Raw genomic sequence first — 115343 nt, forward strand, 5'->3', positions numbered from 1 at the left:
ATGGGTCGTTAGCTCAGTTGGTAGAGCAGCGGACTTTTAATCCGTTGGTCCCGCGTTCGAGTCGCGGACGACCCACCATTTATTGCAAAACATCTTAAAATATCTCTTTTAGCACCGCTCTCCGCATAGTTACTGCATTTTCATAGCATCTTTATCGCTTCTAATTTCATTGCAAATTATTGATCTTTAATTAAACGATAGGCTTGTGTTGGCATCGGATAACCCGCTGCAAATAAATGCTGATTAATTTGATTGTCCAGATCTAAAGTTCGATCCAAATCTAAAATAAGATTATGTTGTTTATCCACTCGATAATAAAATTCCGCACCCTCTTCCAAATGCACCACCAATTCAGAATCTTCTGGATTCACTGACCACGTATCACGTCGATAGGTTCGAATATTGCTGTCTTCAGCCATTTTTTCACTAAACAGCTTACCCGTATAAACAATACTCCGATAGGCAGAACCATCGGCAGCCAAAGTCAGAATATATTCTGCTGAACCTTCGGAACATTGAACAAAATCATCTTTACAGGAAATCTTGACATGATAACGCCCAACATAGGGAGCTTGTTCATCGACTAAATCTTGTTGCACTTTTGATACCGACTCGTTAGGCATACTCGCCTGCCCTGCCAGTTCTGTGAGTTTCTTGCCCGACTGCTGTGAATGGGCAGTAGATGTAGGCTGTGCTTCAGAAGCAGATACCGTCTGATCAGCATCTGGAGGAGTTGAACGACTACATGCTGTCAAAATTAGACTGATGCATAAACACCCCAATAACGTCTCTCCGAACTTCTGATGAAGTCGTACACTTTTCCATTTCATCACGTTAATACACAACCCACATTTATTTAACCGAGCACCCAAAGGGTAAAAAATGTTATTGCGTCATTTATCCTTAAATTCAGCAATAGCATTGCAAGTACCTGTATTTACTTATCAAAAACAAAGGTATCTGTAAATTTGATCACATTTTATGTAGAGCTCGGCTGAACGCCTATATGTATTTACATAACTTAACTATTTTCGTGCTGGCTTTGCTTTAAAAATTGAATTGCATCACCATTTCTTAATTATGAGATTACAAAATATCTCTCATTCTATTTTCAAGGAGACCTGAATGGCCAATGTTGGTTTATATCGTTCGAATCGCCAAAATATAATTGCAGGTGTTATAGGCGGTATTGCTGAACGTTTTGGTTGGAATGCAAACTTATTAAGAATTATTTTCTTTTTGGTTTCAGTCATGAGTGCCGCATTTCCAGGCATTTTAGTTTATTTGATTTTATGGCTCGTCATTCCAAAACGGGTAGAAGCGATGGATTCAGATGCATCAAATTACCACCGCCCTATACGTACTGTGAATAACAACAAGACGCCATTATAGATTTTAAAACAACATCTTTTGACCTACCATTTTGGTCGCTACGGCTTTTTCCCCAAAGAGTCGTAGCTTTTTTTATTTAGCTCACTTATTTTTGATTTTTCAATTGAATTAATTGCTGGTTTAATGCCGCAATCATATCTGCACGACTGATCATTCCCACCAACTGTTGCTGCTCAACCACAGGAATGTAGTTAAACGAACGCTCAACAAAATACGGCACCAAATCTTGAATCGGCTGGCTCGGCTGTACCGTCACCACTTGTCGATTCATAATCTGTTTCACCTGATGCTCCCAACTGGCTTTCGGGTCGGCAGCACGTTTAAACCATTCCACGACTTCATACAGTGCTAGAGTTCCCACCAACTGCCGTGCGTTATTGACCACAGGCAAGCTCATTAAATTAATCTGTTTAAATTTATCTAAGGCAAGATGAATATCATCTTGCTCATTCAGCATCAGTACATCTTTAGACATCAGGTCTTGGCAGGTGAGTTCGTTCACTGCACGTGCGTTGGCAATTTCCTGCGCCTTGAGAATAATCTTTTGTAAATCATATTCACTGATGTCGAGCAACTGTGGCTGATGCTCCAACACATTATGAATATCTTGCGGCTGAATGGTGACTCTTTGAGTCGGTGTTGGATCGGTGGAACGTGAGTTTAGCTGTGCCGTTTGCGGATATTGGCGCCCCAACAATCGGTTAAAAATAATGGCAATAACCAGTAGCAATAATGAATTCAACAACACAGGATAGGCTATAAAAGCATAACCCAGCTCATGTACGCTTTTACCACCCAATACCGCAGTAATCGCAACTGCACCACTGGGTGGATGTAAAGAATCGGTGCTCATCATCAAAAAGATCGAAAACGCCACCGCAACACTGAAGGCTTCGGTTAAATTCGGCATATATAACGCGCATGTGACGCCGATAAAACCAGCCAAAGTATTCCCAATAATCATGTTCCATGGCTGCGCCAGAGGACTGGCGGGTACAGCAAACAGCAGCACCGAAGAGGCTCCCATTGGGGCAATGTACCATGCATTAATATCCCCCAACACCCACCAACTGATGAGCGAGGAAAGAGCCAAGCCCAATAATGCGCCTAAACCACAGAGTATTCTTTCCTTTAGCGGCAACACTTTAAAATTTGGTTTTAAGGTATTTAACCATTCAAGTTGCATATGAAACACAGCTGCCCTTCTACTTTTTCGCACTTAACTGGTGCAAAATTATACGTGGTCTTACCTATAAGATGCATTTATTTTATATCTTACTTTTATGAGTAATTCTGTTGAATAACCTGTTAAATATATTGCTGTAACTGTGCAACCCGCTCAGCATAATGCTGCATTGGGCAATACGCATACATCGGCGAACCAATATACTGTCCAGCATTATCACACTCTTGATCAACATACGCCTTCCACAAACGCTGTGACTTTAAAATGGCTTGGTAACGTTCGGGCTGCTTCCATTCTGCACTTTGTGCGCGAATTTGATCGAGTAATGCCACAATTTGCTTTTCGTAACATTGTTTAGTCTGATCCGCACAAATTTGTACCACGCTATTGTTAATCCCTGGCAATTGCTGTTCTTGAATGGTTTGCTCAACACATTCACTATACGGATCCGACTCAGTTGTCGGTTGTTGGGCACACGCCAATCCAATAGCACCAAAAACCAATACACTGGTAGATAGAATAAATTTCAGCATAGCTTGAACTTTTGTTGTTATAAATTGCCGTCACTATAACAAAATACTTAACGATCCCCCAATCCACACAATTGATCATCAAGCTTAAAACTCAGATTTAAAGCATCTAAATTCAGCAATTCAGTTCATCCAATAGTGTTCAAGCTGCTGCAAATACATGTATAAATTTTAAATTGATGATTCAAGCTGAACCCTTTGCCACTCCCCTGCAAAATCCTTATACTTAGGGGCAATTTTTCTCTAATTTTTAATGGATGCACCATGAGTCGCGCCATATCGCATATTGATACATTTCAAGGCTTAATTCTTGCCTTACAAAACTACTGGGCTGAACAAGGTTGTGTGGTTTTACAACCTTACGATATGGAAATGGGAGCAGGGACTTTCCACACTGCTACATTCCTTCGTGCATTAGGGCCAGAAACATGGAACGCGGCTTATGTACAACCTTCACGTCGTCCAAAAGATGGTCGTTATGGCGAAAACCCGAACCGTTTACAGCACTATTACCAATTCCAAGTGGTGTTGAAGCCTAACCCAGATAACATCCAACAGCTTTATCTTGACTCATTAAAAGCGATTGGTATTGACCCACTGGTTCATGACATCCGTTTTGTAGAAGACAACTGGGAATCTCCAACACTCGGTGCTTGGGGCTTAGGTTGGGAAGTTTGGCTTAACGGTATGGAAGTGACTCAGTTCACTTACTTCCAACAAGTCGGTGGAGTTGAATGCTACCCTGTCACAGGTGAAATCACTTATGGTTTAGAGCGTTTATCCATGTATCTACAAGGTGTAGACTCAGTTTACGACTTGGTTTGGACCAAAGGTCAGTTTGGTACTGTAACCTATGGCGATGTGTTCCATCAAAATGAAGTCGAACAATCGACCTATAACTTCGAATATGCCCCTGTCGACAAATTGTTTGAATTGTTCGATTTCTACGAAGGTGAAGCGAACCATTTAATCGAAGCGAAGTTATCTCTTCCTGCTTATGAGCAAGTGGTTAAAGCATCACATACCTTTAACTTGCTTGATGCACGTGGTGCGATTTCGGTAACTGAACGTCAACGTTACATTTTACGTGTGCGTACTTTGGCACGTGCAATTGCACAAAGCTATGTACAAGCGCGTGCGGAATTGGGCTTCCCAATGGCAGAGCCTCACTTACGTGATGAAGTTTTAGCGCAATTAAAAGCTCAGGTTGAAGCAGAAGCTGCTCAAGCTGAAAAAGCAGCGGAGAACAAATAATGTCTAAACATACTGTTTTATTTGAACTTGGCTGTGAAGAACTTCCACCAAAAAGCTTGAAAACTTTACGTGATGCTTTAAAAGCTGAAACTGAAAAAGGCTTAAAAGATGCGGGCTTGGCATTTGACGCGATTGAAGCCTATGCAGCACCACGTCGTTTAGCCCTTAAAATTGTCAATGTAGATGCTGCACAAGCGGATACACAAAAGCGTTTTGATGGTCCTGCGGTTCAAGCAGCTTACGATGCAGAAGGCAAACCAACCAAAGCTTTAGAAGGCTTTATGCGTGGTCAAGGCATTACAGCAGATCAAGTTTCGACATTCCAAGCAGGTAAAGTTGAAAAAGTCTGCTTCTTGAAAGATGTGAAAGGTCAAAGCCTTGAAGCACTCTTGCCACAAATTTTACAGACTGCTTTGGATAACCTTCCAATTGCAAAACGTATGCGTTCAGCGGCCAGCCGTACTGAATTTGTACGTCCTGTAAAATGGGTTGTGTTGCTTAAAGACAATAATGTTGTTGAAGCGACGATTCAGGATCACAAAGCAGGCAACGTGACTTATGGTCACCGTTTCCATGCGCCTGAAGCGATTACTTTAGCCAATGCAGATGCTTACTTAGATGCACTTCGTGCAGCGAAAGTTGTGGCGAATTTTGAAGAGCGCCAAGCAATCATCGACCAGCAAGTGAAAGCTTTGGCGGATGAAGTCAATGCGATTGCGATTGTGCCTGCGGATCTTCGTGACGAAGTGACCGCATTGGTGGAATGGCCAGTTGCGCTTCGTGCAAGTTTTGAAGAGCGTTTCCTTGCTGTGCCTCAAGAAGCATTGATCACGACTATGCAGGACAACCAAAAATACTTCTGCTTGGTAAATAGCGACAATAAGTTACAGCCTTACTTCATTACTGTTTCCAATATTGAGTCTAAAGACCCAACGCAAATTATTGAAGGTAATGAGAAAGTGGTTCGTCCACGTTTGTCGGATGCTGAGTTCTTCTTCTTACAAGACCAAAAGCAACCGCTTGCATCTCGTAAAGAAAAACTGGCAAATATGGTATTCCAAGCACAATTGGGTACGCTTTGGAACAAATCTGAACGTATTGCCAAATTGGCGGTAGCCCTTGCGCCAATTACAGGTGCAACCGTTGCTGATGCTGAAAAAGCAGCACTTCTGGCAAAATGTGACTTAACTTCTGAGCTTGTAGGTGAATTCCCAGAACTTCAAGGTATTGCAGGTACTTACTACGCACGTCTTGAAGGCGAAAATGACGAAGTAGCTGAAGCTTTAGGTGAGCAGTATCTTCCGAAATTCGCTGGTGATGTTTTACCAAAAACCAAAACAGGTACAACCATTGCCCTTGCAGATCGTTTAGACACGCTCACAGGTATTTTCGGTATTGGTCAAGCACCGACTGGTTCTAAAGACCCGTTTGCTTTACGTCGTTCTGCGATTGGTATTTTGCGTTTAGTGACTGAAAACAACCTTGATGTTTCAATTGAAGCACTCATCAAGTTGGCTTTAGCGGCTTATGGCGATGTATTGAAAGATCACGACAAGACTTTGGCAGATGCTGTTGCATTCTTAGAAGGTCGTTACCGTGCGAAATACGAAGACCAAGGCGTTGCGGTTGATGTGATTCAAGCGGTTCAAGCTTTGTCTCCAAAATCTCCACTTGATTTTGACAAGCGTGTAAATGCGGTAAATCACTTCCGTAACTTGGCTGAAGCGGCTGCACTTGCAGCGGCAAACAAACGTGTTGCTAACATTCTTGCAAAAGAAGAAACACCTGAAGGTTCTGTAGTTGAAGCGAACTTAGTTGAAGACGCTGAAAAAGCATTATTTGCTGAGCTTCAAGCAGTGACACCTGTGGTTGAACCATTACTTGCAGCAAAAGACTACACTGCTGCACTCTCTAAGCTTGCAGCACTTCGCGCGCCGATTGATGCATTCTTTGATGGTGTAATGGTTATGGCAGATGATGCTGACCTAAAAGCAAACCGTTTACGTTTATTGGCTCAGTTGCGTAACTTGTTTACTGCTGTGGCTGATGTGAGTGTGTTGCAAGGCTAAGCCTTAATTGGTTGTAAATTAATGAGAACCCCTCTATAAATTAGTGGGGTTTTTTAATATTAAGAATAAATCAGAAGTCATCATAATGAATACCACTTCAATTAAAAAATTTTACCGTATAGATGCTTATCTTGTTCTCTGCCACACCCTTTTACTGGTAATCGGTTATGGTCTATGGAAACTATATCCTCATATAAAGACCAAACCAGATATGAGCGGCCTGTTCTTTATGATTATCTCTATTCTAGGCGGTTTTGCAGGGCTGATTATGCTAGCTATAACTCTGCCTCGTTTAGACCGTTCTGTTCGTAATTTATCAGTGAACAAATTTATTTTGGCTCTGCTGTATTGGGTTTCTAGTACCGTTATTTTCGTGCTATTTGGCATCAGCAAATTCTTCTTCAATAATCCGCTCGTTTTGCTAATTTTTGTTTTGGTTTTTTTCAGCAGTATTTATCTTTCGGTGATTCGCCTTGCAGATATGCGTAAAAAAGACTGGCTGATCTTAAGCGGAATTTTTGGAGCTATTGTGCTGTTATTCTTTTTGCCAGAGCTTTAGAAAATGGTTTAAGTAAAGATGCTGAGCTTGTAATGTTTTGTGTACTTAACAATACCTTCTTTGATAGCGGATGATGCTGACCTAAAAGCAAACCGTTTACATTTATTGGCTCAGTTACGTGGCTTATTTACAAGTGTTGCGGATATTTCGGTGTTGTAGTACTAAACTTAATAGCTGAAATAAAATACCCGCTTTAGAGCGGTTTTTTATATTTTTACTGAGCGACTCCGACTTGATGCTTTAACTTGCCTACCAGCTTCTTTTGCTTCTTCTTCTCCAGAATCGGCAATCATACTAATTACATCCGCCACATCATGAGGATACATTGAAAACTCTATAGAAATACAAGTCCCAATGAAGCTTGAATCTCTTTCTTCAATACCATTTTTTGCTCTTTTTGCAATTAGTGTTTTTCCCGAACTCGAAATAGTCATCCTTCCATAGTTTTTAGCTAAATGATATAGAACATATAATCCAAAGCCTGAATTGCCATGAATATTTAAGCTTTCTTCTATATTAAGAGTTCTGGATAATCCAGCTTGAAGGGCAATTTGTAAAAAATTTTCATCTGATACGTTTATTTCAGCATTTACCAATGATTGATAAATGCCAATTCCTTCATCAATCACAGCTATTTGAGCACGATTGTTCGTCCACCTCTGGCCACATACAAAGCAAATATCCTTTTCTGAATGCTCTAAAGCATTTCTAATTGCTTCTCGGACAGAATATGCAATCGTAAGATATATCTGCTCATTCCAGTTGCTTCCAACAAGAATTCTTGCTAAATAAGAAGCTTCCTCTTGAACTAAATCTTGTAAAGATTTTCCTGTTTCATTACTTTCACGTAATAATTCAATTTTATTAATTGCTCTGATCGGAATATAGCTCTCACCCACAGAGACTTCTCCAATTTTATTTCCAAAATTTGCACCAATAAAATCAAAGAACCCGATATGCGCCAAATAGCCAATAACATTATTATTTTGTCGAATCGAAATATCTGTGTGTAACTGGCCTCTTTTCATATCAAAATCACGCAGCATTACAGCTAAGCACAAGATTGTCTGTGGATCACAAAAACCGATACCATTTAAATCAATACATATTTTTTCTTCATACAAATTTGTATTAAGAATATTATTAAATTCATTTAACTTAGAAAGTGTTAAGTAATTCGTTTCTAGGTAAATTGTCTTCATTATTAACCTATATAAAATTAAGTATTATTTTCACTCAAACTACAATCCATCTTAAACTCTATCTGCTAAAAGTTAAAACACTGAAAAACTCATTCTTCAAATTATTACTTATGTAGCATTAATTTCACGATACTTCGAGATGAGTATTTGCAACATAACATCAATTCCCTATACTCAAGCTAACAACACTCAACAAGAAAGAACGTTAATATGAAATTAAAAACACTTTTACTTACGGGCTTCACTTGCGCAGCACTCACAGCATGTACTTCATCTCCTAAAATTCCACAACTGGAAACAGGTGTACTGCAAGAAGTTCAAAACTTAGATGTATATCCAGATACAACAAACAATAAAGCCAAACTGACCAAATTTGTAGACAAATGCATCATCGAATTTACAGGGAATTTAGACGGCAACAAAGTCGTCGAGCAATGGTCTTTTAGAGGCAATACCCTCATTACAGGTGGTACAGCAACCTTCGCGAAAGATGGCACCAGTCAAGCCAGCAATTTCGACCTGAACAATGCCCAAGTACAACAAAACTTTATTAAATTACGTAAAAACTTCGCTAAAGATGCCGTTGCACAATGTAATTAAGCAACATAGCGGCTTTGCGTCCATATGACGCAAAGCTTTTTAATCATCCTTAAAATTCAAAACCATAAATTCATTTTCTACAACTCCCCCGCACTTACATAACTTTGCTGATATCAACAAATGGTAGTATTCAGATACATCAACATCCTATAGCAAGCGTGTATCTCTACAATCTTGTAGCGAGTGTTAAGCTGCTGTATTGAACTGTGTAAGTTTCATCTCAAACGCCAAAATACATATTGAATCTGTTTATGATGCCTCACACATCCCCATCCCAATAACGGGTGCAATGATAGAGGAAAATCCAACATGAACATGATAAAAACAGCATTCATGAGTACTGCTTTTTTTGCTTCTGCTTCAGTCTTTGCGAATGTCGCAGTGAATGGGCAGGTCAATGCCTCTGTTGAAACTCAAAGCAATACTCACAGTGTATTACACAGCATTCATGAAGGTGTAACAACTTCTGCCAAGAAAGTCGGCAATGGTTTAAACACAGCAACAGAAAATGTTGGACATGGACTCAGCACAGCATCTGAACGTGTCGGTCAAGGCGTTGAAAATGGTGCTCAAAAAACTAAATCTACCAGTAAAGCAGTATGGAATAACACTAAACAGTTCAGTGCAGAACAAACGCAAAATGTAAATCAAACTGCAACTAAAGCTAAAGACTCCAGTGCGGAAAAAGCCGAGAGAACCCAAGCCTATTTGGAGCAAAAAATGAGTCAAGGCAAAGCAACGACTCAACAAACTTGGAACAAAACCAAAACTGCACTCCATACAACTGCACAGGCAGATGTGAACGCACAGGTGGGTGTACATACCCCTGTTGCCAAAACTCAGCTTGGGGTTTCATCACAAACAGCAGTAAACACAGCACAATAATGCTACCAATCGATTGGTGTAGACACATTTTTAAACCAAGCAGTACTTGGGCATTCAATGAAAATTCTTGACGTCCGATGGGATACAGCAGAAGATGAAGTATCCCATCGAGAGTGACACTATAGAAAGCATGTCAGCCTACAGCGTGCTTTCTACAAAATAGTGAACAGCAATAGAGGACGATGTGCATGCAGTTGATGAAAGCAGTTTTAATTTCCAGTACGATGTTCATGGCTATGGCTCTATCTGCCCATGCCGCAGAAAGCAGCAAGAAAAAAGGCTACCGAGATAACCCGAACATTTTTGAAGTTTTAGGACAAAAAACCTTAGATACTGCTCAAGATGCTGCCAATGCAGTAGATCGTGGCACGCAAAAAGGCATTGCCAAAGTCAAACCGAAAGTGGCTGAAACTTGGCATGAAACCAAAACTTATAGCGAAGAACAGACAGAAATTGCCAAAGAAAATTCTCAGAAAGCCGCAGCTACGGTCAATAGAAAATGGAAGCAAGCCAAAGCAAGTGTTTTAGGTGATCCTAATAGTCCACCTGCACCTATTGAATCGCACCCATTGAGCCAATCTAGCACTACTCCTGCTCAGAATGAACAGCTCAACTAAATCACACTATTTTTAAAACCATAAAAGCACAGCCTAAAGACTGCGCTTTTTTCGTCTTTAGTTAGGCGACTTGGCGAATCGGCTGTCCTTGCTGAAAGGCAGTCACATTTTCTACCATCTGCTGCACTATACGCTGTCGTGCATCGACACTGCCCCACGCACTATGTGGCGTGATAATTAAATTTGGAATATCTGCTGCCAGTAATACATTGCCATCTTTCGGTGGCTCTACTGTTAATACATCGGTCGCAGCACCTGCAATACACCCTTCACGCAAAGCCTGTGCCAAAGCAGCTTCATCAACAATCCCACCACGTGCGCAGTTAATCAGAAAGACGCTGGCTTTCATCAGTTCAAACTCATCCGTACTGATTAAGTTACGGGTAGAATCGGTTAGTGGACAATGTAACGTGAGAAAATCAACCTGTGGCAATAATTCTGCCAAGGGCAAACGACCTTCACGCTGTGGACGGTCTGGCAACGTTGCAATCAAGACACGCATGTCAAAGGCTTGTGCCAGTTTGGCCACGGCCTGCCCCAACTCACCATAGCCGATGATACCCAATGTTTTACCCGCCAACTCAACAATAGGGAAATCCAACAAGCAGAACTGTTTGGCGTTATTCCATACGCCCTGCTTCACCGCATAGTCGTATTTTAATAATGAGGTTGCCAATGCCAACATCAAAGCCAAGGTGTGTTGTGCCACCGCCGAAGTGCCATAACCTTGACAATTACTCACCACAATGCCTTGTGCTTTAGCTTGCACCAAGTCGACATTATTCGTGCCTGTGGCTGAAATTAAAATCAGCTTTAACTGCGGGCATTGCTGCATCACTTGCGCGGAAATTTGTACTTTATTGGTGATAATGACATCAGCATCTTGCACGCGTTGCAGTACCTGATCGCTACTCGTAGCTGAATATAAGCTCAGTGCATCAAAAGCAGTAGTTAAGGGGCTCAAATCCAGATCATGTTGATCTAAAGATTCCACATCTAAAAATACCGCTTTCATTCGGTGCTCCTGCTGATTTTTTTCATCATCTGTATGCAGTTCATTAAAAGCCAAAGCGGGTTTCGGTTCAATACATGTATAGAAAAAGAAAAATCCACTATTTTGTGGATTCTTTTATACACTCACGTACAGAAAGCCGAATTTGTTGATAGACATAACTCGCCAACATTAGCACCACCAGTACACCACTAGCAAAAATGATGGCTGCCAAATCAAGACCTTGATTGATGAGATAAATCAAACTGAGAATCAGTGTGATAGACAAAAGTACAGCAGGTATAAATATCCTATTCATACAACCTGACCTTAAGTGAGATATTTAAAAGAGTGGATATTTTTTATCCACTCTTTCGATCTTAAACCAATTTAGTTAAAAATCAAGCGATACACATCGAATAAGATTCACTTAATTCTTAAGCTTATTCTGCTTCCTCAGATTCTTCTGGTTGCGTCATAAACTTGGCGGTTTCAGGCGTATCTTCGATAAAGTCATTGCCGCCGTATTCATCACTGCTCAGGTTAAACTGCTTATAGCTGAGCAAGTAATAGTCACTATATTTTTTTAACACCAACGGGTGCATTCCCGCAGACAATTCATCCTGTTCTTTGAACAGTTTCATCACATGACGGTCATTCATGGCAATCACATAGCGTTCATCGTTCAGGCTAATCTGTACAAGTCCCGTGCCTTTGGCAAAAATCGGAATCAGGAATTTATGGTTGAGGTTAATCGCATTTTGCGCATAACTTTCAATTTTTTGGGTAATCACGTTAAACACCAGACCATGCCCAAAACTGTCGAGCAACTGACTGTTACTTTCCTGTGGCAAATTCACCTGAATGCCCAATTTCAACAAGTCTTGTTCACTGACCTGACGATTACTGAGTAACTGACGGATAATGCTTTGTTTCAATTTGGCATCAAAAAACTGACTATCCAACTGCATGTCATTGTTTCTGAGAATTTTCCCTAGTGAACGACGATGATGCGGCAATAGGGTTTCAATTACCTTACGGTAATAAAACTTACTGCCTTTTTTCACTTGGCGAATTTTTTGATAGAAATAAACACTGTCAAATTCGCGGGTTAAAAAATCTTTAAGCAGCTCCGAGCTTGCCAATACCGCAATCGCATCATGTCCTGTAAAGGGCAAGTTCAACACTTTAATGTCTGGGATAACCTGTTCCAATTTAACAAAATGCGCGCGGTCTTCAGCACAATAAGGGTCATAGACCACGATGTATTCACAGTTCGCCGCAATATCCTGCGTTTGTACCTGCATATTCGCATTGAGTTCAGCATGGTAAAACATGTTATATCGACTGTCTTCCACCACTTCTGGGTCAATTGAAAACTGCGGAACTAAAGATACCACACGGCTTAAACCCAATAACTTTGAGTATTTAATCGCGGCATAACCACCCATTGAACCGCCATAACCAATGCGTTTTTGAAAGGGTGCAATCAAGTCTTCAATGGCTTTGAACAAGTTGTGCATGGACTCCGCAGGAAACCATGATTTTTCTTTGGGCATAATGCCAATCACATTAAACTCAAATTTGGCTAATGATTTTTCTGCGTTGATTGCAAGTCCTTTAGCGCGAGTAATTAAGTCACCAAAAGAAAAAACTAACTCGTCAGACGAACCTTTTAAAAAAATAGCGCGAATTTGTTCGTCTTCAAAAATAATGTGTTTATCCATGTCCACACCGAAACAAATCGGCCCTAATTTTTTGTATCAATAAAATTCATAGATCAGCAGCCTATCACGCTGTCTATGTAGGAGAATGTGTCGATGTCATCTCAATCACAATCAACAACAATTTAAAACTACAGCATTACATCGCCGTGGCAGCATTTTAACGTAAGCTTGAACCGATGTATGTATAAGAAAAACATGTCCTGTCGAAGCTTGCTTATTTCACGTAACAAGGACTATGTTATTTTATAGATGCTCAGCAGATAAAAAAGCGCAAAATATGACACAATCACTTCATCCTGCCGCACAACAAGGCTTCAGTTCTGCCGCTGAACTTTATCAACAGGTTCGTCCAAATTATCCACAGCAGATCGTGACGTGGTTACAACAACAATTAAATTTAGATGCGCAATCGACAGTGGTCGATTTAGGCTCGGGCACAGGGAAATTTCTTCCTTATCTGCAACAGGTAACATCTCATATCATTGCCGTTGAGCCGATTACAGAAATGCTGACACAATTACAGCAAGCCTATCCACAAATTTCTACCCTACAAGCCAGTAGTGATCGGTTATCGCTAGCCTCGGAAAGTATTGATGCCGTGATTTGTGCCCAATCTTTCCACTGGTTTGCCAATATTGAAAGCCTGAACGAAATCCATCAAATCTTAAAACCTCATGGGCAACTGGGTTTGGTCTGGAATCAACGTGATATTCAGGTGGATTGGGTCAAAGCATTGGCAGATGTGCTCGAACCCCTCGAAGGTGATACCCCACGATTTCATAGCGGACAATGGCAACAGGTGTTTGAACAGCAATTTTTATTTGAACTGGATCAGATCAAGACCTTCACACATGTGCAAATAGGGCGTGTCGATGAAGTGGTGTCCAAGCGCTTACTCTCCACCAGTTTTGTTGCCGCAATGCCAGCAAAGCAACAACAGCAGTTAAAAATGCAGTTTGAACAGATTGTTGCCGATTACACAGGTAAAGCAGCACATGACGAAATTGCTTTCCCTTATGTGACCTACGCGTATAATTTTAAGAAAACAACATAAATATTCTTTAGGATAACCACGATGCATAACTTTAAAGCTTATTTACTGCCGCTACTCTGCAGCTCGCTGCTGTTTACTGGCTGTAGTAAAAACAACGAAGTCGATGCTCCTGATCCCTCTCAAGATCGGATGATGCAGGAACTGGAGTCTTCACCAGTCAAAGAATTTCCAAAAACTGCCAATGATCAACACGACATTACGCTTTTGGTCGACTATGACCGTCGTTTTAGCGAGATGAGTGATGAAATGGAAGATGAACTGATTAAAATGCGCGACAATGGCAGCCTCACCGATGAATTTGCCCGTAGTCGTAAACAAGACAATATCCAATCCGCTCTAACCATGTTGAAAGCACTAGATTTAAAAACCGAACAAGGTCGCTATATTCAGGGATTAATGGCGCAATATTGGGAAAACCAAGCCAAGTTATTAAATCAAAACAGTAAAGCTTCGCAAGATATTCCTAACTCAACACCCGACAATATTAAAGGCTTGGGTGAATTCTTACATGCGCAAGAACAACTGGATCATTGGGAGGCACAATATGAACCTGCTGAGAAAAGTAAGTCTTAATACAAACTCATCACCCAGAAAGTGAAGGCTTTAAACTAAAAAACCAGATGCAATCCTATTGCCATCTGGTTTTTTATAGCCTTACAAATGAACTTAAGGACGTTCACTGTATTGTGGCAACCCATCCTGTATGCTGTCCCATTCTGCTTTAGAGTCAACAAAAATATGCATGGTCGGTTTTTGCGTTAACGTGGTATCTAAAGTGCCAAGGCGTAACCGATAATACTCTGGTGTATCCGTTTTAATACTCATAATCGGCGAACCGCATTCACTACAAAAACAACGCTGCGTGGTCTCAGTGGACTGGTAAGCTTTCAGGAATTGCTCACCTTGCACGATATGAAAATCTGTTTTCTTAATCGGGGCATTGGTGGCAAAAGCCGTACCATTGGCTTTACGACAACGCTGGCAGTGACACTGCACAACATCACCAATTTCACCCCGCACTTCATAACGAAGTGCACCACATAAACAGCTTCCCGCATAGTATTGTTGTGACATCAGTTCAGCCCTCTGAATGAAAGAGTTTTAAACTAGCATGTCTAACTTTGGCTTTACACCGCTTTTTAGCGTGAAATCAAATATTCATGCACCCCTTCACCCGCAGCACGCCCCGTCGCAAAACATGCGGTTAAAAGATAGCCCCCTGTGGGTGCATCCCAATCTAGCATCTCACCACAACAAAAAATCTGTGGCTGTTGCTGCAACTGCAAATGAGCCGTTAAGACCTCTCGTTTCACGCCACCAGCACAACTAATCGCTTCTTCGATTGGGCGAAAACCTTTTAATTCAATTCGCAATTGTTTAATTTGCTGTGCCAATTTTTCAGGGTCATGCCAATCTGCTTTCGGTATCAACTCACGAACCAAACTGGCTTTTGCTGCATCTAGACCCGCTTTACGCCATAAATTACTCAAAGACTGTTTCTTGCTCGGTTGTAATTTTTGTACCAATTGCGCATGGCTCAGCTCAGGCAACAAATCGAGCATTAGCTGCATTTCTGACTGTTGTCTTAAAGCTCGCCCCAATTTATAAATCAAACCACTTTCCAAGCCATAATGAGTGATCACAATATCGCCCTGACTCTTTTCCTTTACATCAACCCAAGCCACAACTCGCTTTAGCGGTTGCCCAAATACTGCTTGCATAAAGGTAGACCATTCCCGTTCAATCCCAGCGTTACTGGCTTGAAATGGATTTAATTGGTCTGCGTCTAACCATTGTTGCCACTGACCATCACTGCCCAATTGTGGCCAAGAAACTGCACCACACGCCAGTACAATGGCATCAAAGTCTTCACTAAATTCGCGTTGCTGAACTAAATCTTGAATTTTTACAGTATTGGCCTGAATCCCTAAGCATGCATGTCGATAATGAAATTGTATGCCCTGCTCAGTTAAACGTTTGAGCCACGCGCGGAGTAATGGTGCGGCTTTCATCTCGACGGGGAAAATACGCCCTGACGATCCCACATAAGATTCAATACCCAAGCCCCGCATCCAATTTTGAATCCATGTCGCATCCCAACGGCGGATCCAGTCTGCCAGCCAATCGGCCCGATCATAACGCTGAATAAATTGCTCAAATGGTTCAGCATGTGAAATATTTAGCCCCGTCTTCCCTGCCATTAAAAACTTGCGCGCAGCAGACGGTTTCTGTTCATATACATGTACATCATAATCCCACTGGCTTAACACCTCGGCAGCCATTAAACCCGCAGGACCTGCACCGATAATCGCAATTCTTTTTTTCATGGCTTATGCATCGCTTTGTGCAGAATCCGATTTAGGTATATTTACCCCTGCCAATGCCTGAAAATCATCAAAGCGCGTGGTGTAATTCTCAGGTTTTTGAATCAGTAATTGCTGACATAATTCTCCACGCTCCAAATATTTAATCTCAAAATGAGTACGTGCTGAATCAGAAGCAATTACCTCTTTTACATAAGGTAGCTTCCAAATCTCTTGTAGTTGTTGTTCTGCTTCGGCGATGTATTCTGGAATATTACTGGCTAGCGTAATCTGACCACCGACTTGCAATCTAGACAATAAAAACTCGAAGAATGGCATGTTCAACCAGCGCTGCGCAGGATTATGTGGCTCTGGATTCGGATATAAAATGAAAAATTGCTGAACTTGTTGAGGTGCCAAAGCATGGACAATCCACGGCAAAGCATCAGCATGCACAGTTTGTAAATTTGTTTGCCCTTCTAATTGATGCTGTTTTTGCATCGCCACAAACTTCTCGCGGGTTCGTTCTATGGCAATTAACTTGCTTTCTGGATGCTCACGAGTAAACAACAAAGCATGCTTGCCTTTACCCGCACCAATTTCCACACAAATCGGGGCTGAATCGATCATAATAAAATCACGAGGAGCATGCATGTGCTGTGCTTGAAATTGACGAATCGGCATAATCAGATCAAACTAAATAAAATCTGCGCAAGTCTAACACTGCACCAAGCTTTGACCAAATATCTTCCCCGCTATCAGGAGCCTCTTATGCCGAAGACCTTTGCTTGCCCACGTTGTGGCAAACCTTCAACTTGGGAAGGCAATCCATATCGACCATTTTGCTCTGAGCGTTGTAAATTGATCGATTTAGGTGCTTGGGCAAATGATGAATACAAACTTCCTACGCAAGATGCGCCTCAAGCAGAAAATTCAGAAGAATAGCGCTTTACTTTTACAATTCATCATATCGACATACAAATCATTAATTATTTTATACATGATTATTATTTGCACAGATGACTTTTGGGCACCATAATATATCTAATGAGAATCATTCTATTCTTTGATTTTATTGTGCTGTGTTCTATTTTGAGAATTTCCCATGAAAGAATTAATCTTAAAAATATTCTTCTACCTTTCTATTGCCCTCACTTTCTGTAGTTTTATTTTGGCCGTTTATGCTCAGGATCTGATGTTCGCCGGAATTGGAGTTTTATTAGCAATTGCAGCGGTATTATTAGGTTTAGAAAGTAAGCAATTTTTGGCAAACCCATTCCGAAAATAATCCACATTTGTAAAGGTCGGACGATTCAAAACTAAACATAAGTCACTGCCTACATCTCATAAATGTTAGACCGTTGTTTTTCAATTTTTTGATCGACCTTTATTTTAAGGACTCAGTAGGAACAGAAAAAATTGACTTTACTGAAGAAATTAACCAACAAATGTTTTCGACAAATACTATATCTCCATAGCACTTCTCCATAAAAACCTAAACCAGTTATCATTTTTTCAACATTTATGTAGATTTTAATAAAAACCTCCATATAATGCATAAAATCTTACGCATCAAGTAACAAATTGTTAAATGCGTACCTTTATGCCAATACATGGAATCTCCTATGAAAGAATTAGTTCTAAAGTTCTCTTTCTATCTGCTGATTGTTTTAACCTTATGCGCTGTTACTCTGAGTCTATTCACTCACGACATGATGATCATGGGTGTAGGTATTCTATTGGCGGTGGCTACACTTTTACTTGGGCTTGAGAAAAAACAACACAGAGCAGATCCTTTCAGAAACTAATATTCAGCAATTGGATTGACACATAAAAAATGGGAGTCCAACGCTCCCATTCTTTATCAAAAAAAAATTTGATTTATAGACCATTCAACAACATTTCATTTTACGCTTGTTTTCTGTTTACTTTGCGACTCGTCCTCTGACACAGAACTAACCCGCTTTACTGGCCACAAAAGGATTGTGCTGTTTTTCGAAACCGATTGTGCTGAGTGGTCCATGTCCAGAAATAAATTGCGTTTCATCAGGTAAGCTAAAACATTCACGCTGAATTGAGTCGATCAATTGTTGATGATTCCCGCGAGGAAAATCGGTACGCCCAATTGAACCTTTGAACAGCACATCTCCAGTCCATAACAAACCATAGTCTGCGTTATAGAACATGACATGCCCTGGTGTATGACCAGGTGCAAAACGGACTTCAAAGCTTTGTTCACCTAAGTGTAATGTTTCACCACCTTCAAGCCACTGCGTCACTTGAACTTTTTCTGGGATTGGAAAGCCATAACGCTCGGATACCTCTTGCAGCATATCCAGCCAAAATTGATCTTCCTTATGTGGGCCAATGACGGGGATATTCCAAATGCGACTTAAAGTACCTACTGCACCTGCATGGTCTAAATGCCCATGCGTTAACCACAGTGCTTTTACCGTTAACCCCAATGCTTCAACTTCAGCCTGTAATTTCTCAGGCTCACCCCCTGCATCAATCAGTACTGCTTCTTTACTTTCAGAATCCCAAACAATAGAACAGTTCTGCTGAAATGCAGTTACAGGTACAATTTTCACTTGAAGCATAGTCGCTGGTCTCTCTTAGGCAGATGCTAATGTTTGTTTCAAACCATCAAGATTAGCTTGCAATAAGCACAAGAGCAATTGCAGATGGTCTTCACGTGCATTCAAGGCAGGAATATACACATATTGCTCACCGCCCGATGATAAAAATAATTCGGCATTCTGAATAGCAAGTTCTTCTAAAGTTTCTAAACAATCAGCAGAAAATGCAGGACTCATGATTTGAACCGACTTAATCCCTTGTACTGCCCAATCTTGCAATAATTGGTCCGTATAAGGCTTGACCCATTCCTGCTTACCAAAACGTGACTGGAAGCTAATGGCCCATTCTTCATCATTTAAATCCAGAGCTTGAGCCAACAATTGAGCTGTTTTACGACAACGGTCTGCATAAGGATCTCCCTTATCAGCATAAGGCTGTGGAATGCCATGAAATGACATCAAAAGCTTTTCCGCGCGACCATGTTCCGCCCAATACTCTTTTACACTCTGGGCCAAAGACTGAATATACAAAGGATGCTGATAATAATCACGGACAATCGAAAGTCCAGGCAAATTACGCTGCTTTTGCATCCACTGTGCCAATAGATCATATAAAGGGGCTGTCGAAGTCGCTGAATACTGCGGAAAAAGTGGCAGTAAAAGAATATGATCTTGCGGATTTTGAGTCATTTGCTCAAGAACTGTACTCATTCCAGGTTGACCATAGGTCATGGCAGGAACCACGTTTAACTCAAACTCTGGATACGCTTTTGTTAAAGCTGCTCGAACTTGCTCCACCTGCGCCAATAAAATTTCACGCATGGGAGAATCTACTGACCATACACTGGCATAAGCATGCGCAACACGTTTCGGACGAAACGGTAAAATAAATAAACGTAAAATGATTTGCCATAATGGCTTTGGAATTTCAATGACACGTTGATCAGAAAGAAACTGTTTTAAAAACTTTCTGACCGCAGGTGCAGTGGGTGCATCGGGCGTGCCTAAATTGGCTAAAATAACGGTGATTTTTGCTTTTTCCGCAGGCATGAGTTGACCTTTATTTCCAATTTAACCCACTCACTTTAACAAGTTTTTAATGAAATGAAATATGAATAAATACAATTCGCTCTATAGAGAAACACGATTATCCGAAAGCAAATGACTTTCGAGTAAATTATGCCCTTTCTGGGTTAATTTCCATAACATGCGTTGACGGTCATCCCGCCCAGCAGGACTAATCCATTCATTTTGACGCATCTGCATTTTAATATTGTGTAAGGCGCGAATATTGATTTGTGCACGAGCAACCGCATGTGCCCGAGGCATTTCGATGCGCGCATCGGCCAATCCAATTTCATTTAAATATTCATTCATGCGTTTAGAAAAATATTCTTCGGGTGTTGGATTTAAAAAAGTACTGCCCAATACCGCCAAGAGCTGCGACCAAGTTAAAGTCTTCTGAATCTTCAGTTCTTTAAAATTACCATCCTGATAAGCATGTACACGATATTCAAAACCAAAGGCTTCATTCATTGCCACTTTCGGTAAGGTTAAAAATGGGTCGATTTCACGTGTGCCTAAATCTTGTTCTAGCTGATTAATTTTAGCCTTCAAACGGTCAATTTCATCATGTAACTTTTGTGCATTTTGAGGTCGCACCCAACCTGTAGTTGGATAACGCTCCAACATTTGCGTCATATTTAAACGCACAGCCATTTCTAAATCACGCAAGGTTCGGTAGGTAAAAACCTGATCAACTTCTTGCTGTAACAGTTTCCGAAACTCGCTAAATTTTTCTTTCAGCTCTGGTTTCTGGTCATGTAAGGCAGGATCACGTGAGGCAGGATCTTCATGCATAAATACGATAATGGGTTTTTGCTTGGTCACAGCATAAATATATTCCAGATGCATATAACCCACACCAGAAACCGACTGTTCGCCATATTGGCTACCCAAAAGTATAATCACATAGTCACAATCATCAATTTGGCGGCGTGCAAAAGCGGTGCTTAATGGTGTTCTTTGTTCCAGTCCCCACGAAAAAAATCCCATGCCCACTAAGGTTTGAGACAAAATCATGCGCTCTGGCTGCATATCTGCTCCAGAGGTCGAAATAAATATCTGATAACGCTTATCGATCATTGGTTATCCTCACCTTTTCTTTTGCATACCGCAATCAAAGTCTTACAGTATGACAACCCCAATTTTTAATATTGATACTCAAGTTTTAAGACGGATTATTGTTCTGCATTTATTTCATGACAATATTCGCAATACTCCAACTCAAATCAGGTGGAATGAGATGTTGCACAATCGATTCTAAATGCTTGGCATTATTTCCACTGACATAACATGCTATCCGTGGTAAACCATCCTTCCGTCTCTGTTCAAATAATAACTCATTTTTTAACAAAATACGGGAAGTTTGACGAGCAACGGCATATCCAGAGTCAATTAATGTCATTTTTTGCCCAAAAATTGATTCAATTGCAGGTTTTAAGAACGGATAATGCGTACATCCTAGCACCAAATAGTCCGCACCCTGATCGACTACGGGTTGTAAAATGCGTTTTAAGGTATCTAGGCAGGCTGTACTCATTTGCTGACCACTTTCGACAAAAGGCACCAAGTCCAAACACGTCACTGCTAAAACATTCACCTGAGAAGGAATAGCAAAACGCTGTACCACTTCATTAATCAACTTGCCACGAAATGTCGCAGGTGTTGCTAATACTGCAACCGTTTTGCTTTGACTTTGCAGTACGGCTGGCTTTAACGCAGGCACTAAGCCAATAATCGGGAAATTTTCTCCGTAATGTTCACGTAAATAATCCAGACTAAAAGCTGAGGCTGTATTACATGCAACCACAGCGACTTTACAGCCTTGTCGGTATAACCACTCTATCGCTCGTGCCGTCAGTTCACGAATTTCCTGATCCTCACGTGGACCATAAGGCACATTCGCTGTATCTGCAAAATAAACGATGCGTTCATTCGGCAAATAATGTGCAATTTCCTGCGCCACTGATAACCCGCCAATACCTGAATCAAAAATTCCAATGGGTGCATCCGATTGCGCTTTAGGCATGGGATCAACTAAGGGGTAAATCGGATGAATGGCTGTCATAACACACTATTGACGATGAAAGATCAGAATGAATAAAGCTTAAACCTCAGGTGCCCAATTGCAAGTGAAAATCACCACTTTGTAGGCTTAAAATGGTATCGCCTTGCTTATTTTCAACCAACTCGCCCATTTCAATGAGATGAAAAAAAGCGGAACGCTGAATTAAGGCATTTATTCCAAAGCGCACATGCACATAAGGACGTAACTCTCCAGCAAATTCACGCATAAAAATTGAATGTTCAGCATCCACAATAATTAGATCAGCATTGGTTGTGGTGAATTGAATATATTTTTTGTCTGCAATGACCGTAGAGTCAACTTGATTGACGAACAGAGGTTCATCTTCAACCTCGATTTCAATTTGCTCTACAGGTGTCCTTAAATAAAACCGTCCTTCTTCTTTCCAAAGCACACTTGAAAACAGGTCTAATAAGGACTGGCGCTTAATCAATTGACCTTCGTGCCACCATTCTCCGTTAGCCAAAACCTTCAAATCCATTTTGCCACAATGCTTTGGCTGCCATTGCGCCATAGGGGGAATTGACCTTTTGTGACCGCTCTGTGCACTTTTTAAGTATTGTGCAATACTCATTATGTTTTTATCATCATTTTTCGCTGTATTATTCGTCGCATTGTTGGAATTAGTTTGATTTACCATGAATTAATGCCTACATGACGTAAAAATATTATGATTCAGCCAATTGGCTAGACCACGGTTTAAAACTATACTAGCCCACAATATAAAAGGCATGATAATCCATTTGTGCCGACTATTTAAGAACACTCATGGCAGCACTGTAAAGAGTCATACAGTTGCCACCTTTAAGTAATATGAGGAGTCCTACATGGAACACATCGAACGTGAATCGATGGAGTTTGACGTCGTTATCGTAGGCGCAGGCCCTGCAGGTCTTTCTGCTGCGATCAAAATTCGTCAACTTGCGATTGAAAACAATTTATCTGATTTATCCGTTTGTGTGGTAGAAAAGGGCTCCGAAGTCGGTGCACATATTCTTTCTGGCGCTGTACTAGAACCACGTGCGATTAACGAATTATTCCCAAACTGGAAAGAAGAAGGTGCGCCTTTAAATGTTCCTGTAACGGAAGATAAAACCTATTTCTTGATGTCGCCTGAAAAAGCACAGGAAGCACCGCATTGGATGGTGCCTAAAACCATGCACAATGATGGCAACTACGTGATTTCGTTAGGTAACGTGGTACGTTGGTTAGGTCAAAAAGCGGAAGAGCTTGAAGTTTCGATTTTCCCAGGCTTTGCTGCAGCCGAAGTACTTTACCATGAAGATGGTACTGTAAAAGGGATTCAAACAGGTGACATGGGGATTGGTAAAGATGGCGAACCTACGCATAACTTCACCCCAGGTTATGAATTGCATGCCAAATACACCATTTTTGCAGAAGGTTGTCGTGGTCATTTAGGTAAGCGTCTGATTGCCAAATTCAATTTGGACAAAGATGCAGACCCACAGCACTATGGTATCGGGATTAAAGAACTTTGGGAAATCGATCCTGCAAAACACAAACCAGGTTTGGTGATGCACGGTGCTGGTTGGCCTTTAAGCGAAACAGGTTCTTCTGGCGGTTGGTGGTTATACCATGCTGAAAACAACCAAGTGACTTTGGGTATGATCGTGGATTTATCTTATGAAAACCCACACATGTACCCATTTGCAGAAATGCAACGCTGGAAAACTCACCCGCTGGTGAAACAGTATTTGGAAGGTGGCAAGCGCATTTCTTATGGTGCGCGTGCCGTGGTTAAAGGTGGTTTCAACTCACTGCCTAAATTCACTTTCCCTGGTGGTTCTTTAATTGGTGATGATGCTGGCTTCCTGAACTTCGCGAAAATCAAAGGCTCTCACACCGCCATGAAATCTGGCATGTTGTGTGGTGAAGCTGTATTTGAAGCGATTCAAGCTGGTGTTGAAAAAGGTGGTGATCTGGCGATTGCCCGTGTAACCGAAGGTGAAGACTTCTTCGCGAAAGAACTCACGGCTTATACTGAAAAATTCAACAACAGTTGGTTAAAAGAAGAGTTATATAACGCCCGCAACTTTGGCCCTGCGATGCACAAATTCGGTCAATGGATGGGTGGTGCATTCAATTTCATCGACCAGAACGTGTTTAAAGTGCCGTTTACACTACATGACCTTGTGCCTGACTTTAGTGCATTAAAAACAGTAGATGCAGCAACATTTAAACCAAACTATCCAAAACCAGATGGTAAATTGACCTTTGACCGTTTGTCTTCTGTTTTTGTTTCGAACACCGTGCATGAAGAAAACCAACCTGCACATTTGAAACTCACTGATGCTTCAATTCCAGTGAACGTGAACTTACCAAAATGGGATGAGCCTGCACAGCGCTACTGCCCTGCGGGTGTTTATGAAATCATGGAAAATGATGATGGTTCAAAACGCTTCCAGATTAACGCAGCGAACTGTGTTCACTGTAAGACCTGTGACATTAAAGATCCATCACAGAACATTACATGGGTAACACCAGAAGGTGGCGGTGGTCCAAACTACCCTAATATGTAAGATCAGTAAAAAGTGTCGAGCTCGTCTCGACACTGCTGTTCAATCAAAATAATTTCTTCATCAAAACTCCCTTCAATTTGAGGGGAGTTTTTTATTAAAACATCGTCGATTTTTGACCAAACACCATGACTGTTGGTCCAATCGCTGTATGCTCGGCACCGTAGTCCTGATGAATCTCTATTCGATAATCATCACATTGATAGGTGTATTTATTCTTCTCTTGCACCCAACCTTTCTGGGCAACTTTAAATTTTTTAAGAATTCTGCTTTTAAAAAGATCCAAATCCGTCTCATAACTTGCCATAGGACCATCCAGAAAACTTAAACTGAATGAAGTGATGACTTTAGTATCTGGATCATAACGAATATGTTGAACTGAACTCACACCTGTTTTTTTAATCTGAGCGTCAGTCCCATCAGTAAACTCTAACTGGTAATTATCTCCCCCTAAAACCACAGATTTCGCTGTAGGGTGAAGCTTTTGAAACTCTCGGATACTCTGCCCGACCTTTAAACCCGCAACATTCATGGTTTGTACTGGAATTTCACAGGGTTTTGCCCATGCAGTTGAACCGAATAAGGCAAAAATAGCAAACCCTAAGCATAGAGGAATACTTTTCATCTTTATGTCCTAAAATGAGCTGTATTAATTGTTTTAGTTGTTATTCGACTCAAACCCATGTACTAAAGCTTAAGACATTTGCTTTAGCCCTTTTTCACCAAGTAATGAAATTCTTTATTACCATTTTCATCTAAGCGTTCTTCTTGCAACAACAACTCATGGCCTAAATGCATACAAAATTTAGGAATATCCCACGAAGTTGAATTGTCTGTTGCGAAGACCTCAACCACATCTCCAGATTTAGATTTACGGATAGCTTGATGCAACATCATTACTGGTTCAGGGCAACGTAATCCACGGGTATTTAATTGCAGGGTCGGGGTTACAGAGGATTCAGACATCAAGGAACTCTTCATACATTTTCAGCGTTATTCTAACATAAACTCGAAATGACACAGCAGCACTTACCCTGCTTATCTGTTGAGCAAGCAAACGTGTGACGTTTAAAGTTTAGGTCTATTTAATTCAGTAAAAGATGACGATAACATTCATATTTTGCTGTACTTTTTGCATAGACATCTGCATTTTCTAAGGTATGATGAAAATAATTTTTTGATATTTAGCATCTTTAGGAAAGATCATGCACGATGAATCAAGCCCGTCGTGGGGTATGCGTGGCTTAAGAAAATGGTTAGGAATTGCACCAGAAACTCGCGACGAATTGCTCAAACTCGTACAAGATTCACGTCGTTTTTTAGAGCCAGATACGGTTGCGATGCTTGAAGGCGTATTCGATCTTCCAGCGACAAAAATCCGCGAAGTCATGACACCGCGCACAGCCATGATTAGCCTGCAAGAAGATGATGAATTACTCGATATTTTGCATGTCTTGATTGAATCAGCACACTCGCGCTTTCCTGTTTTTTCATCAGATCACCCCGATAACGTAGTTGGTATTTTATTGGCGAAAGATTTATTGCCTTTCTTGACCGAAAAAGCCAGCAAAGTCGATATTCGCATGCTCATGCGTCAGCCTTTGTTTGTGCCAGAAAGTGCTCGCTCTGACCAAGTATTACGTATGTTGAAAAACACCCAGACCCATATTGCTGTGGTGATTGACGAATATGGCACGACATCTGGTCTAGTTACCCTCGAAGATATTCTGGAAGAGATTGTCGGTGAAATTGAGGATGAACACGACAAAGTGGATGAAGAAGCTTCCTATATTGTGCCTGATGATGACCCAAAAACGGCCAATACTTGGTTAGTTCAAGCACTTACACCAATTGAACACTTTAACAATCTTTTAGATGCTGATTTTCCTGATGATGAAGTAGAAACTATGGGCGGTTTGTTGCTTCAAGAAATTGGTTTAGTGAGCGATTTACAAGGTCAAGTGATTGAAATTGGAGATTGGGAATTTACCATTGTAGAAGCAGATGCACGTACTATTCATCTGATTCGAGCTGTCCTTAAATGAGAACATACTTTCATGCGCTGTTGAAGTCTTCACAACAACAAAAACAGCTACCCATGATTTTACCTTTTATTATTTCCCTTTGCTCGGGTGCCATGTTGAGTTTTTCCTTGGCACCTTACTATTATTGGTGGATTGCTCTACTTTCCCCTGCCTTACTCTACGCCTGCTTACGCCAGCGTTCAGCCAAACAAGCATTCTTGATTGGCTGGGGGTACGGCTTCGGACTGTGGTTTGTCGGTGCTTTTTGGCTCTATACCTCGATTCACGTCTACGGCGATACCAGTGCCGTGCTCAGTGTACTCATGATTGCTATTATGGCACTGGTCATGGGGCTGTTTACTGCACTACAAACTTGGATTTACCGTCGTTTTTTCCCAGAAACACCTCTAACTTTTGCCCCGCTTTGGGTGTTTTTTGAATGGGCGAAAACATGGGTATTTACTGGTTTCCCTTGGTTGTTTGTCGGCTACGCATTTACCGAACGTTTCCTCGACGGCTATGCTCCACTATTTGGTGTATTCGGGGTGTCTTTCGTCGTCATCCTTTTGGCCTGCGCGATTGTAGAAATCCTCAACAAACGTCTATTCTGGTTGGTTCCTTCCCTGATTTTACTGCTCGGAGCTTGGGGGGCTGCACAACTTCAGTTTGTTCAACCTAAAAATGAAAAACCACTTTCGGTTTCTCTGATTCAGGGCAATATTCCGCAAGACTTGAAATGGCTGACCGAATATCAAACCCAAACCTTAATGATTTATGCTGAACTCAGTCGTAGTGAATGGGGACGTGATTTAATCGTTTGGCCTGAATCTTCCATTCCAATGTTCCAAACCGACATTCAGCCATTTTTAGATGCCATGAAAGTCCAAGCTCAAAAAACGGGAACGGGATGGGTCACAGGAATTCCCTATTGGGATTTAAAAGCATCTCAACAGCAAGGTAGCCCGATGTTCTATAACAGCATCATAGCTTTAGGCAGCCAATCCGAAGGATTGTATAAAAAACAACGTCTAGTACCGTTTGGCGAATATATTCCCTTATCAGGTATGCTGAGTTGGGTATTGCCTGCATTACAAAATGACCCTGCAATGAGTGGTTTTTCACGTGGTGCATCCGATCAGCAACCCCTACATATCAAACAGCATAATTTAGCAGCAGCAATTTGCTATGAAGTGGCTTATCCGAATCTGACGCGACGGAATGCCAGCAACAGTGACTTCCTTGTGACCGTTTCGAATGATGCGTGGTTTACAGGTACGGCAGGCCCTTGGCAACATTTACAAATGGTACAAATGCGTGCCAAAGAGAATGGTCGTTGGTTTATACGTGCCACCAATACTGGTGTTACTGCCTTTATTGATCATCAAGGACATATTGTGCGCCAAGCGCCGATTGATCAAAAAGCAGTACTGCGGGGTGATTTACCTGCAATGCAGGGTCAAACACTGTACACTCGTCTGAGTGACTGGCCAATCCTCGGATTTTCAGCACTACTTTTAATTATGGGTTGGTTCTTCCGCCCACGAAAAGTTGATGTTTCATTTAAAAGCAGACGCTAATAAAAAAGGGAGATTTTGAAATCTCCCTTTTTTATTCTGATGTTGAATCAAACCGCAGGAATCTAGAATTAATTAAAAGATTGAAGCAAACTGAGTCGCGAAATAAGCGATCAAGCTAGATAAAAACAGCATCGGCACATAACGATAGGCCTGAAAGATTTTCTGCTCAACGACAGAATGGAGACTTTGAGACTGCCAGACAGTTGCTTTTAGTGCAGTCATAAAACATACCACTAACCAAGCACTCATAACACTCAAGGTAAAAAAGCCAATCATAATCTGGCTACTGCCTTCGGCACCTTGCCATAAAGTCACTGCCCCATGCATCATCGGCAATACTGTTAAAATCAATAGAATAGATTTCAGCATCGCCCAATGAAATTGGGTGATTTCATCTGATAAAACGAATGCTTTCATTCTATTCCCCCATCACATTTTTGTTCTTAAAATCATTATCCTAGGTTTTTTTTAAATAAAAAGTTTATTTATCAATATACTTGACAATTTTTGTAAACATTACGGTTAAGAATAATTCTTATTATAACTCTCAAAAACCATTTATTATATTTAATTATTAAAATTCAAATATTTATATTAAAACAAATGAATAAGAAAGATTATCACTTTATTTTTAATTGAGTCATTCAATAAAATAAAGTGATAATTTACATCGATTAATTCAGGTGATATTGATTAAGGTTGATAATAAATATCAGCGTCAGTCCCTTCACCACCTTCTTTACCATCGGCACCAAATGAATATAAATCAAAAGCGCGACCTTCAGCACCAGGAATAATATACTGAATATCATTTTCCCAACTGTCTTTTGGATAGCCGCCTTTAACATAGCCCCCTTGCATCCAGTTCTTTGCCGATGCGGGTTGGTTCACTAATGCATCTAAACCGCCATCTTGCATTGATGGGTATTTACCGTTGTCTAATTTATATTGATCCAGTGCACCCGCAACCCCTTTTAAGGTAATCACCGTAGTGTCCACTTTGGCTTTCTCACCACGTCCCATGACATTCGGTACAATCAGCGCAGCCAGCACCCCTAAAATCACAATCACTACCATCACTTCAATTAAAGTAAAACCGGATTGTTTGGTTTGATATTTATTCACTTGCATTCAACCACTCACTTTTCAATCTTTATATTCTTTAAATCATATTGTTCATATTAACGATCGGCAGCATCACTGCAATCACAATCACCAAGACGATACTGGCCATGAGCACTAACATTAACGGCTCAAGTAACGCCAATAAAGTCGAAATTAGGGTTGTGACTTCTCGATCTTGCATTGTAGATGCGCGCTCCAACATGCGATCTAACTCACCTGAGGCTTCACCACTTTTGATCATTTGTACCATCATCGGAGGGAAATAACCACTGCGCTCCAGTTGAGTGGCCAAGTTGCCTCCTTCCGTGACTTTTTCAGCCGCCAAATCCACCGAATCACGAATCACCCAGTTACTGCTGACCGCAGCACCAATACGCAATGCATCTACCAGCGGTACACCTGACTTGGTCAAAATAGATAAAGTACTCGCAAGACGTGCAGAATTAATACCACGCGATAACTTACCAAATAATGGCAATTTGAGTGTTAAACGATCAAAAGCATAATGTCCTGCGGTACTCTTTAAAAACCGTAACAGAAATACGATTGCCACTACCGTTGCAATCACTAAAAAAGGCCAAGCCACGCGAATAAAGGCACTGGCTTTCATCAAAGCAACTGTAATCCAAGGCAAAGCATCTTTATTTTGATCGAAGGTTTTGACAATATCAGGAACCACATAGGTCATTAGCCCCATCACAATCGCAAAAGACATCAACATTAAAATAATTGGGTAGATCATGGCACCTTGAATTTTCTTTTGCATGGCAAAGCGATTCTCGGTGTAATCTGCCAATTGCTCCAAAATCAAATCCAGATGTCCAGAACGCTCACCTGCCGCAATTGTTGCGCGGTAAAGTTCGGGAAAACGCCCTGATTGCTGCAAGGCATTGGCTAAAGAGTGCCCTTCCAAAACTTTGGAACGAACCGACACAATTAATTGTTGCACATGGGCTTTTTCACTTTGTTTGGCAACCGCTCGCAAAGCTTCCTCTAGAGGAATCGCCGCAGCGACCAACACCGACAATTGACGGGTAAACAGCGCTAAATCATAGGCGGTAATCTTTTTTTGAAACCAGCGTGATCCCTGCTGTTTGGTTTTGTGTTCTACAGGATCGACACTAATCGGGATGAGTGATTTCTCACGTAGTTGCTGACGTATTTGTCGTGCCGAATCACCTTCTAGCACGCCTTTTTGCTGCTTCCCTAAAGCATCAATGGCGGTAAATTGATATGCAGGCATTGTAATGCTCTAATTTTCCGAAATTTCCTTCAGCGCTGTTGCGTCTGACCCCTAAAATCATTCATATTCTTCAATATAAATTTTATTTGCACACTCTAACATAACTCAAGACTTCACACGACGAACATTCAGCTGGAACCTTTGACCCTTTTATGCCAAACACAGTATCGCCCCCTTTCGTGCCTTATCGGATTCGCGTAGCCGTTCCAGCCCATGTTTACGACTGCTTCGACTATCAGATTTCCGCAGAGGATTATGAGCAAGCGAAAGTCGGAGCGCGTGTTGCTGTGCCCTTCGGATCTCGAAATTTAATTGGTGTGGTTATGCAAAAACTCACACCTGACACTCCTGAGAATCCCAAGTTTAAGCTAAAACCCATTCAAGCTTTGCTAGATGACGATGCCATTCTAGATAATAAAGTTTTAACTTTGTTGACATGGGCAGCACAATATTACCAATTCCCGATTGGTGAAGTGATGCAGAGTGCTCTGCCGACCTTATTACGGCAAGGCAAACCGTATGATCTGTTGGCCCATATGTGGCGTCTGCTAGACCAACATGCTGAGGACAAAATCAAGCGTTCTGAAAAACAACAACTTGCCTATAAAATTTTAAAATTACACCCTGCGGGTACCTCAGAAAATATTTTGAATTTAGCGGGCATTGAAACCGCTACGTTAAAAGCTTTGGAAAAGAAAGGCATCTGTGAGGCTTATTTAGAACAAAAAGATTTTAGCCCACAAGCCCTGAGTTTGGCGCAAATGCCACTGACCGCCAACCCCGATCAAAAGCATGCCATTCAGCAGGTACTGAAATCACTCTCGTCTTATCATGCCTATTTACTGGATGGTTTAACAGGTAGTGGTAAAACTGAAGTGTACTTGCAAATCATGTACGAGGTCTTGAAGCAAGGCAAACAAGTGTTGGTGTTGGTACCTGAAATTGGTTTGACCCCCCAAACCATTAGTCGCTTTCAATCGCGTTTTCACTGTCATATTGCCCTGCTGCATTCAGGGCTGACAGATGCTAAACGTTTACAAGCATGGCAAAGTGCGCAAATGGGCAAAGCCTCGATTATTTTAGGCACACGTTCTGCCATTTATACCCCATTGCATAATCTAGGCTTAATCATTTTAGATGAAGAGCATGATCTCTCTTTTAAGCAGCAAGAAGGTTTTCGTTATCATGCGCGTGATGTCGCGCTCTATCGCGCGCATTTGGAAAACTGTCCCATTATTTTGGGCTCAGCAACACCGAGCATGGAAAGTTATGCACTGGCCGATCAAGGTAAACTGACCCGACTAGAATTAAATGAACGTGCAGGCACGGCACTGTTGCCTAAGTTGCACATTTTGGATTTAAAAGTCGGGCGCAAACAGCATGGTTTTAGTCAGTTTTTACTGGACGAAATGCACAGGCGTCTGGCGCGCAAAGAACAGGTACTGATTTTTCTCAATCGACGAGGCTATGCCCCTGTACTGATTTGTGAAAGTTGTGCTTGGCAAGCGAAATGTCCGCATTGTGATGCCAATTTCACCTTGCATACTCAACCTTATCAGCATTTGCATTGTCATCATTGTGGCACCATTCATCGCATGCCAGATCATTGCCCGCAATGTCATCATACTGAACTTAAACCGATTGGTATGGGGACTGCCAAAGTTGAAGAAAGTTTAAAGGAACTCTTTCCAGAATTTGAGGTCATTCGGGTCGATCGAGACTCCACCAGTCGTGTCGGTAGCTGGCAAAAAATTTATGATCGCATTCAAAAAAGTGAACCGATTATTTTACTTGGTACACAAATGCTCGCCAAAGGGCATCATTTTCCCTATGTATCTTTGGTGGCAATTTTAGATATTGATTCAGGCTTACTTAGTGTCGATTTTCGTGCACCAGAACGAACTGCCCAACTCATTGTTCAAGTGGCGGGACGTGCAGGACGTGGCGAGAAAAAAGGCGATGTCTATTTACAGACCCTGCGCCCAGAACACCCTTTATTACACACCTTAGTGGATGGCGATTATCGACAATTTGCCCGTCAAACGTTGAAAGAACGACAACAAGCATTGTTCCCACCCTATCGTTATGCGGCGCTAATTCGCTGTGAGTCGAAAAGTCAGGAACAAAATCAGCAATATCTGACTGAACATGCACAACAACTTCGTCAGATTTCCGAACTCAACATCGATATCTGGGGACCAATTCCCGCCCCGATGGAACGTAAAGCAGGTCGTTATCAAGCACATATGGTGTTATTTTCCCAAGATCGAGCACGTTTGCACTATTATTTGAGGGCATGGTGGCAAAACATGTTGCAGCACAAACCTGCCAGCATGAAACTCAGTCTGGATATAGACCCACAGGAATTGAGTTGAGTCTAAACCAGTACTTCAGCAATTCATCACAACTTTTTAATTTCAGGACAGATGCATGTCGTTATTGTTGCAAATCACGCTTTTTTTAGGTGCAGCGCTGATGGTGGTGCCACTACTGAAACGATTCGGCATTGCTACAGTCTTGGGTTATTTAATCACAGGGATTCTTTTGGGACCTCATGTGCTGAACATTGCCAATGATCCCGAAGCGATTCAACAACTTGCTGAATTTGGCGTCATTCTTTTGATGTTTTTAATTGGGTTGGAGCTACGACCACAACGGCTTTGGACGATGCGTCAATCCATTTTTGTGATGGGCAGTGCGCAAGTGGGTATCACTGCGGTGGTGATTGGCACTATTCTGTTTTTCGTGTTGCAACAAGGCATTGCTGCCAGTTTGGTGATTGGTAGTGCACTGGCGCTGTCATCTACCGCCTTCGTATTACAACTACTCACAGAAAAGCAGCAACTCAATACCAGTTATGGGCAGCAATCTTTCTCGATTTTACTGTTTCAAGACATCGCAGCGATTCCTCTGATTGCCGTGATTCCTCTTTTGGCAGGTGTGGAATCAACGCATTATGGCATCGCCTATTTTGCTGCGATTATCGCAGCATTTACCGGGCTGTTTTTATTCAGTCGCTATCTGATTCGTCCTTTTTTCCGCTTTGTAGCGAAAACAGGTGCACATGAACTGATCACCGCAGTGGGCTTATTTATTGTTTTAGCCGTGGTGATGTTGATGGATCTACTCAATATCAGCACCACACTAGGTGCATTCTTAACGGGAGTATTATTGGCAGATTCCGAGTTCCGACATGAACTGGAAGCCAGTATTGCACCGTTTAAAGGACTGCTACTGGGTCTATTTTTTATGACGGTAGGTATGCTGACTCCCATTCATATTTTATGGCAACAACCTGTGTTTATTCTGGCGGGTGCAGTACTCCTCTTACTGGTTAAATTTACGACACTTACGGGGATTGCTCGCTATTATCAGGTCTCTTGGCCCAACAGCTTGCTGCTTGCCAGTTGTTTGGCACAGGGTGGAGAATTTGCCTTTGTGGTGTTCAGCGTAGCGCAAGATGAACAACTCATTTCTGCTGCCAGCATTGCCCCTATCACCCTCATCGTAATTATCTCCATGATGTTGACCCCGATTTTGTATTGGGTGATTCGTCAAGGTGTGGTGCCGCGTCTTACGCCTGTTACCGTCCCTGAATATGATGATATTCCTGAACAACACTCCGCCATGATTATTGCGGGCTTTGGTCGGTTTGGACAAATCATTGCCCGTGTCGCGCATTTACAACATCAAAAATTTACCGCCATCGACAGTAATTTAGAAAAAGTCGATTTTGTACGTAACTATGGGGGTCATTTGTATTATGGCGATGCCACCCACCCTGATATTTTAAGAGCCGCAGGTATTGAACAGGCCAAGGTGTTTATTTTAGCCATTGATGATATTGAAGACTCGATGAATGTGGCACGGCATATCCGCCTGAATTACCCCGAGTTACAGTTATTAGTCAGAGCACGAGACCGACATCATGTACACTTATTACGTGACTTGGGTGTGCAGCATATTTGGCGAGAAACCTATTTATCTTCACTCGGCATGGCGTATCGGGCCTTACGTGACTTAGGTATTAGTGATACTGATGCCCAAAAAAGTATTGAGTTATTTCGCGATTATGATGAACAGCTCTTGGAACAGCAACAATGCGTCTATACCGATGAACAAAAGGTATATGAGTCGCACCGAAACGCCCTTGCTGAACTGGAACATTTGTTTGAACGTGATACAGAAATTCGTGCAGTCGAAACAGGCGTGAATTTACAACGTGGTTTAGATTCTACCCGAATAGATGTAACACGAGATGAAGCAAAATGACTTGTGTTTTACAATATCGCCACCATTAAAGCAGGGTTTTGGAGAAAATTATGTCTGATATACGTCAACGCTTTTATATTGAAGATTGCCCTGTTCGTGGTGAAGTCGTTCATCTGGAAGCAACCTTACAAACGATTCTTGCCCAACGTGACTACGCACAAGCTGTACAAATTTTACTGGGTGAAATGCTCAGTGCCACGGCCTTGCTTGCCAGTACACTAAAAATTAAAGGGCGTATCAGCTTACAAATTCAAGCCTCTGGAACATTTAAATGGGCCATGGCGGAATGCAACCATTTGGGTGAAGTTCGTGCCTTAGCCGACTACGAAGAAGATCCTCGTTTCCAAGCAGCAACTGACAGCAGCACCGTACTAAAATCACTGACTAATCCTATTCTGTTTATTAACATTGAACCTGAATTTGGTGAGCGTTATCAAGGGATTGTACCGCTTGATCAAACGACCCTAGCGGGCTGCTTGATGCAGTATTATGATCTTTCTGCACAAATTCCTACCCGCATTGTTTTGGCCAGTACAGCACAACGCTCAGGTGGTTTACTCATTCAGTTGCTACCACGCATTAGTGAAGAAGAACAGCAACGGATTGATGAAGATTTATGGCCACGTCTGACCATGCTCACAGAAACTTTAAAAGCTGATGAACTCACTGAATTAGCAGCCAATGAAATTCTGTATCGTCTATACAATGAAGAAGATGTGCGACTACCTGAAATTGAACAACTCAAATTTGGCTGTACCTGTTCTAAAGATCGCTGTGCTAATGCCTTACAACAAATTGGCGTAGAAGCAGTGCGTGAAACATTAGAACATCAAAATCCAATTACCATGGATTGCCAATTCTGTAATACCCAATATCAGTTCACAGCCGAAGAAGCTCTGGGTTTATTCGGCGAACATTTAAGTTAAACATTCATTAACTTTGCCTCTGCCTGTTGTTATGCAGCCCATTGATATGCAACAGGCAGTTTTCTACGACTTAATATAGATAAGCTCTAAGAACATTCCATGTCCACTTGCTATGCCAAAGCGCCGATTTCAGTGCATTTGGAGCAATATGATATATTCAACGTATAAAAAGATACGCTAAAATTGCGTGACGAAGATAACAATTTTTTTGTTGAACTGCGTCTCTTCATGATAAGAAATCCATCATTTTAATATGTGATTCATTCAAACTTAACTGATATACACTGAGGTAATTTTTCATGGGAATTCGTTTTCTTTCCCGTACGGTTTTCATTACAACTTTGCTGTGCAGTACTTACAGCTTAGCAAACACTGACCCCCTGATTGGCAAATGGAAAACCGTGGATGATCGTACAGGTCACTCACTGGCAGATGTCATCATCAGTAAAAACCAGCACAATGTCTATAGCGCACAAGTGATCGAAATACGCCCATTATCTGGCAAAGAGAAATTGACTACTTGTCAAAAATGTACAGGCCATTTAAAAAATCAACCGATGATCGGCTTAACTATTTTATCAGGGTTAAAGAAAAATCCTGAAAAACACAACGAATATATTGAAGGTAAATTTCTTGATCCACTTTCAGGACAGTACTATGTTTCGGAAGCACATTTAGTTCAGGAAGCCAGATATCTGCAAGTTCGTGCTCAAGAGGCAGGCTCCTCGAATGTCCGCCTGATGACATGGATTAAAGTCCAGTAAATTAAAACCCTACCGTACTAAGAAAAAGCCCTCCGTGGGCTTTTTCTTATTGTTATAATTTGAAACAAATACGAACAGTTCTACACTACTTCCCTCTTTCCCAAAGACATCATAATATTGATTAAAATACCATCAATTTTATTAAATACGTATGTCTAAAAACTATTATGAAATTCTGGGAGTTCCACGCGATGCTCCTCCTGACCAAATAAAAAAAGCCTATCGAAAGCTGGCACGAAAGTACCATCCCGATATCAGTAAAGAAAGTGATGCTGAAGCTCGTATGCAAGAAGTCAACGTTGCGTATGACACACTTAGCAATGAAGAGAAGAAAAAAGAATATGACTTCATCTTAGATCATCCTGAAGGTTTTTCAGGGTTTGGGGGACAAGCAGGCGCGTCTGGATTTGATGATGCTCAATTTTATCGACAAGGATTTAATCAAGGCAGTACATCCGATTTTTCAGGCTTTGAAGACCTATTTGGTCGCTTTGGAACAGGTTTTGGCGGAGGGAATTATCAATATAAACAAAGACAGCAATCTTTTAGAGGTGAAGACCAACATGCCAAGCTGGAAATTGATTTAGACGTTGCCTTTCATGGCACTTCTCAACAAATTACCCTGCAAATTCCAAGCATTAATGCCTATGGCGAACCCGAAGTACAACGCAAAACCCTAGAAGTCAAAATTCCAAAAGGGATGAAAGAAGGACAACAAATTCGCTTAGCAGGTCAAGGACAAACTGGTATCCGTGGTGGTGAAAATGGCGATTTATATATCGAGATTTATTACAAAGATACAGATCAATACCGTGTTGAAGGTACAGACATTTACTACACGTTGCCTGTGACCCCATGGGAAGCCGCATTAGGACAACAAATTGAGTTACTTACACCTGCTGGCACGAAAGTTCAAGTAAACCTACCCAAAAATGCAAAAACAGGACAACAATTACGTTTAAAAAATCAAGGAATTCCCAATAAAACAGCAGGGCATTTATTCTTAATTCTAAACATTGTGAATCCACCTGCACAAAACGCTGAGCAAGAACAAGCTTACCGAGCTTTTGCTGAAGCCTTTAAGCAGTTTAAGCCTCGACAACTTTAAGGAGAACGCTATGACAACCATTCATTATCGAGAAATTATTTGCGACGGTTATAGCACCGCAGAGATCGTCGATGAACATCGTAGTTTCGATTTAAAACACTTTGCCGAAGCCTGTGGTCAAAGCCCAGAATGGGTTTTACAACTGTTGGAATACGATATTTTACCGACACGCCCAGAAGAACGAATTCATCAATTCTTTGGTGAAGATGTCACACGTGCGCGTAAAGCCTATCGTTTACAACGTGATTTTGATGCCAGTTTTTCAGCAGTTGCCATGATGTTGGATCTGATTGATGAAGTACAACAACTTCGTCGCCAAGTTCGGCATGCGCATATACAAGACTCATAAATCCGATATACAGCCCGTTCCTTGAACTTAATTCATCATTGAGCGGGTTATTGTTCTTTTATCATTCACTTGAGAGAAATACGGTTATCATGAAAACAAAAGAATGTAACAAGAAAGTGAAACTCATGTTCCCTGAACACCGCGAAGTTATTCCTCAACTACGTCAGGATAATCCGCACTTTGCGAAAATTTTCGAAGAACATGCCGAACTAGATCAGGAAATCTGTCGACGCGAACTTAATCCTGTCTCTCGTATCAATGATGACATTGAAGCTTTAAAGCGTAAAAAACTTCGTCTCAAGGATGAAATTTATCGCCTACTACAAGATCATACCAATTCACAAATCTAAGTGAGTTCGGAACATGTACTGCGCTTTATTCATCTATTTATACGTGCATTAGCATAAAATCAGATCATGCTATTTTGCCTATATAGAGCATAGAAAATGAAGATGTCAGTTTCATGACATCTTCTTGTATTTGATCGTGATTATTTTAATTTTGTCAGTTTTTCCACTTCTTTCAAGGTGACTTTGACCCCTTGCTTAATGGGTTCGTAATCTAGGAACCAGAGTAAACCCACATGCTGATCTTGATGTTGTTGCGCCAGCATATCAATCACGCTTTTTTCACCACGTCCCACCAAGTGGCGACGATAGAAATACAGAATCAACCAGACCGTCGTGATCAACATCACCATCAACATTAACCAGAACCCAATTGGAGATTTCAGCCCTGGAATAAACTCAAAGTTCATTCCATATATCCCTGTCAATAAGGTTAACGGTGCAAAAATTGCGGTAATAATCGCCAAAATTCGCATGTTTTCATTGGTTTGGTTCGCAATCGCTGAAAAATGTAATTCGATTGCTGCCTGTACAGCACTCCGTAAACGCGTCGTATGTTTTTGAATACGCTCGACATGACTGACCAAATCATCAGTACGCACCAACACTATATCGCGTTTTTCAGAGCGCTTTTTCGGTTTTAAATGGGAATAGTTTTCTACGATTTCATCACGTAATTCTTGTAAGACCTCGATTTGTTCTTCGCACAGATTTTCAATTTGCTGAAATGCCATGTTTTCCTGTAGTAACTGATTCCATTTGGCAAAACGGCGGTGTCCTTGTAATAACTCTTGTTGCCAATATTCCACACGTCGGGTGAGTGGCACTCGCAAATCCAAGTAACCATCGACCATGGCATTCAATAAACGCAATGCTAAATCTAAAGGGCTATGTGACAGTTTACGAGGCTTGTTTTGCTCATCCATAGTACGTGCTGCAATTGAATCTATCCGTTCAATATACTGCTCGATAATTTGATTTCCTTGCTCCCGCACCGTAATCAAGACTTGTGATGTCAGAACAAAACTAATAGGTGTCGTGGAGAGTCCAAAGAAGCGCTCATGTTGCTCTAATGCTTGCTCCCCTGTCTGGATCTTGTCATCTGGAGTTATCAATTTACGGAAAATGAGCAAGTCGTAATCTTCCATTGCATCAAAAGCACATGGATGCTCCAAATTCAAAATATCTTTGACATGAAATTCATTTAAGCTCACCCCTGTCATTTCAAACATTTGCTGCTGCCAATGTTCGGCATGATTGACCAGATCTTCACGGGTACTATCAATCCAGATGAATTCAGGCTCAACGTGGTCCAACGCCTGCTGTTGTACGTAAATATAAGCATCCGTCGGATGTTGATAAAAATAGTAGCTTTGCATCTATCCAGTCACTCTATTCCGTCAATCTTGTTGTTTATTTCGTGAAGTTGAGTGTAATGCATTCTGCTTAGCATATTCATTTTTATCGCAATTTCACCACAAACTTTATCGCTTTATGCAGTTATTCAATAAAATACTGAGGCATAAAAAAGCCCACTCAGCAGAGCAGGCTTTTTATTAAAAGATGATCAATGCATTAAGCTTGTTCAACATCTTTCATCGTTAACTTGATACGACCACGGTTGTCGACATCTGCAACTTGTACTTTCACTTCTTGACCTTCAGATAATACGTCTGCAACGTTGGCAATACGCTCATTTGAAATTTGTGAAATATGAAGCAAACCGTCAGTACCTGGAAGGATATTTACGAATGCACCGAATTCAACAATACGAATGACTTTACCTGTGTAAATCGTACCTGGTTCAACTTCAGCAGTCAGTGCTTGGATTTTCGCAATTGCAGCTTGTGCAGCCGCTTTAGTTTCACCAAATACGCGAACTGTACCGTTATCTTCGATATCAATTGCTGCTTTAGTTTCTTCAGTAATCGCACGGATGGTTGCACCACCTTTACCAATGACATCACGAATCTTGTCTGGGTTGATGTTGATGACTTGGAATGTTGGTGCATGCATTGAAATTTCAGGGCGTGCACGTGAAATCACTTGGTTCATTGCATTCAAGATATGCATACGACCTGCATATGCTTGGTTTAACGCAACTTCCATAATCTCTTCAGTAATCCCTTCGATCTTGATGTCCATTTGAAGTGCAGTAATACCGTTGGCAGAACCTGCTACTTTAAAGTCCATGTCACCAAGGTGGTCTTCGTCACCCAAGATATCAGAAAGAACAGCAAAACGCTCACCTTCTTTCACTAAGCCCATTGCGATACCTGCAACTGGTGCTTTCAATGGAACACCTGCATCCATAAGTGATAATGAAGCACCACAAACAGAAGCCATTGAAGAAGAACCGTTCGATTCAGTAATGTCAGATACGATACGAATCACATACGGGAAGCGATCAGCCGCTGGAAGAACAGCTTGCACACCACGACGTGCTAAACGACCATGACCAATCTCACGACGTTTAGGACCAGATTCACGACCAGTTTCGCCTACAGAGTATGCAGGGAAGTTATAGTGCAACATGAAGTTGTCAGTTTTAGTACCCGCTAAAGTATCCACCATTAACGCATCACGTGTGTTACCAAGTGTCGTTGTCACTAATGCTTGCGTTTCACCACGTGTGAACAATGCAGAACCGTGTGCACGGTCTAATACGCCAACTTGTACGTCTAATGCACGAACAGTTTTCGTGTCACGACCATCGATACGTGGCTTACCAGAAAGGATGTTGTCACGTACAGTACGGTATTTCAAATCTTCGAACAATTCGTTCAAGTCATCAGCAATACCCGCTTCATCATTTTCAGGAACGAATTGCGCTACTGCTTCTGCTTGAATCGCGTCTAATGCTGCATAACGGTCTTGCTTAACCGCAATGGTATATGCTTCAGAAATTTTCGCTTCAAACGCTTCTTTCAATTTAGTACGAAGGTCTTCATTTTTCGCTGGTGCAGTCCAAGTAGACTCTGTTGCACCCGCAGCAGCAGCAAATTCTTTAATTGCTTGTACAGCAATTTGCATTTCGTCATGACCGAAAAGCACTGCACCTAACATTTGATCTTCAGAAAGTTCTTTCGCTTCTGATTCAACCATCAATACTGCAGATTCTGTACCAGCAACCACAAGGTCAAGGTCAGATTGCGCCATTTGTTCAAAGTTCGGGTTAAGAACATATTCACCGTTGATTAAACCAACACGCGCAGCACCAATTGGACCACGGAACGGTGTACCTGCAATTGCAAGCGCGGCAGAAGTACCTAGCATTGCAGCGATGTCAGCTTCCATTGATTTGTCAGAAGACACAACTGTTGCCGTCACTTGGATTTCGTTGTAGTAACCTTCTGGGAACAATGGACGAATTGGACGGTCAATTAAGCGTGAAATTAAAGTTTCAGCTTCAGAAGCACGACCTTCACGTTTGCCATAACCACCTGGAATACGACCCGCAGCATATTGTTTTTCTTGGTAGTTAACAGTTAAAGGGAAAAAATCTTGACCCGCTTTAGCCGTTGGTTGAGCCACAACTGCAACCAGTACAGTTACGCCGCCCATCGTGATCACAACCGTGTTTGCTTGACGTGCAACACGACCTGTTTCAAGTACTACATTGTACTGACCGTATTGGAATTCTTTACGAATAATATTAAACATAGACATGTATTTTTTTCCTAGTTCTTGTGAACAGCTATTCTAGTGGAGACCCCTAAGGTTTGGCATTCGCAACCAAAAGCTTGCGCAAATGACAAAGCTTAGAAGCCGACCTCACTAGACACACTATTTTCAAACACAAAGAAGGAGCGAAACATTCGCCCCTTCCCCATTATCTAGACATAGCTAGATATACTTTAGTTTTCAGTAATACAGCATTTGACATGCAATAATCCGAAAATAAAAGTTTCAATCGAATTAACGACGTAAACCTAAAGCACCGATCAAAGCAACATAACGGCCATGATCTTTACCATTTAGGTAGTCAAGTAACTTACGACGTTGGTTAACCATACGGATAAGACCGCGACGGCTATGATGGTCGTGTTTATGCTCTTTGAAGTGACCTTGTAAGTCATTGATTTGAGCAGTTAAAAGTGCTACTTGAACTTCTGGTGAACCAGTGTCGTTTTCAGCACGAGCAAATTTAGCGATGATTTCTGCGCGATCTGCGTTTGTTAAAGCCATTCGATTTCTCCGAGATGCTTAATAAGTTACATTTGATACGAATCAATTGATTGCTCAACTGACTGCCGTGCATCACTACAGCAAGTCGGATATTTTAAGGGAAAATGGTCATGATTGCAAAATATGCGCACTATTAAAATTTACTAAACAAAAAAGAACCAAATGTCAGTCTTTAAATCTTCTCTCTGATTATGAAAAATCATTATCTAACAGATTAAAGGTTAAAAAATGAATATTAAATCACATTTTTAATGAAATTCGACTATTAAATAGCCATTTATCAGCAAAGGAAAATGTGTAATCTCAGCAAGATATTTTTTAAGCCAAAATACACAGCTCAATATTCATTTCATCAGCTAAAATCTATGCAAATCATAAAATGCCAATGAACTCTTAGCCGTACCACAGAGAATAAGTATCGTATGACGCTTAGATACACAAAATAATGCGCATTGCTTCTCGTTAAATACAGTTTAATAGAAGTTCCATCATATTTTTAACACTCATTATTTTGATACTTTTTGCAAATCATAAAAAATAGTCAACTCGAAAGAAAAAAGCCCAAGCAGAGCTTAGGCTTTTTTCATTGCGCTGTAGTTCTTATATTTATTGTTATAATTGTTTTAGTTATTGCGCATAATGCGCTTATTGTGACAAACAGTCCTTGTTTCCACTTTATGTCCTTATGTGTAATATTTTGCCACAACAAAATTTAAAGACTAGAGGTATTTTTCCCAACCTGCTGTACGTTTTTACGCACACTGGTGTACATCATTAACAATGAAGTACTAGAGAAAAATGTGGGGTTGAGGACAAAACTCTAGGCAATAAAAAAGCCCTGTAGTCTCTCCCAAAACTACAAGGCTTAGCGGCTGTAAGTTTCCTCTTTCACCTACTTCACTGTAAGTTCGCTGTCATATTCCGACTTTGTTATTATCCTTTTGCGATTATGGCTCAACGTTCCGTGTTGTGCTCTTTATGTGAACTCATCTTCTCAGAAACCATGAGAAAGCTCTATGCGCAAATATCTTGAATCAATGTAAGCTTTTTCGTACAAAGCTGCTTATTATGTAGTAAAAATTAATAATCCAAGATACCTTTTATTTTTTCTAAAACCCCACTCATCCGAGTCGTCTTTTTAGACAAAGCTTGTGCCAATGCCTGAGGATCTGCCAATACACTCACCACCGTTTTAGCACGGGTAATTGCGGTATAAAGCAATTCCTGACTCAGTAAGTTTTGTGCTTGCGCATCCAAAACTACAGCCGTATGCGTGAACTCTGAACCTTGTGATTTATGAATGGTCAGTGCAAATGCCGTTTCTATATTTTTAGGCAAACGGGTTGCCAGAACCCATTTTTCTAAACTTGGGAAATACACTTCAAACTGAGACTGTCCTTGGCGTTGCCTTTTAAAGCAAATGCCAATATCTCCATTAGACAACCCTAATTGATAGTCATTGTAAGTCATCATTACAGGACGCCCGACATACCAGTCACCTTGTTTTGTGGTATAGCGACTGAGTTTGCTCAAGAAGCGTTGCTCAATTTGTTGATTAAGCTGTTTCAGACCAAACGCACCATGTCGAATGGCTGTGAGAATACGGTAATCATCAAAAATCTGGATAACATGCTGAATAGAAGTCTCTGGCTCTTCCGAACTCAAATGTGTTTTTAATATCTCAATATAATGCTGATAGCCCAGCATCAATTGATCATAATATTGCTCTGATGTTGGATGTGCTTGAGCAAAGTATTCCAGTTGCAATACATTCGGCATCTTGGCTAAAAGTGGTACAGCTTTAATTTCAGTCGGTGCAACCACCTGTTGGTGAAATTGTTCTAGTAATGCTTGAGGTGAAATGCTTGTTGGTGGCTGCTGAATAAATGCAGCCATTTGTCCAATTAAAGCTTCTCCATCAAAGCGTCGACTGGTCTTCAAATGTACCCGATTCTCTTGCAAAGCATTCACTTGCTGTAAATCGGCCAATACCGCCCCTACATCTACCGAAGCCAATTGATTGGCATCTCCCAATAAAATCAGTCGAGCCTGATTGGGTACAGCAGCAAACAACATACTCGCCAGATTTAAGTCCAACATCGAGGCTTCATCCACCACAATCACATCATAGGGTAATGGCTGTTCGGCATCATAGCGTGGTCGTGCGGAATGCCCTAAACCCAACAAGCGATGCAGTGTGACGGGGTTTAATTGTTTTAAAGCGGGGGTAACCAGAGGCTGCAATATTTCATCATTTAATGCATTTTGTAGGGCTTCTTTCATACGTTGCGCGGCCTTACCTGTTGGCGCTGCCATCGCAATGCGTAAATTTGGTAAAGACTGGTTTAATACTGCAATAATACGTGCCAAAGTATAAGTTTTACCTGTCCCTGGTCCACCTGTAATAATATTCAAGGCTTGCTGGCACACCATGCTTAATGCTTGCTGCTGATGTGGATCACTCAGCAAACCGGAGTAGCCCTGATGATCAACGACGGGAACGATTTGTTGTTTTAACCTCGCCACGTGCTGTGCCAAAGTATTTTCCTGTTTCCAATAACGATATAGATATAAATACTGCGGGTCATAAATAAAAGGCGCAACACGATTTGCCACCTCATTTTCACTGATGGCCAAATGTCCTAAATTACCTACTGCATTAGGTTCTAACAGTACACAACTGTTGCCCTGTAACATTGCTTCCAATACGGACTGTATAACTGCATCTGTTTGTGGGTTTGGCGTTGCACAAAAAGGAGGCTGCTGAAGATATTGACTCCACGACTTGATCCATTCAGCATTCAATTGTAGTTCCTGCTTGTTTTCCACACAGTTATCCTCAAAGTTATCCACAGTCTAATTTATTGTTTTACATAACAGCTAAAGGTGTTGATGCACTCTTATGAACATGCTCTTCAGCAAAATAGCCCAATAATGCATCCAGGCGCAGTATAAATTCTGCATCAGGGCACCAATAGTTGACCCCATATTGTGCATCGCCATGCATACCACGCAAATACAGATAACTTGCACCGCCTAAATGTTTTTGAATGTCGTAATCTTCCAACTGCACTTGTAAATAACGATGTAACGCCACCAAATACAGCCCCGCCTGCAACCAGTAACTGGCCTGTGACATGCTTTCCTGTAATTTTAATGGGGTGTAATCTGCGATATCCGCACCCAAGAAGTTACTCTTATAATCGGCAATCTGGTAACGCTGTCCATCGAAATAAACCAAGTCGATAGAGCCCGTTAAATAGCGTGCAGAATTGGCAGCATTCAGTTCAGGCATGAAAATACCATATTCGGCATATAAGTCCTGTATGCGTTTAATCGCCAAGACATGATTGGACAAGGCCAAATAGAAGGGGAATTCTGCCAGATGAGATTCTGCACTCAACTGATTTAAACAAAACTGTTGATGTAACGGCGTCGAGAGCACCTGTGTCAGCCATTCGGTCATCCATGCCAACAATTGTTCTTCATCCACCTGCTGAAAATCTTGCTGATATTTGTCGCACAATGCCTGCCATAAACTTGGATAATCATTTTTAAAGCGACGGCGCACTTCGATTTTCCAGTCCTGTTGCTGTTGAAAATCAATGTGTTCAAAAATTTCATGTAGAAAATTACCCGCCAATGTCCCCATTGGAAATTGACGCTGAATCCAACTGATCGGTTGTGCAAGCTCTTCGGGCTGCTCCACCACCTCTAGGTTGATTTCATCCGCTGCACTTTGTAGCTGTTCACGCTTTACCGCAAGTGCATCCTGTGCTTGCTGCCGACTCAAATGCTGTGCTAATGCACTAAAACTGGTTTTCGCACGCGGATAAAAACGTTGTGTGGGAAACTCTATCGCATACAACTCAGGAAGCTGCTGATCTTGTGTACGCTTCAGTGCAATAGGGCATTCGGTTAATACCGCTTCATCAGCGCTATGTGGATGCTGAAAAACTTGTTCAGCATGTCCACGCCAAAATGCCAAGCCCGTAGTCGATTTTCCTGCCTGATCTTGCAATATGGCATAAACCCGATGACTGGCGCGGGTTAGTGCTACATACCAGAGCCGATGCTGTTCTGCTTCTGCCCGTGCATTGTGCTGTTGAACGGCAACTTCATCTAAAAGGTGCTTATCATTCACCGCAATCACGCGTTGCATTTCAAACTGCCCTGTAACGGGATCAGGTAACTGTTGCGTAGAGAAATTCAGGGTTTTGTTATTTTCAGTGGACTTTTTATCTGCACCCAACAGAAAGACAATTTTAAACTCTAAACCTTTGGATTGATGAATGGTCATCAACTGTACGCCAGCTTCATTCGACAGCTTACGTTCCAGTTCCCATTCACGCTCACTCGGCGTTTGTATTTGTCTGAGATACCAGTGATATAACGCCTGCGGCCCCTGAAAATGCTCACTATGCTGACTCAGCAATTCAGTTAAATGACGTAAGTTCACCACACAGCGTTCGTTGTCACGGCTTTGGCTTGCCACCAGATTTGACCATGCCTTAAATAAGTTTAAAGCATATTGCCACGCGCTTAAAAAGCCTGTGTTAAACCACATTTCCCGAATGTAATCAAAATCTTCAATAAACTGGCTTAATCCCTCAGGGCGTTGCTCCAGTTGCATCAACTGGCTGAGCTGAAAATTCAATAGGCGTGTCAGCAAGGCGCGCTTGACCTTGGCCTCATCGTAAGGATGCATGATTGCGGTCAAAATGGCTGCCACGTCTTGTGCAATTGGACTATCAAATACACTCCGCTTGGAAGGTCGATTGACGCGAATCCCTAAACGTTCTAATTCATATTGCACCTTATCTAAGCCATCATGGTTTTTGGATAAAATCGCAATATCATTTTCATCTATGCCACGGTTGCCTGTGACTTCTGCCAAATACAACCGTTGCTGAATGCCTTGATTCAGCAAATCACGGATTTTCCAAGCCACTTGAATAAATTCATCTTTTTTGTCTTCTAGCATCAACCACCGTAAAGGCTGATGATTGTTGCCTTGCGCATCGGCTAAAACTGGATGTGGTCGTGGTCCTGCCTCAACAGCGGTATATTCAACTTCTTCTCCAAATTGGATTTGTCGCTGAAATAAAGCATCGACCACCGTGACCAGTTCAGCCACAGAACGATGATTGTATTTGAGGCTATATAAGCGTCCTTGTTTGCTGAGCACATCGAGACGGGCTTTGTTATAGGTCAGCATGTCTCCACCACGGAAACCATAAATCGCCTGTTTCGGATCACCCACCATAATCATGCAGCCTTTGGCATAATGTCCTGCATCACGCCAGATGCGAGCCAACATATTGTCCTGATCCTGATTGGTGTCTTGAAATTCATCCACCAAAATTAAGGGATAACGGGCTTGAACAAAACGAGCAAAGCGTGCGCCTTGCGCATCTTGCAAGGCATCGGCTAAGGTACGAATTTGCTGCGCAAAGGTGGTTTCACTCTTTTGCTGCAAGACTTGTGGCAAACGTTTTTTCACTTCCGATGCCAGATAAAACTGCAAATAACTATCCAACGTGTCTAAATCAAAGCTGAGCTTGTCCAGACTTTGCATAAATGCCGTCAACTCACCAATCAGCACATGCTGTTGAAATCCCTGCAAGACTTCATCTGGGCATTTATTCAAAACTTTGTGAGTAGCATCACTCAGATGTTTCAGCGTTTCCACGTATAAAGGTGCAAATAAGGCATAAGGGCCTTGCTGCTTTAACACCTCCAACAGTTCAGGCAACTTAACCGTCAAGAGTTGCTGTAATTTGTTGTCGTCGCGCCATTTCTTGGCCAGCAATTTAAAATGTGCACCATCGGCAGCATAATAATCTGCCAATTCAGTGATACGGCTCCAATCCAGCCCCAATAAATGTTCAACTTGCTGGCTAAAGCCCTCTACATCCACTTCGGGAGCAGCCACCGCCTGAAAATGTGCAGAAGCAAAATTCAGACTGTTTTCCACTACGGCTACATACGCCTGCTGCGACTTTAATTTCTTGTTCAGCAGCAGATAGTCCAAAATATTTTGTGGTTGCTGCTGAATCCATTCGCGCAGTACATCATGAATCAATTGCTGAGTATATTGTTTGGCATCATCGGTAATTTCTGCACGCTCAATTTTGCCACTTTCAAAGGCAAATTCACGCAGCAACTTTTGACTAAAGCTATCCAGCGTCCCGACAAAAAGCTCATCCAGTTGATCAATCACCAATTTGAGCCGTTCACGGGCATAATCCACGCGTGGTGCAAAATCTTGCAAAACCTTTTGATATAAGGGGTCTGATTCTGCCGAAATTTTCTGTTGCAGCTCAGATTGGGGTAAGGTTTGGCAAGTCTCAAAATAACGTAAAGTATCGACCAAACGACTACGAATCCGCCCTTTCAGCTCCGCCGCTGCGGCGCGAGTAAAGGTGGTCGCAATGACCTGATTCGGTAGATAATCACTCAAAAAGATCCGCACCATTAAGCTCGATAACGTGTAAGTTTTGCCAGTACCTGCGGATGCTTCAATCCAATGCAGCCCTTTAAACTGCATATCGACAATCGGCTGATAAGAAATTGCAGCAGGGGGAGTTAAATTCGTCATCTGCATTATTCCTGAATCAACTGTTGATATTGAAAAATCGGCGCATACAACGCATAGGCATACCGTTGACAGGCTTGAGCCAATAAAGCCGTACTATCTTGTTGTTGCAGGATAAACTGCCAATCACGGTGCTGCTGACTGGCTTCATTGTCCAAGGCAGAAAACCCTGCAAAACGTCCATCATCCTGCCAGTCCTTGACGAGAGCGTCCCAGTCTTTGATCTGTAGTTGACCCTGCTCGTCAGGTTGCCATTCCAGTTGTTTGCCTTTCTCTGCCACTTTGAATAATAAAGCTGCGGGTAAAACGACAGGCTGCGTCTGCCCGTGTTGCCATAGTTCAAACCACGCCGCCAAATACTCTCGTGCCTGATTGGAAGATACCCCACTACACAGCACTGTTTGATCACTAAACACCACTAACCGCGCCAAGTCCTGTCCTGCATCGCCCCGATTTTCATGTGTTAGCCAGAACAAATATTCCAACCAGAGTTGCACTCGTCGTTTGGCACGCGCACTGGATGCCTCTAAGCTCACCCATTGCTGAGTCGATTGAGAGGGAACAGTGATTTGGAACTGGATATTTGCGTTCATATTCCAGAGCTGCTGTGTCACAGGCGTGACCTCTGTGGCATAACGTTGCAAGCGTGCTTGTAATTGTTGCTGTTCAATTACACTGATTTGCCATGCGGCTTGCTGCATTTTGCCTACAGGCAATTGATCCAATAACAATTCAGGCTGGGTCATTTGCCCTTGTTGCTGTAAGAAATGCCGCACTGCATAACGCCCTAAGCCATCTAAAACCAAGGGTTCAACTTCATCAGGCAAATTTTCAGGTTTTAAGTTTTCCACGCCAAGCGTTTTTAGATATAGACGTGCAGGGAAACAAACATCCTGAATCCATTGTCGACTTTGAAGACTGATAAAATCATTAGATGCGGCCATATAAACCGTATCTTGCCATGCCTGACGTTGCCCCGTTGGGGCTGCAATCTGCTGTGCAACCCGATACCAATGATCTTGAAAACGCGTTGGTTTAGGCTGGGTAAAGCCAGAAACATCAAAAGGCTGTAAGGGATGAAGCTGATACAACCCATGTAATTGTGCAGGCACATCTAAACCATGTAACTGCTGGCTAACTTCTTCAGTACGCTCTGATTTCTGAGTAATAAAAGCCAAATGCTGAATCAATTCTTGCAAGGCGGTGGATGGCTCACGTACTTCCCCATCATTGACATCAAAACCGTTATAAAACAGCCATAGATTCTGCTGTGCCAACAGTAATGCATCCAAGAACGCCCCTTGGTCATCTTCTAAACGAGAGCGATCACCCAATTGCGGTTTCAGGATATCCATCAAATCAAAAGGCAAATGCTGATTACGACTCGGGAACTTGCCACTGTCCAAATTTAATATCACAATCAGGCGATACGGAATCGGACGAATCTGCCCCAACTGGCTAAAAGTAATCTGTCCTGTCGGTTCCGCCTGATCCAGCTGTGCATCCAAGGTGGTTTGAATTTCATCTAGTAAATATGCCAAAGGCAAACTTAACTGATCCAAGCCATATTGATCCTGCCCTTCATAGAAGTTAGATAGCGTCAGCATCCGTTCTTGCTTTTTAATAATTTGTGCAACTGTAGCCAAGACCTCTACGCCTGCTTGCTCAAATTCTGCCACTTCCTGCATCAGGATTTTCAGCCATTGCTCGACTTGTTTAGGCTGCTGTTCATGTGCCAGTAGCCAGTCTCGGCGTGCATCCAAATCTTGATAAATCTGAATGAGTTTAGCAATCAGTTCAAAATCACTCGGCATGACTTCAGCGAAACTGAGTATCTGATCAAACAAGGTATGTTCAGGAATGGCGATACCCATTGCTAAACGGTCTAAGGCAAATTTAAAGCTAAAGCGATAGTCTTGATCACCTTCAGATAGACTCAATGCCAAATGTTGCGCATCTAAGCCGCGCTTAAAGCCTGCTTGTTCCAGCAGTTCCAGCATGCGTTCGACCATATTCATGTCTAAGCCATAACATTGTTGCGTGGCCGCCAAACTCAGCCAGTCGGCAAAATCATCAAGACGAAAACGCCCTTGTGTCAGTTGGATACGGCCCAACACCGCACGCCACGCATTGGCAGCATCCAGTTGCGTCACGCCTGCAATTTTCACGGGCAGATAAATACTGTCTTGGCTAATTCGTCCCGAGATGGTGCGCTCATCTTCACGTTCGCGAACAGGCGGGGCGAAAACGCTACGAATATATGGCTCAATGTCTTTTAAATTGGGACTGAGCACCAGAATATCACTCGGACGGCGCGGCTGCTCTTTAGAACCTTGTGCCAACCATACAATCAATTGCTCTTTCAGTACTTCCAGTTGACGCAAACTGGAGTGGCAGACATGTATTTGAATGGAATCATCCTGTACATTCAGCGCAAATTGATGTTGTTCAGGCTCCACCAAATACAGAATATCCGACTGGACTTTACCCAATAAGGTCGGCTGATATTCATCCACAAACACATCTGCCCAGACCCCATCTTCCCCTGAAGAAAGCCCAGATAATAATGAAAAGTGATCTCGTGCTTGCTTGCCAAAACGGGTTAATAAGGGATGACGTGATTCACGAATTTCGGCATTAAAATGTAGAGTGAAATCCTGAAAGAATTGTTCAATTTGCTCATCTGTGGCTTGCGGATTTTTGGCAATAAAACGCTCTTTCACTCGCAAGTCATAGCGTGCTTTCCAGTTCGGATCGACACTGTCTGCCCAATACTCCTGAGACGGGTTATAGTGCAACAGATAAATATCAATATATTGCCCTAAGCGCTGTAAAAACTGTAACTGACTCGGTGGTAAATCCAACAAGGTAAACACCACCAAGGGCTGTGGCAGTTTTTTTAATGCTACCGCATTGGGTGCCTCTGCACTGCCCAGCATCTCCCAAAATGCCGCATCAATCTGCTGCATTTCCATAAAATCCTGATGAAACACCACCTGCCACAACCAACGCTGCCATGCTTCCAATTCATGTGCCTGATTCAGAGTAAAAGCCGAAATTTCAGTATTGGTCTGGAAGAACATCTGCTCAATTGGTAATGCCTGATTACTTCCCCAACGTTGCAACCAATTGGTTGGACAAGTGCATTGGTAGGTGGGGCAGTTTTTCTGACAATGTCCACGATATTCCATGTAATGGCTGAATAATTTAGAAACCTGTTCTGCCACCCAATACAGCATGCGCTGCTTTTTCTGTTGTTTTTCGATGCCTTGTTCAAGTTGATCGGCACTGGCATAAATGCGTTGCACAATCGGCGTTAACGGATGTGCTGCATCCAAGGCAGATTGTTCTGGCTGAATATAAGCCAGTAAGGCTTGATAGACCCGCCATTTAATAATAATGCGTGGAATATTGGCTTTACGCACCTGCTCTTTGTCTTGATCCAATACCCATTGATAGGCAGACCATTGAAAACCACGAATGCGATGATGAAACTGGGTATTGGCACTAATGCCTTTTTGTTCTGCCAGTTGCTGCGTCAGCCACGCTTCAACCGCAGGTGATGGCACAATAAAATGTTGGGGTTTTAACACCTGCAAAGCATTGTGACTTTGTGATTTCACCGTTTTCAACATGGCCTGTAGCAAAACATCAATCCGTTGACTCTGAATCACGTGAATGGCCATGAATAGTTTTTCTCCAACGATAAATGAACAACAATCTACAAAAGCATAAAGATTATTGACTATACTTGGTGTACTGTCTATGTCACGGTATAGCACAATATCGATTTAAAAATGACTTTGAAAATCGATGCTTAAAGATGCTTCAATATAAAAATGGATACAAGGTTTAAACTAGACAATGAAAATAGACAATATTCCCGATTCAATTGATGCCTCATTAAATCTAGAACAAATCCGCGCAGAATGTCTCGAATTGGTTCAAAAGCGTGCCTATGTTTCTGCGGGTGTAGCCGTCATCCCTGTGCCTTTTTTGGATGTGGTGGTTGATGTCGGCATTTTGTCACAACTGATTCCTGAAATTAATGCCCGCTTTGGGCTTGCACCCGATCAAATCAGCGTGTTTGATTTGGAAACCAAACAGATTCACTGGCAAGAATTGCGGAAACGTGGCTTTGAGTTTTCAGGTTTAGTCGTGGCACGAACTGCTGTGAAAAACTCAATACACAATTTCGCCTCCAAAATGATTACCAAACAAGTCAGCAAATACATTCCCTTAGGCGGTCAATTGGTGGCGGCAAGCCTCGGCTATTTCGTCATGAAAAAAGTGGCTGAGGCTCATGTAGAGGATTGCTACAAACTCGCCAAATCCATCCAGCAAAAACAAAACCTGCAAGCCACGGCTTAAAACTTAATACCCCTGAACGACCTAGCAACTCAACACAGACTAATCTGCTTTGAGTTGCTTCAAAATACTGCGTAAAATTTCCAAACGTGCACTGTATTTATCATCATTGGCAATGATGTACCACGGTGCATAGTCCGTGTTGGTTCGTTCAAACATATCCGCAGCAGCATGTAAGTACTCATCCCATTTTTCACGATTACGCCAATCATCAGGCGTGATTTTAAAGCGCTTGTGTGGCGTTTCTTCACGTTCCTTAAAGCGTGCATATTGCTCGTCTTTACTAATCGATAGCCAGATTTTTACCACTACGGTATGGCTATCCGTCAAATCTTTTTCAAAGCGATTGATTTCTTCATAAGCCCGTTGCCACTCTACATCACTGGCAAAACCTTCAACCCGCTCTACCAAAACTCGCCCATACCACGTCCGATCAAAAATGCTAATTCGTTCATTGGGTTGTATTTTGTTCCAGAAACGCCACAAATATGGATGACGCAATTCATATTTTTCAGGCGCAGCAATGCTATAAATTTCATATTCACGTGGGTCTAAACTTTTTACAATCCGTTTAATCGCGCCACCTTTACCTGCTGCATCCATCCCTTCTAAGGCAATAATCACATTGCGTTCTCCAAAACGTAATGCATCTGCCACTCTACGGGTGAGCTTATCCAGTTCCAGCTTATATTCATTCTTATCAATTTTTTCCGTCGGTGGCTGCTCTAGTACAGCGGGAATATCAGCTTGTTTCCATTTATGCTGTGCCGATTTCACATGCTCAGGACAATGCTGCATCGCTCTTAATACATGTTGTGCAAACTGCTGATCACGCAATTGTTCATCTTCACAATCAATAATGATCCAGTCTTCGGTAAAACGCTGGCGCAATTTCTGCAATCGTTCATATTGCTTTTTATTGCGCCAATTTAGACCATGTAATTTATGCCAATGCATTTCACTGGCATCCATCTCATCCAGCCGCTTTTGCAGCGATTTCCACGACAAATCAAACCAGATTTTAATGACATCGACATGGTTATTTTTCAGGTCTTGTTCATAAGCCCGCATATTGTCCAAATATTCATCATATAAGGTTTCATCTAAAGGCTGAGAAACATGTAAAGCAGTACTGAGCAGATCTCCATACCAGTTCCCAAACATCACCACAATTTGCCCTTCTGCGGGAATAAAACGCGCATAAGGTTGCCAAAAGGTTTGGACATTATTAAACATCACAGGGGCATCAGCCTTGACGCGCAAATAACGTGGATCCATCCACTCACGCAACTGTTTAACCGCCTCACCTTTACCTGCCAATTCAATACCACTGACCAAGACCAAAACACTTTTGGCATTGGGTTGACCTTGAGTGTCTTTTAGGGCGTATTGCGCATCAATTAAATCAAGGGACAATTGACTTTCATCGACCAAGGCTGGTTCTAGTTGTTGTTTCGCCATTTTTGTCTCGCCATCAGTTAAATAAAATAAAGTTAATCTTTTTAAAGCCGTTGTTTTACTTCAGTATAAAACAAGCTGAAAGCTCATTTTCGCAGATCTTTGTATAATTTCATGACAAATTGACAGCTTTTTATGCCGAATTCGATCATTTTGTCATAGCGGGAACTTGCAACAAGTTCTAAGATTTGCACAAGTTTCAAATCGAGATCGCTCATGTCTAAACTTGCAGTCCTAGATGACCTACTAGAACAGTATTATCAATTGCAATACCATCATAATGCTGAGCTATTTCAACGTCTGCAAGATGTACAAATGTGGCAAAAACAGCGGATGCAGCGCACGCATCACCAGCACTTTTCCGTGAAAAATAATCAATTGATGGCACAATACTTTTTGAACCGTTTATACGGTGGTCCCGATTTTGATGCTTTGGCCAAACAAATTGCGCGCCTGATGAAATATGTGCATAAAGCTGAGAAACTCATTCCTGAAAATGCCATTAAAACTGGCACCGCAGGCGTTGAGTTAGCGATTCTCGCTGTACAGTTAGATGAACGCGTTGCACTGCAATTACTCGAAGACTATGCTCCGAATACCCCCCTCACAGACGAAATGATGCGCCTGAGTTATTTAAAACTGGATCAAGGCCAATCACGTTTACATCAACTGGAACTGCTTGATCAGTTGGGTGCCAGTCTCGACAAATATATGCGTTCATTTATGGTCTATACGGCATTTAAAATGTGTAAAGGCGTCGCTTACAAACACCATTTTGACGTGATGTATGAATTTATGCAGGATGGTTTTTTAGCAATGAAACCTTTAAAATCGGCTGAACAGTTTGTCAAAGACTTTACTGCCATCGAACGTCAAATCATTGCCAAAGTCCATGCCGGCGATCTGCATCCTTTCCAATAAAAGGTCATCTACAGCAAGATAAAATCTTGCGCGTAGATACAGCACGCGTATTTTTTTCTGTATATTATTCATAACAATTGCATGATGGTTACTGTACATCGGCTGAGAATCTGTCATCATGCTTGCACTGCAACATTAACCCTATTTTTATGTTAGGAGTGACTTGAATGTCTAATGAAAATCAAACGCCTACCCCTACCCCTGAGTCGGCTCAACAAACAGACAAAGTCAGCCCATTCCTAAACAGCCCACTTCCTGAGGGTATTCCTCAAGGGCAACAACAGTCATTACAACAACAATTAACCGATACACCTGTAAACGGCACAGTACCAAAATACAACCTGCCTCGCGGTGCCAATACAGGCAATGTCGGTGCGACTACACACTTCGGTTACCAAACCGTTAACAGTGAAGATAAAGCACAAAAAGTTGCGGAAGTATTCCATTCAGTGGCGAGCAAATACGACATCATGAATGACCTGATGTCCTTTGGTATTCATCGTCTATGGAAACGCTTTGCCATTAACATGTCGGGTGTGCGTCGTGGTCAACGCGTATTAGACATCGCAGGTGGTACAGGTGACTTGGCTAAAGTATTTAGCCGTGAAGTTGGCCCTACTGGGCATGTGGTACTTTCAGATATTAATGAATCGATGTTAAACGTCGGTCGTGATCGTCTGATTGATGCTGGCTGTACCAATGTCGATTTTGTTTTGGCAAATGCAGAAACACTTGAACCTTTTGCCGATAACAGTTTTGACCTGCTCACCATCAGCTTTGGTTTACGAAACGTAACTGATAAAGATGCTGCACTGGCGGCCATGTACCGTGTACTTAAGCCAGGTGGTCGCCTATTGGTGTTGGAATTCTCTAAACCTGTGTTTGAGCCATTCTCAAAACTCTACGATTTGTATTCTTTCACTGCATTGCCAATCATGGGCAAAATTATTGCCAATGACTCTGAAAGCTATAAATATTTAGCTGAATCGATCCGTATGCATCCTGACCAACGTACCCTGAAAGGTATGATGGAACAGGCTGGCTTCCAGAACTGTGATTACCATAACCTGACAGGCGGTATCGTGGCTGTACACCGTGGTTTTAAACTCTAAACGGACTGGTGAAGGTTAAGCTATGTGGTCAATTCTGGCACTTGGTGCAGTTGAACGCTTGATTCACCATGTGATTGATCTGGATGCCATCACGCGCATTCAGCTCAATCAACTGCAAGGTAAAATGTTGCGTGTGGTACTCGATTCTCCGCAACTCTCGGTCGATGTATTCTTTGATCAAGACAAAGTTCGCCTTGAACCGACTGTCACAGGTCAGGCGGAGCGTCCGTCCATTTTTGAACAACGCCCGTTTGATCCGCAACAAACTACGACAGCAGCAACAGCAACCTTGCAGGTTAAAAATGTGGTGGAACTGCTGAAGTTATTTTTGGCGGAAGATGTAGGCACCATTCCTGTACAAGGTGACTACCATTTACTGCAAGATATTCAAAGAATTATGCAGCAGGCTGAACCTGATTTAGCTACGCATCTCAGTCCTTGGATTGGCCCTGCCTTGGCACATGAACTGGGTAAAATTCAACTTGCACCCAAGCATCTCAAGCGCTCTTTACAGAGCCATCTATTCTTTGCTGAAGATGCCCTCAAAGAAGATTCAGGTTTGTTTGCTGCACGCTGGCAAATGGATGACCTGCAACAAGACACCCGTCTTTTGAATCAAAACCTTGACCGTGCAGAAGCCAAAATCCAACAACTGCAACGTCAAATTGACGTACTTCCAGACTCTATTTAAATTTAGGTAATACACTTTATGATTCCGCACGTTTCACGTTTACTCGAACTTTGGCGCATTGCTGCGCACTATAGACTCGACACGTTGTTTCCTGCGGAAGAATTACCTGAGAAGGCACGTCATGCTCTCGCATTCATTCGTATGCACCCTGCGGCATGGTCGAGTAAAGAACGTAAAAATCCGCTTAAACTCAAGCAAGCCCTTGAAGACATGGGCCCGCTGGCGATTAAGCTGGGACAGTTACTCTCGACGCGTCGTGACTTGATTCCACCTGAAGTCTTGGCGCAACTGGTGTTATTACAAGATCGAGTGAAACCGTTCAGCACCGATGTCGCGAAAACACGCATTCAGCAATCGCTGAAAGCCGATGTTGCCACTTTGTTCAGCCGTTTTGATGAACAACCGCTTGCTGCTGCTTCGATTGCGCAAGTCCATACCGCTGCCCTGCATGATGGTCGCGAGGTCGTAGTAAAAGTCACCCGCCCCGATATCCGTAGTCAAATTCTGCAAGATTTTGAAATTCTGGAATGGCTCGGTGCGACTTTAGAAAAACGCCTAGAAGCTGCACGCGCACTACATTTATCTGAAATTATTCAGGATTATCGTCAAATTATTCTGAATGAACTGGATTTAACTCTAGAAGCAGACAATACCCGTCGTATGCGTCATTACTTCACCGGTTCAAGCATGATGTATGTGCCTGAAGTCTATATGGACAGTAAAGAAGTGATGGTGGCGGAACGCATTACAGGCGTGCCGATTTCCGACACGACGACTTTTGACCGTCTGGGTATGGATCGTAAAGATTTGTCAGAGAAAGGGTTGACCATCTTCTTTACCCAAGTGTTCCGCGACAACTTTTTCCATGCGGATATGCATCCAGGCAACGTGTTTGTCGAGACCATCAACCCAAGCAATCCACGCTTTATTGCACTGGACTGTGCGATTATGGGCGAACTGTCTAAACACGATCAAATGACCGTTGCGCGCATGTTACTGGCAGTCATGAACAGTGACTTCATGCAACTGATTCAAATTGTGCATCAAGCAGGCTGGATTCCACCAGGTACCGACCAAGATGCCTTGGCGCGTGAAATGCGCCGAACAGTCGGACCTATGGTCTCGAAACCAATGCATGAATTAGACTTTGCTGGTATTCTGATTCAGGTTATGGATATTGCTCGTCGTTTCCATTTGGAAATTCCACCGCAATTGATGTTACTGCTGAAAACATTGGTCCACGTGGAAGGCTTAGGCACTGACCTGTATCCAGAATTAGACATTTGGAGCTTGGCAAAACCAATCCTCACTGATTGGATCAAAGCCCAAATGAATCCGCAGAAAAATCTCAAAGAACTCGGGCAGAAAATTCCTGATTTACTACTAGGCGCGCAAGATTTTCCAACTCTGTTGGTCGATAGCTTAAATGGCTTAAAAAATCAGTCAGCTTGGAATGCGAAACAGCTAAATGAACTGCAAAGCCTGCGTCTACAGATGGAGCATCAACAAAAACGCAGTTGGATTTTCGGTAGTTTAATGGCAATTTTCCTGTCAATTGCCATTATTGCCCCATGGTACATCTCGATTATCTTAATTGCCTGTGCCAGCCTATTGTCAATTTGGCGTCTGTTTAAATAATTTTGTCGATAAAACATACTGTGGATAGCCCCAAAGTTATCCACAGTTTTGTGTATTTTTAACTCACACTTCTAAAGTGACTATCAAGTCACCTAAAGTTTTTCCCCGCCATTGAGCCCGTAGGCAGAACTTTTAAACTAAGTGCACATTTGTATATTTATAATTGCACCATGATTCAAATTCTTGAAAAGCGCTCTCCCGCCTTGAATATTCGTGCTGGTCATCTTGCTCGGCAACTGATCCAACAAGAAGGCTTCCATGCCAAACAGGTCGATATTTTACCCGGTGCAGCAGGTGGTCCCAAAGGCATTGGTTTGACTGGGCTTGATCAAGCCATCTTTGGCAGTTTTCTGCCGCAAGCCAAACAGCGCCGATTTTTAGTCGGTTCTTCAGTTGGTGCATGGCGTTTTGCAGGGATTTTGGCGCAAGGTGAAAAGCTGGGTCCTGAGCAATTGGCGGAGCTGTATATCCATCTGCCTTTTCATAAAAAGATGAAAATTGCCGAGATTGAAAAAATTTCACGTGACATGTTGGCAGGCATTTTAAATCAGCAAACCCAAAAATTGGTTGATCATCCCGATTATCACCTCACCATTATTGCCGCAAAAGCCCAACATTTATTCCAAAGTGATCAGCGTCTTGCCTTGTATGGCTCATTGCTCGGTATTGTGGGCAGTAACGCAATTGCACGGCAGCATTTAAATCTGTTTATGCAACGGGTCATCTGCCAACCGAAAAATTTCCCACAATTTAAAATTAAAGACGATAGTTTTAAAACCCATTATCTGAACTTCAATTCAGACAATGTTGCCGACTGGCTCATGGCATCAGGTTCAATTCCTGGTGTTACGCCTGCGGTCAAAAATATCAGTGATGCCCCGCAAGGGGCTTATCGCGATGGGGGCTTGATTGACTATCACATCGATTTACCCTTTGAAAGCCAAGGCATTGTGCTCTATCCGCATTTTAGCGACAGCATTACTCCGGGTTGGTTCGACAAGATGTTTAAATCGAGAAAATCTAACCCAAGCAATCAAGCACGTACCCTGCTGATTTCTCCTTCACAGGAATATCTGGCACGTTTACCATTAGGACGTTTACCCGATCGTAAAGATTTCACCCTCAAAGGCATGGAGCCACAACGTCGCATCCAACTCTGGAAACAATGTGTGGCCGAAAGCCAACGTTTGGGCGATGAGTTCTTGGAACTGGTCGAAAAGCAACGCTTTGCTGAGGTGATGCAAGAGCTTTAATCAGTTTACGATGCAACATGAACTCAGCTTCCAAGTTCATGTTGCTGCATATCCGTTGACTAAATTGCTGAAAGATAATTAACACAAATCCAGCCCGATCCCCTACACTATAGCCTGATGTTTTTCGCATCAACCTGAATATTCTTTTCGATTAACTGATTTTGGTGAAGTCCCTATGAACAACGTGCGCTGGCTCGATGAAGTAAAATTTAACGAACAAGGTTTAGTCCCTGCCATTGCACAGCATCATCAAACAGGACGCGTGCTTATGGTGGCGTGGATGAACCGCGAAGCCTTGGCACTCACTGCTGAAAAAAATCAGGCCGTTTATTTTTCCCGTTCACGTAACAAGTTGTGGCACAAAGGGGAAGAGTCTGGACACTTTCAAACCGTGCATGAAATTCGTCTGGATTGCGATGCAGATGTCATTGTTCTACAAATTGAACAACACGGCGGTATTGCCTGCCATACGGGTCGTGAATCATGTTTCTATCGTAAACTCACCCCGCAAGGCTGGGAAATTGTCGATGCACAACTGAAAGATCCGAGCCAGATTTACGCGGCTGAAAAATCCAGCAATCCACATACTATTGCCATGAATGCGTCTAATGCACAATCAGAGCAAGTCGAAGTGCTGTCTTACCTCGGTCAAATGATGACTGAACGTAAAGGTGCAGATCCTGACTCTTCTTATGTGGCAAAGCTATACCACAAGGGTTTGAACAAAATTTTAGAAAAAATTGGTGAAGAAAGCATTGAAACGATTCTTGCCGCAAAAGAATTGCAATTGGTCGCCAATGAAGACAATAAAAATGATTTGATTTATGAAGTGGCAGATTTATGGTTCCATACCATTGTGATGTTGGGTCATTTTGACTTAGATCCACAACTGGTTTTGAATGAATTGGCACGACGCCAAGGACTCTCAGGTTTGGTCGAAAAAGCCAACCGTAGCCACTAAAGTTCTATTTGCCTGTGTCAAATCAACATCAGAAACCGAGCGCAACCTATGAGCAGGCGACTGCCATTGATAACGCGCGTCTAGGACAATCCTTTAAAGTGATTGCCTATGCTGGCACAGGTAAAACCACCACTCTACAAATGATCAGTGATGCTATGCCACAACGACGTGGCATGTATCTGGCCTTTAACAAAGCCATCGCCAGTGAAGCGCAGCAAAAGTTTCACTCCAATGTGGATTGCCGCACCTTTCACTCACTGGCCTTTCGTAGTGTTCCACGTGGAATTACCGACAAACTGCGATTACCCCGACTCAGCCCCAGCTTCATTGCCAAAGAGTATCGGTTAGAACCGATTACCTTAAGACGCATGATGGGCGGACGCTATGAAAAATATGTGCTGATGCCGAGTCGACTTGCCAGTCTGGTCGCCAATGCGGTGAGCTATTTTTGCTCAACCAGTTCGCAATACCCTGCACCGCGACATCTGCAAGCGCCCAACTGGCTTCATCCTGATGATATCGACACCTTACAAAAGCATCTTTATCCTGCGGTAGAACGTCGTTGGCTAGAATCGATTGATCCCAATCATCAGGCAGGAATTGGGCATGATATTTATCTGAAACTTTGGGCACTATCTGAACCGAATATTCCTGCCGACTACGTGCTATTTGATGAAGCACAAGACGCCGATCCTTTAATGTTAGGCATCTTATTGCGTCAGAAAAATACTCAAGTAATTTATGTCGGTGATGCACATCAACAGATTTATGCTTGGCGTGGTGCCATCAATGCCATGCAGCAACTTCCTTTACCCGAATCTCGCCTCACAACCTCATTTCGCTTTGGTGAAAGTATTGCACACAATGCCAATGCCATCTTGGGCGCGCTGAATGAAAAAGTGCCTCTGTTGGGCAATCCACTGTTGAATTCCAAAGTGGTGAATAAACCACACACCAAAATGCGAGATGCGATTTTATGTCGGACCAATGCTCGCGCCATGGAACTGTTGCTTTCAGGGTTGGTACATGGCGATAAAGTGAGTCTACAAGCCGACCATGTCAAACTGAATCGTTTTGTCGATGCCGCGAGCATGTTGAAGCAGGGCAAACGTGTCACTGATGTGCCTGAACTGGCGTGGTTTAATTCTTGGCATGATGTACATGAATATTGCGAAACCAATGAAGGCAGCGACATTAAACCTTTGGTGAAATTGGTAGATGATCATGGTACCGATCCGCTTAAACGTGCTTTAGCCAAAATTACTCCGATTGAACAAGCCGATTATATTATTTCCACGGCACACAAAGCCAAAGGACTAGAATGGGACCGTGTGCACATCGAAGATGACTATCAGTTTAAGCTGACGGAACAAGATCATAAAATTAGTGACGAAGAGTTAAGATTGCTGTACGTCGCCTGTACTCGTGCTAAAGTAAGTCTAAATATTCATCATATTTACGACTTGATGCAACAACTGAAAAATAGGATGCCTGTCTCATTACGCCAAGCGGCAGGCTAGCCATTGCACGAATGCGGGGCTTATATGAAAATCGAATCGTTACAGCTCAAACACACCAATCTGTTTGCCAATTTACAGCTTCAATTTCATTATCATGATCAACCCATCACCCTGATTTTAGGCGATCAAGCTACAGGCAAAACCAGCATTCTCAAGCATGCCTATCAAGCCTTAACTTGGTTTGCTGCCCGTTATAAAGACCTGCGTAGTGCGGGTGTGGTTATGTTAGATCAAGATATTCTGCATAGCCGCCTACAGTCCAAAGTTCAGATTTGTGTCGAAATTCCTACCGATATTGGCACCCTCGCAGAGTCTGAAACGGCACAACCTGAAGTGTTGAATCATTGCAGTTGGCAACTCTATAAAACCCTCAATCAGCAAGGCATTGGGCTGAGTAAAGCTGAAACCGATCAGCTTGAACAACTGGTTCAACTTTATCATCGGGCCCTACAACAAGACCCGATGCAGGGCTTACCGCTGATTGCTTATTACCCCGCTGAACGTTTTGTCAATGAAATCAATTTACTGAGCAAGAACAATCCGATTGTATTTCAAGCTGCATATGCCTATGACGTAGCAGCCATTCCTTTTACTACCTTTAGCCGTTTCTTTGAATGGTTTCGTGAAATTAGTGATCTGGAAAATGCTCAGACCGCTCAACTGTTCCAACAGTTGATGCGTGATCAATTACATTTAGGTCAGCACTTACAACCCGAAAATATTCCGAACACCTTATTTCAAGCCCATGCACAACTCCATGCGCCATGCTTAAAAGCCCTAAAAGATAGTCTGCGCATCGTCTTGCCTGAACTAAATGATATTTTTGTGCAATATCAACCCAAACTGCAATTAATGGTGAGCTATCAAGGCAAAACGATGCAATTTCAACAGCTTTCCAGCAGTCAAAAAAATTGGATAGCATTGATTGGTGATATTGTTCGACGCATGTGCTTGCTCAACCCTTTCAGTCTCTATCCTTGCTTAGAAGGTGATGGCATCTTACTCATCGATGCGATTGATGAACAACTAGATCAACAACATTGCAGCCAGATTTTGCAACAGTTACATCAAGCCTTTCCACAGTTACAAATTATCGCAACGGGTAACCGAACAGAACTCCTTGAAAATGCGGCCACCTATCAGTGCCTGCAACTTTCTGCGCAGGGAGTACAAGACATCGTACTGCAACCACTACAACAACAATTTGATCAAATTTATGCAGAACTCAGTCAAATTTCATTATCTGACACGACTGAACTCGAGCAGTTATCTGATACCCCCTCCACTTCGGTGGTTCAGCAATTGTATGCACAAATTCAACAACTCTCACCAGAAGCACAAGCTGAGTTTCAGCAACTGTGGCAACAAGAGCACGATTCTTCTTTTCAGAACCCGTCGTCCTAGTTTTTTTGCAAGAGAACAGTTACTTTAAGTTCAATTTTGGCCTCAAAACAGAGAATTCGATCGGTGTGCACGAAAAGGTTTGATGTTGTTTTATTCATGTAATAAGATCAGATTTATTCAGCTTTTTTATAGTAAAATTTTGTTTTGCTATAGTTTTCAAGTTGCGCAACACAGCTTGCTTTTCGCTTTTTTTATTTTCTTTACGGCTTTCAAGATTGAATTTTTTGGATATCTCTTTGCTGTCCTGTAATCCTTGAAAGATAAGATTCACCCATAGGTTTCGACCTATCACGACAATGGATACAAGTGTGCTACCAATTATTATCTTGTTACCGTTAGTACTGGGCACAACCCTTGTCTCGTGGCTGAAAAATTTTTCGCGCGGGGTAACGGCTTTCGGGGCTATCGGAGTCAGTCTAAGTAGTTTAATTCTGTTACTGACTCAAGCAAAGCAGGTCTTTCATGGCGAAGTCATTACTCAAAGTTGGTCTTGGTTACCACAACTGGGCATTGATCTCAGTTTCCGTCTGGACGCCTTAGGTCTACTTTTCTCTTTGCTGATCACAGGTATCGGCACGCTCATTTTTATTTATGCCTATTATTACCTCAGCCCAAAAAACTCATTGAGCAAACTCTATCTATTGCTCATGTTGTTTATGGCAGCAATGTTGGGTATCTCTCTTTCCAATAATTTAATTCTGCTGTTAATTTTTTGGGAACTGACCAGTATTTCTTCTTTCCTCTTGGTCGGCTACTGGAGCAACTATGATGTTGCACAACGTGGCTCGCGTATGGCACTCACCATTACAGGAATGGGTGGCTTGGCCATGCTGGGGGGCTTTATTTTACTGGGGCAAATTACAGGCACCTATCAAATTGACCAGATTCTGACCATGTCAGAACATATTCAAAATCATGCCTTATTTACCCCAACCTTATTGCTGATTCTACTCGGTGCCTTTACCAAAAGTGCGCAGTTCCCCTTCCACTTCTGGCTCCCGAATGCCATGGCTGCACCAACACCTGTGTCCGCTTATCTGCATTCGGCCACCATGGTGAAGGCGGGAATTTTCTTGCTGGCACGCTTACTCCCAATCTTTGCGGGTGCTGCGCTTTATCACAATATTGTGACTTTTGTTGGCTTATTCACCCTATGCATGGCGGCATTCTTTGCCATTTTCAAAGAAGATCTGAAAGGGCTTCTGGCCTACTCGACCATCAGTCATCTGGGTTTAATCGTCTGCCTATTGGGGATTGGTTCACCATTGGCTGTCGCTGCTGCCATTTTCCACATCATCAACCATGCCACCTTTAAGGCGGCGCTGTTTATGATTGCAGGTATTGTTGATCACGAAACAGGAACGCGTGACTTACGTAAATTAAGTGGCGTATGGCAATTATTACCGTTCTCAGCCACCCTGACTATGGTCACCGCAGCGGCTATGGCAGGTGTTCCACTGACCAATGGTTTCTTGTCTAAAGAAATGTTCTTTACCGAGTTATTGGCAAACTTAAATGGCCCAGTACTGGTGCTGTCCGCAACTATTGCGACTTTGGCAGGTATTTTTGCAGTTGCTTATTCTGTACGTTTAGTGCATGGCGTGTTTTTTGATGGTCCACTTGGTGAGCAAGTTCCTAATAAAGATGGACATGAACCGCCTATTGGCATGCGTGCGCCTGCAATTCTCTTGGCAATTCTATGTATTGTGGTGGGCATTTTCCCTGCGCTCACTGTTGAGCAAATTGTCAATAGTACGGCGCGCGCCAGTACGCAGTTACATGACTTCTCGGGAACACATTTGGCCATCTGGCATGGTTTTAATTTACCTTTAGTGATGAGTTTAATTGCTCTAGTTGGCGGTTTAAGCTTTTACTTCGTTCTAGCAAAGAACCGTAAAATTCGTAGTATTGACCTAGACCCAGCCTTGGGACCTTTTCAAGGTAAACTTATCTTTGAGTCTCTGCTCAAGCACTTACTCCTTAAATCACGAAAAATTAAACGTACAACAGAAACAGGCTCCTTGCAAACTTACCTGCTCTGGATCGTAGCGTTTAGTATTGTCTTGGTCGCTGTTCCTCTGATGGGTCAAGGGCTGACCACAGGTACACGTGAACTGACTCATGCTCCTATGCTCGCAATTGTGCTATGGCTATTGTTATTCTCTGCCTGCTGGATGATGCTCTGGTTCCATCATGAACGCATTAAAGCTGTCCTGATTAGTGGTGCCATTGGTTTAGTTGTGACCATGGTGTTTGTCACTTTGTCAGCACCAGATTTGGCCCTAACGCAAATTACTGTGGATGTTGTGACCACGGTGTTGCTGCTCATGAGCTTATCACTCTTACCTCAGCTTACACCTTATGAATCCAGTCAAGCACGTCGTTGGCGCGATGCCATTCTTTCTATTGTCGGTGGACTTGGCATTGGTTGGATCACTTGGCTGATTCTGACGCGTGACCATAATTCAATTTCTTGGTTCTTCTTACAACAGTCGATACCTCTGGGTGGTGGTTCAAACGTTGTTAACGTGATTCTGGTCGATTTCCGTGGTTTCGATACCTTCGGTGAGATCACGGTATTGGGTATTGCAGGTATCGGCACACTCTGTTTAATGGATGGTATGCGTACACATGGTACAACCATCACACAAGGTTTAACTTATCGCTTTAACCCCTCCCCTTTAATGCTCCGTATCGCATCCTCTTGGATTTTACCGCTGGCTTTGGTCATCAGCTTGTATATTTTCCTACGTGGACACAATGAACCTGGTGGTGGTTTTATTGCAGGCTTAATTACCTCTTTGGCATTGATCATTCAATATATTGCATTAGGCCAAGACCAAGCCGAACAATTGCTTCGCGCCAAATCTGGACGCCTATACGAAATCTGGATTGGTGCAGGTCTAAGCATTGCAGGACTAACAGCTATTGCAGCATGGTTCTGGGGACGCCCGTTTCTGACCAGTGCACACATCTACGTTTCACCCCCAATTTTAGGTGAAATGCACTTGGCTTCTGCGGCTGCATTTGATGTTGGGGTCTATGTCACAGTGGTCGGTGCAACCATGCTCATGATTTCTGTTCTGGGTGACTCGCGCCACTCAAGCATGTCTGGTCCATTACCAAAGGGGAAATAATATGATTAGTCTAGAATTTCTTATTGCCTCTGCGATTGGACTGTTAGTTTCAACAGGCATCTATCTGATTCTGCGCGCGCGTACCTTTCCAGTGGTACTTGGCTTAGCCATGATTGGTTATGCGGTAAACGTGTTTCTGTTTGCGATGGGGCGGGTCCAAATCAACTCGCCTGCAGTATTGACTGAAGCGTCCAAGTCCACGGACCCATTGCCACAAGCGCTCGTCCTTACAGCCATTGTGATTGGTTTCGCCACCACAGCCTTTATTGTACAACTGGCTTTACGCAGCCGCTATGAATCAGGGACCGACCACGTTGACTCAAAAGAAGAAATTAGTCTTGTTGACCCACGCGAGGATGAGCCTTAATGCATAACTTCATCCAATTTTGGGCCGAGCATACACCAATTTTCAGCATCATCATTCCTGCATTTACTGGCTTTATTCTGGTTTTACTGGGCAATCCAGGTTCAGGTTCACTTGCCTACGACTGGCGTCAACCTTGGCGTCGTGGCATCAGTCTGATTTCTGCACTCTTAGGGCTCGCTACTGCAATTTGCTATTTAATGGTGGCCAGTCATGGACAAATCAGCAGCTATAACCTGAGTGAATGGACGGCACCTTTCGGGATCGTTTTGGTTTTAGACCAACTCTCTGCCTTAATGCTAGTCTTAACCTATGCACTTGCAGTGCCTGTTTTGTGGTTTGCAAGCCGTGAGTGGGATACCCGTGGTCGTTATTTTCATACCATGTTCCATTTCTTATTAATGGGATTATGCGGAGCATTCCTCACAGGCGACTTGTTTAACCTGTTTGTGTTCTTCGAAATTCTATTGATGGCATCTTATGTGTTGCTCTTGCATGGACAAGGCAAAGCACGCTTTCAGCTCGGTATTCATTACGTCACCATCAACCTCTTGGCCTCTGCATTGTTCCTGATTGGTCTGGGCATGATTTATGGTAGCGTCGGCAGTTTGAATATGGCAGATGTCGCACGCTTACTACCGAGCTTACAACCTGATGAGCACAAATTAGCTGTAGCAGGTGGACTATTATTATTTGTGGTATTTGGAATTAAAGCCGCAATGTTACCTGTCGGCTTCTGGTTACCCAAAACCTATGCCGTAGCCACCACCCCTGTTGCCGCCATTTTCACCATCATGACCAAAGTCGGCATTTATGCCATTTTACGGGTTAACGGTACCGTATTTGATGATGCTTTAAGTCAATCCATTCTACAAAACTGCTTATTGCCTATCGGTTTAATCACCTCACTCTATGGTGTGATTGGTGCCATTGGTGCGGAACGTTTACGCCGTTTTGTCGGTTTTATGGTGTTGTCTTCCATTGGAACCTTACTCACTGCTATTGCCTTGTTTAACACCCAAGCATGGTCGGCAACGCTGTATTATCTGGTACATAGTACGCTGATTGCAGCCGCTTTTTATCTGCTTTGTGGCTGGATTACCTCGCAACGTGGTGTCTACAAGGATCATTTAAAAATCGCACCACAGATGAAACAACATCATGTGCTTTCGATTTGCTATTTTCTCATTGCATTAATGATGGCGGGATTGCCCCCTTTCAGTGGCTTTCTTGGCAAAGTATTCATTCTTCAAGCCACTGCAAATGAACCTTATCAAGGCATTGTGATTACAGTGATTCTGGTTGTGAGTTTGCTCAGTATTCTCGCATTTACTCGTGTGGGTTTTATTCTGTTCTGGCGTGCCAGCAAACCTGAAGAAATTGCACATATTGATGCAGAATATACAGCTTACCAAGCAACTCCAGAAAAAGCTCCTCCACGCAACGACATAGCCATCTATGTCTTATTGGCTAGTCTGATTTGTTATATGGTCGCGGCAGGACCTATACAGCAATATACTCAGAATACTGCATTACAAATTCAAAATAATGCCTTGTATGAAGCGACTCTATTGAAGAAGGATGAGCTAAATCAAGTCATTAGTGTGCAGCCTTTTGATCCTGAAAACTTACCCGAAACCAAATACGGTGGTGAAGAACTCGATCCTAATGCACATCTTATTCCGTATACCATCAGTGAAGATACTTTGTCTGGCGAGCACATTTCACCATACAAGTTACGTCAGATTCAAGAACAACAGACCCATGAAATGTTAATTCCTGATGATGCTCAACTTAAACCAGTGGAGCCATAATGATGCAAAAAAAATCTTTCCTTAATCGATGGCTACCTCATCCTTTTGTTTCGGTTTTGGTTGCAGTCACGTGGATAATGCTGGCACATAGTTTAGATGCAGCAACATTGGTCATGGCAAGTTTACTTGCCTTGATTATTCCACGCTTAGTACAACCCTTTATTCAGCAGACACCGAATATTCATTGGAAGGCAGCGATTAAGCTATTTTTTGTTGTACTTTGGGATATTGTCATTTCCAATATTCGGATTGCTAAGCTAGTTTTAGGTCCAATAGATCAATTACATCCTAAATGGTATCGCGTACCTTTAGACACCCAACACGATGAAGTAAATAGCTTACTGGCGATGATCATTACCACCACTCCTGGTACGGTTTCTGCTGGGATTGATCAAGACCGTGGTGATATTTTGGTTCATGCCTTAAGTAGTGATGATACGGAAGTTGATATTCAAGACATCAAAAATCGTTATGAAAAACCACTAATGGAGATCTTCCACGTCAACTCAGGAGATGCCACATGACCATTTTACCTTATGCTTTGGGTATCTGTATGGTTGCAATCACACTTTCAATGATGATGTGCTTGGGTCGCCTGATTGTTGGACCCTCTATTGTAGATCGGTTGTTGGCCTTAGATACCTTATTCTTGAATGCGACTTGTCTCATTGTGGTATTAGGCATCTACTGGAGCACCACATCACTGTTTGAAGGAGCACTACTGGTGGCAATGCTTGGATTTGTATCCACTGTCGCTTTGGCACGCTACTTCACCTCTGGTCATGTTATCGATTAAGGAGTCCATCACATGCAATTACTCATGGAAATACTGGTTTCTATTTTCTTGCTGATTGGTGCATTCTTCATGTTGGTTGGAGGCATTGGCATGGTACGTCTACCCGACTTATTTATGCGTCTGCATGCACCTACCAAATCGAGCACCTTAGGTTTAGGAAGCTTTTTAATTGCTGCCATGATCTTCTCGGCTTTTCAAGGACGTATTGGTTTTGCTGAAGTTCTGCTCACGCTCTTAGCCTTCATCACAGCCCCTGTATCAGCCAATCTCATGGCACAAGCAGCACTTCATCTGCGCTTACGCTCGAGGAGTGGTGATGTACCCGAAGCATTAAATCGGCCATTACCATGGCAACGCCAGCGTCGCCGCCAATAACTCATAAGCATTAAAAAAGCCACCCGAAGGTGGCTTTTTATATCACTCAATTTTAATCTTGAGCTTATTCGTCATCTTGTTTTGCTTCAGCAGCAGGTAAATCCTTCACTGCTTCTGCAATCAGACCAAACATATAGTTACCATACGCATTGGTCTTGTCATAATGGAAACGTAAACGTGGCGTAATACGTGTCTTAATACGACGACTGAGTTCATGACGTAAGAAACCTGATGCCTTATTCAGCACATCCAAAGTTTCTTTATTTGCCACTGCACTTTGCTCATCGCCAAGCTCACGTCCCATCACGGTGACATAGACTTCTGCATAGCCTAAATCTGGGCTGACCTTCACTGCCGAGATGGTCACAAGACCACCTAAGCGTGGATCTTTCAGCTCTTGGCGGATTAACTCAGACAACTCACGTTGAACTGTATCTGCCATTCGCTTCAGACGCTGACTACCCGCCATTAAAGACTCCGTTTAATCAGTTGAACATCATAGACTTCGATCTTATCTTGGACTTTGATGTCTTTATAACCTTTCACTGCAAGACCACATTCCATACCAGCACGAACTTCTTCAACCACATCTTTATAGCGACGAAGAGATTCAAGCTCACCTTGGAATACCACCACGTCATCACGTAATACGCGAATCGGTTTATTACGGTGTAACATGCCTTCAAGAACCATACAGCCTGCTGCTGCACCAAATTTGCTTGAATGGAAGACTTCACGTACTTCAGCCACACCCAGAATCGTTTCACGATGTTCTGGTGCAAGCTTACCACTCATGGCATCTTTCACATCATCAATCAATTGATAGATCACGCTGTAGTAACGAATGTCGATACCATCTGCATCCGCTTTTTGACGCGCGGTGTTGTCTGCACGGACGTTAAAGCCGAGCAATACAGCTTCAGAAGATTCAGCCAATGTTACGTCAGACTCAGTGATTGCACCTACGCCTGAACCAATAATACGAACTTTCACTTCATCTGTTGCAAGTTCAGCAAGCGCAACATGTAATGCTTCCAAAGTACCACGTACGTCAGTTTTCAACACTACATTCACAATCGGCACATCTTTCTTGCCCATTGATGCCATAATGTTTTCTAAACGCATTGCACTTTGACGCTCAAGACGTTTTTGACGTTCACGATCCATACGGGCATCGGCCACTTCGCGTGCTTTCTTCTCGTCATTCACAACAAGAACTTCATCACCCGCCATTGGCGCTTCAGGAAGACCCAAGATTTCAACTGGAATCGAAGGACCTGCCGATTTGATACGTTGACCGTTTTCATCAGCCATCGCACGAACGCGACCATAAGATGAACCTGCAAGTACAAGATCACCCACTTTAAGGGTACCGTTTTGTACCAAGATAGAAGTTACTGCACCACGGCCTTTGTCTACACGCGCTTCAATTACTACACCTTGTGCTGCACCTTCTTCAGATGCTTTCAACTCTAACATTTCAGCTTGAATTGAAATCAAGTCCAGAAGCTCATCAATACCTTGACCAGAATGTGCTGACACCATTGCTACTGGAACATCACCGCCCCATTGCTCAGGCACGATTTCTTTGGTGGTCAATTCATTCAAGACGCGATCTGGATCAGCTGATTCTTTATCCATCTTGTTGATTGCAACAATGATAGGTGTACCTGCTGCACGCGCATGGTCAATTGCTTCAGCAGTTTGTGGCATTACACCATCATCCGCCGCCACAACCAAGACTACGATATCAGTCGCTTTCGCACCACGTGAACGCATTGCAGTAAATGCAGCATGTCCAGGAGTGTCTAAGAAAGTAATAATACCTTTGTCCGTTGTCACATGGTAAGCACCGATATGCTGAGTAATACCACCAGCTTCACCTGCCGCCACTTTCGAGCGACGAATGCGGTCAAGCAATGATGTTTTACCATGGTCAACGTGACCCATAATTGTAACAACTGGTGGACGTGTTGTTTGAGCACCACGTGCCTCTTCAGCTGCTTCAAGCAAGTTATCTTCAGCTTGTGTATCTGATACCAGAACCGGGTTATGCCCCATTTCTTCAACTACAAGTGCTGCAATTTCTTGATCAATCGCTTGGTTTTGCGTAACCAATTCACCCATTTTCATGAGCGATTTAATCACTTCACGCACCTTAACCGCCATTTTTGCGGCTAAGTCAGCAACTACAATCGTTGAACCAATTTCAACATCATAAACTTGCTTTTTAACAGGTTTTTCAAAACCATGTTTATTTGCTGTACTGGTTTTCAAACCGCGTTTATGTGTGTTGTCACGGAAAGATTGCTCTTCACCACGACGACCACCTTTCTTCGGTGCACGTGCACCAGGCGTATTGGTTCCACGTTTGATATCACGGTCTTCTTTCGCAAATGAATCTTCATAAGCCTGACCAACTAGACCAGCCGCTAACGGAGAATCATCAATCACGCGAATCGTGGTGGTCGAATCTTCAGAAGAATATTTCGACGCCATTTTACGCATTTGTTCAAGAGTACGTTGCTGCGCTTCTTCAGCTGCTTTACGACGTGCTGCTTCTTCAGTCGCTTTTAATTGTGCCGCTTGTGCTTCACGCGCTCTCTTCTGCTCAGGAGTTTCAATCACTTTAACTTGTGCTTTAACTACTGGCTTATTGGTCGATTTACGCTTCACCACAACAGCCGCTTTTGCTGTTTCTTGCTTAGTGGTTTCTTGCTTTGCTGCTGCACGCATTGCTTCTAAGTTTGCAGCTGCTTTATTTGCCACTGGACTTTCAGCTGTTGCTTTAGGTTCAACAGCCGCACGAGTCTGTTGTTCAGCTTGTGCTTTCGCTAAAGCTTCTGCTTTGATTTGTTCAGGATCAGGCTTAGTAAATGTATGCTTCTTACGAACTTCTACATTAATGGTTTTTGCCTTACCTGAGGTACTTGCCACTTTAGCAGTACCTGTAGTTTTACGTTTCAACGTGATTTGTCCTGCTTGCCCTACGTCTTGACCATGAACTTTCTTCAAATGGTTAACGAGGGTATCTTGTTGTTCAGTAGAAATTATGTCGTCAGCTTTACGTTGCGGTAAACCTGCATCGCGAACCTGCTCTAGGAGCTTGTCTACAGGACGTCCTACGCTGAGTGCTAACTCTTGAATCGACTTGTCCGTCATATATTACCTCCTAGTTAAACCATGATTCACGCGCTTTCATAATCAATTGACCCGCTTGCTCAGCCCCTAAACCTTCAATATCCGAGATATCGTCAGTCGCTTGGTCTGCCAAGTCATCAACAGTCACTACTCCGCGTGCAGCCAATGCATACGCGATTTCCTGTGTCATTCCTTCCATTGCAAGAAGTTCAGCACTTGGATCTTGGATATTTTCTTGTTGTTGTAATGCATCTGCCAATGCCACTTCTTTGGCACGACTTTGCAACAACTCAACAGTTTCAGCATCCAACTCGATTTCATCAAATGTTTCAGCTGGAACATAAGCAATTTCTTCGAGAGAAGTAAAGCCCATCTCCACCAACGCCATTGCTAAATCTTCTTCAATGTCTAAACGTGATACAAATAAGTCTAGATATTGTTGTGCTTCATTTTGCTGACGTGCATGATACTCTTCTTCAAGCATCATGTTTAATTTATAGCCAGTCAATTCAGAAGCTAAACGCACGTTTTGGCCTTGAGAACCAATCGCACGTGCAAGTTGATCGCTAGTTGCGAAAATAATGTCCGCAGTACGCTCTTCTTCATCAATCACAATACCAGATACATCAGCAGGCTCTAAAGCGCTGGCAATGTATTGTGCTGGATCATCAGACCATACCACTACATCAATACGCTCACCATTCAATTCCTGTTGAACTGCTTGAATACGCGTACCACGCATACCAATACAAGCACCTACAGGATCAATACGGTGGTCATTGGTTTTCACTGCAATTTTAGCACGCACACCTGGTTGACGCGCTGCAGCTTTAATCTCAATGATTTCTTCAGAAATTTCAGGAATTTCTTTTTTCATCAGAGCCATGAGCATTTCAGGGCGTGAACGTGACAATAATAATTGTGCGCCACGACCTTCACGATTTACGTTAAACAAAATCGCATTCATGCGTTGTTTTGGACGTAAAATTTCTTTCGCGATCATTTCTTCACGCGCAAGATACGCTTCAGCATTATCACCAAGGTCAATAATGAAACCATCTTTGGTTTGCTTTTTCACTTCACCGTAAATAAGCTCACCAACTTTAGATTCATATGCATCAGCAACTAAAGCACGTTCAGCTTCACGAATCTTCTGTACGATCACTTGCTTGGCAATTTGCGCTGCAATACGACCGAAATCAATAGATTCCACTTCCAACTCACGAATGTCACCAATCGACCATTTCGCTGGATCTACGTCAGAAATAGCATCTTGACATGCAGGCATTTCATGATCTTCATCTGCAACCACTTCCCATTGGCGGAAAGTACGATAATCACCAGTTTTACGATCAATCTCTACACGGAGACGCGCTTCTTCAGAGTTGGTTCCTTCGTAAAATTTCTTTTTCGTCGCAGCAACAAGCGCTTGTTCTAAGGCTTCGAAAATCGCTTCACGAGGTACACCTTTTTCATTACTAACCGTTTCAACGACGGTAAGAATTTCACGTGCCATAAGCCACCTATTCGTTCAGATTCTTATAAATTAAATTAATCTTGATAAACCAGATTTGCTTTGTCGATATTGTTGCTATCAATTTCAAGCACTTGTTGCTTTTCTACCTCAACCTGAATCACTTCATTTTCCAGATCTACTGCAACCAATTTAGCTTGAAATTTGCGACGATTTTCAACAGCACTGATCAGGCGTAAAGCAACTTGTTGACCAATATATGCCGGCATCTGCTCCAATTGGAAAAATGGACGATCCCAACCTGGAGAAGACACTTCAAGTGCATACTCACCAGAAATTGGATCATGAACATCAAGCATAGCACCCACTTGTTGAGTGACACGCACACAATCTTGTACGCCAACACCACGGCCCAGCTCAGGCTCGCCGTCTTCATTGATCGTTGGTTCTACATTTTCATCAACAGCTTTGTCAATATAGATACGTAATAATGAACGTTTGCCTTGAGGGATAAATTCAATCCCCCACAAATCTACATTACAAGCTTGCACTGCAGGAGTGATTAAGTCTTGGAGTGCTTGGGTTTTATTTGATAACTTCATTTACTCTCGTCATTTTGTGCGATTCAATAGTCGTGTTGACCGATGAAACAGACCTACTATAGTGAAGCATGACTATTTGACCAATTGATGTCGACACTACACGATAGCCAATAAAAAAGGGCGTAATCGCCCCAATTATTACACAGAAAACTAATGTCCACTGTGCAAAAAGGCCCACCTTGTTGTGAGCCTCTTTTAGAAACTTGGTAGCGGGAGCTGGATTTGAACCAACGACCTTCGGGTTATGAGCCCGACGAGCTACCAGACTGCTCCATCCCGCATCAACGTGCAAAAATTATATACAAATATGAAATATTTTTCAATCTAAATACTTCGTATTCGCACTGATTTAGTTGCACCTAAATCAAATTGGTAGCGGGAGCTGGATTTGAACCAACGACCTTCGGGTTATGAGCCCGACGAGCTACCAGACTGCTCCATCCCGCATCAACAGATTTGCCGCATACACCAACTTAATTTTCTGGATTCATAAGTTGGTGCGGAAGGGGGGACTTGAACCCCCACGCCCGAAAGCACTACCACCTCAAGGTAGCGTGTCTACCAATTCCACCACCACCGCAGCTGTGACGCATTCTAGTAGCATCGCCACAAAAAAGAAAGGATTAATTCTAATTATTCGCTCGTTTTAGGTGCAGCTGGCGAAGTTTCACCCGAATTAGTTGTTGCTGGTGCTGTTGTCTGTACAGATTTTAAGCTATATGCTTCTGTTGTTTGCTGTTTTGCAAATACTGCTAGCGTTAAACTGGTAATAAAGAATAAGGCTGTCAAAATTGCGGTTAAGCGGGTTAAGAAGTTACCTGAACCTGATGCACCAAAAACGGTTGCAGCGCCACCGCCACCAAAAGAGGCACCTGCATCTGCGCCCTTACCATGCTGTACAAGAATCAAGCCAATCATTAATACGGCAAGAATAATATGCACCACTAGCACAAAAGTATGCATGATGAACTCCTCGTTATTTTGTATGCGCAAAGGCCTGAGCAATTTGATAAAAAGATGCAGCATTCAAAGATGCTCCACCCACTAAGGCGCCATTAATATCTGGACAGGCCGCTAACTCTACTGCATTTTCTGGCTTAACACTACCGCCATATAAAATTGGCATTGTGCTGCCCAGTGTTGTGAGCTGTTTTAAACCTTCACGAATTTTAGCATGCATGCTTTGTGCATCTTCTGGTGATGCAGTTTTACCTGTTCCAATCGCCCAAATTGGTTCATAAGCAATCACGATCTGGTGCCACTGCTCTGCTGTTACACAACTTGCAATATCACAAATCTGTTGTAATACCACTTGATCAGCTTGACCATTCTCGCGCTGCTCAAGGCTTTCACCGACACAATAAATGACCGTTAGACCTTCTGCCAAAGCATGTTTTACTTTTTCACGAATGATGTGTGGCTGATCACCAAAAAATTCACGTCGCTCAGAGTGACCAATCAACACATGTTCAATCGCGCTATCTTTTAATAAAGCCGCACTCACCTCACCTGTATATGCACCAGTCCCTGCCATACGAGAGACATCTTGTGCAACCACATGAACAGTACGATTCGCTTGTTTTAATTCGTCTTTTACTAAATGGAGTGCGATTGAAATCGGTGCAACCGCTAAATGGCATTGCGCTTGAGAAATTTCATTCTTGTTCAATAATTCTTTAAATTCATTTATAAGTTGTTTGGCATTCACCTGCATTGGATTCATTTTCCAATTACCCACAACCCAAGGCGTGATCGTCGAATCCGACATACTTAACCCATTCACAAAACAATTGATTTAAACGGCGACATTCTACACGGAATTCCTGATTGAGAAGATAATTTTCTTGACAGTTTAGTATTAACTTCACTTTTTTATATTTTTTTCAGTCATTAAAATGGCAAAAAAAATCAGTTTCATTAGACTAGTTCATGCTTTTCATGAATAGTTGGCGAAACACGACACTTTCAGATATGGTATTTTTATACAACAAAAGTATAATTTTACGATACCAATTATAAACAATTTAATTGAAGTAGGCATTAAGCGAATGACAGCACTACAAGGTTCTCCACGATTTACAGGTTTTATTCGCCGCTTGGTCGAAGATGGGATTGTTTCTACTGAAAACATGCAGGCTGCAGTTAACAGCGCAAGAAAAACAAACCAAGATATTGTCCCTTATCTAATTGAAAACCTAAAACTCAAACCGATTGTCATTGCCGAAAAAATTTCAGAAGAATTTGGTGAACCCTTATTTGATCTTTCGACTTATGACTCTGCCCATATTTTAAGAGATGTCGTTGAAGACAAATTGATTACTAAATTCCGCGTGTTGCCGATTTTCCGACGTGGACATCAACTCTTTGTAGCCACCAGCAATCCAACGCATATAGATGCCATGGATGCTATGCGCTTCAACAGCAAACTCAGTATTGAAGCGATTATTGTTGAACATGACAAATTAGAAAAAATTATTGAACAAAATTATGCAGAAGAAAGCACTTTCGAGTTTGATGATGACTTTGAATTGCACGTCCATGAAGAGCCTACGGATCAAGAAGACAATGATGAGCAACCTCAAGAAGATGAAGCTCCAATTGTCAAATATATCAATAAATTATTGATTGATGCGATTCGTATGGGCGCATCCGACTTACATTTTGAACCCTATGAAAAAGTCTATCGTGTGCGCTATCGTGTCGATGGGGTTTTACGCCAGATTGCAACTCCTCCTCTACAGTTAGCCAACCGTCTAGCTTCACGCTTAAAAGTCATGTCACAAATGGACATCGCTGAAAAACGTGTGCCACAAGATGGTCGTATTAAGCTAAAAATTTCAAAATCCAAAGCGATTGATTTTCGTGTCAACTCACTACCAACCCTATTTGGGGAAAAAATTGTACTGCGTATTTTAGACCCTTCGAGTGCAATGCTAGGGATTGATGCACTAGGTTATGAACCTGAACAAAAAGCCTTATTTATGGAAGCACTGGAAAAGCCACAAGGGATGCTACTTATCACAGGCCCGACTGGTTCTGGTAAAACGGTTTCTCTCTATACAGGCTTAAATATCCTGAACAAAGAAGATACCAATATTTCAACCGCAGAAGATCCTGTCGAAATTAACTTAGAAGGGATTAATCAGGTTAACGTTAACAATAAAGTTGGCTTGACGTTCTCTGCTGCATTAAAGTCTTTCTTACGTCAAGATCCAGACATTGTTATGGTCGGTGAGATTCGAGATTTAGAAACGGCTGAAATTGCGATTAAAGCCGCGCAAACAGGTCATATGGTGATGTCTACCCTACATACCAACAGCGCACCAGAAACATTGACTCGTTTAAGAAATATGGGCGTCCCTTCCTTTAACATTGCAACCTCTGTAAACTTAGTCATTGCGCAACGACTAGCTCGTCGACTCTGTTCACAATGTAAAGTACCTGCTGAAATACCAAAAAATAGCTTGTTAGAAATGGGCTTCACTGAGCAAGAGATACAACAACCAGACTTTAAAATTTTTCAGCCTGTTGGTTGTTCAGAATGTCGAGACGGCTATAAAGGGCGTGTGGGGATTTATGAAGTAATGAAAGTTACACCTGAAATATCCAAGATTATTATGGAAGATGGCAATGCAATTCAAATTGCAGAAGCATCAGCAAAATTGGGGTTTAATAATCTACGTCTTTCAGGTTTAAAGAAGGTCATGCAAGGGGTAACTTCACTACAAGAAGTCAATCGCGTGACCAGCGAATAAAGTACGTATTTAAAATAAGGATAAATGCATGGCTGTCAAAAAAGCACAGATGATGCCAACCTTCAGTTATGAAGGAGTTGACCGCAAAGGGGCAAAAATTAAAGGGGAACTCCCTGCACGGAATATGGCTTTAGCTAAAGTCACCTTACGTAAGCAAGGAGTTGTGATTAAAACCATTCGAGAAAAACGCAAGAATATTCTTGAAGGTTTGCTAAAAAAGAAAGTCAGCACACTGGACATCACTATTTTCACACGCCAATTGGCCACCATGATGAAAGCGGGTGTACCTTTGGTACAAAGCTTTGAAATTGTGGCTGAGGGTTTAGAAAACCCAACTATGCGAGAAGTTGTTTTAGGTATAAAAGGTGAAGTTGAAGGTGGTAACACCTTTGCTGGCGCGCTAAAAAAATACCCACAGTACTTTGACAATTTATTTTGCTCGCTGGTTGAATCTGGTGAACAATCAGGTGCGCTTGAAACCATGCTAGATCGCGTCGCGATTTATAAGGAAAAAAGTGAATTATTAAAGCAAAAAATTAAGAAAGCAATGAAATATCCTATTGCCGTTATTGTCGTTGCAGTTATTGTGACCATAATTCTAATGGTCAAGGTAGTCCCAGTTTTCCAAGATCTCTTTAGTTCATTTGGTGCCGACCTACCAGCATTTACTAAAATGGTGGTCAATATGTCGGAATGGATGCAAAAATACTGGTTTATCTTCATTATTGCTGTTGGTATCGTAATTTCACTTTTTCTCGAAGCAAAAAAACGGAGTAAAAAATTCCGCGACTTTTTGGATAGAGCAGCATTAAAAGCACCTATTTTTGGTGATTTGGTTTACAAAGCCATTATTGCCCGTTACAGCCGTACTTTAGCCACGACTTTTGCTGCCGGCGTTCCACTGATTGATGCTTTAGAATCGACTGCTGGGGCAACCAATAATGTTGTCTATGAACAAGCAGTACTTAAAATCCGAGATGATGTTGCAACTGGTCAACAATTGCAGTTTGCTATGCGGGTCACTGATAAATTCCCTGCAATGGCAGTACAAATGGTTGCTATTGGTGAAGAATCTGGTGCATTGGATGCTATGTTGGATAAAGTCGCCACACACTATGAAAATGAAGTCGATAACGCCGTCGATGGCTTAACCTCAATGATGGAACCCTTAATCATGGCGATTCTTGGTGTCCTTGTAGGTGGTCTGGTCATTGCCATGTACCTTCCAATCTTCCAAATGGGTTCTGTGGTTTAATGCAAGATTTACTTGATTATTTTATTCAAAACCCAACTGCACTTTATATAGCAGTTGGGATTTTTAGTTTATGCATTGGTAGTTTTTTAAACGTTGTCATCTATCGTACTCCCAAAATGATGGAACAAGAGTGGCGTCAAGACTGTCAATTACTCCTTCACCCTGAACAAGCCATTTTGGATGAGAAAAAACTCAGTCTCAGCCAGCCAGCTTCAACCTGTCCGCAATGTAAGAAACCTATTCGTTGGTATCAGAATATCCCTGTCATTAGCTGGTTAGTATTACGTGGTAAATGCGGAACCTGTAGTAACCCGATCAGTATCCGCTACCCTTTGGTTGAATTGCTGACTGCCATCTGCGCTTTGACAGTCGTCGTAGTCTATGGTCCAACCCTTCAGATGCTATTTGGTTTAATTCTCACTTATACTCTGATTGCACTGACTTTTATCGATTTCGATACACAGCTTCTACCTGATCGTTATACCTTGCCATTGGCAGCATTAGGACTGGGAATTAACAGCTATTCTATTTATACCTCACCAAGCGTTGCCATCTGGGGCTATATCATTGGTTTTCTTTGTCTTTGGATTGTGTATTACCTGTTTAAAATTATTACAGGTAAAGAAGGCATGGGCTATGGTGACTTTAAATTACTGGCTGCTTTAGGAGCTTGGATGGGTCCTTTAATGCTGCCATTGATCATATTGCTGTCTTCATTGGCTGGAGCAATCATTGGAATCATTCTTCTCAAAATCCGTAAAGAGAATCAACCTTTTGCTTTTGGCCCTTATATTGCCATTGCGGGTTGGGTTGCCTTTTTATGGGGTGAACAGATTATGAAAGTTTATCTAGGACAATGAGCATGCAAGCTCCATTCATTCTCGGTCTTACAGGTGGAATTGGTAGCGGGAAATCTGCTGCCAGCCATTGGTTTGAAACACAAGGCATTCAAGTGGTCGATGCTGATATTGTCGCGCGTGAAGTGGTCGAACCCGATCAGCCTGCCTTACATGCCATTCAAGCCGCTTTTGGTGACTGGGTACTCGATAAAACAGGTGCACTCAATCGTAAAGCCTTACGTGAACATATCTTTCAACATGCCAATGCACGTAAAGTTTTAGAAGGCATCACCCACCCAGCTATTCGACAATCAATTATTCAGCAACTGCAAGATGCCACAAGTCCTTATGTGATTCTTGTCTCTCCGTTACTGCTAGAGACAAATCAGCATGAATTGACTGATCGTGTCTTGTTGATTGATGCATCAGAAGACTTACAGATTGAACGCGCCAGCCAAAGAGATCGCCAAAGTATTCAGCAGATCCGACAGATTATTCAAGCACAAATGCCTCGAAAGCAAAAACAACAGTTAGCGCATGATATTGTGCTCAATGATGGTCATCTCAGCCATCTTTATGCACATCTTGAACCTTTACATCAAAAATATTTAAGTATAGCAGAGCAAAAGAAGTCGCTTTAAGATGACTTCTTTTGTTGATCGAGTTGCGCTTGTAAGGTGTCTTTACGCAACCAGCGCCACGGCTGCAAAGCTCCAAATCCCATACCCAACAAACCACAGATAATTGCCAAACTTAAGGGTTCATGTAACAAAGGAACTGCCAAAATCGCCGCAATAAATGGTGCTAAAGTCACGATACTGCCTGCTTTGAACGCACCTAAGCGTTTAATTGCCTCCACATAAGTCAGCGTTGCAACAATCACCACAAAAATGCCATGAAATAATGTTTGCAATACCAAATGCATAGGCTCAGGCTGATCCAGATGTTTCGGTAAAAATAATAAATAAATCGGTAAATAGATGATAGCAGACCAAATCGCGACACTCGCCATGGAATGCCAAGCGGAAAGTTTCCATTGCCGCAATAGAACCGTAAAAATCCCCCACCACATCGCACTCAACAGAAACAATAAGTCACCAAAACCAAAAGCAACCCCAGTTTCCTGATACATCAGATAAGACATTGAGCCAATTGCGGTCAGCATAATAGCTAAACTCAACCATGTATGGCGATCAAAAGGATGTTTAAACAGTACATAGGCTGCAATCGCCGTGCATAGTGGTAAACAGCCATTCAAGAAAATCGCGGCATGTGCCGCTGGGACATAATGAAATGCGCTATATGACGTTAAGCAATATGCCACACCACCAATGAGCGCTAAAATAACAGGTTGCTTATGCCACAAAAATGCCGTGTCTTTTTTATAAATTAAAATCGGCATTAAAATGCAAAACGCCAGTGCAAAACGTAGTGTGGTGATATCCCACGCACTGATATGCCATTGTGCACTTAGGCGCGAGGTTAAAGTAAACCCGCCCCAAATGCACATAGTAATAGCAACAAACAAATAGCCTTGGGAGCGGTTTGACATCATCTTTATAACAATATGTGAAGCAATAAAAAATAAATTAAATGCTTTGACGTTGGCGACAAGCTTCATACAGTGCCATACCTGTAGCGACACTCACATTTAAACTTTGCAAGTTACCCGCCATCGGAATATACACGGTTTGATCACATTGCGACTGGGTAATTGGGCGTAGACCTGTATCTTCAGCACCCATCACCACACATACCGCGGTTCCAGTAAAATCGAACTGTTGTAATGGAAGTGCTTTCTCATCAAGCATAGTCCCCACCACACGCACATTAAACTCATCTTTAATTTGCGCTAAAGTTCGTGCCAAATTGGTCACTTGGATAAATTTAACCTTCTCTGCACCACCCGCAGCCACTTTACGCGCTGTCGGGGTCAGACTTGCAGAACGATCACGTGGCACAATCACGGCTTCCACCCCCATTGCTGCTGCAGTACGGATACATGCACCCAGATTATGTGGATCCGTCACTTGGTCTAAACCAAGCAATAAACAATTTGGCGATTGTTTAAGTAAGGCTTCGAGATCTTTTTCATTTAAAGTTGGATGCGGACGTACGGCAGCCACAACTCCCTGATGGAAAGGCAGACCTGCCAATTTTTCCAGACTGTCTCGGCTGGCTTTCTGTACGCTAATACCAAAAGGTTCAGCCAATTGCAGAATCTTCTGTAGGCGCTGATCGTCACGACCTTTTAAGGTGAACAAAGTTAGAACACGTTCAGGCTCCAATTCTAAGAGCGACTCTACTGAATGAACCCCATAATAATATTCAGGTTTTGCCATGAACAACCTCAAGTAAGCAGAAAGACAGGGAGAAAATACAAAAAGAAAATCCTGCAAAGTTGCCTTTACAGGATTTTGACTTAAGCCATAGTTTAACTGATTTTGGTTAAAATAGCTTTGCTTATCCGTCCTAGACTTAGCCTTCTAAATGGCAAACATAATCCAAGACTTCATCTGTTTCGATTTTAAAACGGCTATTGCCTGGCACATAAAAAGATTGTCCTGCACGGAACAATTCACTTTCTTCGCTATCCGCAATTTTTACACGGCACTCACCAGAAATAATTTCCATACGCTCAGGCACATGTGTTTCAAACGTTAAGGCTTGTTCAGTTGGAAGAATAACGCCTAGGGTTTTTTTTGTTCCATCTTCAAATTGAACGGTATGGCTAATGCATAACCCACCAAAGTAAACGTTCGATTTTTTGATAACTGATACATGATCAAACTGAGCTGACATGCGTATTCTCCAGATGATGCGCATAAATATCTTAATGATTGATGTAGTTTAAATAGGCAATAGCAACTAATCAATCGGTGTTTATCTGTAAACAGCATTTTTCCTAGAAAACCTAGCGTCACACTTTTACAGCCCCATTTTAACTGAAAAAGTGTATCTGATTGATGTCTTAGACTCAAATTGCTTTAGTCTTAAATCTTTACTATGCAATTGAAAAATTTACGCTAATATAGCATCCAATACAGTTTCAGCATTGTCTGTAACTTGTGATAATTAAAAAACTTGACTATCTTACAGAAACCAAACTTTTCGCAGCTTGGACGCGTTTATGCTGACACATTTAACTCTCATCAATTTTGCCTTAGCTGATCACTTAGCCATTGATATTGATCAAGGTTTTAATGTTCTTACAGGTGAAACTGGCGCAGGAAAATCTTTATTACTGGATGCGCTCTCGGCGAGCTTAGGCGAGCGTACAGACACCAATTACGTCCGCTATGGTGCAGATAAAGCAGATATTACCGCCGTATTTAGCTATGAACCGCATAGCCCTGAAGCCTCTTGGTTACAGCAACATGAGTTAGATGATGATACAGGCGAAATTCATTTAAGACGTGTCATTTTTGCAACGGGTCGTAGCAAAGCTTGGATTAATGGCCGCCCAAGTAGCTTGTCCGAACTTAAAGAATTAGGACGACTTTTAGTTCAACTCTACAGTCAGCATAGTCAGCAACAACTTTTAGAGCCACCTTATCCGAAGCACTGGCTTGATCGTTACAGTAATTTTGCGCAACCTGCACAACAGGTCAAAGAAGCCTATTCAAATTGGCAGCAAACCATCCGTCAGCATCAGGCTGCACTCGATGCACAAGCTAGCCGCAAGCAACGTATTGAAACGCTTGAGTTACAGCTTGAAGAATTAGAAGAAGTAGTGCAACTGCAATATAAAGAGATTGAACAGGAGTTCGATCGTCTCAGTCATCATGAACACATCATGCAAGATTGTAGTTATGCCTTAAATACTTTAGATGAAGCTGAGCAAAACATTAATCAGGAATTGTCTGTGCTCATTCGTCGCTTAGAGTCCCATGCGGGACGCAGCGAACAATTGGCAGAAATACATAACTCAATTCTGAATGCGCAAAGCGAATTGGAAGATGCAACGGCAAATTTACGTCAGTTTATTGACCGTCAGAGCTATGACCCTGAACGCATGGAAGAATTAAATGCTCAACTTGAAGTTTTTCATCGTTTTGCCCGTAAATATCGCACCCAACCAGAAGCTTTAAATCAGGAATACCAAGGCTGGCAAGTAGAGTTAGCACAGTTGCATGCCCTAGAAGATCCTGAAACTTTAGCCGAACAAGTCGAACTGGCGCATCAGGACTTTTTAAATAAAGCACAACACTTAGATGAAATACGACGTGCAGCCGCAACGCCATTGGCCAAACAATTGACCGAACAGGTGAAGCAACTGGCGCTGCCAGAAGCCCATTTTGAGTTTAAGTTTGAACCGCTGGAACAAGCTTCTGCCGATGGTTTGAGCTTTATCCAGCTTTTATTTACGGCCAATAAAGGCATTCCGGCACAACCTCTGGCGCGTGTGGCTTCGGGTGGTGAGTTGTCTCGTATTGCCCTCGTGATGCAAGTGATGAATGCCGAAAAAACCGAAGCCGAGGTCTTGGTCTTTGACGAAATTGACGTAGGCATCAGTGGTGGTACTGCCGAAATTGTGGGTCGTCTACTGGCTGATTTAGCACAACATGTACAAATTCTCTGCATTACCCATCAGGCGCAAGTGGCAGCTCAGTCAGATCAGCATTTACTGGTGAAAAAACAGCAAACCGACCCTGCAAGCAGTACCATTATTTCACTTGAAGAACAGCAGCGAATTTTGGAATTGGCACGTATGACAGGTGGTGTAGAAATTAGTGAAACTACGCTACAGCACGCAAAACAACTCAGACAATTAAAATTTCAACCCGTATAAATTTAATGTCAAAGCTGTAAAAAAAGATTGGTGAATAGCACAAAGTCTTGTAAGTTGAAAGCATATGGATTGTTGTCTTCACATAAATGACTTTTTAAGGAGAAATGCTTAGGTGACCAAACAATATCTCACGCATCGTTGCCTGATTGCCCCGCCAGAAATGAAAGATGAGTTTTTTGCTCATACCGTCATTTATTTGGCTCGACATGATGACGAAGGTGCGCAAGGCATTATTATCAATCGACCTTCTGGCATTTCTGTAAAAGAATTACTTAATGATCTAGAAATTGATGCAGATAATGTACATCCGCATGATGTTTTACAAGGGGGGCCGTTACGCCCAGAAGCAGGCTTTGTGTTGCATACAGGACAGCCGACTTGGCATTCATCGATTGCCGTCGGGGAAAATATCTGCATTACTACATCTAAAGATATTTTAGATGCGATTGCCCATAACGAAGGTGTAGGACGTTATCAAATTGCTCTAGGTTATGCCAGCTGGGCTAAACATCAACTGGAAGATGAAATTACTCGTGGCGATTGGCTGATTTGCGATGCCGATATGGACCTAATCTTCAACTTACCTTATGGCGATCGTTGGGACGCAGCATACAAAAAAATGGGCGTCGACCGTAATTGGTTATCTTCAGAGATTGGTCATGCCTGATTTATCCCCGTCGCAGTTAATCATGGCATTTGACTTTGGCACACAAAAGATGGGCATGGCAGTAGGACAATCTATCATTTCCAGTGCCAACCCATTGCCTTTGTTCCCCATGAAAGATGGCATTCCCAACTGGGACAATTTACTTAAAGTGGTCAAACAGCATCAACCGAACTTATTTTTAGTCGGTTTACCCTTGAATATGGATGATAGCGAATCGGAGCTTTCAACCCGTGCACGCAAATTTGCTCGTCGTTTGCGCCATCAAACTAATATCGAAACCTTGATGGTCGATGAGCGCCTAACCACCCGCGAAGCACGCGATGAACTCGATCATTATCAAGCACAAGGTCGTGGAAAAAAACTTTCTGCCGATAGTCTTGCCGCCGCATTACTGATTGAAAGTTGGTATCGTCACCCCGAAGGTGTACAGCCTTAAAGCTTGATCTGGAAAAGGAACTTTATAATCCTTTTCCATATTTATTACTGCTTGGTCTGGATATGAATAGTGGCTGTTCGTCCCGCAACAAATGCCAATTGGTTTTTCGGCATTTCATCTAACACAATTTTCACAGGTACGCGCTGGGCCAAACGCACCCAAGTAAAGGTTGGATTCACATTTGCCAACAAAGTAGAGCTACTCGAACGTTCACGATCTTCAATTCCCGAAGCAATCCCCTGCACATGACCTTTAATTTTCTGATCATCACCCATCAACTGCACCGTTGCAGGATCTCCAATTTGAATATGGTTCAATTTGGTTTCTTCAAAATAGCCCACCACATACAATTGCTGACGATTGACTAAGGCAGCAACGGCATCGCCAGTTTTAACATAATTACCCACCTGTAAACTAAAGTTAGATAAACTTCCATCCGCGGGAGCAACTACCTCGGAACGGGTCAAATTGAGTTGTGCTAAATGTAAATTGCTGTTTGCAACTTCAATTAACGCTTTTTGTTGCACAATATTGGCTTTGGCCTGTTCAATAGCTGCCAACATTTGTTCATGCTCGGCATGTGATTGATCACGTGCTGCAAACATTTGATCCTGTTCTTGTTTAGAAATTGCCCCCTCCATTAAATTGCCATAACGACTGGCATTTTTATCTGCCAAATTGGCATTGGCTTGAGACTTAATCACGTTGGCTTTCGCTTGGGCTAATGCAGCTTCTGCTTCTGCCAAACCTGCATGGGCTTTTGCTAAATCTGATTTTGCCTGCTCTACATCCAGTGCCTGACGTGCGACATCGATTTTAAACAGTACCTGTCCTTTTTTAACAGTTTGGTTATCTTGAACCAAAACCTGAATGACTAAACCAGAAACATCCGAAGATACTTGCATGACATCCCCTCGAACACGACCATCACGTGTCCAAGGCGCTGAATTATAATAATTCCATAAATGTACCACTACGTAGATTGCGGCCAATAACATCACAGTAGTGATAATAGGACGTATGACTTTACGTATATCTAAGGTATTCATTTCTGTTTCCTCTTCTCTAATTCATTCATCTGTATGGCCTAAATACCCCAAAACAGTAAAAACACTTCATGTACGCCCATTAATAAAATGATATAGAGGCAGATATTGAAGATACCCGGTAATGCAACCCAACCTTTATCCGCCCATGGATTGGTCAAGATTGAAACCATTTTAAAGACTAAAAATGCAACAATTGCTTGAATCAAGAAAACAGGAATATAAATTCCATACGCATTTAACTCGCCCATTTCAAGCTCCTGTCTCTGTCGCATGTATCATTTCCGCTGAGGGTGGCTCATGGAAAATACTGCTGCGGATATTATTGATATTCATTTTTACCCGCATACAAAAATCCGCATTCGGTTCGGCTGCTAAGCACTGCTCTACATGCTGCAACTCGGCAAAAACCTGCTGCTTTAAGCCTTCAGGTAAAATCTGTTGCTTTTCTTGCACCAAAAAGGCTTGTTCTAAACTGTGTTGTAAGGCAATAAAAGCCTGCTGTAAGCTCACACTGACGTTCGGGTTCTGGATAAATTCAGCCAACCGACTCAGATTGATGACTGCACTGGTTTCAATCAATGCTAAATTCATAGCCTGCTTAAGCTGCTCAGATTGAACCAATTTGGTATTCAACACCCCAATACGATCAAGCATACTGCGTAAATGGATCCGGAACTGAACCCCATAAGGAATAAACAAAGCCTCACGCATGGCTCGGTAATGCAAAGTCAAAATTCGACTAGCACTGGTTTCTGGCGACATGGCTCGAATAAAATAAATAGCAAAAATTGAGATAATTGGCCCCATGACCCCTGCTAAAGCGGTATCAATGAGTAAAACGGCATCGGTGCTATAACGATTTTGCAAATTTAAACTCATGATGAAGTTAATCAACATTGGCAATGCCAAACCCATTAAAGGCGGATTCGGCAACATACTCAGCAAGTACAACGATAACGGCGCCAGTACAAATGCCAACTGCCAGAATTCATGTACTTCGGGCATAATCACAAAGGCATAGAACATGGTAATGATTGCCGCATAGACTGAACCACGAATAAACAAGCGCAACGCAGGTACAGGATTGTCTAAGCCTGACAAAATACATACCGTAACTGCGGTCAACTGCGCCATCATATAGCCCGCATGCCAACCACTATAAATCCAGAGCAAAAATGCAATCGTCGTCGCAATCACAGCGGCGACAGCACTGCGAACAGCCATACCATGGTCTCGATGCAAACTTGGGTACGAAGTAGTTAAAGTGACAATCTGCTCTGGAATGCGCTTATCGCCTTGCTGAATCAAATCCCATAAACATTTAATGGTCACTACATTTTCTACAAAATGGCGAACGTCCATTTTCAAAGCATGCAGAATAATCTGTTGCTCAGCCACGGCCAATTCTGATAACGCAGTAAAATCTTGCTCAAAGCTCTCTGGTAGTTGTTTGAGTTGATCAACTTGCACATGTTGCTGTGTGCGTAAAAACTGTAATACATGCTCATGCAGCACTGGTAAAACTTGTCGATAATTAGTATCGATTTGATCTAGCTGAGCAACCCGTTCAGACATAGCCACCAAATTAGCCACAGTCATGCTGACTTGGTGCAATAATTCTTGTAGTGACTTGGTCATCCCTTGTAGGGCACCACGTTCATAACTTAAATGTACCGCCAAACCATGAATATCTGAGGTATCACGGGTAATGGCTGCCAACAATTGAGTATAGCGATGGCTGTGTTCTGGATCGGTTAAAATGCTGCGGAAAACTTGGCGGGTATCATCCAACGTTTTTTGCACCCGCTTTTGCACCAAAGCCCCTAAATGTGCGGGAAATAGAGTGCTGGACACCACTGCACTACATAACACAGCAACCGAAATTTCTAAAATTCGCCCCAAAGCCATATCAAACACGCTATGGGTACTAATACTATTAATTGAACTGCACACCACCATGACCGTGGTATAACCTGCCAACATAAAGACATAACTACGTGGCGTACGATCCAATAAGGAGATATACAGACACAGCCCCACCCATCCTGCTAAAACCAGTGTAAAAAAGATAGGAAGATCAATAAATTGGGGAGTCAATACAATCGCAACAATCCCGCCAATCAGCGTACCCAAAATACGGTAAACTGCCTTAGACGACACCATACCCGCAAAGGGATGAGCCACAATAATCACCGTACCTGCCGCCCACATGGGATAGGTCAGGTCGAGTGAGAATGCAATAAAAAGGGCCAATAGCATTGCAATAAAGGTTTTAACGGCAAAAACCATATCCATGCGACTTGGACGAAAGGCCAAAATCGGCTTAATTAATAACATCGCCCCATCCTTTAGACGAAATGAACAGGATCATCTTTTTCAAAGCCACACCAATGTCGACAATATTAATATGCAAACGCTGTCCTATCCGCTGAATTACGGTAACAGAAGATATTCATGCAATAAGAGGGCAGGTTTTGACGTTAGGAAAACGTCACTGCTGCAATTCAAGCGTAAATTTCGCACAACAAAATTTACAGTGAGAAGTTCAATCGAGTTATTTTCATAATAATTACGATAAAAGTCAAACAAAATATCTTATTGTGATAATTTGATTTATATTTATAAAATTATTGGTGTTAAATTTAATCAAATTATCGACGGTTTCTTAATTTAGAATCTGCTATTGTTTTATTACAAAAGCTCTGCATGACCAACAACAATTTGTTATAACATCATTTTAAATGTCTTTTTCTTTTTGACGTTGTGGCTTCTTATGACACTTTCTAGTTTTGGTAAAATTCTCACCGTTTTAGACCTGTTTTCAGTGTCTCGCCCAATCATTAATGTCGATATCATTAGTGAAGAACTTGGCCTTTCTAAACCAACCAGCTATCGCTATTTAAAAGAATTGGTTTCTGCTGAACTGTTACAGCGCCTAAGTGGTACATCTGGCGACTATACGCTTGGCTCAAAAATTGCCGTGTTAGATTATATCTCGCACAAATCTAATCCATTGATTCAAATCAGTATTCCGTTCATGAAAGAAATTGCTGAGCGGACAGAATTTTGCTGCCTCTTAACGCATTTAAATCATGATTCTTGTATCGACTTGCATCATGAAGTCACCAAAGGGGTAACCTTATTATCTTATGGTCGAGGCTGCCCTCGTCCAGTCTATGTCGGATCCTCTCCAAAAACGATTATTTCACACTTACCCAAGCAAGGTATTTTAGATTATTACCGACGTTTTTCGACCCAACTGGCGGAAGTTGGATTTGCTCAGAATGACCAAGAATTTCTGAATAAAATGAAAAAAATCAAAAAACAAGGCTATTATTTTTCAAATGGCGAAGTCGATCCCAATGTCTCTGGACTGTCGGTTCCGATTAAATTTTCCAGTAAAGAACCGCCATTGGCGTTGACTGTACTCGGCTCTAGAAAACGTTTTGAATTTGTGAACTTGGACAAACTGATTGAAGTCTTACATAGCAATGCAGCCTTGATTGAACAACAATTTATGGCTTTATCGACTCAGACCACGTCTGAATTGTAAGTTGTGTCACGTATACAAGAATTGAACAAAGCAATTTAGCTTTTCTGGTTGATAAAGCCAATATATTCTCATAATATGATTATAGTTCTTCAGCAGCTTTATATTTCCATGATGTATTGCATGCGCTATTCTCCTCAGTATTAAAAAGCTCAAGCAATGTCTTGGGCTTTTTAATATATGGAGCATTTTGGCTTGCAGTTTTCAATTTACAGACATAAAAAAACTCCATATTTGGAGTTTTTTGAACAGGGCCTATTAAGGCTGCTTTAAATACGGCCATGCTGCTTTTAAATAAATGAACATCGACCATAAAGTCAGCACGACTGCTGTATATAGTAGCAAATAAGCCAAAGTTTCTAAGGGTTGCCAGTTGAGTAAAAATACTGAAATTGCAATCATTTGAAAAGCGGTTTTGTATTTCCCCACGGTAGAAACAGCCACATTGGTCCGCGCTCCAAGCTCCGCCATCCACTCTCTTAATGCGGACACCGTAATCTCACGCGAAATAATCACAATAGCTGCAAAAGCCATTGAAATGGACGGTTGCCATTGCACCAAAACAATTAATGCTGCTGCAACCATCAATTTATCTGCAACAGGATCAAGGAAACGACCAAAGGCAGACGTCTGATTTAAAGTTCGCGCTAAATAGCCATCAAACCAATCTGTCACTGCGGCAAGGACAAAAATAGCAGTCAAAATAAGATGCCGCGTAAAGCCACCATCATGTCCTGCAACGCCAATGGCAGGTGGCCAATAGGCAATTAATAAAAATACAGGAATCAAGGCGATACGCGCCAAGGTCAAGATATTTGGAATGTTCAGGATTCGACCTGCTGTCATAGACACCGCCAACTTTTCCCCTTTGTGAGCGATGATGCTATGGTTCAAACGACCACATCTAACTCATCGTATTTAGCGCCACTTTATACGAATTGAGATAGAGTGTCACTAGGCAAACACGGTAACTGTCTGTCTGGAAATCGCAATTAAGCGATTTTCTGCATCCCATAAATGTGCATATTCTGTGGCATAGCCTTCCGCAGCGTAGTCCGTAAATACTTTATATTTAAACCAATCATGCAAATTTTGCTGTAATGGATTTACATAAGTCACATGCCAGGTTAAAGAGCTGGCGGGTGCAAATGTCTTAAAGAGCGGTAAAACCCCCGGTGGCCAAATATCAAAAAGCGTCATTAAATCGGCAACCTCAAAAGGCCGATCGCTATGCTTTTCGGGATGAAACCGACACCAGCCACCAAAGTCACTTTGTGCACTGCCAGTACATGGTGTTTCACCTTCAGCCCAACGCACATCAAACTGCTGATAACATTGCGGAAATTGAGTATTGAATTGCATGCTTTGTAATTGTTGAGGAGCGATATAATTTGGTGCGGTGCGTTCTTGGCGCACTTGAATTTCAGAAGATCGAGCAGCACCAAAGCTGGCAATTAAAATACTTTGTACGGCATCATCTTGCCATAAACGTACCTCAATAGTGGTCACAGACTTACCCTGACGTAAAATCTCGGCGGTCAGTCGTGCCGAGCCCTGTTGAACTGGTCCAACAAAAGTGACACTGGTACTCAATAATCGCTTGGAACGATCGGCAATACTGAGCAACGCCTTTTGCATCATCAGACCTGCAACCATACCACCGTAAATAGTTCGCCCCTGTAACCAGCCTGTCGGTATTTCAATCCATTCATTCTGCTCAAGTGCTTGATACACAGCTAACAGTGTCATGCCTGTCTCTTATTTTATCCTTTGAAAAATATTGTTCACCATGTATCTGCATTTGTGAATGTCATATGACTCACGCGTCACTGAGCATTTTGGCTATTTACGGATCGTTATTCATGTAGAATTTTATAAATGGTGCGCGCCATGACTTCACCCAAACCGGGCACAAGCATGAGCTCATTTTCCGAAGCTTTCAGTACCCCTTGAATCCCCCCAAAATGCGTGAGTAAATCACGACGGCGTTTTGGTCCTAGCCCTGGAATCACTTCTAAAATCGAAGAGCCTCGTTTTTTATCACGTTTGGCACGATGCTTGGTAATAGCGAAACGGTGTGCTTCATCACGTACTTGCTGAATCAAATGTAAAGCCTTGTGATCTTCAGGCAATTGGATTTTAGTGCCATCGGTAAAATGCAAGGTTTCTAGCCCAGGTTTACGCCCCTCACCTTTCGATACCCCCACCATAAAAGCATCCAGTCCAAGCTCTTGCATGACATCCATCGCCATGTGAAGTTGCCCTTTCCCCCCATCAATGAGTAATAAATCAGGTAGCATGGCTTTTTTATAACGGCGAGTTAGTGCTTGGCGCATCGCTGCATAATCATCGCCTTCGGTAATATCCTGAATCGAGAACTGACGATAATCGCGTTTTCGCGCGCCTCCTGCATCAAACACGACGCAAGAAGCAACCGTAGCTTCACCCATGGTATGGGAAATATCAAAACATTCAATCCGATCAACAGGACGCCCGACCACCTGCTCGAGTTGATGAAAACGCTCATTGAGTTCTAAATGATTGGCCAATTTGCCTTTAATGGCGTGTTGCACATTCATCTGTGCCAACTCTAACCATTCTGCACGCGTTTCACGTACATTATGTTTAATCTGGATTTTTTGTTCAAAATGCTGCTGTAAAGCCTGTTCCAATTCTTTTCGATTGGGAATTTCGACATTCACAATCAATTCATTCGGCACTTCATCCGCCACCTGAAAATAGAAGTTGGCCATAAAGTCTGACAGCATTTCACCCAGATCATCGCCTAACATATCGGGGAAATAAGCTTTTCCGCCTAGCATTTTGCCATTACGGACATGCATAATTTGCACGCAGGTCACGCCCGCCTGATAGGCAATTGCCAAAATATCGGCTTCGCCCTTAATTTTATAAATGGCTTGCTGCGCCTGTACGTCACGTAATAAGGCCATACGATCACGATAGAATACTGCTTTCTCAAACTCCAAAGCTTCAGCCGCAGCTTCCATTTTCTGAATCAATTCCTGATTCAATTCTTTGGTATCGCCCTTTAAAAAGCGGATAGAATTATTGACATCTTCCTGATAATCCTCAGGACTGATCAAGCCGACACAAGGGGCAGAACAGCGCTTAATCTGATATTGCAAACATGGACGCTTACGCTGCGAAAAATAGCTATTTTCACACTGCCGAACATTGAACAGTTTCTGAAGCACCAACAGCGTATCACGTGCATTATATGCACTGGGATAAGGTCCAAAAAACTTGCCGATTTGATGTTTCCCTTTCCCGCGTCCACTGGCAATGCGCGGATAAGGTTTGTCTGCCGAAATGAAGATATAGACATACGATTTATCATCGCGCAGCATAATATTGTACGGCGGACGATGCAGTTTAATCAGGTTTTGCTCAAGCAGTAATGCTTCGGTTTCAGAACGAACCACCAAAGTTTCAATATCATAAATCCGTGCCACCAGCGCCTGAGTTTTAGGATGCTCAATGGTTTTCACAAAATAACTCGACACCCGATTTTTCAGATTTTTGGCTTTGCCCACATACAGTAACTCGCCCTCTTTACCCAACATCCGATAAACACCGGGCAAGGTGGTCATATTGGCCAGAATCTTTTCGATATGTTCGCGGGCGTTTTCGTTCACAGTGCGTTAAAACCTTGGAAAGTTATTCAATGATGTGGATGTGCAAAGGGGCTTTTTCAAGCCAGTCAATCAAATCGTTTGATCGACAATCTTATTCTGATGATTTTAGAGCGATACAGTGGGCTTAAAGTAAAAATCTCAAGTTGGCTCTATAGCTTGAGATTGTGGCATCACTTGTCCATACAAATCCATGTGCTCATCTCCCCAAGCTTTTAGCGCCAATAAAATCTCACGTAAGCTCATACCCAAAGGTGTCAAACTATATTCCACCTTTGGTGGAACTTGCGGATAAACCTCACGATGAATAATTCCATCCTCTTCTAGCTCACGCAGTTGATTGGTCAGCATGCGTTGGGTGACATTAGGAATCCGTTTACGAATTTCACCAAAACGCAAGGTATGCTCGGTCAACAAATGCCATAGAATGATACTTTTCCACTTGCCATCTAAAATACCGATTGCAGCCTCAACCGCACAGCCTGGACTGCAATTAAAGCGAGAGTGCTTTGCTTTACTCATTTCAATAGTATCCTTTTCTACACTATATGTAGAATTTAACCGTATATACTTAATTTAAAACTACGCTAAGATTTTAATCATAAACCCAATTTGAGATTAAAAATATGAAAGCTGTTGGATATTTACAAGCTGGTACGGCCGAACAATTACAAGATATTGAACTTCCAACCCCAATCCCAAAAAACCGCGAAGTCTTGGTGGCAGTCAAAGCTGTTTCGGTGAATCCCGTCGATTGTAAAATCCGCACCCGCGTTTCACCCGAACAGGGACAATATAAAATTTTGGGTTGGGATGCCGTAGGTGAAGTGATCGACGTTGGTCCAGATGTAGAACACTTTAAAGTGGGCGATCAGGTCTGGTATGCAGGCGACTTAACCAAAGCGGGCACCAATGCGGAATTTCATGTGGTCGACGAACGGATTATCAGTTTAAAACCGCAAAATCTATCTTTTGCTGAAGCGGCGGCATTACCACTCACAGCGATTACTGCTTGGGAAATGTTGTTCGACCGTCTACAAGTGCAACAGCATGATCACCCTCATGAATCCATTTTGATTATTGGTGGTGCAGGAGGTGTCGGCTCCATGGCCATTCAACTGCTCAAAGCCAAAACCCAATTGCAAGTGATTGCCACGGCATCTCGCGCAGAAACACAGGCATGGGTGAAACAGTTGGGTGCGGACATTGTACTTGACCATCGTCAATCCTTGGTTGAGCAACTACAGGTACAAAATATAACGGCACCACGTTACGTATTTTCCACCACGCACACAGGCAGTTATCTTAGCCAGATTGCTGAACTGATTGCGCCACAAGGTCAGTTTGGTCTAATTGATGATCCTGAACAGTTAGATATTAATCTGTTTAAACGTAAATCAATTTCAGTACATTGGGAGTTTATGTTTACCCGCTCGATGTTCCAAACGCCTGACATGACAGCACAATCCCATCTTCTGCAACAGGTCGCACAACTGATTGAAACAGGGAAAATTAAAACCACCCTCAATCAGGTCGTGGGCAGTATCAATGCGGAGAATATCCGTCAAGCCCACCATGCAATTGAATCAGAGCAGACTCAAGGTAAATTGGTGCTTGAAGGTTTTTAAATGCTAAAAAAGCCCGCTGTCTAACTGATGAGAGCGGGCTTTTATACGATTCAATCAGAGACCGATTAACTGATCGACTGCTGTGCCTGTTGTAAAGCTAGCGTAAAAGCCTGCTTATCTTTAGGTGAAATTAGAATGAATTTGGCTTTACCCTGTTTTTGATAATCAATTCGCAAACGATCCAAAGAAAGTGCAGGTGAAGAAACTGAATTACTGCTAGGACTAATTTTCTGGATAGCAGACAAGGGAATTTTCCAAGTCAAAAACATACTGGTAATGACCAATTGCTCTGCTTCAATCCGATATTGTGTGCTCCATACAGGCCACCACAACACCACTATGGTCAGCACATAAATGAAAGTATGCACTGGATATTGCACCATGTTTCCTTTGGCATACATGGTCAATAACAATTGAAGCAATAAGCCCGTCATGGCAATAATGAAACCGAGAATCCACCAATCTTTTTTTGAACGAAATTTTTGCATATTCTCCCCCATTTGCTCTTATCTTACACAAAAAATAGCAAACTGTAAGAGCAAGTGCGCACGACTTTCAGACCTAAAAAAACGTCCCGCAGGACGTTCTAGTTTAGCAAGGCTTAGAATACGTAAGGACGCACAAAGATTAGGAAAAAAATACCTAACATTAGGAACCATTTTAAGAAATAGTACAATTTGCGATTGGTTTTCTTTAAGGCTTTGGCCTTTAACCGCCCTTGATAAACTGTTCCAAAAACCTTATTCAAACCACCTGTTTGATCGCCTGTTTCATTGGGTGAACTGGCAGCTGTCATGACATTTTTACCAAACCAGCGATTAAACTTTTGCATCAACCGCGTCTTTAAGGGACGTTCAACATCGGCAAAGAAAATAATGCGGTTTTGTTCCGTTTTATTCTCGGCATAATGAATATACGTTTCATCGAACACAACGCTTTCACCGTCACGCCATGAATAACGTTGCCCATCAACATCAATAAAACAGCGGTCATCATTCGGGGTAATTAAGCCCAAATGATAACGCAGTGAACCTGCATAAGGGTCACGGTGTCTTACCAAACGGCTGTCAGGTGCCAACTCGGTAAACATTGCGGCTTTAATGCTGGGTAAAGTCTTTAACAATTCAGTGGTTTTGGGGCATAGCTCGGCAGCGGACGGATGCGCTGAGTCATACCATTTCAGATAAAAACGCTTCCAACCTGTTTTGAAAAATGAGTTAAAACCAAGGTCATCATAACTGCTGGAGGCTTTAATGCCACCACGTGCATATAATGCTTGGGCTTCATCTCGAATCATTTCCCAATTTTCATCCAAGACTTTCAAATCATGAAAATATTGCGTGTCAATATACGGTTGATTAGGCACCTTGGAAAAGAGGTACATTAAAAAGTTGATGGGCGCCAATAAGGTCGAATGGTCAAAAAATTGACGGTAAAAAGAATGACGCACTTTACCGCGATTTTGGATATATAACGCAGAAATCACAAAAATCGCCAAGATAATCCACTTAATCATACAGCACTCTTTTCATTGCTTCTGAGGGTCACGTCCTATAACGTGACCATGGGGCTAGACATTAATTTTGGCGAAATTCTATCAAATTTAATTCAAAAATTCATGTCCATATCCGATGATTGCCCTCTAAGCAATCTGCAAAACATATTATCGAATAAAGTTTAAAGTCGACAATTTGTCTGCTGCAACTTGGTTATAGATGAAACAGCCTCGTTCCAAATTGGCAATCGTGAGTTTAGAACTTCTGAGTTGTTCAGGATTATCTTGATAAACACCATAGGCAATGCTGTCTTGTTCAAACTGAATTTGATTCTTTGCTATCCATTCACTGGCACTATTCAAATTGGCAGCATAAACCTGATCATTGAATTGCACTTTGCTTAAACCTGAAATTTCCTGTCCCGTCACACTGCTAATAACAACGCTCCAATTTAAGCGAGTTGCCCATTGCCCCGTAACATGTTCTATTCCCAGCTTAGGCCAATTTTTTTGTGCCAAATTGGCGGTCAACTGATTTAGTGCCAGCGCCTGAGCAAAAGTTTGTGTTTCTGCACGATCAGTTTGAAAGCTAAAATAAGCTTGATTATTCTTCGTGGAGATCAAACGGTAACAGGTACTGCCTTGTGGGAATTTTTCTGCACCATGTGAAGCTAAAAAGATTCTTGCATTGGCATAAGGACTTTGAGTGTCAAAACGTAAGTCGCGATAGCCTGGCATGACTGTATCAAAGATGTTTTTTCCACTTAACGCGACCTTTTCGAATTTCCAGTCTGTTTTCAAATCGGCTATTAAATTTAAAGTCCAGTGTGACATTGAATGCACATCAATGTCCGCTTGATAGCGCTGAGATGGCTCATACACTGCTTGTTGAGTCACAATATATTGATTCAATGGCTGACGACTGTCAGCGGTGACAATTTTTCTATTTTGCAATTCAAAATGGGAAACAGTGAACGCATCACCTTTATCATCAAAATAATACTGGATGCGATAATATTTGGTGCCATTAGCAGTATCTTCTGGTGCAGGTTTGAAGTTGCTAGCACCATCGCTCCCCCCTCCACAAGCACTGAGCAACAATGAGATTAAAGGTAACAGCAACAAATGTTTATTTTTTAAAGTCATGATATTTTCTTTTTTGAATGGTTGTTAAAATAAAACCCGCACAAATTTTAACTTTTCTTAACAGATAATCAAGTCCTATAAAATAAAGTTGTCTTCTTTATTATTAGTGGAAACTTCCAAAATTCAATTGACTTTTTTGACACAAATTGCATAGTGATGAATGGTGATTTTTCATTCTCCATCAAGTACAACAAAAGCATAAGCAGTACATTTTTTTTATAAAAAACAGATGGATCTTATTGAACAATTTTTAGTACGGTTTTTACTTCAATAATTTTTGCTGTAAATGAAATTAAAATTGATGACCATTGCGTCACGGCTTGATACAACTTGTTATGTTCTTTTTGGATATAGTTATCGTAAGATTAGCGAAGCATTTTCGTGCGCAGAACAAGCGAACACGCTTCAAAACATCAACTTAGAAGTCCTCCAAAATAAAGGAGATCAGGCATGATCCACGCTGGCAATGCCATTACCGTCCAAATGCTTTCGGACGGAATTGCAGAATTCCGCTTTGACTTACAAGATGAGTCGGTCAACAAATTTAACCGTGCAACGATTGAAGATTTTAAAGCTGCCATTGCTGCTGTAAAAGCAGACAGCTCAGTAAAAGGCTTGGTCGTTACTTCGGGTAAATCTACATTCATCGTTGGTGCAGACATCACAGAATTTGGTGAAAACTTCGCGCAAGGTGAACAAGCGATTATCGACTGGGCACTGCCTGTTCATGACATCTTCAACAGCTTTGAAGATTTAGATATTCCTAAAGTTGCTGCAATCAATGGTATGGCATTGGGCGGTGGTTTTGAAATGTGTTTAGTCTGTGACTACCGTGTCATGTCTGAACAAGCACAAGTTGGCTTACCAGAAATCAAACTTGGGATCTTCCCTGGTTTCGGTGGTACAGTTCGTTTAAGCCGCGTGATTGGTATCGACAATGCGGTTGAATGGATGGCGATGGCTGCGCCGAAGAAACCTGCTGCTGCACTAAAAGATGGTGCTGTAGATGCGGTTGTGGCTGCGGACAAACTTCAAGAAGCTGCAATTGACTTGGTAAAACAAGCCCTTGCTGGCCGTCTAGACTGGAAAGCAAAACGTCAAGAAAAACTTGACCCAGTCAAGTTGAACCAACTTGAACAAATGATGGCGTTCAACACGGCGAAAGGTGCGGTTCTTGCAAAAGCAAACCCAGCACAATACCCAGCGCCAAAACTTCTTCTTGACTCATTACAAGCAGGTGCAAGCCTTCCACGTAATGATGCATTGAAAGCGGAAGCTGAAGGCTTTGCCAAAGCAGCAATCACACCACAAGCTAATGCTTTAATTGGTCTATTCATCAATGACCAAGTGGTGAAGAAAACTTCGAAAAAATATGAAAAAGGTGCACATCCTGTAAACCAAGCGGCTGTATTGGGCGCGGGTATCATGGGTGGTGGTATTGCTTACCAAGCGGCAAGCAAAGGCACACCTATCATCATGAAGGACATTGGTAATCCGCAACTTGCTTTGGGTATGAAAGAAGCCAATGGCTTACTGACCAAACAAGTTGAACGTAAGAAGATGAAACCTGCACAAATGGGTGAAACTCTTGCACGCATCCGTCCTACTTTAAGCTATGATGAGTTTAAAGAAGTCGATATCGTGATTGAAGCGGTAACTGAAAACCCTAAAGTGAAGGGTATCGTACTGGCTGAAACCGAGAAAAATGTTCGTGAAAATACGATCATCGCATCAAATACATCTACGATTTCAATCACACGTTTGGCTGAAAACCTGCAACGTCCTGAAAACTTTGTCGGGATGCACTTCTTTAACCCTGTACACATGATGCCATTGGTCGAAGTGATTCGTGGTGAGAAGACTTCTGCTGAAGCGATTGCAACGACTGTCGTACTTGCTCAAAAAATGGGTAAAACACCAATCGTGGTAAATGACTGTCCAGGTTTCCTTGTAAACCGCGTATTGTTCCCTTACTTCGGCGCATTTGACCTTCTATTAAAAGACGGTGCGGACTTCCAACAAGTCGACAAAGTGATGGAAAAATTCGGCTGGCCTATGGGTCCTGCTTACCTCATCGACGTGGTCGGTATCGACACGGGCGTTCACGGTGCAGAAGTCATGGCAGAAGGTTTCCCAGACCGTATGAAGCCAGATTTCAAAGGCGCGACTTTAACCATGTACGAAAACAAACGTCTTGGTCAAAAGAACGATGTTGGTTTCTATAAATACGAACTCGACAAGAAAGGCAAAAAAGCCAAAGTGGTTGATCCAACTGCATACGAGCTGGTTGCTTCTGTTGCGACTGCGGAAAAACATGAATTTGATGCTCAAGAAATCATTGACCGTATGATGCTTGCATTCTGTAACGAAACTGTTCGTTGCCTAGAAGACAACATCGTAGCGACTGCGTCTGAAGCAGATATGGCGATGATTATGGGTGTAGGTTTCCCTCCATTCCGTGGTGGTCCATGCCGTTACATCGACCAAACAGGTGTTGCTGAATACGTTGCACTTTGCGACAAATATGCACACTTAGGTAAGGCTTATGAAGCGCCACAAATGTTGCGTGACATGGCTGCTAACAACAAAAAATTCTACGGTTAAGGAGCAACGTGAATGGCTACTTTAAATCCACGTGACGTTGTCATCGTTGATGGCGTACGTTCAGCAATGGGTAAAACCAAAAACGGTATGTTCCGCAATGTACGTGCCGACAGCTTATCGGCTGAATTGGTTCGTGCACTCGTTGCTCGTAACCAGTTTGACACCAATGAAGTTGAAGACCTGATCTGGGGCTGTGTAAACCAGACTCTAGAACAAGGGATGAACATTGGTCGTAACATCGGCTTATTGGCTGACCTTCCAAAAACTGTAGCAGGTCAAACGGTTAACCGTCTTTGTGGTTCATCTATGCAAGCACTTCATACTGCTGCTGCACAGATTGCAACCAACCAAGGTGATATCTTCATTATTGGCGGTGTAGAGCACATGGGTCACGTAGGTATGATGCACGGCATCGACCTCAACCCAGAAGCATCTAAACACTATGCAAAAGCATCTAACATGATGGGCTTAACCGCTGAAATGTTAGGTCGTATGAACGGTATTTCGCGTGAAGAACAAGACGCGTTCGGTGTTGAATCTCATCGCCGCGCTTGGGCTGCAACGCAAGAAGGTCGTTTCAAAAACGAAATCGTGGGTGTTGAAGGTCACGATGCCAATGGCTTTAAAATCCTGTGCGACATCGACGAAGTAATCCGTCCAGATGCTAACCTTGAAGCATTCAAAGCATTGAAACCAGTTTTCGATCCTAAAGGTGGTTCAGTAACAGCAGCAACATCTTCAGCTTTGTCTGACGGTGCATCTGCAATGTTATTGATGTCTGCTGAACGTGCCCTTGCTTTAGGTCTTAAGCCACGTGCTGTAATTCGCTCTATGGCAGTTGCAGGTTGTGATGCTGCGATTATGGGTTACGGTCCTGTTCCTGCAACGCAAAAAGCACTTAAACGTGCTGGTTTAACGATGGCGGATATCCAAACGATCGAGTTAAACGAAGCATTTGCGGCTCAAGGCTTATCAGTCATGAAAGGCTTAGGTGTGTATGACAAGCAAGACATCATTAACTTAAATGGTGGTGCGATTGCGTTAGGTCACCCATTGGGTTGTTCTGGTGCGCGTATTACAACAACATTGTTAAACGTGATGGAACAGCAAGATACGCAAATTGGTCTTGCGACCATGTGTATCGGTTTGGGTCAAGGTATCGCGACAATTATCGAACGTGTTTAATCCACTAATTTGATGAATAAAAATCCTCGCTTTGGCGGGGATTTTTTATTATGGTTCTCTCAAGATTTTGTAAATATTACTTTATTAAAGCTTAACAATAAAATGAGCAGGAGAACTTGATGTTTTCATCACCAGTAAAAACCATCATCAGTGCAGGCATCATAGCGACACTTTTCACAGGCTGTGCCACCAAAACCCTGATGACCAAAGACAATAAAACTTATACCCGTTCCAACAAAGTCACTTTAGTCGAAGACCAAGTGGTGGCATTCGGTAAACCCGCTCAAACGCTCAACACCCTGCCTGCCAATAGTCTAGTGATTGCAGGGCAGAAAAATAGCTATATATTGACCCAAGGCGGGACTCAGTTTGTCTCGCTGATCACCAAACTAGACCCGAAAAATATTCAAATGACCAAAGAACTCAGTTTTTATTCAGAGAAAAATGATGGTCATTTCACAGGTACACTGCCACTATCTTACGTCAAACTCAAAGAAGACATCAGTAAAAAAGACCTCGAATTCTTTATCGAAAATGGCGCAAAAGAGTGCTCAACTTATAGTGATGAACGCATGAAAGCTCAACGCTTCTGTTTCGACATTGCTTTGGCTGGTGTGGTCTACCCTGCTGCAAATAATTTGGCGTCATTAAAAGCCTTGAGTAAGCCGTATCAGGTCAGCATTTATACCTATCAAGAGGAAAGCTACAAATCAAAATCAGGACTCAATCCTTTTGAAAAACTGGTGTTACTGCCTTTTGCTGTAGCGATTGATGTGGTCAGCCTGCCGTTCCAAGCAGCCGAAAAAATCTTTGATTAATATTATGAATAACTAGAAGTCCAAACTGAATGGATGGACTTCTAGAACTCGTGCAAACTGTTAAGCCAATAACTCTGCCATCAACCATGCCATGTATTTTTCTTGATCCATAAAATCAGGGGCATTACCTGTATCCAAACTGTAATACTGCTGATTAAACTCAATCACAATTTGTTCAGTATGGTGCCAGTCTTCAATTAAACGGAAATATTGACTAAAGAAGAAACGGTTTTTACCCCAATTACTCAAACTCTCCAGTTTGGGATAGGCTTTATTTTGTAAAAATTCTACATATACCTGTTGAATATCATCAAAGACCTGAATGGTTTTCATTGCTGTACCTGCTTTAAATCTGATGCGTAAAGGTGTTCAACAGTTCTAACTTAACGCAGTCATTTTAAAGTTATATGACACTGATCCAGCGTTTACTCATGCTTTTGTTCAAGTGCTTGTTGATTTTTCTGCTGAATCTGTTGCATCTGTGCATTCAGTTTTAATACGTCCTGATACAGCGTATTAAATTGTTTTAGGGCCGCATCATCATAAAACATGAAGGTATTATTTTTACTCTGCCAACGGTTATTCTTTAACACCAAAAAAATCTGATCGGCTTTTTCAAGCACTTGTTTTTCTATTTCAAATAAGGCCAAAGCCTCATTTTGCTTTTCACTTTCCCGCAAATTTTCTGCCAATTGATGGCGATAACGCGATTGAATCGGTAGTTGTTTCGCTTGCTCTAGGGCATTCTGTTGTGCTTGTTCAATCTTGACCTGATACTCTGTTGCCAAGGCATGTGCTTGCTGCAACATTAAATCCGTTTCTTGATAATTCTGTTTTTTATCCTTGTTCAAACGCTCAATATTTAAAAATTCATCCCAATGAATCGCTTTTAACTCACGCAAATAAGCATTACGTGCTTCGGCACTTTGAATCATCTGGCTCAAAACAAAACTGGCCATCACTTTATAATCACCCTGTAAGCGTGCATCGGTCACATCGACATTTATAGGGTTATCCCAATCTTTGGCTTGGGCATAAATTAAATCGGTTTTTTCGTAGAGCACCTTTTGATATTGTTCGAGTTGAGTTGCTTCTTTTTGTTGCTCGTAGTATTGATAAAATAATCCACCAAACACGACAGTGGTCGCTAATCCTAAAATCAGAAAGATACGTGGCATAATCCGCTCCGAGTCCCCTTTGTTTCTATCATAGCAAACATCAGAATATGCTGAATATTTCAGCAATTTTTCACATTTAAAAAAATATGCTCCACTATAAATTTATTAAAATTAACAATGAGTTATAATTAAAATACTAAACGTTTTATTTTGTATTTGGTACGCGAGGCACTTGTGTATTGGGTTGGTTACCCTGGATAAAATTATAATCGACTTGTCCAATAGAAATTTGCTCACGGACAATCTGGACATTTTTTGCATTCCGATCAATACCAAAAGGTTGCAACATGATATACAAGCCTTCAGTCGGGTCAGATGACTGTAAACCCGCGGCAATATTTAATATATGTTCACGCAATAATGGAGGTAATGAACCTAGATCGGGTGTCGCAGCAGGCGCTAAAACATCTAAATTGTGAACAAGAGTCGGGTCTACGACAAAAGACTGGGTATCATCCTGTAATTGCATCATCCGATGCTGTAAGGCCTTACGAATATTTTCGTCCTGCTGATAAGGAATGATTCCTGATTCTGCGCGAAGTTCTGACTCAGCCATGACTTTAAATGTCGGCAAACTCACGATTTCACCGTTGGCTTGAACATCGGTTGATATCAAAACCCCAATAAAAGAAAGTGCTAGAAAATATTTCATCAAATTCATAAAACCATCCCAAAAGTAGAGATATCAACAAGATTATGTATTATATAGCTCAAACTTTATTGTATATTTTTTCAGCTACATCCAGTTTATTTGTCAGATAAGCGGTCAAATATGGATCAACTAACACGATGTCAACAGCATCCAACAACAGGCTTTTTTCATCATATTCGCTTTAAATTCTATAAATCATCCCCATCTTTCGTTCTATTGCTATTTTTACTTTTTGAGAAATCACATGCGTGTTGATATCTGGTCCGATGTCGTTTGTCCATTTTGCTATATCGGAAAAAAACGTTTAGAAGCTGCGGCAGAGCAAGCGGGTGTAGAACTAGAAGTGCATTGGCACAGCTTTGAGCTTGACCCTGAAGCACCGCTACGCCAAGAGATTTCAAACTCTGAACGTTTAGCACAAAAATATGGTCGTACACTTGCAGAAGTTGAAGACATGCAACGTAATATTGCAGCAATGGCCGCAGCAGAAGGTATTGAGTTTAATTGGGAAAATGCCAATTCTGGCAATACATTTAATGCACACCGTATTATCCACTTAGCACAAAGTAAAGGCTTGGGTTCTGAAGCGAAAGAAGCCTTTTTCTACAGCTATATGACCCAAGGTTTGCCAATTGGTGAGCGTGAAACCATTGAAGACGTTGCTGCACGTATTGGACTAAACCCTGTTGAAGTCGATGATGTGTTGAATTCAGATGAATACGCAGACTTTGTTAAATTTGATCAGGAAGTCGCACGCGATCAGCTCAAAGTCACTGGCGTACCTTTCTTTGTGTTTGATCAGCGCGTTGCTTTAGCTGGTGCACAGCCTCGCGAAGTCTTCTTACAAGTCTTAGAAAAAGCGATGGAAACAGCACACGATACAGATACAGCGCCTGACGTAAATCAATGCGATGCCGATGGACAATGTGACTCAACTACAGAGTAATCCAAATAAGCCTCTCATGATTTAATTGCTATCATTTTTAAACCTCCTGAGTACTAACTTTGGAGGTTTTTTTCTGTCAACACAATTTCGACATTACCCTGCAAAGCGATATCACCGAATTCATACAGCGACCACATTTTAACCAATAATCACAACAATTCACTTGTATAAAGTCAGCCTAGGCTACACAGGAACCTGACAATCGTTACACAACCTTGCGATAGGCTAGAACAGTACAGTTACTCAGCTAACTTTGACATGAGGTCCATATGAAATATCAAACTATTCTCGATCAAACTACTGACGCGCCAACCACGCAAGATTTTTCCCGTGCTAGATCAACCCAAACCAAAAAGAAATCTCGTGTTTCACCTGCTTTTGCAGGTGCTGTGATGGGTGCAATTGCAGGGCGTTTCCTTCCTAAACTTAGTCCTTTTTCAGGTGCAGTCATCGGAATTATGAGTACAAAAATGTATCAAAAGCATCAGCCTAAACACCGTTAAATGTTTTATTTTTCAATGTTTTTCCACCCCTACAAGATTGTCTTAATTGTTAAGACAATCTTAGAGCAATAACTCTATTATATTGATTTACAACAATAATTTGACCAAGCATTCATTCTTTTTTTGGCTGAAATTCGCCCCATTTTGATCATTTTTTGATATTATTAATTCGCTTATTTTTTATCCCTATCCAATTTGGATGTTCTCTCTGTTATCAAGGTGATTTTTATGTCAATCATGAAATCTATTTTGGCTATTGCTGCGTTTGCGATTTCTGCTCAAGTTTCTGCTCAGGTAGTATTTGTACCTAATTTCCCAGTAGAAAAAGAGGTGAAAGCACAAACTTCAACTGCGACACCAACTGAACATATTGCTCAAGATGTGTCAGCGCCTGCAAAAGATGCTGCTTAAGACAAAATATTTTGCGCAATAAAAAAACAGCCCTCAATCGGGCTGTTTTTTTATGATTAAGTTATTGCTACAACACGAAAACCAACAATCACAACGTGGCAGCAATCTGCTATTTTCCATAACGGTTGTCGTTAAGTTTCACTAAAAAATGAATTGTTACGAATATTTTTAATGAAAAATATTAAATAAATGTCATATTCATATAAAAATGCGTCAAATATGACAAAAAATTTCATGTTTTTTTCTTATAAATCCATATAATCAAATCATCTAGATCATTGAATCAAGAGTTAAATTTCATGCAGATGCAAGATATTCAAGCGCTCATTCAAGGAAAAGTTGCACCTCAAACCATCAATCTGGATGAATTGATTGTGATGGCTGAACGCTATCCGCAACACACTTCAACTGAATATAAATTATTAGAAATAGCCGCCAATATTGTTTTGGCCAGTTATTTGGAAAAGGCACAACAGCATCTTTAAAGACAGCCTATGAATGTTTTAGAAAAAGCCCATTTAGCCAAGGAATTACAAGGTCTTATTCATAGCTTAGACCAACGGTCTTTGTCATTTTATGAAATTGCCAAATCCAAATGCCGTCTGAAAGAAATTTTTATTCATTGTGATGAACCGATTTTTAAAAAACAAATTTTAAATTTTAAATCGCATATGCAGCCTGAACTTGCCGCGCAGGAATTTGCTCAACATTCATTATATGTACAAACTTTTCGAGGCGTATTTAAGCAAGATTTAGCCTTGGAGCAGGCGCTTGAGCAACACCCTGAAATGGGTTGGGCAATTCTACATCGTGCTAATTTAGGCTTTCAAATCTGGTATATTCCAGCCCCGAATCGTACCGCACTGTTGAGTGACTGGGATGGACTGGAAAAAAATTATGCATGGATGTTAGAACAACAAGAAATTTATGCAGCATTAAAAACCGATACCGAACTAAACCAAGAAACCTTAGAAACAGGCAAAACTTTTAAAATGAGCCGAAACAGTGTGGTTCCTTTGCAGAATTCAAGTCAATCGATTCCAGAATCTCATAGCATAAATCGTCCATTTTCTTTTGAATCGCTGATACCACAAGGCACATCAACGCAAAATACAGATTGGGATGCAGCAGCTCTTTCAATGGAAAGTCTTTCGCTAAGCCCTAAACAAGAGGATACAAAACCCTCGTTAGCTTCCGCTGAACCCCAAACAACAAGTGGATTACTTCTCAAAACAGCAACTGCAGCACTTGAACCCAATTCTTTACTTCCACAAATTGTTGAACTGGGCGAGTGGAAATGTCGTTTAGCCGCATTACAATTTCCACAAGCACAAGAATTAGAGCTTTGCCACTTAACGTTGGACAATGTTTCCGAGTTAATGCCTTTATTGGAAATCATTGTTTCAGCAAGTCAACTACAACAATATAACAATCAGCCTGTGTATTTAGCTGAACAAATTAATGCTCAAGGACGCTTTGTCAAATATATCGTGATTTTAGGTGCAGAAGATCAGTTACATGCCATACGGCTTGGTAATATTGTCAGCCAACATTATGCTTACGAACTCGTGGCACTCAAATTACTACCAAATGAGCAATTACTTAAGCAATGTAAAAACGCACAGCAATTTTTCGAACTGTATAGTGAACAAGCCGAATTAGTCTGGAACACTGAAAGTTATCAACCATTTATTCCCGCAAACTGCATTCAAAAGCATAAATTAATTGCATTTGAAGAAACTTCAGCCAACTACAGAACCCCAATTATCTTACTCAAAGAACGGCAGAAAATTCGTGTCATTCATGGTCAATCTCGACTACAGTTATTACGCGAAGAAACAGCTTATCCTTATATTCTCTTAGACCGCCATCAAGGGGTATCGTGGCAGTTGATTCAAAAGATTATTCAAACTCTCCCTCAACCCATTTCAGCATCAAAATTGTATGATGCCATTCAAATATACATTGGCAGTTAATTTATTTTATTTTGTAGCAAAAGCTTGATTTTCATCCCTAAAATTTACCAAACTTGAGATGTAAATTTAGAATAAAAGATCATGATAATGCCTACAATGAGAAAAACTTTTACCCAGCCACTTGTGTTGATGGTTGCCTTGGGGATGGTCCACACCTCAAGCTGGGCAAATACGAGTGAACCTCAAGAAGCCTCCCCTGCTTCACCCCCTTATACGATTGAGCAAGCACCCACACCAGAGGATAGCTTGTTCTATACTATTCCACGTTGGATCGATTCAGCCCCAACGGTTCTGCCTGAACAATCCGATGAGCAAATTGTACCTTCAACAGTGGTCACTGAAAATCAAACTTGGGTGGATCGTCAACAAAAGCTCATTCGTAACTGGGCTGATGATACCTCTCAAACCATTGATGGTTGGTTTGGTGCAAAAAATACCGAAACCCCAGCTTCCGCAACCTTAAGGGTATTAATTGATAACCGCTGGAATAAACACGATGAATACGACATTAAGCCGCGTATCCGCGGTAAGATCAGTTTGCCCAACTTAGAAAAAAAACTCAGTCTGGTCTTTGGTGATGACTCTCTAGATAACGAATTAGCCAATAACGTCGCCATCACCAATGAGAACCCACCGAGCCCAGACAATGACAAAGCCTACGATCGGCGTCAAAACCGAGATGCCAACAGTTCATTGGCTTTGCGTTGGTCAGATATTTCCAAGCGCTTACCATTTGAAACCGACTTTGATATCGGGGTTCGTTCAGGCGATGATATCTATCTACGTTTAAAAGCGAAAAAAGATTGGGCGCTAGAAAATGACTTTTTCTTTCACGCGGAACAAATTTACCGTTACGGGGTCGACAGTGAAAATTACTTGCGGACCAACTTAGAGTTGACTCATGCACGTCCTAACGAAGCTTTTTTGAGTGACCAATTCAGCTTAACCTATGCCGATGCACAAAAAGATGATTTAAATTGGGACAACTACGCTTTCCGTCAACATCAATTCTTTCAAGGCAATCGGTTTAACTACGGAATCTACACAGGTGGCTATTTGGATAATTCAGATTTACGTCTAAATAGTTGGGGACCATTCATTTCATGGCGGCAGCCTTTATGGCGTGAATGGTTTTATGTGCAAACCGATCTCAATTATTACAATGATCATCGTGCAGACCGTAGTCATTATCTAAGTACTTTATTACGCTTAGAAGCCTTGTTCTAAGTTTTCTGTGGATAACTTTTGCGTTATCCACAAAAATGCTCAATAAAAAAGCAACCTTTTACAGGTTGCCTTTTTACATCAATTCAGGTTTTATTTAAGTAACAACTGATTAATACGCTTTACATATTCAGCTGGATTTTCAGGTAAACCACCTTCTGCAATTACCGCCTGATCAAAGATCACATTAGCAAGATCTTCAAAATGGGTACTACCATCTAACTTTTTCACCAATGGATGCTCAGGGTTGATTTCCAGAATTGGCTTGCTTTCAGGCACTGCCTGACCTGCTTGTTTCAACATGCGGACGAGTTGAGGTGAAAGTTCACCTTCACTAGTTACCAAGCACGCTGGTGAGTCTACTAAACGCGTAGTCACACGGACTTCTTTGGTTTTTGCTTTTAAGGCATCCGACAATTTATCCACGACAGGTTTAAATTGTTCGGCAGCAGCTTCAAGGGCTTTCTTCTCTTCCGCATCTTGCAAGTCGCCTAAATCCACTGCACCTTTAGACACGTTTTGCATTGGCGTACCATCGAAGTCCTGAACAAAATTCATTGCCCACTCATCTACTCGGTCAGCCATTAATAACACTTCAATGCCTTTTTTCTTGAACAACTCTAATTGTGGCGAGTTCTTCGCAGCATTCAAACTTTCCGCAGTCACATAATAAATGGCTTTCTGCCCTTCTTTCATGCGTGCTTTGTAGTCTGCTAAAGAAGTACTGATCTCATCGTGAGTAGATGTCGCAAAACGTAGTAACTTTAAGATGCGCTCACGATTACCAAAGTCTTCACCCAAGCCTTCTTTCAAGACCGAACCAAATTCAGCATAGAAAGTTTTGAATTTCTCTTGGTCTTTTTCATCTTCCGATTTCGCCAAACTATCCAACACGGTCAAAATACGGCGTGCATTACCTTCACGAATGGTACGGACATCACGGCTTTCTTGTAACAGTTCACGGCTAACATTCAGCGGTAAATCTGCACTATCCACTACACCTTGCACAAAGCGTAGATAGTTCGGAATTAAATTATCCGCATCATCCATAATAAACACGCGCTTCACATACAGCTTGATCCCTGCTTTAGCCTCACGCGTGAAAATATCGTGCGGTGCCTTGCTTGGGATGTACAGTAATTGCGTATATTCGGTACTACCTTCGACACGGTTATGTGCCCATGCCAATGGAGCGTCAAAATCATGACTCAAGTTCTTATAAAACTCGATGTATTGCTCTTCAGTGACTTCATTTTTACTGCGTGTCCATAAAGCACTGGCAGAGTTAATTGCTTCCCATTCATCCGTTTTGACCATCTGACCGCCTTTCGGTGTTTCACCTTCGGCTACTTCTTCTTCCTGCCAAACCTCTTTTTGCATTTCAATTGGCAAGCTAATATGGTCAGAATATTTATTGACAATTTGCTTAACTTTATAGCTTTCTAAATAATCTAAAGCATCTTCACGTAAGTGCAGAATAATGTCTGTACCACGGGTTACTTTTTCAATTTGCTCAACTTCAAAGTCCCCTGTACCACCACTAATCCAGCGTACCGCTTCCTGCTCAGGCACACCTGCATGACGTGATTCTACTGTAATCTTATCCGCGACAATAAAGCCCGAATAAAAACCTACACCAAACTGACCAATCAACTGTGCATCGGCTTTTTGATCACCTGTCAATTTCGACATAAAGTCCTTGGTACCCGACTTGGCAATCGTTCCAAGGTTATCAATTGCTTCTTGTTGCGTCAGACCAATACCATTATCAGAAATAGTCAGTGTTTTTTGTTCTTTATCTAAAATAATCCGTACATGTAAATTCGGGTCATTCTCATAAAATTCAGGATGATTAATACCTTCAAAACGCAGTTTATCGCAGGCATCAGAAGCATTCGAAATTAACTCACGCAAAAAGATCTCTGGGTTTGAATAAAGTGAGTGAGTCACCAAATGGAGTAATTGTGCCACTTCAGCCTGAAAGCTATGTTTTTGTGTATTGTGTTCGCTCATACAACCTTCCTCGAATTCATTCACACAGTGTTTTTATCAGATGCTTAATGAATTGGAGTGACTCGATGATTTTTCAATAGCAATTGTTCTTTTTTTAATCATTTATGTTTTTTAATACGGTCCACGTTGATAAATTTGCTGTAAATATAAATCTATTCGTTGCTGCCGCATGGCATATACATCGTTTAAACAACGTAGATTATCCCGACATTGATCACGTAAACGCAGCCATTTCACTTGCTCATCCTGAATCACTGAACGCGTTCCCATAGGCACCAACCGTTTTAAAATATTATAACTTGTTGCCATTTTCACATCGGCATCATTCAAGCCAAGCTGGTTACAGATCTTATGTTCAGTGACAGTTACTGCACGCGCACAATCAAAACTGGCAGCATAGCTTCCCATTGCAGTGAATGAAGACACTATTAATAAAGTTATTTTTAAAATTCTCATGTTTAAACACTCTATTTTTTGTTCAATTTAAACAAAATCAGTAGGATAAAGTGTAATCTTTTGCGTCTGCATAGTGAAAGATTGTTGCAGATACTCAAACAAAGAACATAAAAAAACCCCATCCAAGGATGAGGTTTTAGCGCTGTTATTATTATTGTTATTTTTATTACTTAGAATTTATAGCTATAGCCGATGGTATAAACCATTGGGTCAATATCTAGATCAAATTTAATTGGTGTATTCTCTACACGCACTTCTGGGCTAAGTTGTGCATAACGTGCATCTACAAATACACCCCAGTTTTTCGCATCTGCTGGTTGGAAATTAAAACCAACTTGACCCGCAAAACCATAATCTTCTTTAACTTTAACCGATGCACCAGAAAGAGCACCTTTAGTTTCCTCATCCCAAGCAATAAATGCTGTTCCACCTACCCCAATGTATGGTGTAAAACGGGTTGAATTTTTAAAATTATATTTAACAGTTAATGTTGGTGGCAAATGCTTAATTTTAACTGCATTCTCACCATTGATTGACACATCATGGTTGACTGGAGCAGCTAATAATAATTCAGCAGAAATAGGAGAATCACCAAAGAAATACTCTACAGAAGGGGTAAATGCCAATTCACTTTCTGCTTTTACAACACCAACACCAGCAACTGTTGTGTCTTGAGTTGGAGCAATTGTAGATCCACCGACTTTGACCTGCCAGCCACCTGCCATCGCAGATGCAGAAACCCCTAATAATGCAATAAGAGCAGCTTGTTTCAACATATTAAACAACCTTTTATAATAAGAAACTTAACACTTAATTAATATTAAACAAGACCATTATTAATATGCAATACCCATTAATTAATATAAATTTAATTTATTTTTAAATACATGATTAATATAGTTATTTATTTTAATTTGACCAATACGGTT

108 protein-coding genes, 4 tRNA genes and 1 pseudogene are annotated in these 115343 nt (G+C 42.0%); 57 read left to right on the forward strand and 56 right to left on the reverse strand.

Features of this window, described 5'->3' with window-relative positions; all coding sequences use genetic code 11:
* Positions 1-2: 2 nt before the first annotated feature.
* Positions 3-78 (forward strand) — tRNA-Lys (locus I593_RS14460).
* 98 nt (positions 79-176) lie between these two features.
* On the opposite strand, the gene I593_RS14465 is transcribed toward I593_RS14460, so the two are convergent.
* Complete coding sequence (locus I593_RS14465) at positions 177-833, reverse strand: hypothetical protein (RefSeq protein WP_151504570.1); 657 nt, start codon at positions 831-833, stop codon at positions 177-179.
* 292 nt (positions 834-1125) lie between these two features.
* Between I593_RS14465 and I593_RS14470 the strand changes: the two genes are divergently transcribed.
* Positions 1126-1392: a PspC domain-containing protein gene (locus I593_RS14470; RefSeq protein WP_016168331.1), complete on the forward strand. Its 267-nt coding sequence runs from the start codon at positions 1126-1128 to the stop codon at positions 1390-1392.
* An 85-nt stretch (positions 1393-1477) separates the two neighbouring features.
* Here the strand turns inward: I593_RS14470 and I593_RS14475 are convergent, their stop codons facing one another.
* Both I593_RS14475 and I593_RS14480 read right to left on the reverse strand, forming a co-directional pair.
* Positions 1478-2578 (reverse strand): HPP family protein, encoded by a 1101-nt coding sequence (locus I593_RS14475; RefSeq protein ID WP_016168332.1) that lies wholly within the window; start codon positions 2576-2578, stop codon positions 1478-1480.
* A 122-nt stretch (positions 2579-2700) separates the two neighbouring features.
* Positions 2701-3111: a lysozyme inhibitor LprI family protein gene (locus tag I593_RS14480; protein ID WP_016168333.1), complete on the reverse strand. Its 411-nt coding sequence runs from the start codon at positions 3109-3111 to the stop codon at positions 2701-2703.
* 261 nt (positions 3112-3372) lie between these two features.
* Here I593_RS14480 and glyQ point away from each other — a divergent pair, with 261 nt between their 5' ends.
* From glyQ to I593_RS21055, 4 genes and pseudogenes are all read left to right on the forward strand, one after another.
* Positions 3373-4362 (forward strand): glycine--tRNA ligase subunit alpha, encoded by a 990-nt coding sequence (gene glyQ, locus I593_RS14485; protein WP_016168334.1) that lies wholly within the window; start codon positions 3373-3375, stop codon positions 4360-4362.
* Complete coding sequence (glyS, locus tag I593_RS14490) at positions 4362-6431, forward strand: glycine--tRNA ligase subunit beta (RefSeq protein ID WP_016168335.1); 2070 nt, start codon at positions 4362-4364, stop codon at positions 6429-6431. Before glyQ ends, glyS begins: the two co-directional genes overlap by 1 nt.
* 85 nt (positions 6432-6516) lie before the next feature.
* The gene (locus I593_RS14495; RefSeq protein ID WP_016168336.1) at positions 6517-6990 is read left to right on the forward strand and encodes a hypothetical protein; all 474 of its coding nucleotides are present in this window, start codon (positions 6517-6519) and stop codon (positions 6988-6990) included.
* A gap of 60 nt (positions 6991-7050) precedes the next feature.
* Positions 7051-7149, forward strand: a pseudogene (locus tag I593_RS21055) (hypothetical protein); the annotation flags it as partial.
* Positions 7150-7196: 47 nt separating this feature from the next.
* On the opposite strand, the gene I593_RS14500 reads toward I593_RS21055, so the two are convergent.
* Complete coding sequence (locus I593_RS14500) at positions 7197-8192, reverse strand: ATP-binding protein (protein WP_016168337.1); 996 nt, start codon at positions 8190-8192, stop codon at positions 7197-7199.
* A gap of 210 nt (positions 8193-8402) precedes the next feature.
* Here I593_RS14500 and I593_RS14505 point away from each other — a divergent pair, with 210 nt between their 5' ends.
* The 3 genes from I593_RS14505 to I593_RS14515 all read left to right on the forward strand — a co-directional run bounded on the left by I593_RS14505 (position 8403) and on the right by I593_RS14515 (position 10294).
* The gene (locus I593_RS14505; protein WP_016168338.1) at positions 8403-8792 is read left to right on the forward strand and encodes a hypothetical protein; all 390 of its coding nucleotides are present in this window, start codon (positions 8403-8405) and stop codon (positions 8790-8792) included.
* Between the two features lie 309 nt (positions 8793-9101).
* Entirely contained in the window at positions 9102-9677 is a 576-nt protein-coding gene (locus I593_RS14510) for a hypothetical protein (RefSeq protein ID WP_016168339.1), read from the forward strand.
* A 188-nt stretch (positions 9678-9865) separates the two neighbouring features.
* On the forward strand, positions 9866-10294 hold the full coding sequence (locus I593_RS14515; RefSeq protein WP_016168340.1) for a hypothetical protein: 429 nt from the start codon (positions 9866-9868) through the stop codon (positions 10292-10294).
* 61 nt (positions 10295-10355) lie between these two features.
* On the opposite strand, the gene I593_RS14520 is transcribed toward I593_RS14515, so the two are convergent.
* The 3 genes from I593_RS14520 to I593_RS14525 all read right to left on the reverse strand — a co-directional run bounded on the left by I593_RS14520 (position 10356) and on the right by I593_RS14525 (position 13012).
* A complete protein-coding gene (locus I593_RS14520) occupies positions 10356-11309 on the reverse strand; it encodes a 2-hydroxyacid dehydrogenase (RefSeq protein WP_016168341.1) in 954 nt (317 codons plus the stop codon).
* A gap of 97 nt (positions 11310-11406) precedes the next feature.
* On the reverse strand, positions 11407-11604 hold the full coding sequence (locus I593_RS20475) for a hypothetical protein (RefSeq protein WP_016168342.1): 198 nt from the start codon (positions 11602-11604) through the stop codon (positions 11407-11409).
* A gap of 124 nt (positions 11605-11728) precedes the next feature.
* Positions 11729-13012 carry a hypothetical protein gene (locus I593_RS14525; RefSeq protein ID WP_016168343.1) on the reverse strand — a complete coding sequence of 428 codons (1284 nt, stop codon included), beginning with the start codon at positions 13010-13012 and terminating at the stop codon, positions 11729-11731.
* A gap of 277 nt (positions 13013-13289) precedes the next feature.
* Between I593_RS14525 and I593_RS14530 the strand changes: the two genes are divergently transcribed.
* Both I593_RS14530 and I593_RS14535 read left to right on the forward strand, forming a co-directional pair.
* A complete protein-coding gene (locus tag I593_RS14530; RefSeq protein WP_026440897.1) occupies positions 13290-14066 on the forward strand; it encodes a class I SAM-dependent methyltransferase in 777 nt (258 codons plus the stop codon).
* Positions 14067-14087: 21 nt separating this feature from the next.
* Positions 14088-14639, forward strand: coding sequence for a hypothetical protein (locus tag I593_RS14535; protein ID WP_016168345.1), 552 nt, complete (start codon positions 14088-14090; stop codon positions 14637-14639).
* A 93-nt stretch (positions 14640-14732) separates the two neighbouring features.
* Here the strand turns inward: I593_RS14535 and I593_RS14540 are convergent, their stop codons facing one another.
* From I593_RS14540 to I593_RS14550, 3 genes are all read right to left on the reverse strand, one after another.
* Positions 14733-15140, reverse strand: coding sequence for a GFA family protein (locus tag I593_RS14540; protein WP_016168346.1), 408 nt, complete (start codon positions 15138-15140; stop codon positions 14733-14735).
* 65 nt (positions 15141-15205) lie between these two features.
* Entirely contained in the window at positions 15206-16393 is a 1188-nt protein-coding gene (locus tag I593_RS14545; protein WP_016168347.1) for a TIGR03862 family flavoprotein, read from the reverse strand.
* A 3-nt stretch (positions 16394-16396) separates the two neighbouring features.
* Entirely contained in the window at positions 16397-17059 is a 663-nt protein-coding gene (locus I593_RS14550) for a class I SAM-dependent methyltransferase (RefSeq protein WP_171069606.1), read from the reverse strand.
* 81 nt (positions 17060-17140) lie between these two features.
* Between I593_RS14550 and I593_RS14555 the strand changes: the two genes are divergently transcribed.
* From I593_RS14555 to I593_RS14565, 3 genes are all read left to right on the forward strand, one after another.
* A complete protein-coding gene (locus I593_RS14555; protein WP_016168349.1) occupies positions 17141-17314 on the forward strand; it encodes a DNA gyrase inhibitor YacG in 174 nt (57 codons plus the stop codon).
* Positions 17315-17474: 160 nt separating this feature from the next.
* Entirely contained in the window at positions 17475-17657 is a 183-nt protein-coding gene (locus I593_RS14560) for a hypothetical protein (protein WP_016168350.1), read from the forward strand.
* 337 nt (positions 17658-17994) lie between these two features.
* A complete protein-coding gene (locus tag I593_RS14565) occupies positions 17995-18177 on the forward strand; it encodes a hypothetical protein (protein ID WP_016168351.1) in 183 nt (60 codons plus the stop codon).
* A 147-nt stretch (positions 18178-18324) separates the two neighbouring features.
* Here the strand turns inward: I593_RS14565 and I593_RS14570 are convergent, their stop codons facing one another.
* The 5 genes from I593_RS14570 to I593_RS14590 all read right to left on the reverse strand — a co-directional run bounded on the left by I593_RS14570 (position 18325) and on the right by I593_RS14590 (position 22736).
* Entirely contained in the window at positions 18325-18969 is a 645-nt protein-coding gene (locus I593_RS14570) for an MBL fold metallo-hydrolase (RefSeq protein ID WP_016168352.1), read from the reverse strand.
* A 15-nt stretch (positions 18970-18984) separates the two neighbouring features.
* On the reverse strand, positions 18985-19998 hold the full coding sequence (hemH, locus tag I593_RS14575) for a ferrochelatase (RefSeq protein WP_016168353.1): 1014 nt from the start codon (positions 19996-19998) through the stop codon (positions 18985-18987).
* An 81-nt stretch (positions 19999-20079) separates the two neighbouring features.
* On the reverse strand, positions 20080-21093 hold the full coding sequence (locus I593_RS14580) for a DUF4062 domain-containing protein (protein ID WP_016168354.1): 1014 nt from the start codon (positions 21091-21093) through the stop codon (positions 20080-20082).
* Positions 21094-21202: 109 nt separating this feature from the next.
* Positions 21203-22078 carry a glutamate racemase gene (murI, locus tag I593_RS14585; protein ID WP_016168355.1) on the reverse strand — a complete coding sequence of 292 codons (876 nt, stop codon included), beginning with the start codon at positions 22076-22078 and terminating at the stop codon, positions 21203-21205.
* A gap of 46 nt (positions 22079-22124) precedes the next feature.
* A complete protein-coding gene (locus tag I593_RS14590; RefSeq protein ID WP_016168356.1) occupies positions 22125-22736 on the reverse strand; it encodes a DUF1285 domain-containing protein in 612 nt (203 codons plus the stop codon).
* 187 nt (positions 22737-22923) lie between these two features.
* Here I593_RS14590 and I593_RS14595 point away from each other — a divergent pair, with 187 nt between their 5' ends.
* Entirely contained in the window at positions 22924-24636 is a 1713-nt protein-coding gene (locus I593_RS14595) for an electron transfer flavoprotein-ubiquinone oxidoreductase (protein ID WP_016168357.1), read from the forward strand.
* 94 nt (positions 24637-24730) lie between these two features.
* Here I593_RS14595 and I593_RS14600 read toward each other — a convergent pair whose 3' ends face one another.
* Both I593_RS14600 and tusA read right to left on the reverse strand, forming a co-directional pair.
* Positions 24731-25258 carry a hypothetical protein gene (locus I593_RS14600; RefSeq protein ID WP_016168358.1) on the reverse strand — a complete coding sequence of 176 codons (528 nt, stop codon included), beginning with the start codon at positions 25256-25258 and terminating at the stop codon, positions 24731-24733.
* 83 nt (positions 25259-25341) lie between these two features.
* A complete protein-coding gene (tusA, locus tag I593_RS14605; protein WP_016168359.1) occupies positions 25342-25599 on the reverse strand; it encodes a sulfurtransferase TusA in 258 nt (85 codons plus the stop codon).
* A 239-nt stretch (positions 25600-25838) separates the two neighbouring features.
* Here tusA and I593_RS14610 point away from each other — a divergent pair, with 239 nt between their 5' ends.
* Together I593_RS14610 and lnt are read left to right on the forward strand one after the other, a co-directional pair.
* Positions 25839-26678: an HlyC/CorC family transporter gene (locus I593_RS14610; protein WP_016168360.1), complete on the forward strand. Its 840-nt coding sequence runs from the start codon at positions 25839-25841 to the stop codon at positions 26676-26678.
* Positions 26675-28234, forward strand: coding sequence for an apolipoprotein N-acyltransferase (gene lnt, locus I593_RS14615; protein WP_016168361.1), 1560 nt, complete (start codon positions 26675-26677; stop codon positions 28232-28234). The genes I593_RS14610 and lnt overlap by 4 nt, the downstream gene beginning before the upstream one ends.
* 72 nt (positions 28235-28306) lie before the next feature.
* Here lnt and I593_RS14620 read toward each other — a convergent pair whose 3' ends face one another.
* The 3 genes from I593_RS14620 to gspF form a co-directional block, all read right to left on the reverse strand.
* On the reverse strand, positions 28307-28651 hold the full coding sequence (locus tag I593_RS14620; RefSeq protein WP_016168362.1) for a hypothetical protein: 345 nt from the start codon (positions 28649-28651) through the stop codon (positions 28307-28309).
* Between the two features lie 276 nt (positions 28652-28927).
* Positions 28928-29365 carry a type II secretion system major pseudopilin GspG gene (gspG, locus tag I593_RS14625; protein ID WP_016168363.1) on the reverse strand — a complete coding sequence of 146 codons (438 nt, stop codon included), beginning with the start codon at positions 29363-29365 and terminating at the stop codon, positions 28928-28930.
* A gap of 31 nt (positions 29366-29396) precedes the next feature.
* On the reverse strand, positions 29397-30602 hold the full coding sequence (gspF, locus tag I593_RS14630; RefSeq protein WP_016168364.1) for a type II secretion system inner membrane protein GspF: 1206 nt from the start codon (positions 30600-30602) through the stop codon (positions 29397-29399).
* A gap of 152 nt (positions 30603-30754) precedes the next feature.
* On the opposite strand from gspF, the gene I593_RS14635 reads away from it, so the two are divergent.
* The 7 genes from I593_RS14635 (at position 30755) to I593_RS14665 (ending at position 38371) form a co-directional block, all read left to right on the forward strand.
* The gene (locus I593_RS14635; protein WP_016168365.1) at positions 30755-32977 is read left to right on the forward strand and encodes a primosomal protein N'; all 2223 of its coding nucleotides are present in this window, start codon (positions 30755-30757) and stop codon (positions 32975-32977) included.
* A gap of 55 nt (positions 32978-33032) precedes the next feature.
* The gene (locus tag I593_RS14640) at positions 33033-34874 is read left to right on the forward strand and encodes a monovalent cation:proton antiporter-2 (CPA2) family protein (RefSeq protein ID WP_016168366.1); all 1842 of its coding nucleotides are present in this window, start codon (positions 33033-33035) and stop codon (positions 34872-34874) included.
* A gap of 50 nt (positions 34875-34924) precedes the next feature.
* Positions 34925-35800: an Hsp33 family molecular chaperone HslO gene (gene hslO, locus I593_RS14645; protein WP_016168367.1), complete on the forward strand. Its 876-nt coding sequence runs from the start codon at positions 34925-34927 to the stop codon at positions 35798-35800.
* Between the two features lie 299 nt (positions 35801-36099).
* Positions 36100-36564, forward strand: a complete 465-nt coding sequence (locus I593_RS14650; protein WP_016168368.1) for a DUF2147 domain-containing protein — start codon at positions 36100-36102, stop codon at positions 36562-36564.
* A 151-nt stretch (positions 36565-36715) separates the two neighbouring features.
* Positions 36716-37672, forward strand: coding sequence for a DnaJ C-terminal domain-containing protein (locus I593_RS14655; RefSeq protein ID WP_016168369.1), 957 nt, complete (start codon positions 36716-36718; stop codon positions 37670-37672).
* 10 nt (positions 37673-37682) lie between these two features.
* Positions 37683-38021 carry a chaperone modulator CbpM gene (locus I593_RS14660; RefSeq protein WP_016168370.1) on the forward strand — a complete coding sequence of 113 codons (339 nt, stop codon included), beginning with the start codon at positions 37683-37685 and terminating at the stop codon, positions 38019-38021.
* Between the two features lie 89 nt (positions 38022-38110).
* Entirely contained in the window at positions 38111-38371 is a 261-nt protein-coding gene (locus I593_RS14665) for an HP1242/YdcH family protein (RefSeq protein ID WP_016168371.1), read from the forward strand.
* 140 nt (positions 38372-38511) lie between these two features.
* Here I593_RS14665 and I593_RS14670 read toward each other — a convergent pair whose 3' ends face one another.
* From I593_RS14670 to I593_RS14695, 6 genes are all read right to left on the reverse strand, one after another.
* Positions 38512-39747, reverse strand: coding sequence for a magnesium transporter CorA family protein (locus tag I593_RS14670; protein WP_016168372.1), 1236 nt, complete (start codon positions 39745-39747; stop codon positions 38512-38514).
* A gap of 196 nt (positions 39748-39943) precedes the next feature.
* Positions 39944-42031, reverse strand: a complete 2088-nt coding sequence (gene pnp / locus I593_RS14675) for a polyribonucleotide nucleotidyltransferase (RefSeq protein WP_171069608.1) — start codon at positions 42029-42031, stop codon at positions 39944-39946.
* 255 nt (positions 42032-42286) lie between these two features.
* Entirely contained in the window at positions 42287-42556 is a 270-nt protein-coding gene (gene rpsO / locus I593_RS14680; protein ID WP_004637724.1) for a 30S ribosomal protein S15, read from the reverse strand.
* A gap of 1080 nt (positions 42557-43636) precedes the next feature.
* Positions 43637-45385, reverse strand: coding sequence for an exodeoxyribonuclease V subunit alpha (recD, locus tag I593_RS14685; protein ID WP_016168374.1), 1749 nt, complete (start codon positions 45383-45385; stop codon positions 43637-43639).
* A 40-nt stretch (positions 45386-45425) separates the two neighbouring features.
* Positions 45426-49163, reverse strand: coding sequence for a UvrD-helicase domain-containing protein (locus I593_RS14690; RefSeq protein ID WP_026440894.1), 3738 nt, complete (start codon positions 49161-49163; stop codon positions 45426-45428).
* On the reverse strand, positions 49163-52840 hold the full coding sequence (locus tag I593_RS14695; protein WP_016168376.1) for an exodeoxyribonuclease V subunit gamma: 3678 nt from the start codon (positions 52838-52840) through the stop codon (positions 49163-49165). Before I593_RS14695 ends, I593_RS14690 begins: the two co-directional genes overlap by 1 nt.
* Positions 52841-53018: 178 nt before the next feature.
* On the opposite strand from I593_RS14695, the gene I593_RS14700 reads away from it, so the two are divergent.
* Positions 53019-53525 carry a hypothetical protein gene (locus I593_RS14700; protein WP_016168377.1) on the forward strand — a complete coding sequence of 169 codons (507 nt, stop codon included), beginning with the start codon at positions 53019-53021 and terminating at the stop codon, positions 53523-53525.
* 39 nt (positions 53526-53564) lie between these two features.
* Here the strand turns inward: I593_RS14700 and pap are convergent, their stop codons facing one another.
* Complete coding sequence (gene pap, locus I593_RS14705; protein ID WP_016168378.1) at positions 53565-54983, reverse strand: polyphosphate:AMP phosphotransferase; 1419 nt, start codon at positions 54981-54983, stop codon at positions 53565-53567.
* Positions 54984-55196: 213 nt separating this feature from the next.
* Between pap and I593_RS14710 the strand changes: the two genes are divergently transcribed.
* From I593_RS14710 to I593_RS14780, 14 genes are all read left to right on the forward strand, one after another.
* Entirely contained in the window at positions 55197-55901 is a 705-nt protein-coding gene (locus I593_RS14710; protein ID WP_016168379.1) for a DUF8198 family protein, read from the forward strand.
* Between the two features lie 167 nt (positions 55902-56068).
* Positions 56069-57013, forward strand: a complete 945-nt coding sequence (gene ubiE, locus I593_RS14715; RefSeq protein WP_016168380.1) for a bifunctional demethylmenaquinone methyltransferase/2-methoxy-6-polyprenyl-1,4-benzoquinol methylase UbiE — start codon at positions 56069-56071, stop codon at positions 57011-57013.
* A gap of 22 nt (positions 57014-57035) precedes the next feature.
* Positions 57036-57704 (forward strand): ubiquinone biosynthesis accessory factor UbiJ, encoded by a 669-nt coding sequence (locus tag I593_RS14720; protein WP_016168381.1) that lies wholly within the window; start codon positions 57036-57038, stop codon positions 57702-57704.
* A gap of 18 nt (positions 57705-57722) precedes the next feature.
* Positions 57723-59342: an ABC1 kinase family protein gene (locus tag I593_RS14725; protein WP_016168382.1), complete on the forward strand. Its 1620-nt coding sequence runs from the start codon at positions 57723-57725 to the stop codon at positions 59340-59342.
* Between the two features lie 170 nt (positions 59343-59512).
* The gene (locus I593_RS14730; RefSeq protein ID WP_016168383.1) at positions 59513-60595 is read left to right on the forward strand and encodes a patatin-like phospholipase family protein; all 1083 of its coding nucleotides are present in this window, start codon (positions 59513-59515) and stop codon (positions 60593-60595) included.
* Between the two features lie 175 nt (positions 60596-60770).
* Entirely contained in the window at positions 60771-61556 is a 786-nt protein-coding gene (hisIE, locus tag I593_RS14735; protein WP_016168384.1) for a bifunctional phosphoribosyl-AMP cyclohydrolase/phosphoribosyl-ATP diphosphatase HisIE, read from the forward strand.
* Between the two features lie 14 nt (positions 61557-61570).
* Complete coding sequence (locus I593_RS14740; protein ID WP_016168385.1) at positions 61571-63076, forward strand: UvrD-helicase domain-containing protein; 1506 nt, start codon at positions 61571-61573, stop codon at positions 63074-63076.
* Between the two features lie 24 nt (positions 63077-63100).
* Entirely contained in the window at positions 63101-64480 is a 1380-nt protein-coding gene (locus tag I593_RS14745) for an AAA family ATPase (protein WP_016168386.1), read from the forward strand.
* Between the two features lie 296 nt (positions 64481-64776).
* Positions 64777-67617 carry a monovalent cation/H+ antiporter subunit A gene (locus tag I593_RS14755; RefSeq protein ID WP_016168387.1) on the forward strand — a complete coding sequence of 947 codons (2841 nt, stop codon included), beginning with the start codon at positions 64777-64779 and terminating at the stop codon, positions 67615-67617.
* Position 67618: 1 nt separating this feature from the next.
* On the forward strand, positions 67619-67984 hold the full coding sequence (locus I593_RS14760) for a Na+/H+ antiporter subunit C (protein ID WP_016168388.1): 366 nt from the start codon (positions 67619-67621) through the stop codon (positions 67982-67984).
* Complete coding sequence (locus tag I593_RS14765) at positions 67984-69795, forward strand: monovalent cation/H+ antiporter subunit D (RefSeq protein ID WP_016168389.1); 1812 nt, start codon at positions 67984-67986, stop codon at positions 69793-69795. Before I593_RS14760 ends, I593_RS14765 begins: the two co-directional genes overlap by 1 nt.
* A 2-nt stretch (positions 69796-69797) precedes the next feature.
* Positions 69798-70319 (forward strand): Na+/H+ antiporter subunit E, encoded by a 522-nt coding sequence (locus tag I593_RS14770; protein ID WP_026440891.1) that lies wholly within the window; start codon positions 69798-69800, stop codon positions 70317-70319.
* Entirely contained in the window at positions 70316-70591 is a 276-nt protein-coding gene (locus I593_RS14775) for a monovalent cation/H+ antiporter subunit F (protein WP_016168391.1), read from the forward strand. Before I593_RS14770 ends, I593_RS14775 begins: the two co-directional genes overlap by 4 nt.
* 12 nt (positions 70592-70603) lie before the next feature.
* Positions 70604-70966, forward strand: coding sequence for a Na+/H+ antiporter subunit G (locus I593_RS14780; RefSeq protein WP_016168392.1), 363 nt, complete (start codon positions 70604-70606; stop codon positions 70964-70966).
* Between the two features lie 64 nt (positions 70967-71030).
* On the opposite strand, the gene I593_RS14785 is transcribed toward I593_RS14780, so the two are convergent.
* The 9 genes from I593_RS14785 to tpiA all read right to left on the reverse strand — a co-directional run bounded on the left by I593_RS14785 (position 71031) and on the right by tpiA (position 77951).
* Positions 71031-71435, reverse strand: a complete 405-nt coding sequence (locus I593_RS14785; RefSeq protein WP_016168393.1) for a ribosome-binding factor A — start codon at positions 71433-71435, stop codon at positions 71031-71033.
* Positions 71435-74128 carry a translation initiation factor IF-2 gene (gene infB / locus I593_RS14790; protein WP_016168394.1) on the reverse strand — a complete coding sequence of 898 codons (2694 nt, stop codon included), beginning with the start codon at positions 74126-74128 and terminating at the stop codon, positions 71435-71437. The genes I593_RS14785 and infB overlap by 1 nt, the downstream gene beginning before the upstream one ends.
* Before the next feature lie 10 nt (positions 74129-74138).
* Positions 74139-75623 carry a transcription termination factor NusA gene (gene nusA / locus I593_RS14795; RefSeq protein ID WP_016168395.1) on the reverse strand — a complete coding sequence of 495 codons (1485 nt, stop codon included), beginning with the start codon at positions 75621-75623 and terminating at the stop codon, positions 74139-74141.
* Between the two features lie 35 nt (positions 75624-75658).
* On the reverse strand, positions 75659-76183 hold the full coding sequence (rimP, locus tag I593_RS14800; protein ID WP_016168396.1) for a ribosome maturation factor RimP: 525 nt from the start codon (positions 76181-76183) through the stop codon (positions 75659-75661).
* 204 nt (positions 76184-76387) lie between these two features.
* Positions 76388-76464: transfer RNA gene (locus tag I593_RS14810), tRNA-Met, on the reverse strand.
* Positions 76465-76553: 89 nt separating this feature from the next.
* Positions 76554-76630: transfer RNA gene (locus tag I593_RS14815), tRNA-Met, on the reverse strand.
* Positions 76631-76678: 48 nt separating this feature from the next.
* Positions 76679-76763, reverse strand: a tRNA-Leu gene (locus I593_RS14820).
* 53 nt (positions 76764-76816) lie between these two features.
* Positions 76817-77146 carry a preprotein translocase subunit SecG gene (secG, locus tag I593_RS14825; protein WP_016168397.1) on the reverse strand — a complete coding sequence of 110 codons (330 nt, stop codon included), beginning with the start codon at positions 77144-77146 and terminating at the stop codon, positions 76817-76819.
* A gap of 13 nt (positions 77147-77159) precedes the next feature.
* Complete coding sequence (tpiA, locus tag I593_RS14830; protein WP_016168398.1) at positions 77160-77951, reverse strand: triose-phosphate isomerase; 792 nt, start codon at positions 77949-77951, stop codon at positions 77160-77162.
* 280 nt (positions 77952-78231) lie between these two features.
* Between tpiA and pilB the strand changes: the two genes are divergently transcribed.
* The 4 genes from pilB to coaE are packed head-to-tail and all read left to right on the forward strand — an operon-like array spanning position 78232 to position 82673.
* On the forward strand, positions 78232-79938 hold the full coding sequence (gene pilB, locus I593_RS14835; protein ID WP_016168399.1) for a type IV-A pilus assembly ATPase PilB: 1707 nt from the start codon (positions 78232-78234) through the stop codon (positions 79936-79938).
* 28 nt (positions 79939-79966) lie between these two features.
* The gene (locus I593_RS14840; RefSeq protein ID WP_016168400.1) at positions 79967-81193 is read left to right on the forward strand and encodes a type II secretion system F family protein; all 1227 of its coding nucleotides are present in this window, start codon (positions 79967-79969) and stop codon (positions 81191-81193) included.
* Entirely contained in the window at positions 81193-82053 is an 861-nt protein-coding gene (locus tag I593_RS21010; RefSeq protein ID WP_016168401.1) for a prepilin peptidase, read from the forward strand. The genes I593_RS14840 and I593_RS21010 overlap by 1 nt, the downstream gene beginning before the upstream one ends.
* A gap of 2 nt (positions 82054-82055) precedes the next feature.
* Positions 82056-82673: a dephospho-CoA kinase gene (gene coaE / locus I593_RS14850; RefSeq protein ID WP_016168402.1), complete on the forward strand. Its 618-nt coding sequence runs from the start codon at positions 82056-82058 to the stop codon at positions 82671-82673.
* On the opposite strand, the gene I593_RS14855 is transcribed toward coaE, so the two are convergent.
* The 3 genes from I593_RS14855 to ppnP form a co-directional block, all read right to left on the reverse strand.
* Complete coding sequence (locus I593_RS14855; protein WP_026440889.1) at positions 82670-83587, reverse strand: DMT family transporter; 918 nt, start codon at positions 83585-83587, stop codon at positions 82670-82672. The two genes, coaE and I593_RS14855, sit on opposite strands and share 4 nt — an antisense overlap.
* Positions 83588-83621: 34 nt before the next feature.
* Positions 83622-84374: a 23S rRNA (guanosine(2251)-2'-O)-methyltransferase RlmB gene (gene rlmB / locus I593_RS14860; protein WP_016168404.1), complete on the reverse strand. Its 753-nt coding sequence runs from the start codon at positions 84372-84374 to the stop codon at positions 83622-83624.
* 136 nt (positions 84375-84510) lie between these two features.
* Entirely contained in the window at positions 84511-84834 is a 324-nt protein-coding gene (gene ppnP, locus I593_RS14865; protein WP_016168405.1) for a pyrimidine/purine nucleoside phosphorylase, read from the reverse strand.
* A gap of 328 nt (positions 84835-85162) precedes the next feature.
* Between ppnP and recN the strand changes: the two genes are divergently transcribed.
* The 3 genes from recN to ruvX all read left to right on the forward strand — a co-directional run bounded on the left by recN (position 85163) and on the right by ruvX (position 87927).
* Positions 85163-86824, forward strand: coding sequence for a DNA repair protein RecN (gene recN, locus I593_RS14870; RefSeq protein WP_016168406.1), 1662 nt, complete (start codon positions 85163-85165; stop codon positions 86822-86824).
* Positions 86825-86936: 112 nt separating this feature from the next.
* Positions 86937-87491 carry a YqgE/AlgH family protein gene (locus tag I593_RS14875; protein WP_016168407.1) on the forward strand — a complete coding sequence of 185 codons (555 nt, stop codon included), beginning with the start codon at positions 86937-86939 and terminating at the stop codon, positions 87489-87491.
* Positions 87484-87927 (forward strand): Holliday junction resolvase RuvX, encoded by a 444-nt coding sequence (gene ruvX / locus I593_RS14880; RefSeq protein WP_016168408.1) that lies wholly within the window; start codon positions 87484-87486, stop codon positions 87925-87927. The genes I593_RS14875 and ruvX overlap by 8 nt, the downstream gene beginning before the upstream one ends.
* Before the next feature lie 44 nt (positions 87928-87971).
* Here the strand turns inward: ruvX and I593_RS14885 are convergent, their stop codons facing one another.
* From I593_RS14885 to I593_RS14895, 3 genes are read right to left on the reverse strand one after another with little or no spacing between them, the layout of a single operon-like run.
* On the reverse strand, positions 87972-88976 hold the full coding sequence (locus tag I593_RS14885; protein ID WP_016168409.1) for an HlyD family secretion protein: 1005 nt from the start codon (positions 88974-88976) through the stop codon (positions 87972-87974).
* A gap of 38 nt (positions 88977-89014) precedes the next feature.
* On the reverse strand, positions 89015-89224 hold the full coding sequence (locus I593_RS14890) for a DUF1656 domain-containing protein (RefSeq protein ID WP_016168410.1): 210 nt from the start codon (positions 89222-89224) through the stop codon (positions 89015-89017).
* A gap of 1 nt (position 89225) precedes the next feature.
* Positions 89226-91313, reverse strand: a complete 2088-nt coding sequence (locus I593_RS14895; protein WP_016168411.1) for an FUSC family protein — start codon at positions 91311-91313, stop codon at positions 89226-89228.
* A gap of 436 nt (positions 91314-91749) precedes the next feature.
* Between I593_RS14895 and I593_RS14900 the strand changes: the two genes are divergently transcribed.
* Entirely contained in the window at positions 91750-92529 is a 780-nt protein-coding gene (locus I593_RS14900) for an IclR family transcriptional regulator (RefSeq protein WP_016168412.1), read from the forward strand.
* Positions 92530-92608: 79 nt separating this feature from the next.
* Here I593_RS14900 and I593_RS14905 read toward each other — a convergent pair whose 3' ends face one another.
* The 5 genes from I593_RS14905 to I593_RS14925 all read right to left on the reverse strand — a co-directional run bounded on the left by I593_RS14905 (position 92609) and on the right by I593_RS14925 (position 96701).
* Positions 92609-92809: a hypothetical protein gene (locus tag I593_RS14905; protein WP_026440888.1), complete on the reverse strand. Its 201-nt coding sequence runs from the start codon at positions 92807-92809 to the stop codon at positions 92609-92611.
* Positions 92785-93372, reverse strand: a complete 588-nt coding sequence (gene pgsA, locus I593_RS14910; protein ID WP_016168414.1) for a CDP-diacylglycerol--glycerol-3-phosphate 3-phosphatidyltransferase — start codon at positions 93370-93372, stop codon at positions 92785-92787. Before pgsA ends, I593_RS14905 begins: the two co-directional genes overlap by 25 nt.
* A gap of 108 nt (positions 93373-93480) precedes the next feature.
* On the reverse strand, positions 93481-94275 hold the full coding sequence (locus tag I593_RS14915) for a thioesterase family protein (RefSeq protein ID WP_016168415.1): 795 nt from the start codon (positions 94273-94275) through the stop codon (positions 93481-93483).
* 107 nt (positions 94276-94382) lie between these two features.
* Positions 94383-96182 (reverse strand): excinuclease ABC subunit UvrC, encoded by a 1800-nt coding sequence (uvrC, locus tag I593_RS14920; RefSeq protein ID WP_016168416.1) that lies wholly within the window; start codon positions 96180-96182, stop codon positions 94383-94385.
* A 138-nt stretch (positions 96183-96320) separates the two neighbouring features.
* On the reverse strand, positions 96321-96701 hold the full coding sequence (locus I593_RS14925) for a winged helix-turn-helix transcriptional regulator (RefSeq protein WP_016168417.1): 381 nt from the start codon (positions 96699-96701) through the stop codon (positions 96321-96323).
* A 104-nt stretch (positions 96702-96805) separates the two neighbouring features.
* Here I593_RS14925 and I593_RS14930 point away from each other — a divergent pair, with 104 nt between their 5' ends.
* A complete protein-coding gene (locus I593_RS14930) occupies positions 96806-97807 on the forward strand; it encodes a zinc-binding alcohol dehydrogenase family protein (RefSeq protein WP_016168418.1) in 1002 nt (333 codons plus the stop codon).
* 65 nt (positions 97808-97872) lie between these two features.
* Here I593_RS14930 and I593_RS14935 read toward each other — a convergent pair whose 3' ends face one another.
* The 3 genes from I593_RS14935 to I593_RS14945 form a co-directional block, all read right to left on the reverse strand.
* On the reverse strand, positions 97873-98295 hold the full coding sequence (locus I593_RS14935; RefSeq protein WP_016168419.1) for a PH domain-containing protein: 423 nt from the start codon (positions 98293-98295) through the stop codon (positions 97873-97875).
* 113 nt (positions 98296-98408) lie between these two features.
* The gene (gene lpxO, locus I593_RS14940) at positions 98409-99323 is read right to left on the reverse strand and encodes a lipid A hydroxylase LpxO (protein ID WP_016168420.1); all 915 of its coding nucleotides are present in this window, start codon (positions 99321-99323) and stop codon (positions 98409-98411) included.
* 147 nt (positions 99324-99470) lie between these two features.
* On the reverse strand, positions 99471-100448 hold the full coding sequence (locus I593_RS14945) for a hypothetical protein (protein WP_016168421.1): 978 nt from the start codon (positions 100446-100448) through the stop codon (positions 99471-99473).
* Between the two features lie 450 nt (positions 100449-100898).
* On the opposite strand from I593_RS14945, the gene fadB reads away from it, so the two are divergent.
* The 3 genes from fadB to I593_RS14960 all read left to right on the forward strand — a co-directional run bounded on the left by fadB (position 100899) and on the right by I593_RS14960 (position 105055).
* The gene (gene fadB, locus I593_RS14950; protein WP_016168422.1) at positions 100899-103052 is read left to right on the forward strand and encodes a fatty acid oxidation complex subunit alpha FadB; all 2154 of its coding nucleotides are present in this window, start codon (positions 100899-100901) and stop codon (positions 103050-103052) included.
* Positions 103053-103064: 12 nt separating this feature from the next.
* A complete protein-coding gene (gene fadA, locus I593_RS14955; RefSeq protein ID WP_016168423.1) occupies positions 103065-104237 on the forward strand; it encodes an acetyl-CoA C-acyltransferase FadA in 1173 nt (390 codons plus the stop codon).
* Positions 104238-104356: 119 nt separating this feature from the next.
* A complete protein-coding gene (locus tag I593_RS14960) occupies positions 104357-105055 on the forward strand; it encodes a YidX family protein (protein ID WP_016168424.1) in 699 nt (232 codons plus the stop codon).
* Positions 105056-105115: 60 nt separating this feature from the next.
* On the opposite strand, the gene I593_RS14965 is transcribed toward I593_RS14960, so the two are convergent.
* The 3 genes from I593_RS14965 to I593_RS14975 all read right to left on the reverse strand — a co-directional run bounded on the left by I593_RS14965 (position 105116) and on the right by I593_RS14975 (position 106894).
* Complete coding sequence (locus I593_RS14965) at positions 105116-105388, reverse strand: hypothetical protein (RefSeq protein ID WP_016168425.1); 273 nt, start codon at positions 105386-105388, stop codon at positions 105116-105118.
* A gap of 92 nt (positions 105389-105480) precedes the next feature.
* On the reverse strand, positions 105481-106233 hold the full coding sequence (locus I593_RS14970; protein WP_016168426.1) for a hypothetical protein: 753 nt from the start codon (positions 106231-106233) through the stop codon (positions 105481-105483).
* Positions 106234-106378: 145 nt separating this feature from the next.
* Entirely contained in the window at positions 106379-106894 is a 516-nt protein-coding gene (locus I593_RS14975) for a hypothetical protein (protein ID WP_016168427.1), read from the reverse strand.
* 235 nt (positions 106895-107129) lie between these two features.
* On the opposite strand from I593_RS14975, the gene I593_RS14980 reads away from it, so the two are divergent.
* From I593_RS14980 to I593_RS15005, 6 genes are all read left to right on the forward strand, one after another.
* Positions 107130-107831, forward strand: a complete 702-nt coding sequence (locus I593_RS14980; RefSeq protein WP_016168428.1) for a DsbA family oxidoreductase — start codon at positions 107130-107132, stop codon at positions 107829-107831.
* A gap of 269 nt (positions 107832-108100) precedes the next feature.
* The gene (locus tag I593_RS14985) at positions 108101-108334 is read left to right on the forward strand and encodes a hypothetical protein (protein WP_016168429.1); all 234 of its coding nucleotides are present in this window, start codon (positions 108101-108103) and stop codon (positions 108332-108334) included.
* Positions 108335-108562: 228 nt separating this feature from the next.
* Positions 108563-108745 (forward strand): hypothetical protein, encoded by a 183-nt coding sequence (locus tag I593_RS14990; RefSeq protein WP_016168430.1) that lies wholly within the window; start codon positions 108563-108565, stop codon positions 108743-108745.
* A 305-nt stretch (positions 108746-109050) separates the two neighbouring features.
* Positions 109051-109230 carry a hypothetical protein gene (locus I593_RS14995; RefSeq protein ID WP_026440885.1) on the forward strand — a complete coding sequence of 60 codons (180 nt, stop codon included), beginning with the start codon at positions 109051-109053 and terminating at the stop codon, positions 109228-109230.
* A 9-nt stretch (positions 109231-109239) separates the two neighbouring features.
* Complete coding sequence (locus tag I593_RS15000) at positions 109240-110721, forward strand: hypothetical protein (RefSeq protein ID WP_016168432.1); 1482 nt, start codon at positions 109240-109242, stop codon at positions 110719-110721.
* An 87-nt stretch (positions 110722-110808) separates the two neighbouring features.
* Positions 110809-111948 (forward strand): hypothetical protein, encoded by a 1140-nt coding sequence (locus tag I593_RS15005; protein ID WP_016168433.1) that lies wholly within the window; start codon positions 110809-110811, stop codon positions 111946-111948.
* 90 nt (positions 111949-112038) lie between these two features.
* On the opposite strand, the gene htpG is transcribed toward I593_RS15005, so the two are convergent.
* From htpG to I593_RS15020, 3 genes are all read right to left on the reverse strand, one after another.
* Entirely contained in the window at positions 112039-113958 is a 1920-nt protein-coding gene (gene htpG, locus I593_RS15010; protein ID WP_016168434.1) for a molecular chaperone HtpG, read from the reverse strand.
* A gap of 111 nt (positions 113959-114069) precedes the next feature.
* On the reverse strand, positions 114070-114414 hold the full coding sequence (locus I593_RS15015) for a lysozyme inhibitor LprI family protein (RefSeq protein ID WP_016168435.1): 345 nt from the start codon (positions 114412-114414) through the stop codon (positions 114070-114072).
* Between the two features lie 170 nt (positions 114415-114584).
* Positions 114585-115190: an OmpW/AlkL family protein gene (locus I593_RS15020; RefSeq protein ID WP_016168436.1), complete on the reverse strand. Its 606-nt coding sequence runs from the start codon at positions 115188-115190 to the stop codon at positions 114585-114587.
* Between the last annotated feature and the right edge of the window lie 153 nt (positions 115191-115343).

Origin of the sequence: Acinetobacter tandoii DSM 14970 = CIP 107469, from assembly GCF_000400735.1 — a bacterium.
Taxonomy (GTDB): domain Bacteria; phylum Pseudomonadota; class Gammaproteobacteria; order Pseudomonadales; family Moraxellaceae; genus Acinetobacter; species Acinetobacter tandoii.

What these genes read in the sequence shown, in the direction of transcription:
- I593_RS14665 (WP_016168371.1), top strand. Translation starts at nt 38,111, where the DNA reads ATGAAAACAAAAGAATGTAACAAGAAAGTGAAACTCATGTTCCCTGAA.
- I593_RS14965 (WP_016168425.1), bottom strand. Translation starts at nt 105,388, where the DNA reads ATGAAAACCATTCAGGTCTTTGATGATATTCAACAGGTATATGTAGAA.
- glyS (WP_016168335.1), top strand. Translation starts at nt 4,362, where the DNA reads ATGTCTAAACATACTGTTTTATTTGAACTTGGCTGTGAAGAACTTCCA.
- I593_RS14640 (WP_016168366.1), top strand. Translation starts at nt 33,033, where the DNA reads ATGTCGTTATTGTTGCAAATCACGCTTTTTTTAGGTGCAGCGCTGATG.
- pnp (WP_171069608.1), bottom strand. Translation starts at nt 42,031, where the DNA reads ATGTTTAATATTATTCGTAAAGAATTCCAATACGGTCAGTACAATGTA.
- I593_RS14690 (WP_026440894.1), bottom strand. Translation starts at nt 49,163, where the DNA reads ATGCAGATGACGAATTTAACTCCCCCTGCTGCAATTTCTTATCAGCCG.
- gspG (WP_016168363.1), bottom strand. Translation starts at nt 29,365, where the DNA reads ATGCAAGTGAATAAATATCAAACCAAACAATCCGGTTTTACTTTAATT.
- ubiE (WP_016168380.1), top strand. Translation starts at nt 56,069, where the DNA reads ATGTCTAATGAAAATCAAACGCCTACCCCTACCCCTGAGTCGGCTCAA.
- pilB (WP_016168399.1), top strand. Translation starts at nt 78,232, where the DNA reads ATGACAGCACTACAAGGTTCTCCACGATTTACAGGTTTTATTCGCCGC.
- I593_RS14725 (WP_016168382.1), top strand. Translation starts at nt 57,723, where the DNA reads ATGATTCCGCACGTTTCACGTTTACTCGAACTTTGGCGCATTGCTGCG.
- glyQ (WP_016168334.1), top strand. Translation starts at nt 3,373, where the DNA reads ATGAGTCGCGCCATATCGCATATTGATACATTTCAAGGCTTAATTCTT.
- rpsO (WP_004637724.1), bottom strand. Translation starts at nt 42,556, where the DNA reads ATGGCTTTAACAAACGCAGATCGCGCAGAAATCATCGCTAAATTTGCT.
- I593_RS21010 (WP_016168401.1), top strand. Translation starts at nt 81,193, where the DNA reads ATGCAAGATTTACTTGATTATTTTATTCAAAACCCAACTGCACTTTAT.
- I593_RS20475 (WP_016168342.1), bottom strand. Translation starts at nt 11,604, where the DNA reads ATGAATAGGATATTTATACCTGCTGTACTTTTGTCTATCACACTGATT.
- I593_RS14975 (WP_016168427.1), bottom strand. Translation starts at nt 106,894, where the DNA reads ATGAATTTGATGAAATATTTTCTAGCACTTTCTTTTATTGGGGTTTTG.
- I593_RS14480 (WP_016168333.1), bottom strand. Translation starts at nt 3,111, where the DNA reads ATGCTGAAATTTATTCTATCTACCAGTGTATTGGTTTTTGGTGCTATT.
- I593_RS14570 (WP_016168352.1), bottom strand. Translation starts at nt 18,969, where the DNA reads ATGCTTCAAGTGAAAATTGTACCTGTAACTGCATTTCAGCAGAACTGT.
- I593_RS14580 (WP_016168354.1), bottom strand. Translation starts at nt 21,093, where the DNA reads ATGATCGATAAGCGTTATCAGATATTTATTTCGACCTCTGGAGCAGAT.
- I593_RS14590 (WP_016168356.1), bottom strand. Translation starts at nt 22,736, where the DNA reads ATGGTAAATCAAACTAATTCCAACAATGCGACGAATAATACAGCGAAA.
- I593_RS14930 (WP_016168418.1), top strand. Translation starts at nt 96,806, where the DNA reads ATGAAAGCTGTTGGATATTTACAAGCTGGTACGGCCGAACAATTACAA.
- I593_RS14770 (WP_026440891.1), top strand. Translation starts at nt 69,798, where the DNA reads ATGCAAAAAAAATCTTTCCTTAATCGATGGCTACCTCATCCTTTTGTT.
- htpG (WP_016168434.1), bottom strand. Translation starts at nt 113,958, where the DNA reads ATGAGCGAACACAATACACAAAAACATAGCTTTCAGGCTGAAGTGGCA.
- I593_RS14900 (WP_016168412.1), top strand. Translation starts at nt 91,750, where the DNA reads ATGACACTTTCTAGTTTTGGTAAAATTCTCACCGTTTTAGACCTGTTT.
- I593_RS14505 (WP_016168338.1), top strand. Translation starts at nt 8,403, where the DNA reads ATGAAATTAAAAACACTTTTACTTACGGGCTTCACTTGCGCAGCACTC.
- I593_RS14620 (WP_016168362.1), bottom strand. Translation starts at nt 28,651, where the DNA reads ATGAAAGCATTCGTTTTATCAGATGAAATCACCCAATTTCATTGGGCG.
- I593_RS14765 (WP_016168389.1), top strand. Translation starts at nt 67,984, where the DNA reads ATGCATAACTTCATCCAATTTTGGGCCGAGCATACACCAATTTTCAGC.
- I593_RS14655 (WP_016168369.1), top strand. Translation starts at nt 36,716, where the DNA reads ATGTCTAAAAACTATTATGAAATTCTGGGAGTTCCACGCGATGCTCCT.
- I593_RS14915 (WP_016168415.1), bottom strand. Translation starts at nt 94,275, where the DNA reads ATGACACTGTTAGCTGTGTATCAAGCACTTGAGCAGAATGAATGGATT.
- I593_RS14470 (WP_016168331.1), top strand. Translation starts at nt 1,126, where the DNA reads ATGGCCAATGTTGGTTTATATCGTTCGAATCGCCAAAATATAATTGCA.
- tusA (WP_016168359.1), bottom strand. Translation starts at nt 25,599, where the DNA reads ATGTCTGAATCCTCTGTAACCCCGACCCTGCAATTAAATACCCGTGGA.
- I593_RS14700 (WP_016168377.1), top strand. Translation starts at nt 53,019, where the DNA reads ATGAAAATAGACAATATTCCCGATTCAATTGATGCCTCATTAAATCTA.
- I593_RS14745 (WP_016168386.1), top strand. Translation starts at nt 63,101, where the DNA reads ATGAAAATCGAATCGTTACAGCTCAAACACACCAATCTGTTTGCCAAT.
- I593_RS14565 (WP_016168351.1), top strand. Translation starts at nt 17,995, where the DNA reads ATGAAAGAATTAGTTCTAAAGTTCTCTTTCTATCTGCTGATTGTTTTA.
- I593_RS14495 (WP_016168336.1), top strand. Translation starts at nt 6,517, where the DNA reads ATGAATACCACTTCAATTAAAAAATTTTACCGTATAGATGCTTATCTT.
- I593_RS14905 (WP_026440888.1), bottom strand. Translation starts at nt 92,809, where the DNA reads ATGGCCGTATTTAAAGCAGCCTTAATAGGCCCTGTTCAAAAAACTCCA.
- I593_RS14760 (WP_016168388.1), top strand. Translation starts at nt 67,619, where the DNA reads ATGATTAGTCTAGAATTTCTTATTGCCTCTGCGATTGGACTGTTAGTT.
- I593_RS14785 (WP_016168393.1), bottom strand. Translation starts at nt 71,435, where the DNA reads ATGGCGGGTAGTCAGCGTCTGAAGCGAATGGCAGATACAGTTCAACGT.
- pgsA (WP_016168414.1), bottom strand. Translation starts at nt 93,372, where the DNA reads ATGACAGCAGGTCGAATCCTGAACATTCCAAATATCTTGACCTTGGCG.
- I593_RS15005 (WP_016168433.1), top strand. Translation starts at nt 110,809, where the DNA reads ATGCCTACAATGAGAAAAACTTTTACCCAGCCACTTGTGTTGATGGTT.
- I593_RS15020 (WP_016168436.1), bottom strand. Translation starts at nt 115,190, where the DNA reads ATGTTGAAACAAGCTGCTCTTATTGCATTATTAGGGGTTTCTGCATCT.
- I593_RS14560 (WP_016168350.1), top strand. Translation starts at nt 17,475, where the DNA reads ATGAAAGAATTAATCTTAAAAATATTCTTCTACCTTTCTATTGCCCTC.
- ruvX (WP_016168408.1), top strand. Translation starts at nt 87,484, where the DNA reads ATGCCTGATTTATCCCCGTCGCAGTTAATCATGGCATTTGACTTTGGC.
- hemH (WP_016168353.1), bottom strand. Translation starts at nt 19,998, where the DNA reads ATGCCTGCGGAAAAAGCAAAAATCACCGTTATTTTAGCCAATTTAGGC.
- rimP (WP_016168396.1), bottom strand. Translation starts at nt 76,183, where the DNA reads ATGAAGTTATCAAATAAAACCCAAGCACTCCAAGACTTAATCACTCCT.
- gspF (WP_016168364.1), bottom strand. Translation starts at nt 30,602, where the DNA reads ATGCCTGCATATCAATTTACCGCCATTGATGCTTTAGGGAAGCAGCAA.
- pap (WP_016168378.1), bottom strand. Translation starts at nt 54,983, where the DNA reads ATGGCGAAACAACAACTAGAACCAGCCTTGGTCGATGAAAGTCAATTG.
- I593_RS15015 (WP_016168435.1), bottom strand. Translation starts at nt 114,414, where the DNA reads ATGAGAATTTTAAAAATAACTTTATTAATAGTGTCTTCATTCACTGCA.
- I593_RS14540 (WP_016168346.1), bottom strand. Translation starts at nt 15,140, where the DNA reads ATGTCACAACAATACTATGCGGGAAGCTGTTTATGTGGTGCACTTCGT.
- I593_RS14885 (WP_016168409.1), bottom strand. Translation starts at nt 88,976, where the DNA reads ATGAATACCTTAGATATACGTAAAGTCATACGTCCTATTATCACTACT.
- I593_RS14935 (WP_016168419.1), bottom strand. Translation starts at nt 98,295, where the DNA reads ATGCAAAAATTTCGTTCAAAAAAAGATTGGTGGATTCTCGGTTTCATT.
- I593_RS14855 (WP_026440889.1), bottom strand. Translation starts at nt 83,587, where the DNA reads ATGATGTCAAACCGCTCCCAAGGCTATTTGTTTGTTGCTATTACTATG.
- I593_RS14475 (WP_016168332.1), bottom strand. Translation starts at nt 2,578, where the DNA reads ATGCAACTTGAATGGTTAAATACCTTAAAACCAAATTTTAAAGTGTTG.
- I593_RS14530 (WP_026440897.1), top strand. Translation starts at nt 13,290, where the DNA reads ATGACACAATCACTTCATCCTGCCGCACAACAAGGCTTCAGTTCTGCC.
- I593_RS14525 (WP_016168343.1), bottom strand. Translation starts at nt 13,012, where the DNA reads ATGGATAAACACATTATTTTTGAAGACGAACAAATTCGCGCTATTTTT.
- I593_RS14925 (WP_016168417.1), bottom strand. Translation starts at nt 96,701, where the DNA reads ATGAGTAAAGCAAAGCACTCTCGCTTTAATTGCAGTCCAGGCTGTGCG.
- recN (WP_016168406.1), top strand. Translation starts at nt 85,163, where the DNA reads ATGCTGACACATTTAACTCTCATCAATTTTGCCTTAGCTGATCACTTA.
- I593_RS14520 (WP_016168341.1), bottom strand. Translation starts at nt 11,309, where the DNA reads ATGAAAGCGGTATTTTTAGATGTGGAATCTTTAGATCAACATGATCTG.
- secG (WP_016168397.1), bottom strand. Translation starts at nt 77,146, where the DNA reads ATGCATACTTTTGTGCTAGTGGTGCATATTATTCTTGCCGTATTAATG.
- nusA (WP_016168395.1), bottom strand. Translation starts at nt 75,623, where the DNA reads ATGGCACGTGAAATTCTTACCGTCGTTGAAACGGTTAGTAATGAAAAA.
- I593_RS14695 (WP_016168376.1), bottom strand. Translation starts at nt 52,840, where the DNA reads ATGGCCATTCACGTGATTCAGAGTCAACGGATTGATGTTTTGCTACAG.
- I593_RS14755 (WP_016168387.1), top strand. Translation starts at nt 64,777, where the DNA reads ATGGATACAAGTGTGCTACCAATTATTATCTTGTTACCGTTAGTACTG.
- I593_RS14895 (WP_016168411.1), bottom strand. Translation starts at nt 91,313, where the DNA reads ATGTTATTAATTAAGCCGATTTTGGCCTTTCGTCCAAGTCGCATGGAT.
- fadA (WP_016168423.1), top strand. Translation starts at nt 103,065, where the DNA reads ATGGCTACTTTAAATCCACGTGACGTTGTCATCGTTGATGGCGTACGT.
- I593_RS14730 (WP_016168383.1), top strand. Translation starts at nt 59,513, where the DNA reads ATGATTCAAATTCTTGAAAAGCGCTCTCCCGCCTTGAATATTCGTGCT.
- I593_RS14990 (WP_016168430.1), top strand. Translation starts at nt 108,563, where the DNA reads ATGTCAATCATGAAATCTATTTTGGCTATTGCTGCGTTTGCGATTTCT.
- I593_RS14650 (WP_016168368.1), top strand. Translation starts at nt 36,100, where the DNA reads ATGGGAATTCGTTTTCTTTCCCGTACGGTTTTCATTACAACTTTGCTG.
- infB (WP_016168394.1), bottom strand. Translation starts at nt 74,128, where the DNA reads ATGACGGACAAGTCGATTCAAGAGTTAGCACTCAGCGTAGGACGTCCT.
- I593_RS14595 (WP_016168357.1), top strand. Translation starts at nt 22,924, where the DNA reads ATGGAACACATCGAACGTGAATCGATGGAGTTTGACGTCGTTATCGTA.
- rlmB (WP_016168404.1), bottom strand. Translation starts at nt 84,374, where the DNA reads ATGGCAAAACCTGAATATTATTATGGGGTTCATTCAGTAGAGTCGCTC.
- I593_RS14510 (WP_016168339.1), top strand. Translation starts at nt 9,102, where the DNA reads ATGAACATGATAAAAACAGCATTCATGAGTACTGCTTTTTTTGCTTCT.
- hisIE (WP_016168384.1), top strand. Translation starts at nt 60,771, where the DNA reads ATGAACAACGTGCGCTGGCTCGATGAAGTAAAATTTAACGAACAAGGT.
- I593_RS14660 (WP_016168370.1), top strand. Translation starts at nt 37,683, where the DNA reads ATGACAACCATTCATTATCGAGAAATTATTTGCGACGGTTATAGCACC.
- I593_RS14600 (WP_016168358.1), bottom strand. Translation starts at nt 25,258, where the DNA reads ATGAAAAGTATTCCTCTATGCTTAGGGTTTGCTATTTTTGCCTTATTC.
- I593_RS14840 (WP_016168400.1), top strand. Translation starts at nt 79,967, where the DNA reads ATGGCTGTCAAAAAAGCACAGATGATGCCAACCTTCAGTTATGAAGGA.
- I593_RS14780 (WP_016168392.1), top strand. Translation starts at nt 70,604, where the DNA reads ATGCAATTACTCATGGAAATACTGGTTTCTATTTTCTTGCTGATTGGT.
- I593_RS14670 (WP_016168372.1), bottom strand. Translation starts at nt 39,747, where the DNA reads ATGCAAAGCTACTATTTTTATCAACATCCGACGGATGCTTATATTTAC.
- I593_RS15000 (WP_016168432.1), top strand. Translation starts at nt 109,240, where the DNA reads ATGAATGTTTTAGAAAAAGCCCATTTAGCCAAGGAATTACAAGGTCTT.
- I593_RS14500 (WP_016168337.1), bottom strand. Translation starts at nt 8,192, where the DNA reads ATGAAGACAATTTACCTAGAAACGAATTACTTAACACTTTCTAAGTTA.
- I593_RS14535 (WP_016168345.1), top strand. Translation starts at nt 14,088, where the DNA reads ATGCATAACTTTAAAGCTTATTTACTGCCGCTACTCTGCAGCTCGCTG.
- I593_RS14960 (WP_016168424.1), top strand. Translation starts at nt 104,357, where the DNA reads ATGTTTTCATCACCAGTAAAAACCATCATCAGTGCAGGCATCATAGCG.
- coaE (WP_016168402.1), top strand. Translation starts at nt 82,056, where the DNA reads ATGCAAGCTCCATTCATTCTCGGTCTTACAGGTGGAATTGGTAGCGGG.
- I593_RS14545 (WP_016168347.1), bottom strand. Translation starts at nt 16,393, where the DNA reads ATGAAAAAAAGAATTGCGATTATCGGTGCAGGTCCTGCGGGTTTAATG.
- I593_RS14890 (WP_016168410.1), bottom strand. Translation starts at nt 89,224, where the DNA reads ATGGGCGAGTTAAATGCGTATGGAATTTATATTCCTGTTTTCTTGATT.
- I593_RS14720 (WP_016168381.1), top strand. Translation starts at nt 57,036, where the DNA reads ATGTGGTCAATTCTGGCACTTGGTGCAGTTGAACGCTTGATTCACCAT.
- fadB (WP_016168422.1), top strand. Translation starts at nt 100,899, where the DNA reads ATGATCCACGCTGGCAATGCCATTACCGTCCAAATGCTTTCGGACGGA.
- I593_RS14970 (WP_016168426.1), bottom strand. Translation starts at nt 106,233, where the DNA reads ATGCCACGTATCTTTCTGATTTTAGGATTAGCGACCACTGTCGTGTTT.
- tpiA (WP_016168398.1), bottom strand. Translation starts at nt 77,951, where the DNA reads ATGTCGGATTCGACGATCACGCCTTGGGTTGTGGGTAATTGGAAAATG.
- hslO (WP_016168367.1), top strand. Translation starts at nt 34,925, where the DNA reads ATGTCTGATATACGTCAACGCTTTTATATTGAAGATTGCCCTGTTCGT.
- I593_RS14775 (WP_016168391.1), top strand. Translation starts at nt 70,316, where the DNA reads ATGACCATTTTACCTTATGCTTTGGGTATCTGTATGGTTGCAATCACA.
- I593_RS14710 (WP_016168379.1), top strand. Translation starts at nt 55,197, where the DNA reads ATGTCTAAACTTGCAGTCCTAGATGACCTACTAGAACAGTATTATCAA.
- murI (WP_016168355.1), bottom strand. Translation starts at nt 22,078, where the DNA reads ATGACAGCCATTCATCCGATTTACCCCTTAGTTGATCCCATGCCTAAA.
- I593_RS14945 (WP_016168421.1), bottom strand. Translation starts at nt 100,448, where the DNA reads ATGACTTTAAAAAATAAACATTTGTTGCTGTTACCTTTAATCTCATTG.
- lpxO (WP_016168420.1), bottom strand. Translation starts at nt 99,323, where the DNA reads ATGATTAAGTGGATTATCTTGGCGATTTTTGTGATTTCTGCGTTATAT.
- I593_RS14985 (WP_016168429.1), top strand. Translation starts at nt 108,101, where the DNA reads ATGAAATATCAAACTATTCTCGATCAAACTACTGACGCGCCAACCACG.
- I593_RS14980 (WP_016168428.1), top strand. Translation starts at nt 107,130, where the DNA reads ATGCGTGTTGATATCTGGTCCGATGTCGTTTGTCCATTTTGCTATATC.
- I593_RS14610 (WP_016168360.1), top strand. Translation starts at nt 25,839, where the DNA reads ATGCACGATGAATCAAGCCCGTCGTGGGGTATGCGTGGCTTAAGAAAA.
- I593_RS14995 (WP_026440885.1), top strand. Translation starts at nt 109,051, where the DNA reads ATGCAAGATATTCAAGCGCTCATTCAAGGAAAAGTTGCACCTCAAACC.
- I593_RS14555 (WP_016168349.1), top strand. Translation starts at nt 17,141, where the DNA reads ATGCCGAAGACCTTTGCTTGCCCACGTTGTGGCAAACCTTCAACTTGG.
- I593_RS14635 (WP_016168365.1), top strand. Translation starts at nt 30,755, where the DNA reads ATGCCAAACACAGTATCGCCCCCTTTCGTGCCTTATCGGATTCGCGTA.
- ppnP (WP_016168405.1), bottom strand. Translation starts at nt 84,834, where the DNA reads ATGTCAGCTCAGTTTGATCATGTATCAGTTATCAAAAAATCGAACGTT.
- I593_RS14515 (WP_016168340.1), top strand. Translation starts at nt 9,866, where the DNA reads ATGCAGTTGATGAAAGCAGTTTTAATTTCCAGTACGATGTTCATGGCT.
- lnt (WP_016168361.1), top strand. Translation starts at nt 26,675, where the DNA reads ATGAGAACATACTTTCATGCGCTGTTGAAGTCTTCACAACAACAAAAA.